The sequence below is a fragment of the Novosphingobium sp. genome (genome assembly GCF_031424035.1).
In the GTDB taxonomy this organism is placed as follows: Bacteria; Pseudomonadota; Alphaproteobacteria; order Sphingomonadales; family Sphingomonadaceae; genus Novosphingobium.
In genome coordinates, this window is record NZ_JANPGP010000092.1 from 1 (window position 1) to 96,145 (window position 96,145).

General features: G+C 62.2%; 83 protein-coding genes and 1 tRNA gene. 43 read left to right on the forward strand and 41 right to left on the reverse strand.

The features are described 5' to 3' along the window. The 4 genes from RMO89_RS13300 to RMO89_RS13315 all read left to right on the forward strand — a co-directional run. Positions 1 to 1,530: TRCF domain-containing protein (locus tag RMO89_RS13300; RefSeq protein WP_310533665.1), on the forward strand; the 1,530-nt coding region annotated here is incomplete at its 5' end. An 80-nt stretch (positions 1,531 to 1,610) separates the two neighbouring features. Further along, the gene (locus RMO89_RS13305) at positions 1,611 to 2,783 is read left to right on the forward strand and encodes a GNAT family N-acetyltransferase (protein ID WP_310533666.1); all 1,173 of its coding nucleotides are present in this window, start codon (positions 1,611 to 1,613) and stop codon (positions 2,781 to 2,783) included. After that, positions 2,780 to 3,625 carry a transcriptional regulator gene (locus tag RMO89_RS13310; RefSeq protein ID WP_310533668.1) on the forward strand — a complete coding sequence of 282 codons (846 nt, stop codon included), beginning with the start codon at positions 2,780 to 2,782 and terminating at the stop codon, positions 3,623 to 3,625. The genes RMO89_RS13305 and RMO89_RS13310 overlap by 4 nt, the downstream gene beginning before the upstream one ends. A gap of 32 nt (positions 3,626 to 3,657) precedes the next feature. Continuing rightward, positions 3,658 to 4,557, forward strand: coding sequence for an acyl-CoA thioesterase II (locus tag RMO89_RS13315; RefSeq protein WP_310533669.1), 900 nt, complete (start codon positions 3,658 to 3,660; stop codon positions 4,555 to 4,557). Here the strand turns inward: RMO89_RS13315 and RMO89_RS13320 are convergent. The 3 genes from RMO89_RS13320 to RMO89_RS13330 are packed head-to-tail and all read right to left on the reverse strand — an operon-like array spanning position 4,554 to position 10,164. Beyond that, a complete protein-coding gene (locus RMO89_RS13320) occupies positions 4,554 to 5,645 on the reverse strand; it encodes an AI-2E family transporter (protein ID WP_310533670.1) in 1,092 nt (363 codons plus the stop codon). The two genes, RMO89_RS13315 and RMO89_RS13320, sit on opposite strands and share 4 nt — an antisense overlap. A gap of 24 nt (positions 5,646 to 5,669) precedes the next feature. Next, the gene (gene uvrC / locus RMO89_RS13325; RefSeq protein WP_310533671.1) at positions 5,670 to 7,622 is read right to left on the reverse strand and encodes an excinuclease ABC subunit UvrC; all 1,953 of its coding nucleotides are present in this window, start codon (positions 7,620 to 7,622) and stop codon (positions 5,670 to 5,672) included. A gap of 40 nt (positions 7,623 to 7,662) precedes the next feature. Then, positions 7,663 to 10,164, reverse strand: coding sequence for a TonB-dependent receptor domain-containing protein (locus tag RMO89_RS13330; protein ID WP_310533672.1), 2,502 nt, complete (start codon positions 10,162 to 10,164; stop codon positions 7,663 to 7,665). Between the two features lie 166 nt (positions 10,165 to 10,330). Here RMO89_RS13330 and infA point away from each other — a divergent pair, with 166 nt between their 5' ends. The 8 genes from infA to RMO89_RS13370 all read left to right on the forward strand — a co-directional run bounded on the left by infA (position 10,331) and on the right by RMO89_RS13370 (position 17,836). Then, entirely contained in the window at positions 10,331 to 10,576 is a 246-nt protein-coding gene (infA, locus tag RMO89_RS13335; RefSeq protein ID WP_264415920.1) for a translation initiation factor IF-1, read from the forward strand. Between the two features lie 8 nt (positions 10,577 to 10,584). Next, positions 10,585 to 11,160 (forward strand): Maf family nucleotide pyrophosphatase, encoded by a 576-nt coding sequence (locus RMO89_RS13340; protein WP_310533765.1) that lies wholly within the window; start codon positions 10,585 to 10,587, stop codon positions 11,158 to 11,160. After that, positions 11,153 to 12,145 carry a ribonuclease E/G gene (locus tag RMO89_RS13345; protein ID WP_310533675.1) on the forward strand — a complete coding sequence of 331 codons (993 nt, stop codon included), beginning with the start codon at positions 11,153 to 11,155 and terminating at the stop codon, positions 12,143 to 12,145. The genes RMO89_RS13340 and RMO89_RS13345 overlap by 8 nt, the downstream gene beginning before the upstream one ends. Next, complete coding sequence (gene yacG, locus RMO89_RS13350; protein ID WP_310533677.1) at positions 12,142 to 12,309, forward strand: DNA gyrase inhibitor YacG; 168 nt, start codon at positions 12,142 to 12,144, stop codon at positions 12,307 to 12,309. The genes RMO89_RS13345 and yacG overlap by 4 nt, the downstream gene beginning before the upstream one ends. Before the next feature lie 104 nt (positions 12,310 to 12,413). Continuing rightward, a tRNA-Phe gene (locus RMO89_RS13355) sits at positions 12,414 to 12,489 on the forward strand. Positions 12,490 to 12,652: 163 nt separating this feature from the next. Further along, on the forward strand, positions 12,653 to 13,873 hold the full coding sequence (locus RMO89_RS13360; RefSeq protein WP_310533679.1) for a phage integrase central domain-containing protein: 1,221 nt from the start codon (positions 12,653 to 12,655) through the stop codon (positions 13,871 to 13,873). A 598-nt stretch (positions 13,874 to 14,471) separates the two neighbouring features. Then, positions 14,472 to 16,817, forward strand: coding sequence for a transketolase (locus tag RMO89_RS13365; protein ID WP_310533681.1), 2,346 nt, complete (start codon positions 14,472 to 14,474; stop codon positions 16,815 to 16,817). Continuing rightward, entirely contained in the window at positions 16,817 to 17,836 is a 1,020-nt protein-coding gene (locus RMO89_RS13370) for an amidohydrolase family protein (protein ID WP_310533682.1), read from the forward strand. Before RMO89_RS13365 ends, RMO89_RS13370 begins: the two co-directional genes overlap by 1 nt. Positions 17,837 to 17,845: 9 nt before the next feature. Here RMO89_RS13370 and RMO89_RS13375 read toward each other — a convergent pair whose 3' ends face one another. Next, positions 17,846 to 19,330 (reverse strand): aldehyde dehydrogenase family protein, encoded by a 1,485-nt coding sequence (locus RMO89_RS13375; protein ID WP_310533683.1) that lies wholly within the window; start codon positions 19,328 to 19,330, stop codon positions 17,846 to 17,848. Positions 19,331 to 19,459: 129 nt separating this feature from the next. On the opposite strand from RMO89_RS13375, the gene RMO89_RS13380 reads away from it, so the two are divergent. Beyond that, on the forward strand, positions 19,460 to 20,569 hold the full coding sequence (locus RMO89_RS13380) for an iron-containing alcohol dehydrogenase (RefSeq protein WP_310533684.1): 1,110 nt from the start codon (positions 19,460 to 19,462) through the stop codon (positions 20,567 to 20,569). Here the strand turns inward: RMO89_RS13380 and RMO89_RS13385 are convergent. From RMO89_RS13385 to RMO89_RS13410, 6 genes are all read right to left on the reverse strand, one after another. After that, the gene (locus RMO89_RS13385; protein ID WP_310533686.1) at positions 20,566 to 21,939 is read right to left on the reverse strand and encodes an MFS transporter; all 1,374 of its coding nucleotides are present in this window, start codon (positions 21,937 to 21,939) and stop codon (positions 20,566 to 20,568) included. The genes RMO89_RS13380 and RMO89_RS13385 overlap by 4 nt on opposite strands. Further along, a complete protein-coding gene (locus tag RMO89_RS13390) occupies positions 21,929 to 22,750 on the reverse strand; it encodes an alpha/beta fold hydrolase (RefSeq protein ID WP_310533688.1) in 822 nt (273 codons plus the stop codon). Before RMO89_RS13390 ends, RMO89_RS13385 begins: the two co-directional genes overlap by 11 nt. Positions 22,751 to 22,754: 4 nt before the next feature. Next, the gene (locus tag RMO89_RS13395; protein WP_310533689.1) at positions 22,755 to 23,360 is read right to left on the reverse strand and encodes a VOC family protein; all 606 of its coding nucleotides are present in this window, start codon (positions 23,358 to 23,360) and stop codon (positions 22,755 to 22,757) included. Between the two features lie 53 nt (positions 23,361 to 23,413). Then, a complete protein-coding gene (locus tag RMO89_RS13400; protein WP_310533690.1) occupies positions 23,414 to 25,024 on the reverse strand; it encodes a carboxylesterase family protein in 1,611 nt (536 codons plus the stop codon). Positions 25,025 to 25,111: 87 nt separating this feature from the next. Further along, complete coding sequence (locus tag RMO89_RS13405) at positions 25,112 to 27,541, reverse strand: TonB-dependent receptor (protein ID WP_310533691.1); 2,430 nt, start codon at positions 27,539 to 27,541, stop codon at positions 25,112 to 25,114. A gap of 114 nt (positions 27,542 to 27,655) precedes the next feature. Next, positions 27,656 to 28,309 (reverse strand): glutathione S-transferase family protein, encoded by a 654-nt coding sequence (locus tag RMO89_RS13410; RefSeq protein WP_310533692.1) that lies wholly within the window; start codon positions 28,307 to 28,309, stop codon positions 27,656 to 27,658. Positions 28,310 to 28,435: 126 nt separating this feature from the next. Here RMO89_RS13410 and RMO89_RS13415 point away from each other — a divergent pair, with 126 nt between their 5' ends. Beyond that, positions 28,436 to 29,356, forward strand: coding sequence for a LysR substrate-binding domain-containing protein (locus tag RMO89_RS13415; protein ID WP_310533694.1), 921 nt, complete (start codon positions 28,436 to 28,438; stop codon positions 29,354 to 29,356). On the opposite strand, the gene RMO89_RS13420 is transcribed toward RMO89_RS13415, so the two are convergent. After that, entirely contained in the window at positions 29,353 to 30,990 is a 1,638-nt protein-coding gene (locus RMO89_RS13420) for an FAD-dependent monooxygenase (RefSeq protein ID WP_310533696.1), read from the reverse strand. The genes RMO89_RS13415 and RMO89_RS13420 overlap by 4 nt on opposite strands. A 215-nt stretch (positions 30,991 to 31,205) precedes the next feature. Beyond that, positions 31,206 to 32,045, reverse strand: a complete 840-nt coding sequence (locus RMO89_RS13425; RefSeq protein ID WP_310533697.1) for an alpha/beta hydrolase — start codon at positions 32,043 to 32,045, stop codon at positions 31,206 to 31,208. Positions 32,046 to 32,247: 202 nt separating this feature from the next. On the opposite strand from RMO89_RS13425, the gene RMO89_RS13430 reads away from it, so the two are divergent. Then, positions 32,248 to 32,577: a hypothetical protein gene (locus RMO89_RS13430; RefSeq protein ID WP_310533699.1), complete on the forward strand. Its 330-nt coding sequence runs from the start codon at positions 32,248 to 32,250 to the stop codon at positions 32,575 to 32,577. A 42-nt stretch (positions 32,578 to 32,619) separates the two neighbouring features. On the opposite strand, the gene RMO89_RS13435 is transcribed toward RMO89_RS13430, so the two are convergent. From RMO89_RS13435 to RMO89_RS13445, 3 genes are read right to left on the reverse strand one after another with little or no spacing between them, the layout of a single operon-like run. Then, positions 32,620 to 33,555: a glutathione S-transferase family protein gene (locus RMO89_RS13435; RefSeq protein ID WP_310533700.1), complete on the reverse strand. Its 936-nt coding sequence runs from the start codon at positions 33,553 to 33,555 to the stop codon at positions 32,620 to 32,622. Continuing rightward, positions 33,552 to 34,715 (reverse strand): cytochrome P450, encoded by a 1,164-nt coding sequence (locus RMO89_RS13440; RefSeq protein ID WP_310533701.1) that lies wholly within the window; start codon positions 34,713 to 34,715, stop codon positions 33,552 to 33,554. Before RMO89_RS13440 ends, RMO89_RS13435 begins: the two co-directional genes overlap by 4 nt. Further along, a complete protein-coding gene (locus tag RMO89_RS13445) occupies positions 34,712 to 36,256 on the reverse strand; it encodes an amidohydrolase family protein (RefSeq protein WP_310533702.1) in 1,545 nt (514 codons plus the stop codon). Before RMO89_RS13445 ends, RMO89_RS13440 begins: the two co-directional genes overlap by 4 nt. Before the next feature lie 155 nt (positions 36,257 to 36,411). On the opposite strand from RMO89_RS13445, the gene RMO89_RS13450 reads away from it, so the two are divergent. Further along, entirely contained in the window at positions 36,412 to 37,290 is an 879-nt protein-coding gene (locus tag RMO89_RS13450; RefSeq protein ID WP_310533703.1) for a fumarylacetoacetate hydrolase family protein, read from the forward strand. A gap of 67 nt (positions 37,291 to 37,357) precedes the next feature. Continuing rightward, on the forward strand, positions 37,358 to 38,053 hold the full coding sequence (locus RMO89_RS13455) for an FCD domain-containing protein (protein ID WP_310533704.1): 696 nt from the start codon (positions 37,358 to 37,360) through the stop codon (positions 38,051 to 38,053). 473 nt (positions 38,054 to 38,526) lie between these two features. Here RMO89_RS13455 and RMO89_RS13460 read toward each other — a convergent pair whose 3' ends face one another. The 7 genes from RMO89_RS13460 to RMO89_RS13490 form a co-directional block, all read right to left on the reverse strand. Continuing rightward, on the reverse strand, positions 38,527 to 39,255 hold the full coding sequence (locus RMO89_RS13460) for an alpha/beta fold hydrolase (RefSeq protein ID WP_310533705.1): 729 nt from the start codon (positions 39,253 to 39,255) through the stop codon (positions 38,527 to 38,529). 50 nt (positions 39,256 to 39,305) lie between these two features. Then, the gene (locus RMO89_RS13465; RefSeq protein ID WP_310533706.1) at positions 39,306 to 40,241 is read right to left on the reverse strand and encodes a VOC family protein; all 936 of its coding nucleotides are present in this window, start codon (positions 40,239 to 40,241) and stop codon (positions 39,306 to 39,308) included. 37 nt (positions 40,242 to 40,278) lie between these two features. After that, the gene (locus tag RMO89_RS13470) at positions 40,279 to 41,130 is read right to left on the reverse strand and encodes a fumarylacetoacetate hydrolase family protein (protein ID WP_310533707.1); all 852 of its coding nucleotides are present in this window, start codon (positions 41,128 to 41,130) and stop codon (positions 40,279 to 40,281) included. Between the two features lie 18 nt (positions 41,131 to 41,148). After that, positions 41,149 to 42,120 (reverse strand): amidohydrolase family protein, encoded by a 972-nt coding sequence (locus RMO89_RS13475; RefSeq protein WP_310533708.1) that lies wholly within the window; start codon positions 42,118 to 42,120, stop codon positions 41,149 to 41,151. A gap of 107 nt (positions 42,121 to 42,227) precedes the next feature. Next, on the reverse strand, positions 42,228 to 43,406 hold the full coding sequence (locus RMO89_RS13480; RefSeq protein ID WP_310533709.1) for a cytochrome P450: 1,179 nt from the start codon (positions 43,404 to 43,406) through the stop codon (positions 42,228 to 42,230). Between the two features lie 5 nt (positions 43,407 to 43,411). Beyond that, positions 43,412 to 45,634, reverse strand: a complete 2,223-nt coding sequence (locus RMO89_RS13485) for a TonB-dependent receptor (protein ID WP_310533711.1) — start codon at positions 45,632 to 45,634, stop codon at positions 43,412 to 43,414. 161 nt (positions 45,635 to 45,795) lie between these two features. Further along, entirely contained in the window at positions 45,796 to 46,452 is a 657-nt protein-coding gene (locus RMO89_RS13490; RefSeq protein WP_310533712.1) for a TetR/AcrR family transcriptional regulator, read from the reverse strand. A gap of 120 nt (positions 46,453 to 46,572) precedes the next feature. Here RMO89_RS13490 and RMO89_RS13495 point away from each other — a divergent pair, with 120 nt between their 5' ends. Next, the gene (locus RMO89_RS13495) at positions 46,573 to 48,069 is read left to right on the forward strand and encodes a bifunctional 3-(3-hydroxy-phenyl)propionate/3-hydroxycinnamic acid hydroxylase (protein WP_310533713.1); all 1,497 of its coding nucleotides are present in this window, start codon (positions 46,573 to 46,575) and stop codon (positions 48,067 to 48,069) included. A gap of 85 nt (positions 48,070 to 48,154) precedes the next feature. Here the strand turns inward: RMO89_RS13495 and RMO89_RS13500 are convergent, their stop codons facing one another. The 14 genes from RMO89_RS13500 to RMO89_RS13565 all read right to left on the reverse strand — a co-directional run bounded on the left by RMO89_RS13500 (position 48,155) and on the right by RMO89_RS13565 (position 66,770). Beyond that, a complete protein-coding gene (locus RMO89_RS13500; protein WP_310533714.1) occupies positions 48,155 to 48,478 on the reverse strand; it encodes a hypothetical protein in 324 nt (107 codons plus the stop codon). Between the two features lie 85 nt (positions 48,479 to 48,563). Continuing rightward, positions 48,564 to 49,151 (reverse strand): NADPH-dependent FMN reductase, encoded by a 588-nt coding sequence (locus RMO89_RS13505; protein WP_310533716.1) that lies wholly within the window; start codon positions 49,149 to 49,151, stop codon positions 48,564 to 48,566. Between the two features lie 51 nt (positions 49,152 to 49,202). Continuing rightward, complete coding sequence (locus tag RMO89_RS13510) at positions 49,203 to 49,838, reverse strand: CoA transferase subunit B (RefSeq protein ID WP_310533718.1); 636 nt, start codon at positions 49,836 to 49,838, stop codon at positions 49,203 to 49,205. A gap of 1 nt (position 49,839) precedes the next feature. Next, complete coding sequence (locus RMO89_RS13515; RefSeq protein WP_310533720.1) at positions 49,840 to 50,538, reverse strand: CoA transferase subunit A; 699 nt, start codon at positions 50,536 to 50,538, stop codon at positions 49,840 to 49,842. Positions 50,539 to 50,629: 91 nt separating this feature from the next. After that, on the reverse strand, positions 50,630 to 52,336 hold the full coding sequence (locus RMO89_RS13520) for an acyl-CoA dehydrogenase (protein WP_310533721.1): 1,707 nt from the start codon (positions 52,334 to 52,336) through the stop codon (positions 50,630 to 50,632). Between the two features lie 92 nt (positions 52,337 to 52,428). Further along, the gene (locus tag RMO89_RS13525) at positions 52,429 to 55,860 is read right to left on the reverse strand and encodes a pyruvate carboxylase (protein WP_310533723.1); all 3,432 of its coding nucleotides are present in this window, start codon (positions 55,858 to 55,860) and stop codon (positions 52,429 to 52,431) included. A 19-nt stretch (positions 55,861 to 55,879) separates the two neighbouring features. Then, on the reverse strand, positions 55,880 to 56,566 hold the full coding sequence (locus tag RMO89_RS13530) for a cytochrome b (protein ID WP_310533724.1): 687 nt from the start codon (positions 56,564 to 56,566) through the stop codon (positions 55,880 to 55,882). A gap of 327 nt (positions 56,567 to 56,893) precedes the next feature. Continuing rightward, complete coding sequence (locus RMO89_RS13535) at positions 56,894 to 58,522, reverse strand: amidohydrolase family protein (protein WP_310533725.1); 1,629 nt, start codon at positions 58,520 to 58,522, stop codon at positions 56,894 to 56,896. A 259-nt stretch (positions 58,523 to 58,781) separates the two neighbouring features. Further along, complete coding sequence (locus RMO89_RS13540) at positions 58,782 to 59,996, reverse strand: amidohydrolase family protein (RefSeq protein WP_310533726.1); 1,215 nt, start codon at positions 59,994 to 59,996, stop codon at positions 58,782 to 58,784. Positions 59,997 to 60,019: 23 nt separating this feature from the next. Further along, a complete protein-coding gene (locus RMO89_RS13545; protein ID WP_310533727.1) occupies positions 60,020 to 60,949 on the reverse strand; it encodes a 3-keto-5-aminohexanoate cleavage protein in 930 nt (309 codons plus the stop codon). Positions 60,950 to 60,974: 25 nt separating this feature from the next. Further along, positions 60,975 to 62,303, reverse strand: coding sequence for an MFS transporter (locus RMO89_RS13550; RefSeq protein ID WP_310533728.1), 1,329 nt, complete (start codon positions 62,301 to 62,303; stop codon positions 60,975 to 60,977). Then, complete coding sequence (locus RMO89_RS13555; RefSeq protein WP_310533729.1) at positions 62,300 to 63,166, reverse strand: fumarylacetoacetate hydrolase family protein; 867 nt, start codon at positions 63,164 to 63,166, stop codon at positions 62,300 to 62,302. Before RMO89_RS13555 ends, RMO89_RS13550 begins: the two co-directional genes overlap by 4 nt. Positions 63,167 to 63,232: 66 nt before the next feature. After that, positions 63,233 to 65,620: a TonB-dependent receptor gene (locus tag RMO89_RS13560; protein WP_310533730.1), complete on the reverse strand. Its 2,388-nt coding sequence runs from the start codon at positions 65,618 to 65,620 to the stop codon at positions 63,233 to 63,235. Positions 65,621 to 65,846: 226 nt separating this feature from the next. Continuing rightward, on the reverse strand, positions 65,847 to 66,770 hold the full coding sequence (locus tag RMO89_RS13565) for a LysR substrate-binding domain-containing protein (protein WP_310533731.1): 924 nt from the start codon (positions 66,768 to 66,770) through the stop codon (positions 65,847 to 65,849). 183 nt (positions 66,771 to 66,953) lie between these two features. Here RMO89_RS13565 and RMO89_RS13570 point away from each other — a divergent pair, with 183 nt between their 5' ends. The 6 genes from RMO89_RS13570 to RMO89_RS13595 all read left to right on the forward strand — a co-directional run bounded on the left by RMO89_RS13570 (position 66,954) and on the right by RMO89_RS13595 (position 73,085). Continuing rightward, positions 66,954 to 67,610, forward strand: a complete 657-nt coding sequence (locus RMO89_RS13570; RefSeq protein ID WP_310533732.1) for a nuclear transport factor 2 family protein — start codon at positions 66,954 to 66,956, stop codon at positions 67,608 to 67,610. 55 nt (positions 67,611 to 67,665) lie between these two features. Next, positions 67,666 to 68,379, forward strand: a complete 714-nt coding sequence (locus tag RMO89_RS13575) for an MBL fold metallo-hydrolase (RefSeq protein WP_310533733.1) — start codon at positions 67,666 to 67,668, stop codon at positions 68,377 to 68,379. Positions 68,380 to 68,447: 68 nt separating this feature from the next. Beyond that, positions 68,448 to 69,512 carry an FAD-dependent monooxygenase gene (locus RMO89_RS13580; protein WP_310533768.1) on the forward strand — a complete coding sequence of 355 codons (1,065 nt, stop codon included), beginning with the start codon at positions 68,448 to 68,450 and terminating at the stop codon, positions 69,510 to 69,512. After that, positions 69,512 to 71,113 (forward strand): FAD-dependent monooxygenase, encoded by a 1,602-nt coding sequence (locus RMO89_RS13585; protein ID WP_310533735.1) that lies wholly within the window; start codon positions 69,512 to 69,514, stop codon positions 71,111 to 71,113. The genes RMO89_RS13580 and RMO89_RS13585 overlap by 1 nt, the downstream gene beginning before the upstream one ends. Before the next feature lie 47 nt (positions 71,114 to 71,160). Then, positions 71,161 to 72,120 (forward strand): VOC family protein, encoded by a 960-nt coding sequence (locus RMO89_RS13590; RefSeq protein ID WP_310533737.1) that lies wholly within the window; start codon positions 71,161 to 71,163, stop codon positions 72,118 to 72,120. A 47-nt stretch (positions 72,121 to 72,167) separates the two neighbouring features. Beyond that, positions 72,168 to 73,085, forward strand: coding sequence for a phytanoyl-CoA dioxygenase family protein (locus tag RMO89_RS13595; protein WP_310533738.1), 918 nt, complete (start codon positions 72,168 to 72,170; stop codon positions 73,083 to 73,085). A gap of 60 nt (positions 73,086 to 73,145) precedes the next feature. On the opposite strand, the gene RMO89_RS13600 is transcribed toward RMO89_RS13595, so the two are convergent. The 3 genes from RMO89_RS13600 to RMO89_RS13610 are packed head-to-tail and all read right to left on the reverse strand — an operon-like array spanning position 73,146 to position 76,055. Further along, complete coding sequence (locus RMO89_RS13600; RefSeq protein ID WP_310533739.1) at positions 73,146 to 74,105, reverse strand: amidohydrolase family protein; 960 nt, start codon at positions 74,103 to 74,105, stop codon at positions 73,146 to 73,148. A 4-nt stretch (positions 74,106 to 74,109) separates the two neighbouring features. Continuing rightward, on the reverse strand, positions 74,110 to 75,096 hold the full coding sequence (locus tag RMO89_RS13605) for a hypothetical protein (RefSeq protein WP_310533740.1): 987 nt from the start codon (positions 75,094 to 75,096) through the stop codon (positions 74,110 to 74,112). 2 nt (positions 75,097 to 75,098) lie between these two features. Then, a complete protein-coding gene (locus RMO89_RS13610; protein WP_310533741.1) occupies positions 75,099 to 76,055 on the reverse strand; it encodes a fumarylacetoacetate hydrolase family protein in 957 nt (318 codons plus the stop codon). A gap of 111 nt (positions 76,056 to 76,166) precedes the next feature. Between RMO89_RS13610 and RMO89_RS13615 the strand changes: the two genes are divergently transcribed. Next, a complete protein-coding gene (locus tag RMO89_RS13615) occupies positions 76,167 to 76,916 on the forward strand; it encodes an IclR family transcriptional regulator C-terminal domain-containing protein (protein ID WP_310533742.1) in 750 nt (249 codons plus the stop codon). A gap of 1,067 nt (positions 76,917 to 77,983) precedes the next feature. On the opposite strand, the gene RMO89_RS13625 is transcribed toward RMO89_RS13615, so the two are convergent. Beyond that, a complete protein-coding gene (locus tag RMO89_RS13625) occupies positions 77,984 to 78,232 on the reverse strand; it encodes an AlpA family transcriptional regulator (protein WP_310533743.1) in 249 nt (82 codons plus the stop codon). Between the two features lie 57 nt (positions 78,233 to 78,289). Next, entirely contained in the window at positions 78,290 to 78,751 is a 462-nt protein-coding gene (locus RMO89_RS13630) for a helix-turn-helix transcriptional regulator (protein WP_310533744.1), read from the reverse strand. Positions 78,752 to 79,101: 350 nt separating this feature from the next. Here RMO89_RS13630 and RMO89_RS13635 point away from each other — a divergent pair, with 350 nt between their 5' ends. From RMO89_RS13635 to RMO89_RS13720, 18 genes are all read left to right on the forward strand, one after another. Next, on the forward strand, positions 79,102 to 79,431 hold the full coding sequence (locus RMO89_RS13635; RefSeq protein WP_310533745.1) for a hypothetical protein: 330 nt from the start codon (positions 79,102 to 79,104) through the stop codon (positions 79,429 to 79,431). Positions 79,432 to 79,460: 29 nt separating this feature from the next. Beyond that, positions 79,461 to 79,748 carry a type IV conjugative transfer system protein TraL gene (traL, locus tag RMO89_RS13640; protein WP_310533746.1) on the forward strand — a complete coding sequence of 96 codons (288 nt, stop codon included), beginning with the start codon at positions 79,461 to 79,463 and terminating at the stop codon, positions 79,746 to 79,748. Between the two features lie 12 nt (positions 79,749 to 79,760). Then, positions 79,761 to 80,333, forward strand: coding sequence for a type IV conjugative transfer system protein TraE (locus RMO89_RS13645; protein WP_310533748.1), 573 nt, complete (start codon positions 79,761 to 79,763; stop codon positions 80,331 to 80,333). Between the two features lie 8 nt (positions 80,334 to 80,341). Then, a complete protein-coding gene (locus RMO89_RS13650; RefSeq protein ID WP_310533770.1) occupies positions 80,342 to 81,082 on the forward strand; it encodes a type-F conjugative transfer system secretin TraK in 741 nt (246 codons plus the stop codon). Beyond that, positions 81,075 to 82,418, forward strand: coding sequence for a TrbI/VirB10 family protein (locus RMO89_RS13655; RefSeq protein WP_409035556.1), 1,344 nt, complete (start codon positions 81,075 to 81,077; stop codon positions 82,416 to 82,418). Before RMO89_RS13650 ends, RMO89_RS13655 begins: the two co-directional genes overlap by 8 nt. Then, positions 82,415 to 83,281: a DsbC family protein gene (locus RMO89_RS13660; protein WP_310533751.1), complete on the forward strand. Its 867-nt coding sequence runs from the start codon at positions 82,415 to 82,417 to the stop codon at positions 83,279 to 83,281. The genes RMO89_RS13655 and RMO89_RS13660 overlap by 4 nt, the downstream gene beginning before the upstream one ends. 5 nt (positions 83,282 to 83,286) lie before the next feature. Beyond that, positions 83,287 to 84,081, forward strand: coding sequence for a conjugal transfer protein TraV (locus tag RMO89_RS13665; protein ID WP_310533752.1), 795 nt, complete (start codon positions 83,287 to 83,289; stop codon positions 84,079 to 84,081). After that, entirely contained in the window at positions 84,081 to 86,627 is a 2,547-nt protein-coding gene (traC, locus tag RMO89_RS13670) for a type IV secretion system protein TraC (protein WP_310533753.1), read from the forward strand. The genes RMO89_RS13665 and traC overlap by 1 nt, the downstream gene beginning before the upstream one ends. A gap of 25 nt (positions 86,628 to 86,652) precedes the next feature. Further along, positions 86,653 to 87,057, forward strand: a complete 405-nt coding sequence (locus RMO89_RS13675; protein WP_310533754.1) for a hypothetical protein — start codon at positions 86,653 to 86,655, stop codon at positions 87,055 to 87,057. Continuing rightward, positions 87,054 to 87,461 (forward strand): type-F conjugative transfer system protein TrbI, encoded by a 408-nt coding sequence (locus RMO89_RS13680; RefSeq protein WP_310533756.1) that lies wholly within the window; start codon positions 87,054 to 87,056, stop codon positions 87,459 to 87,461. Before RMO89_RS13675 ends, RMO89_RS13680 begins: the two co-directional genes overlap by 4 nt. Beyond that, on the forward strand, positions 87,448 to 87,987 hold the full coding sequence (locus RMO89_RS13685; protein ID WP_310533758.1) for a S26 family signal peptidase: 540 nt from the start codon (positions 87,448 to 87,450) through the stop codon (positions 87,985 to 87,987). The genes RMO89_RS13680 and RMO89_RS13685 overlap by 14 nt, the downstream gene beginning before the upstream one ends. A gap of 17 nt (positions 87,988 to 88,004) precedes the next feature. Next, positions 88,005 to 88,646, forward strand: a complete 642-nt coding sequence (gene traW / locus RMO89_RS13690; protein WP_310533772.1) for a type-F conjugative transfer system protein TraW — start codon at positions 88,005 to 88,007, stop codon at positions 88,644 to 88,646. Beyond that, positions 88,643 to 89,674, forward strand: coding sequence for a conjugal transfer pilus assembly protein TraU (gene traU, locus RMO89_RS13695; protein ID WP_267251058.1), 1,032 nt, complete (start codon positions 88,643 to 88,645; stop codon positions 89,672 to 89,674). Before traW ends, traU begins: the two co-directional genes overlap by 4 nt. Next, complete coding sequence (gene trbC / locus RMO89_RS13700; protein WP_310533760.1) at positions 89,671 to 90,432, forward strand: type-F conjugative transfer system pilin assembly protein TrbC; 762 nt, start codon at positions 89,671 to 89,673, stop codon at positions 90,430 to 90,432. The genes traU and trbC overlap by 4 nt, the downstream gene beginning before the upstream one ends. Beyond that, positions 90,429 to 92,153: a conjugal transfer protein TraN gene (locus RMO89_RS13705; protein ID WP_409035557.1), complete on the forward strand. Its 1,725-nt coding sequence runs from the start codon at positions 90,429 to 90,431 to the stop codon at positions 92,151 to 92,153. The genes trbC and RMO89_RS13705 overlap by 4 nt, the downstream gene beginning before the upstream one ends. Next, positions 92,134 to 92,970, forward strand: a complete 837-nt coding sequence (locus tag RMO89_RS13710; RefSeq protein ID WP_310533761.1) for a conjugal transfer protein TraF — start codon at positions 92,134 to 92,136, stop codon at positions 92,968 to 92,970. Before RMO89_RS13705 ends, RMO89_RS13710 begins: the two co-directional genes overlap by 20 nt. A gap of 1 nt (position 92,971) precedes the next feature. Further along, positions 92,972 to 94,408, forward strand: coding sequence for a conjugal transfer protein TraH (locus RMO89_RS13715; protein WP_310533776.1), 1,437 nt, complete (start codon positions 92,972 to 92,974; stop codon positions 94,406 to 94,408). A gap of 39 nt (positions 94,409 to 94,447) precedes the next feature. Continuing rightward, the coding region (locus tag RMO89_RS13720) for a conjugal transfer protein TraG N-terminal domain-containing protein (RefSeq protein ID WP_310533763.1) at positions 94,448 to 96,145 on the forward strand (1,698 nt) is incomplete at its 3' end.

Below are 96,145 nucleotides of genomic sequence, written 5' to 3' on the forward strand. Positions count from 1 at the left end.
TTCGTCGCGGCGATGGCCGGGATGCAGGTCGCCTTGGTCTGCCCGACCACCCTCCTCGCGCGCCAGCATTTCAAGCAGTTCGAGGAACGCTTCCGCGGCTTCCCGATCAATGTCGGCCGCCTGTCGCGCCTCGTCCCCGCCAAGGAGGCGAAGGAGACGAAAGCCGGGCTGGCCGACGGCAAGATCGACATCGTCGTCGGCACCCACGCGGTCCTGGCGAAGGGCGTCGAGTTCAAACGCCTCGGCCTGGTCATCGTCGACGAAGAGCAGCGCTTCGGCGTGACGCACAAAGAGCGCTTGAAGGCGCTCAAGACAGACGTCCACATGCTCACGCTCACCGCGACGCCGATCCCGCGCACGCTGCAAATGGCGATGTCGGGGCTGCGCGAACTGTCGGTAATCCAGACCCCGCCGGTCGATCGCCTCGCCGTGCGCACCTATGTGATGGAATGGGACGACATGGTGATGCGCGAGGCGCTGCTGCGTGAGCATCACCGCGGCGGACAGAGCTTCATCGTCGTGCCCCGCATCGCCGACATGGCCGATGTCGAGGAATGGATGCGCAACACCGTTCCTGAAATCCGGTACGTTTCGGCGCACGGCCAGATGAGCCCGACCGAGGTCGAGGAGCGGATGAGCGCGTTCTACGAGAAGAAGTACGAAGTGCTGGTTTCGACCACCATCGTCGAAAGCGGGCTCGACATACCGAGTGCAAACACGATTATCATCCACCGCGCTGACCGGTTTGGTCTGGCTCAACTCTATCAGCTGCGCGGCCGCGTCGGGCGCTCGAAACTCCGCGCCTATGCCTATCTGACGACGCGGGCCGGCAACCAGCTTTCCGAAGTCGCGGAAAAGCGGCTCAAGGTTCTGGGTGATCTCGACAGTCTGGGCGCTGGTTTCCAGTTGGCCAGCCACGATCTCGACATTCGCGGCGCTGGCAACCTGCTGGGCGACGAACAGAGCGGCCATATCCGCGAGGTTGGCTTCGAATTGTACCAGTCCATGCTGGAGGAAGCGATCCTTGAGGCAAAGGCCGGTGTGGCGGGCATCAAGGCGAGTTCCGCTGGGCCTTCTCCGCAGATCACCGTCGATGCGCCGATCATGATCCCCGAAGAATATGTGCCGGACCTCGCCGTCCGCATGGCGCTGTATCGCCGCCTCAACGATGCCGACAGCGCCGAGGAGGTGGATTCGCTGTCCGCCGAAATGATCGACCGCTTCGGCCCCCTGCCCGCGCCGACCGAAAATCTCGTCAAGCTCATCGAGATCAAGCGTCTGGCGATCGAGGCGAATATCGCCAAGGTCGACGTTGGCGCCAAGGGTTCGCTGGTCACCTTCCATGAAGACAGTTTCCCCGATCCGATGGGGCTGGTCGCTTATTGCCAGCGTCTGGAAGGCACGGTGAAGCTGCGGCCGGATAACAAGCTGGTCATCACCCGAACCTGGGGTGATCCGCGCTCGCGGCTCAATGGCTTGTATCAGCTCACCAAGGGCCTCAGCGGAATCGCGCGCAAGGCTCGCAAGTAGGTCGCGTTCACACTTCCTTTGCCTGACGCTGATAATGCCGCCCGGTCAGCGGCTTGGCCGCGCTATGCGAGGGTTCATGCGTGGCATCGAATGCGGTCACGTTCCACAGGAGCAGTCAGCCGGCACCGCTAGCCGTTGATCGATCCGCCGTGCCGCACGCGGTGCAGCGCGACTGGAAACAGATCACGGACGCCGACCTATCTGCGTGGCAAGCGCTTGCCCCGCGTGCCGCCGAGCCCAATCCGTTTTTCGAACCTTGGTATCTGATGCCGGCACTTCGCGCCCACGGCTACGATGCGAAAGTCAGCCTGTTTGTGCTGGAGCGCGATGGCGAATGGCTTGGCCTGTTGCCCATCGCCCGGCAGCCGCGATATTACGCCAAGCCGATCCCCAACCTGTCCGGCTGGATGCATGCCAACTGCTTCCTCGGTGCACCGCTGGTGGCACAGGGGTACGAAAGGGTCTTCTGGCAGGCGCTGCTGAGTTGGGCTGACGGTAACGCCAAAACGGCGCTCTTCCTACATCTGGCGCAAGTGCCGCTGGAAGGATCGCTGGCCGGGGCGCTGCGCGAAGAGCTTCACGAGACCGGCCGCACTGGAGGGATTGTCCACTGCCAGGAACGGGCACTGCTCGCATCGGAACTGTCGCCGGAAGACTATCTTGATGCCTCGATGAGCGGCAAGAAGCGCAAGGAACTGCGCCGGCAAGCGAACCGCCTCGCTGAAGAAGGCGAACTCGGCTTCGAACGGCGTGAAAGCACGCACGGTTTGGCCGAGTGGACCGAGGCATTCCTTGCGCTCGAGAAAGCTGGTTGGAAAGGCAATGCGGGATCCGCGCTGGCATCTGCTCCTGCCACAGCTGCTTTGTTCCGGGATGCTCTTGTCGGTGCTGCGGCGGCGGGCAGGCTCGAGCGGCTGATGCTGACCCTCGATGGCCGTCCCATCGCGATGCTGGCGAACTTCCTGGCCGCGCCGGGATCATTCTCCTATAAGACCGCATTCGATGAGAACTACGCCCGCTTCTCGCCCGGCGTGCTGCTCCAGCGCGAGAACCTTACGATTCTCGAGCGCCCGGGCATCGACTGGTGCGATTCCTGCGCGGCTGCCGATCACCCGATGATCGACCATATCTGGCGCGAACGCCGCGCCGTGGGAGCCCTGTCCATCGCCATCGGCGGAGCGCTGCGCCGCGCGCTGTTCCGCCCCTTGCTCAGCGCCGAACTGGGTCGCCGCCCTGACGGAGCCAGACTATGACCGTGTTTTCGACCGAAGCCCGCCGGACCTTTGCGGGCAATTACCCCGAGGTGCCGCACAAGTTGCCGCACGCGCTCGGCCAACATCCGCTGCTTGAGCTGGACGCGCTCGCCGCACTGGCCGAAATGCTGCCCGCCAGCAGTATCGAATACAACTTCGCTGACCTGCCCATCGGCGTTGACGGCAAGCCGGACCCCACCGGCATCCCCATCGGCGAAACCATCCGCAAGATCGAGGAAACCGGTTCCTGGGCCGTGCTCAAGAACGTCGAGCAGGTGCCGGCTTATGCCGAATTGTTGCACAGCCTGCTCGCCGAAATCCGGCCCGAGATTGAGGCGAAGACCGGCGCGATGCTGAAGCTGCAAAGCTTCATCTTCATCACCTCGCCGAATGGCGTAACGCCGTACCATTTCGACCCCGAGCACAACATCCTGCTACAGATCCGCGGATCGAAAGTCATGACCCAGTTCCCCGCCGGCGATGCGCGTTTTGCGCCCGACGAGGTCCATGAAGGCTATCACACCGGTGGTGCACGTGAACTCAAATGGCGCGAAGAATTGCTGGCCGGAGGCACCGAATTTCCGCTCTGCCCCGGCGAGGCGCTGTTCGTGCCGGTCATGGCCCCGCACTTCGTCAAGACCGGGCCGGGCAGCTCGGTATCACTGTCGATCACCTGGCGCTCCGACTGGTCCTTTGCCGAGGCGGACGCCCGCGCGCTCAATGGCGTGCTACGCCGCATGGGCTTCCGTCCGCGCAGCACCGGGCGCTGGCCCGCAACCAACAAGGGCAAGGCGCTCGGCTGGCGCGTGCTGCGCAAGTTCCGCAAGCCTCCGGCGGGTTGACCTGCTGCCGCTGACTGGCAATGGCCAAGCGGATGAGTGACGACAATTCTCCTGAAAGTCTGGTTGCCGGACTGCTGCACCTGCTCGACGTCGAACGCGTCGGCGACGATGCCTTTCGCGGTCGGCGCAAGCCCGGTGGCATCGGGCGTGTCTATGGCGGGCAGGTTATCGCGCAGGCCCTTGCTTCGGCCGAGCGCACCGTCGACCCTGACCGCGAGGTGCACTCCCTCCACGCCTATTTCCTGCGCGGCGGCAGCGAGGATCACGAGATCGACTTCGTCATTGCCCGCGATTTCGATGGCGGCAGCTTTTCCAACCGCCGGGTCGTCGCCAGCCAGCAGGGCAGGCCAATCCTCAACCTCACGGCCTCGTTCCACAAGCGCGAGCCAGGGGTGAGCCATGCGATGGAAATGCCGGTAGTCCCACAGCCGGAAGACTTGTTGAACGAAGCGCAATTGCGTGACAAGTATATCGAGATGGTGCCGCCTGAAATGCGCGCGCTGATCTCGCAATTCCGTGCGCTTGAGGTGAAGCCGGTCAATCCGGCGGCATGGGCTGGCCTCAGCGGGGGCGAACCCAAGCTGGAAACGTGGTTTCGCGCCCCTGCCGCGCTACCCGACGATCCGCGCGTGCATCGGGCAGTTCTCGCCTATGCAACTGACTACTCTCTGCTCGGCACATGCACCGTGCCCCACAAACTGAGCTGGATGACCGGCGCGGTTCAGGGCGCGAGCCTGGACCACGCGGTGTGGTTCCACGACGATTTCCGCGTCGACGACTGGCTGCTCTATGTCACCGACAGCCCCTGGGCCGGCCGCGCGCGCGGCTTTAACCGGGGCCGGATTTACACGCGCGACGGTAGGCTCGTGGCAGAATCGGCGCAGGAAGGCCTGATCCGGGTGCGGAAGAAAAAGGACGAGGCGGAAAGCTAGGCCTTCGCCGCGTCCTCCTTGATATGCTGGCCGCGCACCTGCGTGACCATGTCCCACACTGCGATGAACAAGGCCGCGATGATCGGCCCTATTATGAAGCCGGTCAGCCCGAACAGTTCAAGGCCGGCGACCGTGGCGATCAGCACGACAAAGTCCGGCAGCTTGGTATCCTTGCCGACTAGGATCGGGCGCAGCAGGTTGTCGATCAGTCCGATGACGAAGATCCCGCAGAACACCAGAATCGCGCCTTCCCAGAACGAGCCTGTCGCGATCAGGTAAAGCGCCACCGGCACCCAGATGATGCCTGTGCCCACCGCCGGGATCAGAGAGAAAAAACCCATCATCAGGCCCCACAGCAGCGCACCTTCGACGCCAAGCATCCAGAAGATCAGACCGCCGACAATGCCCTGCATGACCGCGACCGCAACTGTGCCCTTCATGATCGCGCGGACCACGGTGAGGAACTTCTCGATCAGCTCATCACGCAGCGTCGGATCGAGCGGCAGGGCTGTGCGGAACCGCTCACCCAGCTGTTCACTGTCCCGCATCAGGAAGAACGTGAGGTAGAGCATCACACCCAGCGCCGCGAGGAACGAGAGCGCGCCCTGCCCCACGGTCAGCGCTTGACCAGCCACCGTGCGCAGGCCGGTTGAAAGCCCGGGCGCGATCATTGTGCGGATACGCTCGGGGTCTGTCAGCCTATATTCCCGGGCCCAGCCCTCCAGCGGCCCAGGGAGTGCGTTCACGCCCTTGACGAGGATCGCGCCCAGGTCGAGTTCGCCGTTCTGCACACGCTCGTACAGCCCGCTAGCCTCTGCGACGAGACTGGCCCCCAACAAGGCTGCCGGAACGATGACCACGGCGACAATCAGCACCAACGTCACGCCAGCGGCAATCCCCTTGCGACCACCGAACTGCTTGGTCAGCCACAGGTAAAGCGGGCGAAACACGATTGCCGCGACCAAACCCCACAGGATCGCCCCGAAGTATGGCGTCAGCATCCAGCCGAACAGAGCCGTCACCGCGATCACAAGTGCCGCGAAACCGATGTTTTCCAGCGTCCAGCCGCCGATCTGCTTGCCCTTCATGGAAACGTGTACCCCCTGTTCGCGTCAGCCGCGCGGATGATAGAAGTCATATACGGTTTGCGCCACTGCTGCACTAACGCCTGGCGCGCGCTGAAGGTCCTCAAGCGATGCGGCGCGCACTTTGCTCGCCGTGCCGAAATGCAGCAGCATCGACCGCTTGCGCGCCGGACCGATGCCGGGAATCTCATCGAGCGGACTTGCGGTGATCGCCCGGCTGCGCTTGTCGCGGTGAGCACCGATGGCGAAGCGGTGCACCTCGTCACGCAGCCGCTGGAGATGGAACAGCAGCGCCGAATTAACCGGCAACATCTTCTCGCGCCCATCGGGAAAGTGGAACACCTCGCGCCCATCGCGCCCGTGATGCGGCCCCTTGGCGATGGCGATCAGCGGCACGTCCTCGATGCCCATTTCCTCCAACGTGTCGCGCGCGGCGCTCATCTGGCCCTTGCCGCCGTCGATCAGGACGAGGTCTGGCCAGGTGCCGCCATCGCGGTCGGGATCTTCATCTGCGGCGCGCGAGAAGCGGCGTTGGAAGACTTCGCGCATCATGGCGAAGTCATCGTTGGTCTGCGCGGTCTTGATGTTCCACTTGCGGTATTGGCCTTTGATAAAGCCTTCCGGACCGGAAACGATCATCGCGCCAAGCGCCTGCGCGCCCTGAATGTGGCTGTTGTCGTAAACCTCGATCCGCTGCGGAGGTTCAGCAAGTTCCAGGAATTCCGCCAGTTCGGTGTTGAGCTTGGCCTTGGTGCCGCTCTCGGCCAGCCGCCGATCAAGCGCCTCGACCGCATTGCGCTGCGCCTGTTCGATCAGGCGCCGCCGGTCGCCACGCTGGGGGACTGAGATTTCAACTTTGCCGCCAGCGCCTTCGCGGAATGCTTCGCACAGCAGATCCACCTCGGGCAGCGCACGATCGACGAGGATCAGGCGCGGCGGGGGAACTTCCTCGTAAAACTGGGCGAGGAAGCTCTCCATCACGTCTTCCTCGCTCAATCCCTCGGTATGGGTCGGGAAAAAGGCGCGGTGGCCCCAGTTCTGCCCGCCGCGAATGAAGAAAGCCTGTACGCCAACCTGTCCGTTACGTGTCGCCATGGCGAAAATGTCGGCATTGCCCACGCCCTCGGCATTGATTGCCTGGCTGCCCTGAATGAAGGTCGCCGCGCGCAATCGGTCGCGGAGCATCGCAGCACGCTCGTAATCGAGCGATTCTGCCGCCTCTTTCATCTGGCTTTCGATCTTCTTCTGAACCGCGCCGGATTTCCCGCCGAGGAAATCCTTCGCCTCGCCAACCAGCTCGGAATAGTCAGTCTCGGCAATGCGGCCGACGCAGGGGGCCGAGCAGCGCTTGATCTGGTAGAGCAGGCACGGCCGGTCTCGGCGGGAAAAAAAGCTGTCGGTGCAACTTCGCAGCAGGAACAGTTTCTGCAGCGCATTGATCGTGGTGTTCACCGATCCGGCGCTGGCAAACGGCCCGTAATAATTGCCCACCGCCCGCCGCGCACCGCGATGCTTGGTGATGCGCGGGAACGCATGATCGGCGCGCAGCAGGATGAAGGGAAAGCTTTTGTCGTCGCGCAGCAGCACGTTGTATGGCGGGCGATAGCGCTTGATCAGCTGCGCTTCGAGCAGCAGCGCCTCGGCCTCGCTATTGGTCGTTACGATAGTCATCGAGCGGGTCTGCGAGACCATCCGCTGCAGGCGCAGCGGCAGGCGATCGACCTGCGTGTAATTGGCCACCCGGGTCTTCAGCGCCCGCGCCTTGCCAACGTAGAGCACGTCGCCGCGCGCATCCTGCATGCGGTAGACGCCCGGACGCGGCGGCAGGGTGGCCAGAACCTCGCGAATTGCGGCGACTCCGGCCTCCAGATCGGGCTGGCTGCCCTTCATCGTATAGGTTGCGCGGTCCTCGTTGAAGCGCTCGGGCGAGTCCCGATCAGAAGGGGCGCCATCAGGGGGGACTGGGGTCTTGCGAGCCATGGCAGACAGATAGGCCCGCCATGGCCGCTGGCAAAGAGGGTCAGAAGCGTTTCGAGATATCTATCCCGATAAATCGGCCGGTCGGATCGATCAGGTCAGGCTGATAGCTGATCGGCACCGAGCCCGTCCCGTCGGTCACGCGCTGGCGTGAATCGAGCAGATTGTTGGCGACCAGAGACACCCGCACGCCTTTGAGCCACGGCGCGTCCTTCACCAGCCCCTTCATCTGGTCGAGATTGGCGAACATCCGCAGGTTGACCTTTGTGACGCTGCCAAAGCGCAGGTCGCTCGATCCGGGCAGGCCGGTGCCGTCGATCCGCGTCGGGGCAGTGTATGTCGCATTCAACCGCGTGCCGAAACCGCGATAAACGAACCCGGCGTCAGCCTCGAGCGAATGCCGCGCCACGCCGCCACCGCTGAGGGCAGCGCCGTCAAGCAGGTCAAGCACCGGGCCACCGGGGGAAACCGTGACAGTGTTCTGGAACTGGACGGTGTGGAACAGCGCGATGTTCCACCGCCCCTGCCCGTTGCCGCCGCCCATTGGGCCCATCATCGGAGGGCCGCCTCCGCCACCCATGCGCCCACCGCCCATCCGGCCACCGCCGCCGGGGCCGCGACCACCACCGGGCATACCCGCGCCGGCGGCGCCTTCCGGAGCCTTGCCGATTGGTCCGTTGACGTTGATGCCATAGCGCAGGCGCGAGGCATTTTCGGCAAAGAAGGTCACCGGCCGGCGGTCGATCGCGATCAGCCGTCCGGATGCATCGCGTGTCACCCGGCCTTGAAAGGCTGCTTCGATAGCCGGGGTTAGGACCGGGAACGATTCGGTGACATTGGATGACCGGTTGCGGAAGTATTCAGCAATCAGCATCGTGTTCTTGAGCGGCGTCTGCCAGTTGAACCCGAACTTGAGGTCGCGGTCGGTTTCCTTGAGCAGGCCCGGATTGCCGCCTCCGGTCACCGTAACCAGTGCCGTTTCGCCGCGCGTGAAATCAAACACGGGTACGTTGAAGCTGACGATCTGCGGATTGCCGAGTTCGGCCAGAGACGGTGCCTTTTCGTTGACGAGATAGCTGGCCTGAAGGTTCAGTTTATCCGTAACGCCCCAGGTCAGACCCGCGCTCCAGTCCTTCAGCGTGCCGAAGTCGGAAAGGTCGTTGATCCCGGCGCTGAGGTTTAGCGACAGGTTGCCCACCGCTTCCAGAAAGCCTTCGCGCCGGCTGGTGATCGGGATGCCGATGTTGACGCCCGCCGAGAGGTCATTGCGGTTGAGCGCAGTGCGACCGACAGCGCTGCGCGTGTCTTCGCTGGTGATACCGGTGTAGGCATAGCCGCCCTTGACCGTCATCGTAACATCACCGCCCGGCAGGTGCGCTGGCCGACCAATCAGGGTGACAAGGCTGGAAACCGTGTCGCTCGCCGTCCATGCACGATCCGCGCCCAGCGACGTTTGCGGCGGGATCGGGCCGGTAATCGGCAGGGTCCCGGAAAGCGCGGCAGCGGTCAGGACTCCGGTGTTCGCGCGGCGATCAATGCGCGTATCACTCTCGGTGCGTCCCGCATCCACAGTGGCGGAAAACTGCCAGGCGCCCAGCGGCCGATTATAGCCGCCGCCCGCCTGATATGTCGCGGTCTGGTTCGAGCGACGCAGCGGTTCGCCAAAGGTCCGAAGCGCCGTGGCACCGCCCGGTGCCGTCAAGGTCACCGTGTTGAGGCCCGACATCTGGTTGGTCGTCACCAGCGACATCGTGCCGTTGAGTGTCAACGATCCGGCCAGCCCGTTCTTGCCAAGCCCCTTGGCCCACGTGGCATTCAGCGAAGACGTGCTCCGGTCGGCAATCAGCGTGCGCGCAAAGGCCGGGTCGGGATCGGTGCTAACGCTTGAAATGCTGCCAGGAGACTGGATCACGCCGCGTTCCGATTCGGTCAGTTCGGTCGTGCGCTCATGGGTGCCGGTGATGTTGACGCGCCCGCCGTTCGCCACGGAAAACAGCGAGGCTTGCAGTTCGCTCGTTGCCGAACCTCCGCGATCCGGCATTCCGTATTCGGCGCTTACCGTTCGCTGGGCAAAATTGTCCTTAAGGATCAGGTTCACCACACGGGCATTGGCCGGATAGCCAAAGCGCAGGGCAACCTCCTCAGGCAGGATTTCCATCCGGCGGATCGCTTCGGGCGGCATGTCGCGCATTTCGCGGAACGAGCTGATGCGCTGGCCGTTGATCAGCATGATCGGCATCCCGCCACCGCCGCGTCCGCGACCAGAGCCGGTCTGCGGCGAGAGCGCGGCGAGCAGATCGCTTATCGAATTGGCCCCGTAAGAGGCGATATCCTTTTCATCGAGGACCTCGATCGGCTTTTGCGGCACGTCGAGCTGACCCTTGATGCGTTCGGCAACAACGACGATCTCGCCGGCCAGCGGCAGAGCTTCATCTTCTTCGAAAGGGGCGTCTGCGGCGACAGTCGGACTCGACTGGGCCAGGGAAGGAAGCGACCAGGCAAGGGCGACAACCGACAAACAGACTGCTGGGGCACGCAGTTTCATAGCGGCAAGGTGGGTGCCAAGCCCCCGTGATTCAAGCAAGTCGCGCAACGTAATAAATTGTCGCCTTTGCGAAAGTTTGCGAATTGGCCTGCACTCTTCCCTTTTTCGCTTTGCCCCGCTATGCCGCGCCGCGATCAGGGATTAACAGGACGGACGAGTATCGCCGATGGCGAAAGAAGAACTTCTCGAAATGCGCGGCATGGTGGTCGAACTGCTGCCCAATGCCATGTTCCGCGTCCGGCTTGAAAACGATCACGAAATCCTTGGCCATACAGCCGGCAAGATGCGCAAAAACCGCATTCGCGTGCTCGTCGGCGATGAAGTCCTTGTTGAACTGACGCCTTATGACCTGACCAAGGGGCGCATCACTTATCGCTTCATGCCCGGTCGCGGCGGCCCCGGCCCGTCTTGACGCGCAGGGTGGTGAACCCTTCGCTTATTCTGGCCTCCGCCTCTCCGCGCCGCCGCGAACTTCTTGGCCGTATCGGGATAGAGCCGCTGGCGATCAACGCCGCCGATATCGATGAAATACCGCTGAAAGGCGAAGTGCCGCGTACCTATGCTGTGCGCATGGCGCGCGAAAAGGCGATTGCTGCAGCCTCATCCGAAGCTTTCGTTCTGGCTGGTGATACGGTCGTTGCTTGCGGCCGGCGTATCCTGCCCAAGGCTGAGGATGAGACGGCAGCGCGGGAATGTCTGAAATTGCTTTCAGGCCGCCGTCACCGGGTCCTGTCCGCCGTGGCTCTGCGCACACCCAGCGGCAACCTGCATGAGCGCCTTTCGGAAACAATTGTCCGCTTCAAATGCCTCTCAGCCGCAGAGATCGAAAGCTACATCGCCGGCGGCGAATGGTCAGGCAAAGCCGGCGGCTATGCCATTCAGGGCAGCGCCGAGGGACTGATCGCCTGGATCAGCGGCAGCCACTCGGGCGTCATGGGCCTGCCTTTGTACGAAACGCGCAGCCTGCTGGCCGCCGCCGGATTCGACCTTGCCTGAGTGGCTGGTCGAGGAAGGAATCGGCGAGCATCGCGCGATCCTGGTCGAGCGAGGGGAGATCATCGGCGCCCGGGTTGATTGGCTGGAGAACGTGCGCCCCGGCCTGATTGCCCCTGCCCAGTTGGTTTCAAAACCGCGCGGCACGGCACGAGGGCTTGCCCGCTTTGACGACGGAACCGAAGTTCTGGCTGACCGGATTCCGGCGAGCGTCAGCGAAGGAAAGACCCTCCTGCTCGAGATAACCCGCGCCGCGATTGCCGAGCGGGGCCGCAACAAATTGCCGCAATCGCGCCCCGCACCTGAAGGCGCGGTTCCACGTGACGGCCCCAAGCTGATTGAAGAGCTGCAGGCGAGCGAATTCCATGTCACCCGCTGCCGGTCCGCCGATGGCGCGTTCAACGATCTGGGCTGGGATGAACTGGTCGAAGAGGCGCTGTCCGGCGCTGTGGCCTTTGCCAATGGCAGCCTGGCGATCGATGCCACGCCGGCGATGACCGTGATCGATATTGATGGCAACCTCCCCCCACTCGCGCTTGCCTTCGCAGCGATCCCGTCACTGGTCCAGAGCCTGCGACGGCTCGACATCGCCGGATCGGTAGCCATCGACTTTCCGTCGATTGAATCGCGCAAGGACCGGCAGGCAGTCGATGCCGCGCTTGCCGAGGCGCTTTCGAACTGGCGCGGCGAGCGGACAGCGATGAACGGCTTCGGCCTCGTCCAGCTTGTCTCGCGGCTTGAGCGACCTTCAATTCTTGCACGGTATCGCCGGGCACGCGGCAGGCTGGGAATGGTCACGCTGGCGCGCCGGGCCGAATGCTCTCCGGGACACGGCTCGCTGCTGCTGTGCGCCCATCCGGCGCTGCGCCAGCATATACCCGATGACTTCGCGGCAGCTGTTTCGGCCCGTACCGGACGCTTTCTAAAGTGGGAATGGAGCGAATCGGTTGCGCTCGAAGCGCCCTATGTGCAGTCGCTGAGCGAATGAACCGCCCTGCCCGCAAATGCCCGATCTGCGCCAAACCCTGTTCAGAGGAACACGCGCCCTTCTGTTCCACCCGTTGCCGCGACCGCGATCTGGTGAAGTGGCTTGATGATGGCTATGTCCTCGCTGGACCGGCGGTCAACGACGAGAATGATGAAGAGGCCTGAATTTCACTTTTTCGAAGCCATTCACTCTTGCAAAGGCGCGGCCTCTTCGCCATAGGCGCGCTTCCAACGCTCGCCGGCCCCTGAATGGTCGTCGCCGAAGCAATGCCCGGGTAGCTCAGTTGGTAGAGCACATGACTGAAAATCATGGTGTCGGCGGTTCGACTCCGTCCCCGGGCACCATTGGGCCTTCCGCAGGGGTCCGCAAGCTTCCAGATTGGTCCATAAAACTAAGGTTTTTCATGAATTTAATGTCCGGATGGCTCCGCATGGGGTGGCTTGCATCCGGAAAATATGAGGGTATCTATGAGGGTATCGGCCAAATACCCTCAAACGAGATACCCTCATGGCACTCTCTGCAACTTCTGTAAGTCACGCAAAAGGCAAAGAAAAATCATACAAGCTTGCCGACACGGCAGGCCTCTATCTGTTGGTCAATCCACAGGGCCACCGATATTGGCGCTTCAATTATCGATTTGAAGGAAAATTCAAGACGTTGGCCTTCGGGGTGTTCCCCGATGTCAGCCTCGCTGATGCCCGTGAGAAGCGAGACGCTGCCAGGAAGGTTTTGGCTGCGGGTGAAGATCCGGTTGAGCGCCGCGAGAACGAGAAGCGCGAAGCCAAGCTGATAGCCGGCGAGACTTTCGAGAAGATTGCCGAAGAGTGGCTGGCCCGCTTGGAGCTTGAAGGCCGGTCTCTATCCACGATGAAGAAGATGAGGTGGATGATGGAGTTCGCCTATCCCACGCTCGCGAAGCGTCCAATCTCACAGATCACCGCCCCGGAGTTTCTTGAGGTTCTACGCAAGATCGAGGCTCGCGGTCGATATGAGACTGCGATCAGACTCCGCGGCATCTTCGGAACTCTCCTGCGCTACGCAATCGCTACCGGCCGCGCGCAGCGCGACGTCTCCTTCGATCTACGTGGTGCGCTGATTACCCCAAAAACGAATCACCGCCCCGCCCTGCTCGATCCGAAGGCAATTACCGGGCTGCTGAACGCGATGGCAGGCTATGAAGGGCAACCCACCGTTCGCCTTGCCTTAATGCTGGCACCACACCTGTTTGTGCGCCCAGGCGAGCTTCGAATGGCTGAATGGTCAGAATTTGATCTGAAAGATGCGGTTTGGACCATTCCGGTTCAGAAGACGAAAATGCGGCGCACTCACCGAGTGCCGCTTTCCAGGCAGACCCTGGTGTTGCTCCAGCAGCTCCGGCCTCTGAGCGGTGACACCAAGTTTCTATTCCCGAGCATCCGTTCGACCGAGAGATCAATCACGGACAACACGCTCAATGCGGCTTTACGCCGACTTGGGTACGATAAGACCGAAATGACGACGCACGGCTTTCGCGCGATGGCCAGCACGTTGTTGAACGAAATGGGCAAGTGGCACCCCGACGCAGTCGAGAGGCAGCTTGCACATATCGAAACCAACGAGGTCAGAAGAGCATATGCGCGAGGCGAGCATTGGGACGAGCGGGTCAAGATGATGCAGAATTGGTCGGACTATCTTGACCACCTTCAGGCAGGCGCGAAGTCGAAAGGAAGAAAGTTTGGTCGCCTCTAAATATCAAAAAGCGGAAGCATAAGATCGGTAGCGGAGGAGGGAATTTTAATGGACGATTAAGCTGTTGAAATACATTAGCATTTCTTCATCAAAACTTATAAATACCCCCAGCGATAACCCCCACCAAAATCGTGGCGATAGAGCGCCCGATTTCTGGGGTGAATGCCGTCGAACTGTGCCGCACCGCTTATTGTCACGGCCGCATATCGGGGTGGCTGCAGACGCGGACATGGCTTACCTAGTGTCGTCTCAAAATCTGTCATTCGCTCGCCACCAGACAGCTTCCGAACGCAACCAGTGAAAGCCGGTTGCGGATGCATTTTCTAGGGCAGGGTCCAGCCAACGTTGACCGGTTTCCATCCTGTGCTCATGCTGCCTGCAATCGGTGCCCGATAAAGCCCGCACGATTTTGTCGGCAACCCAAATGTCACGACAAAGCCGCTCAGCCACCCGCCGAGCGCGGCCACCTTGCATCGCACCCGATGCCAAATCGGCATTGCATAGGAAAATGTGCAACCTGTCCGCGCCGGGGAGCATTGCCTAGGCCAAAACTCCACCCGGGCATTCATGACCAGCACGAAACGGTAAGACGACTGCGATGACTGAGGCGCTCCAATTGACCACCAGCAGCCGGGTGGCCTCGCTCGAGGCGCTCGACACCCGGCTGCGCTGGCTTGCGGCCTGGACCATCCACAACGCCAACCACCTGCGCGACAGCCGGGACGGGCTCAAGGTCGGCGGGCACCAGGCTTCGTGCGCTTCGATCTCGACGATCATGGCGGCGCTCTATTTCCATGCGCTCGGTCCGAATGACAAGGTTGCGGTCAAGCCACATGCCGGACCGGTACTCCATGCAATCCACTACCTGTTGGGCAATCAAACGCTCGATCAACTCCGGCGCTTTCGCGGACTCGGCGGCGCACAGAGCTATCCGTCGCGCACCAAGGACCAGATTCCGGTCGATTTTTCGACCGGCTCGGTTGGGCTGGGCGTGGCCGTCACCTTGTTTGCGAGTCTGGTCCAGGATTACCTGATTGCGCACGGTAATCTCGCCGAGGCTGATTCCGGGCGGATGATCGCGCTGATGGGCGATGCCGAACTCGACGAAGGCAATATCTATGAAGCGCTGATCGAGGGTTACAAGCACGATGTCCGCAATTGCTGGTGGGTCGTCGACTACAACCGTCAGTCGCTCGACGCGACCACCGCGGACCGGATGTTCCGCCGGTTCGACGACATCTTCGAAACTTGTGGCTGGCGGGTGCTAACGCTCAAGTATGGCAAGCGTCAGCTCGAAGCCTTTGGCAAGCCCGGCGGCAAAGCGCTGCAGGACTGGATCGACACCTGCCCCAATGCGGACTTCGCCGCGCTGACCTATCAGGGCGGTTCGGCCTGGCGCGCGCGGCTGATGCACGACATCGGCGCGAAGGCATCGGCGGCCAAACTGATCCAGAACTACGACGACGACGCTCTCGCCACACTGATGACCAACCTTGGCGGGCACTGCATCGAGACGCTGCTTGAAGCGTTCGACGCCGCTCAAGACGAGCGGCCGACGATGTTCATTGCCTATACCATCAAGGGCTTCGGGCTGCCCTTTGCGGGCCACAAGGACAATCACGCCGGATTGATGAACCCGACCCAGATAGAGGGTTTGCGCGCAGAGCTCGGCATCGCGCCGGGCGACGAGTGGGAGCCGTACGGCGGCCTCGGCGGCAACGCCGCGCAAGCGCTGCGGGATTTCGTCGCGACGTCGCCGCTCGCGGGCAAGGGCGGCGAGCCGGAATTCGAAGCCGTACCCGTACCAGCGCAATTGCCGGTGCCGGAAGGATTGGAGCAGTCCACGCAGGCCGCGTTCGGCAAGATCCTGTTCGAACTATCGAAATCCGGGCATCCGTTAGCCGACCGGATCGTCACCACCTCGCCCGACGTCACTGTTTCGACCAACCTCGGCGCATTCGTCAACCAGCGCGGACTGTTCCGCCGCCAGGAACTCAAGGACGTTTTTCACGCGGCGCGCATCCCGTCGGCGCAGAAGTGGTCGGGCCACGGTGCGGGCCAGCACATCGAACTGGGGATCGCCGAGAACAACCTGTTCCTGATGCTCGCCGCATTGGGACTGTCGGCGCCGGTGTTCGGCACCCGGCTCATGCCGATCGGCACAGTTTACGATCCGTTCATCGCGCGCGGGCTCGATGCGCTCAATTATGGGTGCTACCAAGATGCGAGGTTCCTTCTGGTCGCGACCCCGGCTGGACTGACGCTCGGGCCCGAAGGCGGGGCACACCAGTCGATCAATTCGCCGCTAATCGGGATTGGGCAGCCCGGCCTGACGTACTTCGAGCCCGCTTATGCCGACGAGCTGGCATTGATGATGCGTTGGGCGTTCGCGCACATGCAGGCGCCCGATGGTGGTTCGGTCTATCTCAGGTTGACTACCCGCTCGATCGATCAAGTCGAACGCACCGATGACGGCTGGAAGGCCGACGCGCTCAAAGGAGGTTACTGGCTGAAGCCCCCTGCCCTTGGCACCGAAGCTGCGATTGCCTTCACCGGGGCCATCGCGCCCGAAGTGCTGCAAGGATATGCGGACCTGCTCGACGACATTCCCGGCCTTGGCCTGTTGAATGTGACCTCGCCTGACTTGCTGCATCGCGGCTGGTCGGCAGCGCGCGCTGCGCGGGGGAACGGCCAGCCGGCCGCGCCAAGTCATGTCGAGATCTTGCTGAGCGCGCTGTCGCCGCATGCGGGTCTCGTCACTGCAATCGATGGCGCGCCCTCCACCTTATCGTGGCTCGGCGCTGTCCGGGGCATGCGCACCAGCCCGCTAGGGATCGACCGGTTCGGCCAGACCGGCGACCTTCCTGACCTGTACCGAACCTACCGGCTCGACGCCGAAGCAATCGTCGATGCCGCCGCCGAACTTTTCCTGGGAGCCCGCTGATGCCAATGGAACCGCGCCTGATCGCCACCGAGGAAGCTTTCGCACCGATCGAGTACATAGCGGAATATCTCAAATTGTCTGAACGGATCGACACGGCTGCGTCGCGCTATCTGGCGATCTATTACCGCAAGCAGGAAATGGTGCACCAGCTGACCGAGCTCGACTTCCGGATCGACGAGATGGACCGCTTCGGAGTCGATATGCACCTGCTCGGAATCACCGGCCCGGGCGTGCAGGCGTTCGAAGCGAAACTGGGAACCGAGCTCGCTGTCATCGCCAACGATACTCTGGCCGCCGCGATCGGGCGCCATCCCACGCGCTTCGCTGGGCTGGCGGCGGTTGCACCGCAAGATCCGCACGCGGCCGCGCGTGAGATCGACCGGGCGATCAACACGCTGAAGTTGAATGGCATAATCATCAACTCGCACACCCACGGCGAATATCTTGACGATCCCAAGTTCTGGCCGATCTTTGAGGCGGCAGTCGCCAACGACGCGCCGATCTACCTTCATCCGACATTCCCGGCGGACTCGATGATTGGACCCTACTCACATTACGGGATGATGGGTGCGCTGTGGGGCTTTGGGGCGGACACCTCGCTGCACGCCGTCAGGATGATCATGGGCGGAGTTTTCGATGCTTTCCCCACGCTCAAGATCGTACTCGGCCACATGGGCGAAGCATTGCCATTCTGGCTTGGCAGGCTGGACAACCGCTATCACAACATCCTCCGCCGCGGTGGACTCGAGCCGCTCGGGATGAAGCAGCTCCAGCGGTTGCCGAGCGAGTATTTCGCGACCAATTTCTGGATGACCACCAGCGGAATGATGACCGATCCGCCGCTACAGTTCTGCCTCGACATGTTCGGCCCCGAACGCGTGATGTTCGCGGTCGATTATCCCTATGAACAGACCGCCGAGGCGGTGGCATTCATGCGTAACGCGCCGCTCGATGCAGCGACGATGCGGCTTGTCACCCACGCCAATGCCGAAGCGCTGTTCAGGATATCCCCGGTCTAGGCGCCCAGGTCAGAATGGATAGTGGCCCGGCAGCTGTGACAGGGTCGTCAAGCGTAGTTCGGTGAAATCCTCGATCGCGTAGTGTCCTGAGCGGCCCCAGCCGCTGTCCTTGACCCCACCCACCGGCAGCGACGCCTCGCTCGCCATCGTTGGCGCATTGATGTGGACGATGCCGGTGTCGAACCGCCGCGCCATGTCGAGGCCCCTGGCATGATCGCGGGTCATGATCGAAGCGCTGAGCCCATAAGGCGTCGCTTGCGCTTCGGCGAGCGCCGCTTCCGGGTCGTCGAACGCCTGGATCACCAGGAGCGGCCCGAACGTCTCGTCGCACCCGGTGGTGCAGATAGCGTCTGCCGGCACTTCGGTGAGGATCGTCGGCTGAAAGATCATTCCTTCCGACTCGCCCCCGAGCACGACCCTGGCGCCTTTGTTCACGGCATCGGCAACCCGCTCCTCGGTCTGGCGCAGCGCTTTTTCGTTGATCAGCGGCCCGATGATGACACCGGGATCGGCCGGGTCGCCCGTCTTCAGCGTCCCGACCCGCGCTGCCAGCTTGTCCACGAATTCGTCATGGATCGAGCGCTCCACGTAAACCTTGCGGGTGTTCATGCAGACCTGACCCTGGTGCAGGAATGCACCAAACGTGGTCGCCTTGACCGCGTCCTCGAGGTCGGCGTCGGCCATCACAATCATCGGATTGAATCCGCCGAGCTCCATCACCATCCGCTTGAGCGCCGCCCCTGCCCGTGCGCCAAGGATGCGTGCGGTCTTGTCCGAGCCGGTGAAGTTGATGCAGCGCACTGCCGGATGCTCGAAGAACACGTCGGCGACCGCCGCTGCTTCGCCCGGCGCATGGGTGACGACATTGAACGAGCCTTTGGGAAAGCCCGCTTCCTCGAGGATTTCAGCGTGGATCAGCCCGGCCGACATCGGCGCTTCTTCCGATGGCTTGATCACGGTAGTGTTGCCGAACGCCATGGGCAGAAGAAAGGTTCGCCAGGCCAGATAGAATGCGCCGTTCCACGGCGTGAACCCGGCGACCACACCAAGCGGCTTGCGCGCGACCATGGCTATCCGGCCCGGCACGTCGCTGTGCATTAGGTCACCGTATGGCAGGTAGCCCCAGCTCGCCGCCTGCCGCAACATCGCCGCCGAGAGTCGGATTTGAAACGCTGAAAAGACGCGGGTTGAACCGGCTTCTGCCGCCATGATCGGAACGATGTCCTCGGCCCGCCGCTCGGTGATGTCGGCCGCTCTGAGAAACAGCCGCTGGCGCTCGCCCGGGGGCATTGCCGCCCAGGCTGGGAAGGCCGCTGCCGCCGCATCGACTGCCCGCTGGCTCTCCGCCCGCCCGCCAGCGGCGATGTCCGCGACCAAGGTGCCGTTGAGCGGGTTGCGATCCGGGAACGTCGAACCGCCCGGCGCGGCCCATTCGCCGTCGATGTAGTGCGTGGTGCGACCGATCTTGGGGATGGAGCAGGCAGGATCGGGCATCATTCACTCCGGCTTGGTATCGTGCGTTGCGCAGTGTTCTGGCTAAACATGGCTTGGGCACCCTATGCGATCCATGCAAGGCGGATCGCAAGATACCCGCAGTGCCGCCGTGATACCGAAAGGATGGGCATGGGCCCCGCACTCGTACTCCCTCGATTGGTCTTCGGAATTGGCGTGCTGGCGCGGCTGAGCGACGAACTTGCCCTGCTCGGGGTCGAGCGACCATTGCTGATCGCCGATCGCGGACTGGCGGCCGCGGGCATTGTCGCGCAAGCCCGAGCAGCGGCGGACCCATTCGCCGCTGAATTTCTCGATGTCCCGGAGAACCCGACCGCCGCAGGAGCCGACGCTGCGGCACGAGTCTATCGCGAGGCTGCCTGCGACGGAATCATTGCGCTGGGCGGCGGATCGGTGATCGACACGGCCAAGATCGTCGCCGCATTGGTGGTCAGGGGGGGTGCGGCCGCTGCGCTGATTGGCCGCCCCGAATGTATCGCACGGGTGGCGCCACTGATCGCCATTCCAACGACGATCGGAACCGGTAGTGAGAGTTCACCCGTCGCCGCGCTGCACATCGAGGACGGCGAAGCTGCGATCGGCACGCGCGGGCCGCTGCTCGTCCCTCGCGTGGCACTGTGCGACCCAGCGCTTGCGCGCACGCTCCCGCGCCGCCTAATCGCCGCCACCGGGATCGACGCGCTGGCGCATTGCGTCGAAGGTTTTTTTGCCGAGCCTGCCCATCCGGTGATCGACGCATTGGCGCTCGACGGCGCGGCGCGGGTGAGCGCCGACATCCACGCAGCGCTTGAGCCAGAGGGCGACGCGGCGCGTGCCTCGTTGATGGCAGCGGCTTTTGCAGGCGGGGCGGCGATCCACAAGGGTCTAGGGCCCGCCCATGCCGTTGCGCTGGTTTGCGGAGATCAGGACATTCACCATGGAACGCTGATTGGCATTGCGCTGCCAACCACCGCCACTCTGCTGGCGCGGGCCAGGCCGGCCAAGGCAGCACGGCTTCGCACGGCGATGGGCCTGCCGGAGGGTTCCGACATCGGTCGCGCCATGACCAGTCTGGTCGCCTCGCTCGGCCTGCCGACGACGCTATGCGGCGCGGGCTACAGGTTGAATGAGCCCGACGACGCTGCAGCAGCCATGGCGGCCAGCCCGTTCAATCGCACCAGTCCATATGCCCCCACTTGCGACGAATACCGCGCGATTATCTCCGCTATTATCGGCTCTTAGTGCGCCGCGCTGAACTCGCCGACGCGGGTCCCGCCAAACTGGCGAAAGCATAGCCAGGCCAGCACTACGGACGCCACGGCTCCAATCGCAAGCAGGAGCGCGGGAGCCCAGGCCAGCTGGCTCACCGGAATATTCTGCTCGATCAGTACGCCCCCGACCAGCGGAGCGGCGAGGGCACCAACCCGCCCGGCCGCCTGGGTCCAGCCCGTTCCAAGGGATCGGACCGACGTCGGATAGAAGATCGGTAGCAGCGCGGTCAGCCCGAAATTGATCCCGGTAACACACAGCCCCGCCCCGGCGATCACCATGCCGTGCACCACCGGACCAAGTTCCGCATTGGACATTCCCGCGACGAGCGGCACCCCGATGATGAACATGACGACCAGCGGCACGACCCCAAGCCGGTCGATCGCGAAGATCAAGATGACGCCCGCACCCAGCCCGCCCAGCGCGAACAGCGAAGCTTGCCCTCCGGCTTGCGCAGTTGTCGCGCCAGCGGACTGCAGCAAGGTCGGCAGCCATGTCAGCGAAAAGAAGTTGGCCATCTGGTTTGCCGCCTGGCAAATCCACAGCAACGGGGTAGCAAGCGCCAGCGATCCGGCAAACATCTGGCCTGCCGATCCGCGTCGCTTGTCACGCGAGGCGATCGTCAGCCGGGTTTCGTCGCCGATCGCGAGATCAGGACGCAGCCGGCGAATAATCCGTCTGGCCTCGGCTTCACGCCCGCCGGTTTCGACGAGAAACTTGGGGCTTTCCGGGACCACCGCCCGCGCCGCGAGTGCAACCGCGAGCGGCAACAGCCCTCCGACCAGGAGGATTGCCTGCCACCCAAATGTAGGTATCAGCATACCCGCCACCAGCCCCGGGAGCGCGATGCCAAGCGGCATTCCCAGGGTTACGAATACCACCATCCGCCCGCGCAGCCGCTTGGGCGCCAGTTCGGCAATCAGCGCGGCCACATTTGGGATAACCCCACCGAGCCCGATGCCGGTCAGAAAGCGCAAAACGATCAGGTGGGACACATTCTCCGCAGCCATCGTTGCCAACGTGGCAAGACCGATTCCGCACAGCCCCAGCACTATAACCCGGCGGCGGCCCAACCGGTCGCCGAGCAGGCCCAGCAATGGGCCGCCGATCATCATGCCGATGATCCCCGCCGAGAAGGCCGAGACGAAAGCCGGCGGCTGGAGCTGCCAGTCCTTGACCAGCTCGGGCACGATGTAGCCCATCGCTGCCAGATCGAACCCGTCGCAGAGCAACACGAGCAGCGCGACCCCGATGAGCGGCGCGCTTCGCCAGCCAAGCTCCTGCCCGTCGATTGCTGCATCGAGGTCGAGCGTGCCCGCAGATGAGTGCGCGTTACTGGCCATTATTGCCGCGCTGCTCGGCGGCGCGCATTGCGGAATCGAGAAGTTCATTGAACTCGTTCGAGACGTTTTGAGGGAAATGATGGGGCGATCGAACCACGGCGAAGCGGCCGCCGCCCAGCGCGGCGGCGCGCGCACCAACCGCATCGAATGCCTCATTCCAGCCGCCCGAGACGACCAGCAGCGGAATGCCCGCCGCTTTCACCACTGCCAGCTGGGCCAGAATTTCGGCCTTGGTGGGGAGGGTCAGGCGCGCCAGCCCCTCGCCCATCTTGCGATACTCTTCCTTCGAAGTCCCACCGCGAATGCTGTCGGGGATACCCACCAGATTGGCAAAGCGCTTGATCCGGGTCTCGCGCGAAAAGGAAAACAGCATGATCGCGATCATCCTGGCAAGAAATTTGCGCACCGCCGGGATGTCGGACCCTGCCTTCTGCAGCGCCGGTTCGATCAGGGTCAGGCTGCGGACGGCTTCAGGACTCCGGGCTGCGGCAGCCAATGCGACCGCACCCCCAAAGCTGTGACCGACCAGGTGTCCGCGCTCACCCAGCAATTCCGTAACCCACACCGCATCTTCGGCGGCGTTGTCGCCGCGATCGGGTGCGGGGCTGAGGCCATGTCCGGGCCGGTCTGGGGTAATGATTGTCCAGCCGCGCTCGGCGAGGCTTGCCTGGTTGGCGAAGTGCTTTTCGCCGCCCACCGAGCTACCCTGCGCGCTGCCGTGGACCAGCACCACGCGCGGACCTTCGCCATGTTCGACGAGATGGATCGGCGTGCCGGCAACGGAGCGCACCTGGGCGGCGGTTTCGGCCATGTTCCTAATTCGCCAGTGGTTTCGTCGGCGCTACGAATGGCGTCATCTTTTTCGCGATGCGACTGCGCCATTCCGGATAGGGCACGAAACCTTCCTGACTTTGCGCGATGTCGTGGGTCAGCTCGTAAAGTTCCGCGTCGGTCTTGCTTAAATCGAGGGGGATCAGGAACGGCTGAGGAAAATACCATTCCGTATCCATGAAAAACTCGAGATTGTTGCCCTCGGGATCGTGACAGTAGATGCTCCATGCGATCCCGTGGTTAGCGGGAAAGATGTTGCTCGCGCCGCCCTCTTGCAGCCGGGTATGCATGTCGCGGATGTCGGCCAGATCGCCCATCAAGAACGAGATCTGGTTGATGCTCGGCCCGAACTGCGGGTGGCGGGTATTGGCCGGCATTTCGTCCGGGCGACCGCTCGCGAGCACGATCTGGTGATGGTCGTTGGGATCGCGCGAAAGGAAAATCAGGTCCATCCCCTCGGCAAAACCGCGATCGGTCACCGTAAAGCCGAGCACACCGGTGTAGAACGCCTCCATCGGTACGACATCCTTGCAACTCAGCCCCATGTGGCTGAACTTCAGATTTGGTGCGGTTCGTGCCGTGCTGGCCATGATCAGTTCCTTCCGTTTATGCGCATGAGCATCCATCTTGATAAATCATGCGGTTAGTGGGCTATTGCCCTGCTCCAATTTGTCGGCAGCACGCCGCTTCGGCGATACTGCGCGATAAAGCGAAAACGTGCAGCCTGATCGTTCGATCGCGGTCCGATCGTCTGGCCGAGCTGCTGAATCGTACCGCCAGCACCGTACCTCGGCCACACCGGCAAACCGGGTCCATTGGGATCGCCGTGCGCGGCGAAGTTTACCCAGTATGACATGATCTGGTCCGAAAAAGCGCGGTCACCCGGTGCCGCCAGGGTCCGGCTGTTCAAAATGAACTGCGGCGTAAGCGTGCCGAAGACAAACGATACGTCGGTAATATGCGCAGCAACCGGTGTGTAAGGCGAGGTATAGGTGAACTTGTAGCCAAACACCGGCTGGTCCGTGCGCCGCTGCAATTCGAGCCACTGCCAGGTCTGTTCGCCGATCACGAGGTCGCCGGTAAGGGCCTTGGCCGAAGCATTCGCCTGCTCGTCGGTTGCTGCGGGATAGAGCTTGAGGAACGCGGCCATCCGGTGTTTACCGAATAGGGCCTGCGCGGCGTTGCGGAACTCGTCCGCATTGCGGTGCGGCAGTCCCAGCGCATCGAACGGATAACCTTCGTCTTCTACCCAACCGGCGATCAAGGGCACACGCATCTGTGTGCCTCGCACAAAGCGTGCAGCCGGCACTCGCGGCACGACGTAACCGTCGATGCTGGGCGAAAACGCGCTCTCGGCGGGATTGGTAGAGAAGTCCCACAGCGCGGCCGCATTGACCTGCTCGGCGGGCAGTTCGCGAAGGGCAGCGATCGAACCGCCGGAAAGCCGCTGGACAAAGGCATCGCCGCGAGCGTGCGCACTGGCGCGACTCTCAAGCGGCCCGTTCGGCCCGTCCCAGAACGCCCCGCTTTGCCCGATCGCCTTGTGAAACAATCCCTTCGACAGAGGCGAAGCCATCAGGATGCCGACTGCGTGGGCACCGGCGGACTCACCGAACAGAGTGACATTGCTTGGGTCGCCACCGAACTGCGCGATATTGTCCCTGACCCACCGCAACCCCGCCAGTTGGTCCTGCAAACCGTAGTTGCCCGAAGGCCCCTCACGGTCGAGAGCGGGATGCGCGAGGAAGCCGAGCACGCCGACCCGATAGTTGAGCGTGACGATCACAACGCCTTTGCGAGCGAGCTGCGTGCCCTCGAACTGCGGACTGGCGGTGGTGCCGAACTGAAATCCGCCGCCGTGCAGCCACACCATCACCGGGCGGCGCTCGCCCGCTGTCGTCGCTCCAGTCCAGATGTTAAGCGTCAGGCAATCTTCGCTGCGGCGCAACCCCGGTGCGCGATCACCACGCCAGGCTGTGAGGCATGCCGCACCGTAGGCGGAGGCGTCGCGGACACCGTCCCATTTCGCGGGAGGCAGCGGCGCGTGCCACCGCAAGGCTCCGAGCGGCGGGGCCGCATACGGAATCCCCTTGAATGCAAGGATGCCAACTGCGCTTAGCGGCGCGGCACGAACCACGCCGCTTCGGACCCTCACCTCGGAGTCTAGGTCGGCTGCCAGTGCCGGTCCCGGCTGGAGTAACGGCACAGCAGTGGCTGCAATCATCAATCGACGTTTCAGCTTGGGAAGTGCCACTTGAAATTCCGTACAGAAGAGTGCCGATCCGCATGCGCGGCCAGAGTTGCAATGTTCGTCCAGTCGTATGCGAGCCGGGTCGACAGCTCAGAACTTGATACTGGCCCGGACCCCGTAAGTCCGCGGCGGGGTGGTTCCGTTGATGAAGAAGCCAGCAGTCGGGTGGGTCGAACTGTAAATCGGAATGCGATTGTTCTCGATGTTGCGCACGAAGCCGGCAATCGACCAGCCGCCGTCCGCCGGACCGAACTGAATCTGAGCGTTGGTCGTCCAGTTCGCGCTAAGCTGCTGTTGCGGCAGGTAGGCGAACCCGATCGGACGGGCTCCCTTGTATTGGGTATCGACGTTGGCAACGAACTCGAAGTCGCCCACTGGGATAGTCTGCTGGGCCGCCAGATTGACCGTCCACTTCGGCGAGTTGTACGAAGTGAACCCGGCGCAATCGACCAGATAAGGCGAAGCGTTCGCCGCCGTATAGGTCACATTGCAACCGGTTAGCGGCGGTGTGCCCGGTCCGGCGAGGTACGAGAATGCCTTCTGCTTGGCATCGAGATACTGGACATTGGCGCTGAGCAGCGTTGTCGGAGTGACGAGGAAACGACCTTCGACCTCAAACCCCTGAATCCGCGACTTGCCGACGTTCTGGGTGTAGTTGGCGGTCCGCCCGTTCAGGTCGAGACCCACGTGGTTGATCTGCTGATCGGTGTAATCCCACAGAAAGGCTTCGAGGTTGAGCTGGACGCGGTTGTCGAGGAACCGGTTTTTCATGCCGACCGTGTAGGCCGTGATGTACTCGGGATTGTAGGTTTCGAACCCGATCGCCGCGGCGAAGCCTCCCGAACGATAGCCGGTCTCGATGCTTGCATAGAGCATGGACTGCGCGGCGAGGTCGAATTCCACTGCCCCGCGATATGTCATCCGGCTGTTCGACTGGGTCCGGTTGAAGGTCGTGTCGGTGCGGATGATCAAGTAGTTCGGCGGCCCGGGCGAAGTGAACACCGGGATCGGCGCGCCGCCGGCCGCGGGGAATGGAAACGCAAACTGCGTGGTCTGGTCGAACAGCGGGATGAACGGTGCGGTCGGGCAAGCAGGGGCACCGACCACGGGGGGGATCCGTGCAAGGCAGTTGATGACCGCGCCGATCCCGGCGAATTTGAACGACTTGTTGTCCTTGGTGTAGCGCAGTCCGCCGACCAAGCGCAGGCGGTCGCTCAGATTGGCGACGATCCGGCCGAAACCTGCGTAGCTCTTCGTGCCAAGCCTTTGGCTGAAAGCGTTGCCGGTATTTCCGATGGTGATCGAGGTGTTGTTGTCGATCCGCTCGTCGAAGAAATAGGCGCCAAGGGTGTAATCGAAGATGCCGATGCGCTCGCCCGCGAACCTCGCTTCGAGGCTGTATTGCTCGTCCGATTCTTTGTTCTTGAAGATGAATGCCGCCGCGTCGGAAACATAGTCCTGATCGGTGAAACGCCACGCCGGGATGACCGTCAGCGTGCCCGCGCCAGTCTTAAGCGTGATTTCCGCATGCGCGCCATAGAGCGAGGTATTCGCCGACGCATAAGGCGCCAGCGAATCGAGCTTGCGCCCTGTCGGAGCAAAAGTCACCGACTGGCGATAAGTCTGTGATAAGGGTGAATAGACCCCCTCGCCCTCGGGCAGCCCGGCCGGAATGAAATTGTAGTAGTTGGTGCCGGGCACCGGCGTGGCCGAAAGCGGCACGAGCGGGTTGTAGGCGTAACGTCCGTAGTAGCTCACTCCGCTTCCGGCGCCGCCGTTGTGCGCATAGTCGCCCGAAACCCGAACCGTCAGGTCGGGGGTTAGCTCCGCTTTCATTTGCACCCGGACGCCGGCAGACTCTTCGTCGGACGTTCCATCGCGCAGATAGCCGTCATGGTTGGCGGTATATGCCGAGACGCGCAGCGCGCCGTTTTCACCCATCGGCAGGTTGAGCGCGCCTTCGGCATTGATGGTGTCATAGCTGCCGTAGGTCGCCGAGAGTCGGCCCGACATCTCGCCCAGGCGGGGTTGAACCGGCAGAACGTTGATCGCGCCGCCGGTGGCGTTACGGCCATAGAGGATGCCCTGCGGCCCCTTGAGAATCTCGATGCGCTCGAGATCGTAAAACATGCCAGAAGTCGAGGTCGGCCGGCCGATGTAAACGCCGTCGTAGTTGAAGGCGACTGCCGGGTCGCTGGTCGACACAACCGTGAAATTGCCGACGCCGCGAAGGAAAATGAGGTTGCCTGTGCTGGTCGGTTCGATCGAGAGCGCCGGGGCCAGCTCATTCAGGCGGCTTGCTTCGGTGACACCCGCCTTGGCGAGCGCCGCGCCGTCGATAACCGACAGAGGAATCGCAGCCTTTTGCGAACTTTCCTGGCGACGTTGCGCGGTGACAATGATTTCGCCAAGACCGGTTTCAGCCTCGGCATTACCAGTCGCGGGAGCTTCCTGGGCAAAGGCTGGTGCGGCAGTGAGAGCGGCGGCGGCGGTGGTCGCCAACAAGGCATAAAGGCGCATGGAATTCTCCCCTCGGTAATGCGGCGTCGTTTAGCGCGCGCGTGTTTGACTGTGGATTAGACCCGCGGCCTGCCAGCGCCCCGATGGTTTTGCGGCAACGGCGATGCGAAACCTTTATCGCTGGTTTGCAAGCGTGGACCGCGAGGCAGCTTCAATCTCCATCATCCGGACGAAGGCTGATTGCTCGGCAAGCCGCTCATGCAGGCTGTCGAGAAGCGGAAACGGCGTGCTGTCGAAACCGGCGTTTCGAGCCACGCCGAACGCCCAATTGAGATATACGTCGACAATTGACCATTCCCCCAGCCACCAGCCGCAATTGGCCAAGCGGATCTCGGCTTGCTTGAACGACTTGTTGGCCAGTTCGTTCGACTTCTCGCGCACTGGCGCGCCATCGCCGTTTGTCAGGCGCCCGGGATTGGCGAGGCCGCGGACAATAGGGTGAAGTGTACCGCCGCAAAATGACATTCCACCGATCGCTTCCGCCCGCATCCGGGGATCGCTGCGCGCAGGGAATAGGCCCGCATCGGGGCGCAATTCCGAGACGTAAGTCAAAATCGCAGCGTTCTCGCTCAGGCCGTCGCCGTCGATTAGCAGCAGCGGAACCTTGCCTAAGGGATTGACCGCAAGATAACCGGGCGTGGTCTGTTCGCCTACGGCAAGGTTGACCAGCTCAAGCCGGTATTCGAGCCCGGCCAGCTCAAGCGCGCAGACCGCGACCTGCGAGCAGGCGCCGGGAAAATGATACAGCACGAGTTCGGGTTGCGACATTGACGGATCCTGTTCGTCCGAGAGGTCCCGCTGGTTAGGCAGGCCGACCGCCATTGAAGAGCCTGCGCTTCCCGTCTATCGATACCTTCAAGGCATCGGAACAACCGGTCTGCCGGAGAACTTGCAGTGAAACTCAGCCAACTTCGCGATGTGCTCGCGGTTTCAGAAACGGGAAGTTTGCGCGCGGCTGGGAGATACCTCGGTATTGCTCAACCAGCCATCACGCGCTCAATTCGCGAAATCGAGCAGGAACTTGGCGCGACGCTGTTCGAACGTCATGCCAAGGGCGTGCGCATGACCGAGATCGGCACGGCTTTTGTCGCGCGGGCACACGCGGTTCAGGCCGAGATCCTTCGCGCCAAAGACGAAGTGAACCAACTCAAAGGTCGGTTGTGCGGCAAAGTCAGTCTGGCACTGTCGACTGCGTCGAGCATGGTCCTGTTGCCGAAAGCCCTGGGCGAATTTCGCAAGCGGTATCCGGAAGCGACGCTGAGCATTTCGGAAACCTTCTTTTCGCCGATCGAACGCGAGTTGCTCGACGGTCGCACCGATCTCTACGTAGGTCCATTCGAAGCGGGTAGCACCGCGAATACCTTCATCGTCGAAAAGCTGTTCGACAACCAGCGACGGGTCGTCGGACGGCGCGGCCATCCGCTGGCGCACGCCAGAACCTTCGCCGAGCTGGCGGATGCCCAATGGCTGCGACCTGCCACCGCCGAACGCAGCACCGAAGGCGATTTCGACGAATCATTGGCGCAATTTGGCTTGCAGAATCCAAACATCGTACTGCAGTCGCGCTCGGCATTGATCACAATGCTGACTCTTGCAAGCACTGACCTGCTGACCGTAGTCCCGCAGCAATGGATCGACAGCCCGATCACCAGCACGATGATCGAGGCTTTCGACCTGCCGCCATTTCACGCAGCGCCGATCTGCATTCTCCGTCGTCCGGATATGCCGTTGACCCCGATGGCCGAATATTTGTGCGACATGATGCGCCGCGTCGGAGGGCACTATGCCCAACGGCTCGACGCAGCGCTGGTTTAGGCCCCCTGATCGATTTTTGTCGTCACGTGCCCGGTCACCGTTTGTAGGACGCCAGCGGTCGGCCAACGCGATCCGCGCCACGCGACGTGCTGGTCTGGGCGGATCAGCACCAGCGGCTGTTCGTAGAGGTCGATCAATCCGGCATCGTGCAGTTCGACAACTTTGAGCGGTGTGTCGCTGGCCGAAGCTTCCTCAAGCGCTTGCGCAATGTCCTGGGAGTGCTCCGCATCCAGCACGAGCAGCGTAAAACCCTGTCCGAACAGATCATAGAGCGACACTTCGCCAAGCCAGCGGTGGGGAGCAAGGCAGCCAGGAATGGCGGCGGGGCGATAATCGCGCGAGCGCTCCCATCCCTCGCCAGTTCTGTCGTCGACCACAACCGGCGAATTCCGGTAGCAATAGCCGAGAACCACTCCGAGCGCATAGAATTCGGCTGCCTTCTCGCGTTCGATAATTTCAGCGATTTCTGCGCGAACCGCATCCCCCGCCGGTCCATCGCTCTCGATCCCGTCGCGCACCAGTTCGTTGGGCAAGATCGAATGATTGGCCTCGGCTTCGTCGAGGACATATTCGTGCGCCGGGCGGCGCTCGGCTTCGTAGCTGTCGAGCAACACCGGTCCACCCCAACCTTGCTCGACCGCCGCGATTTTCCACCCGATATCGACGCCGTCGGCGACGCCCATGTTCATTCCGAATCCTCCGAACGGTGGATGGAGATGGCATGAATCGCCGATCAAAAATGCGCGGCCCGCGCGATAGCGATCTGCCAGCAGGCGACTTGCGACCCATTCGTCCGAACTCAGAATTTCGTAGGGCAGATCGATCCCGGTCGCCAAGCGGATTGCCGCGACCGCTTCCGCATCGGTGAAAGTCACCCCCTTGGCCAATCCGATCGGCATGAAGTACCACAGATCGCCCTGGTCCATTGGTCCCATCAGGCTCGGAAGTTCGGCATTGATCTGCCAGTACATGGCTGCCGGTCCCTGCTCGTGAGCATCCGCCAGTCCGGGTGCGCGGAATATGATGTTATAATTGCGCGACAGGCCATAGGCACCGATCATCTTCGCACCGATGTCATCGCGCACTTTGCTGCGCGCCCCGTCCGCGCCGACCAGATAACCGGCCCGCAGGGTTCGATCTTCACCCGAGGCAGAATCCCGGTAGTGGACCGTCACACCGTCGTCGCTCTGATCGAACCCGATATATTCGGATCCATAGCGAAATTCGATTGCGGGGAGCGTAACGGCATGGTCACGCAAAACCTGCTCAAGCTTGTACTGTGGAATCCATTGGCTGTGCTCGGAATAGTGCTCGTTGCGTTCCGGCGAACACTGAAGCGCGTGTTCGAAGCGCTTGATCAGCTTGCCGCCGAGCCGGGTCACGAAGGTCACGTGGCTTGGATAGTCGACCCCGAACGGCGAAGCGGCAGCGAGTTTATCGGCAATCCCCCAGCGGCGCAGGTGCTCGCGAGTGCGGGTGTGAGTAGTCTTTGCGCGTGGGGCATGGCCGCCGCGTTCGGTCCGGTCCAACACAACGCAGGACACGCCGCGCATACCCAGCTCGATCGCTGCGGCGAGGCCCGCTGGACCCGCGCCGACAATCGCCACCGCAGGCGGTTCACTCACTTCAGCCATATTGCTTTCCGATTCCTCTCCGGTGCGTTTGCTTTTAGCCGGGGGCATGAGCCACGCAGGATGCGAAGTCCCCCGTGCCGATACCGCGAGCGTATCGGTATTTAATGGGCGTCAGGCCTTAGTCGGTGGGCGGATCACGCCGATCAGCAGCGCCAACGCCGCGAGCAGCGGGGCCGCCATGATCGCGCGATGGCGGTGCGGTCGAAGCGCGGTAGTTACCGCACGGCGCATTCCAACGCGAAGCCGAGTTGCTGGAGCTGGAATGCCGGACCGACCCGGTGAAAGTCGATGCAGTGGCCCGCGCCGGGCACCAGCCGCGCATCGACCCACGGCGAGACGGTGAGCGCCGAGGCGAACGCGTCAACCTCGCCCTGATCGACGACCCACAGGCGGTCGAATTCGGCTTGGCGGTAGTGCACCGGCACTCCGATCCGTTCCAGAACTTCGAGCACTTCTTTGTGCCAAACTCCGGTGATCGCGAGCAGTTCGGCCTTGGGTGCGGTGGTGTTGGCGGCGTGACTGGCCGAAGGCATATCTGCATCAAAGCTGCCTTCAGGGCCGAACATGACCATGTCCTTGATTTCGTCAGGCATCGCCACCAGAGGGATGTCAGGCAGACTTGCCCAGCGCTCGTAATCTCCAGGATTGGAGGTCAGCCCGACCCCCGAGACGGCCAGACCGAGCAGCGGCCAATCGGGACCGGAAGCGGCCACCGTCGCGGCAATCGCCGCACCGATCGAATGGCCGATCAGCACCACGCCTGAGTGGCCCTTCCCCTTTGCGGCCCAGACTTCGCCAAGTTCTTCGTGCAAAAAGGCCGCTTGCCCGACAATATCCATTGCCTCGGCCGCGAGCATCGGGGTGGCATCATATCCGGGACGGTCTATCGCAACGACTGCTATCCCGTTGGCCCTGCCACTCTCAAGCATCGAGCGACCGGGCAAATCAAAATAGCCCGAGGTGTAAGTGCCGCCGTGGATTGCGATGACCAATGGGCCGCCATTGCCGACCACTTCGTTGCACCGACCCCACAGCCTGGTTGTCAATTGCGTCAAAGCCCGTTCTCCCGAGTGTCGCTTGTCGGCACGATCATGGTTTCGGTGCAGTCCGAGAGCAAGATGCAGTCCGACTTCGGGCGATACCTGCGGCGGTTCTGTGACCGCATTCAACAATCGGGTATCGCACTGCGCCGGTTCCTATCTGGTCGGCACCGGCCTGCGCACTAAGTGCGGTCCACGCAACACAAGAGGAGAGGACATGCCCATGTGGATACGCTCGGCATTCTGGTTAGGCAGCCCGCAAGTAATCCATGCAGAGGCCTTCGACCGCGCCATCAACACCGAACTGGTCCCGGCTCTTGGCGGGTTGCCGGGAGTAAGTGGTGCCAGGGCTATGTGGCCCCGGCGCCTCGAAGACAGCCCGCCCTCGATCTATTGCCAGGTCATCGTCGAGTTCGCCGACTTCGCCGCCCTCGAGACCATGCTTGCCTCGCCGGAACGCGCGGCCTTGCGCGCAAGGGTGCGTGAGATCGCCGCGATGTTCGACGGCACGATCAGTCACATCGATTTCGAGGTCGGTGCGGGATAGCCATCGGCTTGGACCATCGCGGTTAGTCAGCCTGAAATGCACTTATCGGAGCACAGCGCCGGGCCACTCCAGCAGGGCCGACCGCAGTGCCGGTAAGCTCCGCGTGGCCTTCGCATAACGTGTGACATGGGAATATACGATGTAATCGAAGTCGAGATCGTCCAACCGGATTAGCTGTATACCCCAGAACAGGTCCGCCAGTGTCGGCCACTCGCCAAGCAGCCAGCTTGTCGTGGATTGCACCAGAGCACGCTCAAGCCGGTCGAGTGCGGCCCGCACCTTGTGGCTCGCTGCTTCCATCGACTCTGGGGAAAACAGCTCGATGGTTGCCGATAGCTCCTTCGCCCGCTTGGCCGTATACGCCGCGACTAGCGCGGGTTCATCGCCGCACTCCGCGAGGTGGCGATCGCACCACCCAATCTTTCGTTGCGAAAACGCGGCGCGCGAAGCCGGGGTCGATGGCGCTTCCCCGATTTTGCGACCCATCAGCAGCGGGTAGTTCGGTAGCTCATCGACGATTGTCAGTTCGGCGTCGATTTCGGACGTTATGTCAGCTGGCCGCAATCGTTCGGCGTCGGGCATTAGCGCATCGAGCATCAGGCAAATCCGCTTCGAGTCGACGATGACCTCACCGGCTTCCAGATCAACCAGCGTCGGGACAACCACTCCGTCGCACCCGTCGCTCGCCGAAGTGCTGCCGTGGTGTCGCGAAACCAGCGCGCCGCCAAAACTGGCACAGCCGATCATCCTGAGCCGTACATATTCGGGCAGATAAGTTTGCCCGGCGAACAGATTCACCGAGTGGCTGAGATATGGAATCCGGTGGTGCGCCAGTACCGCGCGGACCTTCTGTGAGCAGATCGAATTGGGCGCATGGAACAATGCGAACCGGGGCGTAGCTTCGCCACCAATGCGCAGAGCAGCCTGTCCAAGCGCCTGGCCAGCCTCAGCAACCATCGCGTCGAGAGAATCGTTCATGACAAGCGAAACGGCAGTTCGACGAAGCCGTAGAGCCCTGCGTTGACGCCCATCACCGGCTCGCCGGCCGAAAGTCTAACGCCGGCTTCGACGAGCGCTTCGATCAGCACCTCCATCTCAATCCGCGCGAGGTGCATGCCTGCACACATATGCGGACCAGTGCCCCAGGCAAGGTGATCGCGGGCGTCGCGGGTGACATCGAACCGGTCGGGCTCGGGATAGCGTCGTTCGTCACGATTGGCGCAGCCGTAAAGCAGCATCACGCGTTCGCCCTGCGGGACGATGCTGTCACCCACGGCATAATCGTCGGCAGCCACGCGCGAGAACCAGCGCAGCACCGAGCTGTGTCGCACACCTTCAAGCACCGCTGCTGGAATGAGCTCGGGCCGTTCGCACAACAGGGCCCATTGCGCCGGGTCTGTTGCGAGATTGCCAAGCAGGTGTCCGCTCGCCAGGATCGTGGTGTCGAGGCTGGGAATGACATAGGCGCTTATCGCCGCGATCGCCTCTTGCTGCGACAATTTGCCGCTGTGAGCAGCGGCAAAGAGCGCCGCCGCCCAGCTACCGTTCGCGACGGTTTCCGCGTCGAGCGACCCCATATACACGAAGGCTTCCTGCATCTTGGCGACATCTTCGCCGGCTTGCCTCGGCCCGATGATGTTGAACGCGGCTGCGGCCCATTCGAGCATGCGGTCGCGCCCGGCCTCGGGCAAGCCAACCAGGTGCGATACGGCCTCGACAGGAAGGAACGCGGCAAGCTTCTGCATCGCATCAAACCAGCCCCGCCCGGTCAGCGCGGCGATGCGGACCTTCATCATCGCCTTCAGATCCGCGCGCGCCGCCTTGAGTGTGGCAGGCGACAATGGCCGCGTGACGGTAGCGCGCATCCGGCGATGGAGCGCGCCGTCGGTCTGAATGACATTCATCCCCTTCGATGCATTGAAGGTCTCGCTGAGTCCTACCCCTTCGCCGCTGATCAGCACATCCGACGCCCGCAGCGCGGCCTGGACCTCGCCAAACCGGCCGATCGCATAGACCCCAGTATGTGGCAGCCTGACCACCGCCCCGGCATCGCGTAACCGGCAATAGGCGGGATAAGGGTCTTTGAGGCTGGCATCGGCAAACAGGTCCAGGTCGAGAATCGGCGCAGGCTGGCTCATTTAAGGTAACCCTGCCCCGCGTCGACCCGCGCCTTGAGTTGGGCGAGCTTGGCGGCGTCATAATAGTATCCTGCCCGAACGACCCCGGCGATGGCATGCAGTGCGGTGACATCCTTCGTGGGATCGCGGTCAAGCAGCACCATATCGGCGTTGGTACCAACCCCGATGTGACCCATGCTGGCTGCGCGACCGAGAAAATCGGCTGCATCGCTGGTCGTCATCTGCAGGATGCGCAGCGGCGCAAGGCCGGCAAGACCTAGCTCGTCGAACTCTTGATGGAGCGCAAAACCGGGAACTTCCCAGCCCGATCCGCTGGCGTCGCTGCCGGCCAGCATCTTGGCACCCTGCTCGTCGAGCAGTTTGACCAGGCGCAGGCTGAATGCATATCCTTGGCGCATCGTTTGCCGATCGGCGGCCGGATATTCCTTGACGAACTGGGCGGTGACTTCGCGCCATTTCGCCAACTTGGCCGGAACCACGTAGCGCAAGTTCGGATTGCTGGCGAAGGTCGGATCGTCGGCGGTGTAGATGGTCTTGAGGCGGATCAGCGTGGGCACCTGCCACGTGCCCGCCGCATTGATCCGGTCGATCGCGGTGCGGCAGCGCGCCTCGTCAAAGGTTGCCAGCGCGCGGCGCATCGGCACCACATCGCCGGCCTCGCGGTCGGCAGCGGCGGGGTTGATTATGCGCTTTTCCAGTGCCCACCCGGCGAGCTTCTCGACAATATGGGATTTAAACGCAGGCATTGTTGGAAATTTCGTGTGGACGCGCACGTCAGCAAGGATGCGTTCGCCGTCCGACGAACACGCGATCAGAAGGCCATTGGCCGGCCCCAGATGCTCAATCGCATGCATACCGCGCTCGGCAGCCTCGACCACATCGACGCCCGCGGGCACGTGACCCACGACAGGAATGCCGATGCGCTTGCCTTCGTCTATGGCCGCAAACAACGCCGGGCCACTGACAAAGGCCGCCTTGATGAAATCCGCACCGGCCCGCTTTTCATCCCGCATGGTTTCCTGCGCTTGTTCGGGTTTGGACGCGTTGAGCGGAGTGAGCAGCGCGCCGGGGGCAATCAAAAGCGCGGGTGCTTCCAGACCGATCGGCAGGCGCGATTCGCGCCTTTCGCGCAGCAGCCGGTCGGAAGCGGACATTTGCCGGAAGCCGGTGATGCCGTTGGCGAGCATCAGGGCGAGGTCGCCGCTTGGGTCTTCGGCGTTTAAGGGATGGGCGTGCATGTCGTTGTAGCCGGGCACGAGGAATTTCCCGTCCGCTGCAACCCGCTGAACTGAAGTATCGCCAGGCGCGAGATCGCCATGCCCGATGGCAAGGATTCGCCCTTTGTCCATCAGCACCGAAGCATGCGCGGTCTCGGCACCGTTGCGCGGATCGACAATCGTGACACCGGTCAGCATCAGCTTTCCGGCGGCGGCAAGGTGCACCACCGGCTGCTCTACATCACGTGTCACATAGGCAAGCGCGAGATAGCCAACGCCAAGGGTTGCTGCCGTACCGATCACGCTTTTCTTGATCCAACCCACGTTGCGACTCCCTCACCAGTACCTTGGGATCGGCGTTACCGCGCTCCTCGGATCAAGACCAGAAAAATATATATTGTCTAATAAAGTCTAAACTGCCAAAGCCTCCAACCTATAAAGCCTAGTTGGTTTGACGGGATTTTGCACAGGAGGTTATGATGAAGCTGGCACGTTTTGCAGGTGAAAATGGTGCGCGGCTTGGAGTGGTCACTGGTGGCAATATCGTTCCGCTCGATTCCCTCGCTGCAACTTATCCGACCATGATGTCGATTGTTGCAGGCGGAGACGCGGCACTTGCCAGCGTACGTGCGGTGGCCGACGCAGGCGAAGCAGCGATTGCGCTCGATAGCGTGACGCTGCTCGCGCCAATCGAGCGACCGGGCAAATACCTCGCTATCGGCATGAATTACGCAAAACACGCAGCGGAGGCCGCTACGCTCGGCATCGCAACACCAATGCATCAGCTCTGGTTCAACAAGCAGACCACGTGTCTTGCCGGTCCCCATGACGATATCGATCCCGGCGTTACCGAACAGCTCGATTACGAGGTCGAACTGGCCGTCGTCATGGGCAAGCTCGCCAAGGGAGTCAGCGAGGCGGATGCGAAGAACCACGTCTTCGGCTACACCGTCGCAAACGATGTCTCGGCGCGCGACTGGCAAATGCACACGCCAACCTTTACGATGGGCAAATCGTTCGACACTCACGGACCGATCGGACCGTGGATCGTGACAGCAGACGAAATCGGCGATCCGCACGATTTGCGGCTGACCTGCCATGTGAACGGTGAGGTTCGCCAGGACAGCACTACCAGTCAACTTGTCGCCAATGTCTGGCAGCAGATAGCTTACCTCTCGACCGCCTTCACGCTCGAGCCGGGCGATCTCATCGCTACCGGCACCCCGGAGGGCGTCGGCATTGCTATGCAACCGCAGGTTTTCCTTCAAGCTGGCGACGTTGTCCGCTGTGAGGTGGAGAGGATCGGTGTCATTGAAAACAAGGTCGGCTCAGCCGCAGCCCGGACCGAGCCAGGCTAGAACCGGCTCTCGAATTGGGTACTGGCAGAGCATTGCGACAGTGGTCAACAAGGATGAACTCAGGACAATGGTGGCGCTTTTCGACCCTGCAACACAAGAACGCGCGGCACGAGGTCAGGCGAGCTTGGCATATGAGACCATCCGCGGTGACATTCTTTCGGGCCGTCACACCCCAGGCAAGAAGCTCAAGATCCAGGAACTCGCAGCTGAACTCAAAGTAAGTCCCGGCGCTGTCCGCGAAGCCCTGTCGCGCATGGTTCCCGAACAATTGGTTCAATCGTGGGATCAACGCGGGTTTTCTGTAGCGCCGCTTTCGATCGCCGATCTCCACGACCTTACCGATCTGCGCTGTGAGGTCGAGACGATCGCCTTGCGCAGATCACTTGCGCGCGGTGATCTCGATTGGGAGGGGAATGTCTTGGCCGCCGCACACCGCTTGCGCGCTACGCCGCTGCCAATCCCGGGGGAACTGTCGGCCCTCAGTGCGAACTGGGTCACCGCGCATTGCGCCTTCCACCGCGCCCTTGTTGCCGCCTGTGGTAGCCAGCGGTTGTTGGCCTTGCACGAGCAGCTTTTCGAGCAATCGGAGCGTTATCGCGGTCTGTCGATCCGAATGGAAAGCAAGCGTGATATTATCGCCGAACATCAAACGATCGTCGAACTTGCCCTTGCACGGGATGCTGATGGATTGGTGGATGCGATGTCCGCGCATTTGCGGGCAACGACCCAGCTAATTGTTGATGGCGCACGATCGAAAGCGTGAGACCGGAAGCAGTTCGAACATCCTCCTCGGTATCAGGTTAACTTGTGATCCGGAAGCAGACGACACGTCGCCACATGCAGCCCGGTTCACCGCTGATCGACCGCAATTTCGCGGCCAAGGACAGTCATCTTCAGCGCGCGCTAGTTGTTGGCTGTTTGCAATGGATCCTTACCCAGACGCGCTTGCCGGGTTCAATGACGCCCATATCAGCGCGTTCGAGGTGCGAGGGAGCCCTGCTGGTCGCTGCGACCGGGACTTCGTTTGGTGGCAGGCCCGAAGCTTCCATCAGTTCGGCCCCTCCGATCATATTCTGGCCAAATTGACCTCGTCCACAAAGGCTGTCGCTGCCCAGCACCATTGCGACACCGGCATCCGCCATCAGTTTTTTGTTCCCGTATGAAACTCGGTGACGTCTAATTTTGGGGACAGTCCCGACCTAACACCCGTCACTTCAGTGTGTGAGTGGCGTTCGCTCAGTCACCTGCGGACCGCCCCCCCGCTTCGCGCCAAAAATCGCTCATCACTTTGTTAAACGGCGCGCCGGCCCATTGCGGGAAATGATGCTGAGACGGCACGATCAGGAAGTTTCCACCGCCTGCCGCTGCCGTTGCCTTGACCGTGGCGATGAAGCAGGCGCTGGCATCGCCTGAGATGGCGAGGAGCGGTATGTTGCATTTTTTCAGGATAGCTAGCTGATCCAGCATCCATTGTTTGGAAGGCAGTTTTGCCCGCCGCAGGCTGTTGCCGAGACTCGTCAGGTCAGCTTCGTCCCGGCCGAACACTTCCGGAATACCTAGCAGTTTCATCACCTTGTGCGCGCGATTCGCGGGCGAAAACGGCAGCAACATCGCTGCGGCCATACCAAAAAGGGTCTTGCGCACGGCGGGGGCACCCGTTGCGATCTTGAGCAGGGCGGGTTCGATGAGCGTCATCGAGAGTACGGCCTCTGGACGTATCGCCGACGCCGCGAGCGCGACTAGTCCGCCAAACGAATGGCCGACCAGATGAGCGCCCTCACCGAGCAATTCGGCAACCAACGCTCCGTCGGCTTCGGCATCGTCGGGGCGACCCGGATCGGAACTTTTGCCGTGGCCAGGGCGATCCGGGACGATCAGTTGCCAGCCTTCGCCGCCAAGCGCTTCCTGCGCATGGAAATTCGCGTGGCCCGCCGAACTCGTGCCTTGTGCCCCGCCGTGAACCATTACGACGCGAGGGCCGGATTGGCCCCACTTGGTGACATGAATGCCCGAGGTCACGCGACAAAGTCGGCCGGCGCTGCAGGCCCCCACTGGTGTCCCAGCATCGTTGGAATGTCGGCCACATTGCCCGGCACACTCGCGTCGAAATAGTCGCCGTCGGTCCAGTGTTCGACCCTGTGGCCGAACGGATCCTTCCAGTAGTCGAACACCTGACTGCCCAGGATGTGGCGGCCAATCCCCCAATCGTGCACGTAGCCACGCTCGCCCAGGAATGCATTGCCGACCATCAGATCGTCGAGATCGACGACCTCGAAGGCTGCATGATGGAAGGTCGCCGGCATTCCAGGAATTGCCGCAAAATTGAGCGCATGGTGATCGACGGCTACGCTCCCGCAGTCGCAGCGGACAAACATCGCAGCGACATCGCCATTGGGGGCCTGCACCTCATCTGATACCAGCAAGCCGAACCGGCTTTGCCACCACGCCCAGGTCGCCGCCATGTTGGTCACCGCGAGAACGACATGGCCGAGACGGAGAACGTTTGCCGGTGCTGAGACCAGGCGCTTGGCGACTCCTTCGCGATCCCGTTGCTCGCCGACGTTCCAAGCTTGGGGTGCGGCCGCCGCCAAAGATGCAGCGCGCAGCTTCCCCGCGACAACCTCCACGCGGTAGCCGTCCGGATCGGTCAGCACGACCTGCTCTCCGCCGCCGGGGCCGGTTGCAGGTTCAATTTCGACACCATCCGCTGCAGCCAGTGCTTCAAGATCGGCTCGCGAGCCGACGCGCAGTGTCACGCAGCGGAAGCCCGCATCGCCTTGCTCGGTTTCATGGATGTAGGGCGCGCCGCCAGTACCGCGCATACGCAGTGTGCCGTCGCCAGTTGCTTCGGCTTCGCGCAAGCCGAAGTCGAGCAGGAAGGTGCGCATCGTCTCAAGATCCGGGGCACCGAACCGAACTGATTCAACATTCAGTACGCGGGTGATCGGCATGTTCAGCCTCCTTAGATTGGTGTTGCGTGTCGCAGCTTCAGGCCACGATGTTTTCGATCGCGCCGACGCCGTCGATCTCGCAGCGGACAACGTCGCCGGATTGGAGGAAGCGAGGCGGCTGCATCCCGATGCCGACGCCCGAGGGTGTCCCGGTCGCGAGAAGGTCGCCCGGCTCAAGCGTGAACGCGATCGAGAGGTACGAAATCTGCTGCCAGATATTGTAGACCAGCTCGCTGGTATTGCTGTCCTGGCGGACCTCGCCATTGACCAGGCAACGCAGATCGAGTGCATGCGGGTCGGCGATTTCGTCGGCGGTGACGATCCACGGCCCGATCGGGCCATGCGTGTCGAATGACTTGCCCATCGTGAATGTTGGTGAATGCCGCTGCCAGTCCCGCGCCGAAACATCGTTGGCCACCACGTAGCCGAACACGTGATCTATGGCATCGGCTTCGCTGACACCCTTGGCCGGGCGGCCAATGACGACGCCAAGTTCAACTTCGTAATCGAGCTGCTCGGTGACGCCGGGTTCGATTGCATCGAACGGGCCGGACACGCAGGAAGTCTGCTTGTTGAACCAGAACTGCTGTGTGGGGGTTGGCTGGCCGAGCCGCTTGGCTTCTTCGATGTGCTTGGCATAGTTCATGCCGATAGCGAGAAATTTGCCGGGTTGCTCGATCGGCGCAAGCAACTTTGCATCGTTGAGCGCCAGCGCCGCCGGTGCGGTTTCAGCCAGCTTGCGGATCGCCTCAAGCGCAGTTGGGCCCGCCGCGACAATCGAGAGCATCGTCGGGTAAGTCGCCGCCAAGGGTGCCAGCGAAACGACGTCATCACCGCGAACGACACCCAGTTGCGGCTTGCCATCGTCGGCATATCGGAGAAGCTTCATCTCATTCGTCCTTCAAGTTTAGCGCAGCGGTGGGAACAGCGACAAGGCGTTGTTCCGGCAGATATTTGCAAGCAACGCAGGGTCACTCGCCAAGTGCGCATCGAGCTGCGCGCGAAGCCGGACCACTGCGGGTTCGGGGGTGAACGGCCAGTCGCTACCATAGAGCAAGCGCGAAGGGTCCGCGAAACTTTGCAATGCGGGCAGCAGTCGCGGCACCGGCGCTCCCGCCATGTCATAGTATAGCCGCCCGAGCAGGGCCAAGATCTTCTCCGGGGTGAGCGCACCCATGTCCGGCAGGATGCCGGCAGCCATCGCAATCCGGTCCGCCAGCACGGGCAGGGTCGCGCCAGCGTGCGGAATGATAAAGCGAATGCGGGGATAGCGGGTCAGCGTCCCGCTCAGCAGCAGGTTCGTCACGGCCCGCGCAGTCTCGAACATGAACTCGAGGATTGGCCGGGGCAGCGCGATGCTTGGTGGCTTGCAGACCGGACAGTCGGGCGATGTGGGGTGGAGCAGAACTACCGCCGCACGGCGATCGAGTTCGGCCATAACCGGCTCGAAGTCGGGATCGCCCGGGTAGAGGCCGCCGCTGTTGCTATCGAGGATGACGCCATCAGAGCCCAGCACATCGAGCGCGCGGGCCAGTTCCTCCAGCGCTCCCTGGACGTCAGGCAGCGGCAGCGACGCGAAATGTCCGAACCGCGTGGGATGAGCGGCTTTGAGCGCGGCTCCGCAGTCATTGACCGTTCGCGCGAGCTCGCAAGCCGCATGATCGTCGCCGAAGTGGATACCGGGAGAGCTGATCGACAGGAAGGACGTTTCGATACCCAGCCGGTCCATGGTCGCCAAGGCCAGCTCTGAACTCCACGGCGGGAAGCCCGGCATGCCATCGGGCTGCATATGACCGGCGCTGACCGCAGCCGCGCGATAGGCGTCCGGGATGAAGTGCGAATGGACGTCGATGCATATGTGCGGGGGCTTGTCGGTCATGCCGGCGGTCGACCTTTGCTGTTCCACTAAGTGACTTGCTGCCGAAGCTGATCCACCAGCGGCGAGAGCGGCGCCAAGTGTAGCTACAATAGCGCCGCGCCGGTCCATTAGCCCGTAATTTCCACCGGCAAGCTGGCAAAGCCGCGCAGAACATTGTTCTTCTGCACCACCGGCGCACCTACCTCGAAACTCGAAACGTGACGAACAAGCGATGTCATCAGGCATTGCATCTCAAGCCGGGCAAGGTGCTGGCCGGCGCAGCCATGGCGGCCAATTCCGAACCCTAAGTGGTCCCGCGCATTGATTCGGGCGACATCGAACCGTTCTGGTTCGGCCCATTTCGCTTCGTCGCGGTTGGCGGAGGCATAGAGCAACAAAACCCGGCTGCCAGCCGCGACCTTCGAGCCATCCAGTTCGACGTCGCGTGAAAGCACGCGGGAAAAGCCCCGAATTGGCGATTCGAGCCGGATTGCCTCTTCAATCGCATTGGAGATCCACGCTGGGTCGGACTTTAGCATCGCCCATTGATCTGGATTGGACCCTAGCAAATACAACAAATGCCCGGTTGCAAAGATTGTCGTATCGAGGCTGGGGCCAAGATAGTCGAGCAGCAGGGCCGGAACCTGCTCCCTGGGGACAAGGCCGCGATCTGCCGCGTCGTAGATCTGCGCAGCCCAGCTGCCAGGGCGAACGTTGTCTGCTCCCACCCCTGCGACAGTATAAGCCAGCATGGCCTGTAACTGCGGTAGCGCGGCTGTTGCCCGGTCATTTTGAGGGCCAAGACAATTGAACGTCGCGGCTGCCCAATCGAGCATGTTTTCGCGGCCCTCTTCGGGCAAGCCGACCAATGTCGAGATGATCGATACCGGCAGGAACCGGGCGAAATCCACAACTCCGTCGAACCGCTTCTGCCGCACCAGTCGCAAAACCAGCGCCTCGGCTGCTTCGGCTATCTGGTCCCGCAGGATTGCAACTGCCTCTGGCCGCAATGGAGCACCGATGATCGTTCGCAGGGTGCCGTGCACGGGAGCATCGCTCGCCAGCGTGGTCCCGCGGCTGATTCCATTCGTAAAGTCATTGAGCGCGACGCCCTCGCCGGACAGGAAGGTCCGGTGATCGAGCAAGGCCGCCTTTACATCCTTGTAGCGCCCCATGGCATGGACCTGTTGTGGGGAAAGCCACACAACAGGTCCAGCATTCCGGATAGCAGCATAGTGCTCGTAAGGCGCCTCGATCCCGCCATCGGCGTAGATGCCAGCCTCATATGCCGGGCAGAAGCTGGCCATCGCTGTCAGAAGTGCGCGCTGACTTGCAGGGCAACTGTGCGGCCACGCTCCGACATGCCGCCTTGGTTGCCGGCCGGCAACAGGGGTAGCGGGAAGCTGAAGGACAGCGCGTTCGCATCGGTCAGATTGCGTCCGATCAGGCGCACTTCCCAGGCATCGTCTTCAGCGCCCAGGGCAACCCCGAGATTGAGCGTGGTGAATGCCTCACCCGCAGGCGAAGTGGCCGGATTCTGCTGGTAATACCGCTTCGAGCGATAATCCACCGAACCGTTGAGGTTGAACCTGAGATTAGCGCCCACATCGGTCTTGTAATCAAAGCCGCCGCTGCCAGTCCATTTGGGTGCGAGCGGAATCGGATTGCCGGTCGCTCTGTCCTTCGCGTCGGCATAGGTGTTGTTGATGAACAGGCGCAGCCCCGTGACCGGCTTCCAGCTTGCTTCCACCTCGACTCCGCGACTTTTCAGGTCGGTGTTGCCGACGATGAACTGAATTCCCGTGAAGGTCACTAGCTGGAAGTCGTCGACCTTCGTGTCAAACGCTGCAACGTTGAGCAACCATTTGCGATCGGGATCCTGCAATTTGACACCGACTTCAAATGTCCGCGCAATTTCCTTCTGGTATCCGGCGGTTTCGAGCCGCGTGACCGACTGGGCGTAACCGCCGCCCTTCGTGCCCTGGCCATATGAGGCATAGACCAGCGCGTCGGGGCTGATCTCGTACTGGACCCCGAACGAATAATCGAAGTTCTTCTCGGTGCGGCTGAGCGAGAACGGGGCATAGGGAGGGAAGATGACCGTGCTGAAAAAGCCGGGAACGACCACTACGCGGGCAAGATCGACGTCTTTGGTCTCGCGGGTCCAGCGAATGCCGCCGGTTAACCGGAAGCCGCCCTCAAACTTGTAGTTCGCTTGCGCAAACAGCGAGATAGCACTGTTGTCTTGGACGAATGTGGTACGCTGCTGTCCGGCGATCAGTACGCCTGGCGCGGGACCGAATGGCATGTTGGCCGCGAATAGCGTGTCGTTGTCGAGCCGCCCGTCGAGGTAGAGGCCGCCGACAATGTAGTCGAGTGGACGATCCGATGGCGAAACGATCCGCACTTCCTGGCTGAACTGGGTGCCGACCTCATCGACAGTCCGACCGACATAATCCCCCGGTACGGCATCTCCGTCGGCACGGTTGGTTTCGTTATAGCGAGAGTAAGCGGTTATCGACGTCAGCGTGTGATCGCCCAGTTCGAGGTTTGCGGCCAGGCTGTATTTGTTGCTCAGCAGGCGGCCGTCTTGCTCTCCCCCGGTCCGCGGGCTGGTGCTGGCGGCGCGGCGGTCGAGATTACGATCAATTACGCCCGGAAAGCCCGCGAGGGAGGCGAGCAGTTCGGGTACACCGGTGGAAGCAATTACCTCAACTACATTGCCGTAATTCCAGGCGACATCGTGCTGGACGATTGCCGTCACATCGAAACTGTCGCTCGGCCGCCAAACTAGAACTCCGCGAAATGCCGTATCCCTGATGCGCGGAGCGTAATTGTCGAGGACGACGTTTTTCACGAATCCGTTATCGTGTGAATAGGATCCGGCAACCCGAAGGTGCAATGTATCGTCCAGCGGAATATCGATGCCGCCGCTCGCCACAATCGAGCCGCGCTCAAATTCGTACGAGGCGCGTGCATCGACCGCAAAGGTGTCACCCGGCTTGCGGGAGATCAGATTGATCGCGCCGAGGCTGGTGTTCTTGCCGAGCAAGGCGGCTTGTGTGCCGCGGATCACTTCGATCCGCTCAACGTCGAACAAGGACGCCGCGAACTCACGGCTTCGCGGTGCGTAAACTCCATCAACGAACAGGCTGACCGAACTGTCGAACGAGGGAACCCCCGGGGCTGATCCCAGACCGCGAATAGTCACGCCGATTTCGTTGCCGGTCGGTGCTTTGGTCATATTGAGGCCGGGGGCAACGGTAGCGAGTTGCTGCAGATTTGTTGCACCGGAGTTCGTGATCGCTTCCTGTGTGATCACTCCGACCGTAGCAGGAACATCCTGTACGGATTCAGCGCGCGTGCGGGCGGTCACGAGGATTTCGCCGTCTGTCTCATCGGCGGCTGCTACTGTGCTGGTCGATGTGTCCGCCGTTGCCTGCGCCGATGCCATCACTGGAACCATAGCGGTTCCGGCGATCAGCAGCGCCCACATTGCGCGAACCGGCGCACGCTTATTTTCAAAAACAGCCATCAACCATCTCCCCAAAGCGCATCGATCGATTGGCTCGACCATGCATTGCCGCCGCGCGATTATTCACGCTTATTGGACTTGAGGTCTAATAGCTTTTTTACCCCGAGTCAAATAGCCAGTTTGTGGGGGGCGTGCTTGAACGAAAGTCAGTGAAAAAGTGCTCAGCCGCGCCGGATAATCCGTTCTGACGCCTCGGCCGCAATCATCTCCGATTCGAGCGGGGAAAGGCCGAACGCCCGCAGCAGCAACGTCGTATATTGCTGGCAGATTATTGCGGCGGTTTCGCGATCGGGATCGGTCAGGATCTTGCGGACCAGTGCTTCGCCTACCCCGAGGATGAACCCTACTCCGGTTTCGGGCGTAAACACCGCCAGCCGGCCCTTGCTGAGCCCGGCGATGACATCCGCGACTACCGGTGAATTCGCTTCCGAATCGGCTGAGGCATCGATCAGCATCAGTTGTCCCACCAGTTGTCCTTGGTGCGGCTTCAGCAGCGCCTGGGCTGAATATACCGCAATTCCGGTAGCCAGCCGCTTCGCCGGGTCGGCTTCCCCTTGATTGGCCGCAGTCACCAGACGGTCCAGTTCCGCACGGGCCAGACGCAGCAGTTCGCGCGCAAGCGCATCCTTGTCGGGAAAATGATTATAGAAGGATTGCTTTGAAATCCGGGCAAGCCGAACCAGATCGTCGATGCTGACACCGTCGGCGGGATGCTGACCAAACAGCGATTCGCCCGCCGCGATGATGGCCTGACGGGTCCGGCGCCAGCGTGGGTCCGCGCGCGCGGGTGTTTCTGAAGCAGTGTTCGTCTCGGCCAAGTTATGTCTCCCTATCCGGGCATTGCCCTCGGACGCCCAGTTGCACAACAAGCTCATTGCCAAGTCCGGTAAACTCTATTAGACTTTTAGTCCAATAAAAGTCCGATGATGGGAGAGACTATGGCACAGGCATCGCAAGCAGGCGGGCAATTCGACGTGGCGATTGTTGGCGCTGGCCCGGTTGGCGCGGCGTTGGCCGCCTTGCTAGGTCAAGCGGGTCTGCGGACGTTTATCGGCGAGACGAACGAGTCTATCTATCCCCTGCCCCGTGCCGCCCATTTCGATCACGAGATCATGCGCATTTTTCAGCAGATCGGCATCACCGATGCGATCGCGCCGTCGATCGTTGCCTCCGACCGCTATGTCTTTCGCAACAAGGCGGGCGATATCCTGCTCGATTTCGATTTGCGCGGATCCGCCGATACGGGCTGGCGCGGCTACATGATGCATCAACCCGGCATCGAACGTGCGATCCGCGATCGTATAGCAGGCGATTCGAAAGTCGAGTTGCGCACCGGCGTTTCGTTCAAGGCGCTGGATGACGACGGCACATCGGTTCGATCGACCTGGATCGGTCCTGACGGCGAATTCGAAATTCAATCGACCTTTCTGGTGGGCTGTGATGGTGCCTGGAGTCCGGTCAGGGAAAGCCTTGGCATCGGCTTTGAGGATCTCGGATTCGACGAGCCCTGGCTGGTGCTCGATCTGCTGGTGGATGACGACAACGATCTGCCGGACCTCAACATCCAACTCTGCGATCCCGAACGGCCGACCACCTATGTCATCATGGGCAAAAATCGGCGCCGGTTCGAATTCATGATGCTGCCCGGTGAAACAACCGAAGTCATGCTTGATGATGAAAAGATCGCCAAGCTGCTGTCCGCTTGGAGCAGTCGCGGGATCGTCGAAGTCGAGCGCAAGGCGGTGTACCGCTTCCACGCGCTGGTGGCGAAGCAATGGCACCAGGGCCGCGTTTTCCTGGCGGGCGATGCCGCGCATCAGATGCCGCCCTTTGCCGGGCAGGGTATGTGTTCCGGCATCCGCGACGCCCATGCACTGAGCTGGCGGCTGCCGCTCGCGCTGAAGAGCGCGAACACGGAGCATTTGTTCGACAGCTATCAAGCCGAACGTGAGCCACACGTGCGTGCTATAACACAAGCGGCAATCGAGACCGGGCGGGTGGTCTGCATCCATGATCCTGCGGCCGCTGCCGAGCGCGACCGCCACATGATCGAGGCGCGCCGTACCGGCGCGCCCTTGCCCGACATCAGTTCCCCGCCGCTCGCACTCGCGTTCGGCCTGCCGGACACCGCAAGCGCCGGATCGCGCTTCTTCCAGCCAGTTGTGACGGAAGGGGGCAAGGATACACGGCTCGACGACATTCTGGGGCCCGGAGGATGGTTGATTTCGCGCGGCCAGATGGACTTGCCCGTTACGCCGGGGCTGACTCAATTCAAACTCGATGATGCCCGTCTCGCGGCATTCAGGGAAGCCTTGGCCAGCCGCCTCGACGAAGCAAATGCCGCGGCGCTGCTCGTCCGTGGTGATCGTTATGTCTTTGCCAGCGGCAATCCCGCCGAGCTCGCGGCAGCGTTCAGTAAGCAGGTCGGGGTCTGAAGTTCAGCGTCTCACCATAGGCGAAAGTCACCAGAGCGGCTAAACAAGCTGAAATGCTGGGATCTCCGCCTCCTGCAGCCCCGGTTCACGGATGCAAGCGGACTTTTACAGAAGCAAGTGGACATGCGACTTGGTAGGAGGACGGTTCAACATGCGGCACAAATGTAATTATCGTTGCTAAATAATTTTCAACTGGGCAACAAATATCCCCCAAAATAACCTCTAAGAAAACAGTGCTGTTAAAGGCGCGCTTTCTCGTATGGAACGAACTGAGCGCCTTCGAAACCGGTACAAAGCGCCGCGCGCGACGACCTTGATTTCCTATCGGTCCAGCGGCAGGATCCCGCCCGGCGGAAAATCCGACTGGCTGACCGAGCAAAACACCATACTTGACGTTATCGCTCGTCATGCGGCAAGTGGAGCAGCCCTCGTAGTTGCCTGAAAAGTAGGACTGGGTAGGTGCAAATTTGGCATCGTCAACGGGCGCTAGCCATCTAGGACGTAGCCTCAGGAGTGGCGACGGGAAGCGCCAAGAGTCGGTCGATATCCGCGAAGAGGGCCGCAAAGCCAACCATGGCAAAGTCGATTACCGAGGTGTCCTGGAACTTGCCGTCGACCATCTTCGCGCTGACTTGTCCAACGACAATTTCGGGTGTGATCACCGGCCGGGCGAGCGCCGAAATGACTGTCTCCCGAATTTGATGTTGCGCGCGTACGCCGCCGGTAGCCGCTGGCGAAGTGGTGACGATTAGGACGGGTTTGTTGCGCAGTGGCGAGCCGTTGTGCGGACGCGAGGCCCAGTCGAGCGCGTTTTTGAGCGTGCCAGGAATGCCATGGTTGTATTCGGACGAAACGATCACCAGGCCATCGGCTTTCGCAATCTGATCGCGCAGACGCTGGACTGACTGCGGCAGAGGATCAACATAGAGATCCTGATTGAAGTGCGGAACACTGCCAATATCGGCGTAGTCGAATACGGCCCGCGAGGCTGCCGCGTCCGCCAGTGCAGCCAAAACTGCCGACGAGAAGGAGTTTTTGCGGAGGCTCCCGCAAATTCCGTGCAGGCGATAGGGAGAGGACATGGAGTTCTTGCCTTTCAGGACATGTTTAGGTGTGGCGGTTTGTCGCGGAGATTAGGTCGTAAAGTTCGCGGCAGTCTTGGCCCGCAGCTCGTCAATACTGACGTCAGGAGCCAGTTCGATCAGCTTGAACGGTGATTTGTGATCCGCCCGCTGGAACACCGCGAGGTCGGTGATGATCATATCGACCACATTCTTGCCGGTCAGCGGCAAGGTACAGGCTGGGATGAACTTGGGGCTGCCGTCCTTGGCGCAGTGCTCCATCACCACGATGATCTTCTTGACTCCGGCGACAAGGTCCATCGCCCCGCCCATCCCCTTGATCATCTTGCCCGGGACCATCCAGTTGGCAATATCGCCGTTCTCGGCGACTTCCATCGCCCCCAGCACGGTCAGGTCGATGTGTCCGCCGCGGATCATCGCGAAGCTCGCCGCGCTGTCGAAGTAGGCCGAATGCGGCAGTTCGCTGATGGTCTGCTTGCCAGCGTTGATCAGGTCAGGGTCGACCTCGTTGTCATAGGGGAACGGGCCGATGCCGAGCATGCCGTTTTCAGACTGCAGGGTTACCGTCATCCCCTTGGGAATGTTATTGGCCACGAGCGTCGGGATGCCGATGCCGAGGTTGACGTAATAGCCGTTCCGGAGCTCCTGCGCGGCGCGCGCCGCCATCTGGTCGCGGGTCCAAGGCATCTCAGGCTTCCCTCACAGTGCGGAATTCAATTTTCTTGTCATAGGGGCTGCCGACGATCAGGCGCTGAACGTAAACGCCGGGCAGGTGAATGCAGTCGGGATCGAAGGTGCCGACCGGCACAATCTCTTCGACCTCGACCACGCAGACTTTCCCGCACTGCGCCGCTGGCACATTGAAATTACGCGCGGTCTTGCGGAAAATCACGTTGCCGGTCTCATCCGCCTTCCAGGCCTTGACCAAGGCGAGGTCGGCGAAAATTCCGGCTTCGAGAATGTATTCCTCGCCACCGAACGCCTTCACTTCCTTGCCCTCGGCTACCAGGGTGCCGACCCCGGTCTTGGTGTAGAACCCAGGGATCCCCGCCCCGCCAGCGCGCATGCGTTCGGCGAGCGTGCCTTGTGGGCAGAATTCGACTTCGAGCTCGCCAGAAAGGTACTGGCGCTCGAATTCCTTGTTCTCACCAACGTAGGAGCTGATCATCTTCTTGACCTGCTTGGTGCGAAGCAGCTTGCCGATGCCTTCGTTGTCGATACCCGCGTTGTTGCTGGCGAAGGTCAAACCTTTGACGCCGCTGGCAACAAGGGCATCGATCAGCCGCTCGGGAATGCCGCAGAGGCCAAAGCCGCCGCTGGCGATAAGCATGCCCTCGTGGAGCAGCCCGTCAAGTGCTGCTTGGGCATCAGGATAGTGCTTTTTCATAGTGCGCTTCCGTGTTTTACGACCGATCGACGATAGTCTGTGGGTGTCCTGGAGCTGCCATGTCCTATGCGAACCGGCGAACTGCTGTCGTTCAAAAGTTCTCCGCAGGAACAGCATAGAGCATCTCGGCAGGGGCCATCGCCGCTGCCATCAGGCCCAGCGCTTCCGGCACGATTTGCTGAAGATAGAACAGGGCGGTCGCCTGCTTCGTGGCACGAAAGGCTGGATCACAACCGGGCTCATCCGCGGCACGAAACTGCCGCTCCATCAGCCATCCGCAGGTCGCAGTCGCCAGCATTGTGAGGAAGGGATAACTCGCCGCCAGACGATCGTCGTCATGGGCGCCCAGGAGCCGCGTCGTTACGGTTTCACAGGCGTTGATCAACTCGACCAGAGCGGAATTCTCGGCCTCGGAACGCATGTCGTCGATGAGACTTTGAATGGTCGCGCCTTGATCGAGCAGGAGCTTGCGGCCGACCAGATCGGCAGCCTGAATGCCGTTTGTTCCCTCGTAGATTGCTGCAACCCGGACATCGCGGAAGAATTGGGTCGCGCCGGTTTCCTCGACATACCCCATGCCGCCGTGAACCTGGATACAGAGGTTGCCCACTTCACATCCTATGTCAGTCGCGTGAGCCTTCGCCAGCGGGGTTAGCGCGCCGAGGCGCATGCGGGCGGAATGATCACCCAGATTGGCTCGATCGACCTGAGCTGCCGCATAATAGACCAGAGCGCGGGCGGCCTGGGTTTGCGCTTTCATGCGCATCAGCATTCTTCGCACGTCGGGATGCTCGATGATTGGAACCGCGCTGTTGCCACGATAGCCCTGCACCCGCTCGCGCGCATAGTCGGCAGCCTTTTGCGTCGCGGCTTCAGCTGCCTGGACCCCCTGGAGACCGACATTGAGCCTTGCATTGTTCATCATCGTGAACATGGCCCGCATCCCGGCACCTTCCGGTCCGATCAGTTCGCCGATGCAATCGCCATTATCGCCGAACGAAAGCACGCAGGTGGGCGATGCATGCAGTCCGAGCTTATGCTCGATTGATGCCACGCGAACATCGTTGTGTTCACCGGGGGTACCGTCGGGTGCAAGCCGATATTTGGGGACAAGGAAAAGCGAAATCCCTCTGGTCCCCTCGGGAGCGCCCGGAGTCCTGGCAAGTACCAGATGGATAATGTTGTCAGCCAAGTCGTGGTCGCCAAATGAAATGAATATCTTGCTGCCGGTAATCAGGTAAGTTCCGTCACCGCGTGGGTGGGCACTCGTTCGCAAGGCGCCGACATCGCTGCCAGCCTGCGATTCGGTCAGATTCATGGTTCCGGTCCAGGCGCCCGTGGCGAGGTGCGGTAAATACTTTGCCTGCTGCTCCGTGCTGCCGTGGTGCGACAGCGCCTCGATGGCTCCGAGTGTCAGGATCGGACACAAGGCAAGGGCCAAGTCCGCAGTACCAAGGGTTTCCAGCACCGCAGTCTGGATGACAAATGGCAAGCCCTGCCCTCCATGCGCCTCGGCCACGCCAATCGTACCCCAACCGCCTGCAACATAGTTTTGGTAAGCATCCCGATACCCTGCGGGCATCGTGACGCCGTCCGGCGTCCACCGCGCTCCGATAGTGTCACCAAGCCGGGTGAGCAAAGCCCATTCACCTGCCGCCTGCCGGCCGATCCCGTCCAGCACAGCATCGATGAGATCGTCAGACGCTGCGGCAAAGGTCTCGGTTGCAGCCAGTTCGCCGATAGCCGCAACGTGGTCCAGGACAAATCGCTGCTCTTGCGTTGCCGGATTGAAAACCATGATCGGTACTCCTGTTTGCCGACATGTTCGCCAGCCAAATCCATTAATTTGTCGAAGATGTTGCCGTTGAATTCGGCAAAGCCAGGGTGCGATTATTCGAGCACGAACAGCAAATCCTTGGCATCGATTGTCTGCCCGGCATTCACCGCAAGCTCTGCAATGATCCCGTCACGTGCTGCCGTGATCGCGGTCTCCATTTTCATGGCTTCGAGCGTCATCACGAGATCTCCCGCTCTTACGGCCTGCCCAGCCTTGACCGCAACCGAGGCGACCAGGCCTGGCATGGGCGCGGCGACATGGTTAGCGTTTTTCGGATCGGCCTTCTTGCGCGTGGTCCGCGCGCCGCCGGCCTTGCGATCGGCGATCGCAATGATCCGGGTCTGCCCGTTGAGCTCAAAGAAAAGTCGCGCCGAGCCATCCTCCTCGGTTTCGCCGATGGCAGTCAGGCGGATGACCAGGGTTTTTCCCCGCTCTATCGTCACGGCGACTTCGTCACCGGGTTGCATGCCGTAGAAATAGGTCGGCGTCGGCAAGGCAGCGACCGGCCCGTAGCGCCGCTGCGCGTCGGCAAATTCGGTGAACACTTTCGGATAAATGAGATACCCGGCGAATTCCTGTTCGCTCAGATGTCGCGCGGCCCGCTTCTCCGCCTCGCGGCGGGACAGGTCCAGATCGAACTCACCCAGCAGGCTGGCAGGTCGGACAGTAATCGGCTCTTCGCTTCCCAGAACGCGGCGCTGGATGGCGGGGGGCCAACCCCCGGGTGGCTGCCCGAGGCCGCCGCGCATCATGTCGACGACCGAAGCCGGAAAGGCGACGTCCCGCGCGGGGTTCAGCACGTCCGCCGGGCCCAGCCCTTGCGACACCATCATCAGCGCCATGTCGCCCACGACTTTCGACGAGGGGGTGACCTTGACTATATCGCCGAACAGCAGGTTTGCCTGGGCATAGGCATCCGCCACCTCATGCCAGCGGCTTTCAAGCCCCATACTGCGGGCCTGCTCCCTCAGATTGGTGAACTGGCCGCCGGGCATTTCATGATGATAAACCTCGGACGCACCAGAACGCAGATCGGTTTCGAAGGCGGCGTATTGGCGCCGGACCGCTTCCCAGTAAAAGCTGATCTTCCGCACTGCAGCGGGATCGAGCCCGGATTCCCGTTCGGTATGGCGCAAAGCTTCGACGATCGAGCCAAGGCAGGGCTGGGATGTCGTCCCCGACATCGCATCCATCGCCGTATCGACACTGTCGATCCCGGCTTCGATCGCTGCCATGACCGTGGCGGCTGCGGCGCCGGAAGTGTCATGCGTATGCAATGCGATGGGAAGGTCCGTCACATCGCGCAGCGCCCCGACGAGCGCCCTGGCGGCGGCGGGCTTAAGCAGCCCGGCCATGTCCTTGATCGCCAGCATGTGGCAGCCCGCCGCATCGAGGTTGCGCGCGAGTTCGACATAATACCCGATGCTGTACTTTGCCCGGTCCGGGTCGAGAATATCGCCGGTGTAGCACAGGGCACCCTGCGCTACCTTCCCGCTCTCGTTCACCGCATCGATTGCGACTCGCATGTTCTCGACCCAGTTCAGGCAGTCGAATATGCGGAAGATGTCGATGCCCGGCGCGGCCTGGGCGATGAAATGGCGGACGACGTTGTCGGGATAGTTCGTATAGCCCACCCCGTTGGCCCCGCGCAAAAGCATCTGCGTGCACAGGTTGGGCGCACGCTCGCGGATGGCTTCCAGTCGCTCCCACGGATCTTCCTGCAGAAACCGCATGGCGACATCGAACGTCGCACCGCCCCAGCATTCAAGGCTTAAGAGCTGTGGCAACGTGTGCCCGCATGCCGCGGCGGCGGGCAGCATGTCCGCGGTACGCATGCGAGTTGCGAGCAGCGACTGGTGGGCATCGCGCATCGTCGTGTCAGTGAGCAGGACCTGCTGCTGTTGACGAACCCAGCGCCCGAAGGCGAACGGCCCTTTCGTTTCAAGCAACTGGCGAGCACCCTCCGGCGCGCGACCGACTGGCTGCGGCAACTGCGGAGCACCGGCCTGTGCTGCCGGACGCGGTCGGCCCTTGACGTCGGGATGGCCGTTGACGGTGACATCGGCAATGTAGGTCAACAACCGTGTGGCACGGTCGCGGCGCCTGCCCAGCGACAGGAGGCCGGGCGTATCATCGATAAACTTTGTTGTGTAGCGATTGGCGACGAAGTCAGGATGAGCCAGCACATTTTCGAGAAACGCGAGATTCGTAGCTACGCCGCGAATGCGGTACTCGCGCAACGCCCGGGTCATGCGGGCAATGACTTCCGCCGGCCGCGGCGCCCAAGCTGTGACCTTTTCCAGCAAGGGGTCATAGTGCCGGGTGACGACAGCGCCGGAATAGGCAGTGCCGCCGTCGACACGCACCCCATAGCCAAAAGCGCCGCGATAGGCAGTGATCCGGCCGTAGTCGGGGATGAAGCTGTTCTCGGGGTCTTCGGTCGTGATCCGGCACTGCAAGGCATGACCGTTGAGGCGGATGTCTTGCTGCGGCGGAACACCGGTCTCATCGACCAGGCCGAGCCTGCCACCTTCCGCTATGCGGATCTGTGCTTTTACGATGTCGATGTCCGTAACCATTTCGGTCACGGTATGCTCGACCTGGATGCGCGGGTTGACCTCGATAAAGTAGAATTCGCCGCATTCTTCGTCGATCAAGAACTCGACGGTGCCGGCCCCGACATAATCGGTCGCTTTGCCTATTCTGAGAGCAGCATCGCACAAAGCCTGACGAGTCCCATCGTTCAAGTAGGGAGCGGGCGCACGTTCTATGACCTTCTGGTTGCGCCGCTGGATCGAACAATCGCGCTCAAACAGATGGAACAGGTTTCCGTGCTCATCACCGAGCAACTGCACTTCAACATGGCGGGCGCGCCGGATCAGCTTTTCGAGATACACCTCATCCCGGCCGAAGGCGGCCTTGGCCTCGCGCCGACCGGACCGCACTGCGTCGAGCAACTGCGTTTCGTTCTCGACCGGACGCATCCCGCGGCCACCCCCACCCCAGCTGGCCTTGAGCATCAGCGGATAACCTATGTCCGACGCGATCGCCAAAATTCCGGCATCATCCGTAGGAAGTGGTTCGCTGGCCGGAATAACCGGTACCGCGGCGGCGATCGCGATATGGCGCGCGGAGACCTTGTCGCCCAGCGCCCGCATCGTTTCGGGCTGCGGACCGATGAAAGTAATCCCCGCATCCGCGCAGGCCTGAGCGAATTCGGGATTCTCGGAGAGGAACCCGTACCCAGGATGGATTGCATCGGCGTCCGCGGCTTTTGCGATGGCGATAATCCGCGGGATGTCGAGGTAGGCTGCAATTGGCCCTATGCCATCGCCCAGGTGATAGGCTTCATCCGCTTTGAACCGATGCAGCGAGAGCTTGTCCTCTTCGGCATGAATCGCAATGGTGCGGATGCCTAGCTCGGTCGCGGCCCGAAATACACGGATTGCGATTTCACTCCGATTGGCGACGAGAAGCCGTTTCATTTTCCTGTCTGACATGGTCTTAACGGTCCCGCTTGCGCAGGATTGGGCGTCGACCAAAGCGGGCTAGACCCATTCGGTACAGTTCGCCTTTCCCGTCCAGGAACTGATGCTTCAGTGCCCCAAGCATGTGAATGACGATCAGAGCCAACATCAGGTAGCCAGCAGCGGCATGTGCCGAGACGATGCGCTCGTGCAATTCTTCCTGCTTGGCCACCCCTCCCGGCAGACGCGCAATATCCTGGATGGGACCGATCGGGCGCAGAGGTACAATTCCCCAAAGCATGATGTACTTTTGCTGGCGAAACGGCTTCGCCTGCACCGGACTACCCTTGCCTGCAGTCGACTCGACATAGCGGGGCGGGTTAGCGGAAATGAGCGCCCATCCCGACAACGGTAACCCGAGCATCGCCGCGTAGAGCGCGAAATGCACGACCGAGGCCGCCATCCGCTCGATGCGCGAGAGGTCAGCGTCGAACGGCGGCGGCCGGTGCGTCAATCGCCAGCCGATGCGCAACAGGGCCAGCACAAGAACCGTCATCCCCGACGACTGGTGCAGCCGGACGACAAGCGTCCGGTATGGCTCGACCAAGTCTTCCATCCACCAGCCGACAGTCAGATTGAGCACGACCAGTGCCGCGATCGACCAATGAAGGGCGATCGCAACGCTCGTGTAACGGGCTGGTGTGGGGTTCCCAATTCCCGTCATGGTTTGAAGTGCAACTTCTCGCACCGGGGGCGGCGCTTAGATGTAACGTGCCAGGCAGGGGTTGCGACGCGCGAACCCGTGAAGGCGATGTAGCTTGCCGGCGCTCCATTCTCAGCCGATACCGCATCTCCCGAGGTTGCAGCGGCAGGCGTGCCGCACACCGTCTGGCTATGTGCGATGCTGGGGGCGGCAACCATTGCGCAGATGAATGCGCCAAGCAGAAACGCGGATGAAACGGGCTTGCTCATGGTGTCTTCTTCACATTCGGGACGACTTCGGGGCCGTTTCCTTTTGATCTGACCGCATAGTCGCGGCGGTTCTTCAAGGTCATCGGCCGCCTGCCCCATCGTAGACGACCTGTCCGCCGACGATGGTCATGGATGCTTGAATTCCGCGGATTTCGCCTTCTGGAACCGCCAGATAGTCGCGGTCGAGCACGACGATATCGCCAAATGACCCGGGCTTGATCGTGCCGAGCCGATCATCATCCAGGAACCATGCCTGATTTGATGTGTAGAAGCGCAGCGCCTGGGTCCGGTCGAGCGTTTCGCCTGAAGTAACGACTTGCCGACCCTGACTGTCTTTGCCTGTAACCATCAGTGAAATGTGAATCCATGGATCGACTGGCATGAAATTGGGACCATCCGAAACACCGGCCACTGGGACCCCCGAATTCAGGATCGAGCGATAGGGAATTTCTCGCGACAGACCGGGAAGCTGGTTCCCCGGCGCATAAAGCATCGCAGCCACATTCACCCCGGCTCCGAGGACACGGAGCCTCGACAGCGCATCCGCATCGATCCCGAACACATGGGCAAGGCGCCAGTGGCGTCCTGCCAGCGGCACCTTGGCGTTCACTCCTTCCCAGATGCCAATGAACTTGCGGATGTCGGTGAGGCCCATCACATGCTGTTCGTGACACCAGCCGCCGCGCTGCGCCACGGCCAGCGCGCTGTCGTCATATTTCGCCGGATCGGGAGTAATGAACTCACCCATGCAAAGCGTCTTGAGCATGTCATTGCCAAAGCTAGGGAACTGATACTTCAGACGCTCGGCATCGTGCGCAGGGCCGTCCGGAGTATCCAGAAAATCGAGCCGGACCCGCAGCGTCAGCTGATCAGCGTGCGAGAGCGCCAGCACTGAGTCATATGCACGGTAAACATCGACGAATCCGGAGTGCCAGGACCGCTCCGGCGGCCGCTGTCCTTCGGGCGCCGCGTTCACGCCCATATCGGCAACAGTGGTCACTCCCACGCCCGCGAGATAAGCCATCGCATCACGCGTGCCTCGTTGGGGATCGACCTGACTGGTTCCGAGCAGAGAGTAGGCCACTGCGGTATCGCGGCCCACGGCGAGTTCTCCATTGGCCGACACGGCGATACCGTGACCGGTGAAATATGCCGCGCCCGACGAATTGGTAACGGCTGGCAATCCCTCACGCTCCCAGACGAAAACTGGATTGTTCGGCGACACCTGGTCCAGCTCATCCCGAGTCGGAAGCCGATTGTCGCTGAATTGCGATCGCGACCAGCCGCCAACCGCGGTGACCCATTGTCTCGCCGCAAGGCCGTCAGCCCGTTTTGCGATAATGTGCATGGCATCGGCAATTGATTCCGCGCGATCTAGCCGAGCATCGTTCCCGGGCCGGAAACCCCAGGTGACGAAGTGGATATGGCCGTCGATCAGGCCAGGAATGGCGGTACGACCTTTTAGATCGATGACCCGCGTGCACGGTGTGTAGTCGTGGCGACCGCCGGGGCCGACGTGCACAACGAGTCCATCGCGGATCACAACCTCCGAAACGATCGCGGGTGTGCTCAAGGTCACGATCTTGCCGTTGCGGAGAGCAAGGTCGCGTGAACCGCTGCACGCGGGCGTGACGCTGCTTGCGGGAGCAGAACGTGTCGGTGCGGCGACGGTGGGCACCGCCCAGGCGACGAAGAGTGTCGCCAGCAATCCGCCAAACACAATTTGCCGCAGAGAAAAAGATTTGCGCCCTAACAGTGATCGGCTCCCACTAGTCGCCATTGCCCTCGGCCTTTTTGTTGTAGGGTGGGTGTCGGCCCGTCGGCACTTCGAAAGAAGATGGTAATTAGGCCGAGGTGTTACCTGGTAGGTATTAATGCCGCCCGACGGCTGTAGACTCGCGGAGACCCACCTTCCGGCAGCGAACCCAATCGTCAAGCAGGTCGCGCTGCGCATCGAGCAGCCTGCATCACCGCTTATCGACGACAATCTCTCCGCCGAGGACGGTCATCGTTAGTGACCGCAAGTTTGCGACGGTTTGCAATGGATCCTTGCTCAGAAGAATCAAGTCACCCCGCTTGCCGGGCGATATGACGCCCATATCGGGGCGTTCGAGATGCCACGCGGCGCGGCTGGTTGCCGCAACCAGGACTTCGTTTGGCGACAGCCCCGAGGCTTCCATTAGTTCGGCCTCCTCGATCGTGTTTTGACCGAACTGGCCGCGTCCACAAAAGCTGTCACTGCCAAGAACCATTGCGACGCCCGCATCCGCCATCAGTTTCGTATTTGTCCGCGTATGGGGGTGAACCGCATCGTGGATCCACAAGGTCGACGCGTAGGTCGCCTTGCGCTCAACCATCATGTCGATGAATGCCCTGTCTGTAATCGGTTCCACCGTGACGCCATGCTCGAGGCCGTCCGCTCCTGCTTCGATTGCCTCGATGGCTGCGGCTTGCTGCACCGTATGAACGGTAACCCGCAGTCCCCGTTCGTGGGCAGCTTCGATGCCAGCGCGCAGGGTTGCCTTGGGGAGCCGGATGAGTTCTACCGCGTTCGGGAAGACAGGGTTCTGCCAGATATAGGGCGATCCGCCTTGGCACTTGCAGCCACCTTCGGAGAGCAGCTTGATCGCGTCGACTTTCCTGTCGGCGAGGAAATGCACATTGTCGCGCATCATCTGGGGGCTATCGACCTCTCGCGTTGCGCGCGAGCGGAACCACGGATTGCCACTGAAGATGGTCGAGCCAGGGTGCCCCTCGGATGCGGTCAGCCCGTTGCCGGTGGTGAACAGCTGAGGCCCGCGGAGAGCGCCAGCCGCAATTCTTGCCCGCGTCTCGAGAATCTCAGTGGTTGGGTCGCCCACCGATTTGATCGTAGTAACACCGCTTTGAAGAAATTGGTCGAGCAATTTTCCAACATCGTCCGCTATGAACGCATCCAGCGAGGCTTGATCCCTGACTGCGCGAAAATCGTAAAAGTGGACGTGCGTGTCGATCAGCCCCGGCATCAACCAGCATCCAGCGGCATCGACTTCGCGTTTGCCCCTGAGCGATGTTTCGGAGATCGCGGAAATCTCGCGTCCGCGCAGCCCTACATCGCGCAGACCGGGCAGCAATTCATGCCCGTCGAACACGTGCGCGCGCTTGATCACCAGGTCGTAGGTTTGTTCTGATCCCTCGGTCACGCGGTCAGCTCCTTGGACGTTAGTCAAAATCCCACGCGGTCGCTTCCTTTGAGCTCCAATATTTCGCGTGCCTCGTCAGGGGTTGCCACCTCAAGGCCCAGACCTTCGATGATCTTGCGCACCTGAGTAACTTGGGACGCGTTGGATTCGGCCAGCGTGCCGGCCCCCAACCAAAGCGAATCCTCGAGGCCGACACGTACATTTCCGCCCATTGCCGCCGCCATTGCCGCAATAGGCATTTGGCTGCGGCCAGCGCCGAGCACTGACCAGCGATAATTGTCGCCGAATAGCCGATCCGCGGTGCGCTTCATGTGCATCACTTCGTCGGGATGTGAGCCGATACCGCCAAGCAGGCCGAACACTGTCTGAATGAACAGCGGCCCCTTAACCAGGCCTTCGCGGTAGAAGTAATGAAGGTTGTGGAGGTGGCTGGTGTCGTAGCATTCGAATTCGTAGCGCGCGCCGGTCTCGTTCAGAGTTTCGAGCGCGTACTCGATGTCAGCGAAGGTGTTCCGAAAAACCACGTCGCGGGTACTCTCGAGCATCGCTGGCTCCCACTCGTGCTGGAACTCCTTGAAGCGTTTGAGCATCGGGAACAGCCCGAAGTTCATCGATCCCATGTTGAGGCTTGCCACTTCGGGCTTCCACACCGTCGCCGGACGAAGCCGTTCCTCGCGCGTCATACCTGGCGCACCGCCGGTGGTTATGTTGCACACAACGGCTGAGCGTTGCTTTATGCTGCGCAGAATCGGCTCAAATGCCTCGGCCGACTGGTCGGGCCGCCCATCGAGCGGATTGCGGGCATGAAGATGGACGATCGCCGCTCCGGCCTCGGCCGCGCCGACTGCGGAATCGGCAATCTGCTCTGCCGAAATGGGCAGATGTGGCGACATCGACGGGGTGTGAATCCCTCCCGTGATAGCGCACGTGATGATAACCTTGCGAGAGGCCACGGCTGAAACTCCTGTTTGCCCGCGGTCAGCGCGGGTTGGTGTTGTTCGATGCAGTTGGAAGCGTGGCGATCAGGATCGCCGCGATGACCGGGCCGATGGCGAAGATCAGCGATACGCCGGCTCGGGTCATACCCTGCGCGAACATAAATCCGGCAAGGGCCGGCCCGGCCGCGCTCGCGATGCGCATGATTCCCATGACGAAGCCCATGCCCGATGCCCGCAAACCGGCTGGGAAGGTCGTGGCCAGAAGCGTGTAGAACATGCCTGTCGTACCTGCCATGCAGAAGCCAAGGGCACCTGCTGCCAGAACAAAATATTGAAGCGCGGGCGGGACGAGGCCCAGCGCCGCCAAAGCCAGTGCTCCGCTCGTCATCGCAACAGCAGCAACTTTGGTTGGGGGGAATCGCCCGGCAAAGGCCGCAAAAATTACTCCGCCGATGAAACCGATCAACCCGGACTGAGCTGAAACAAGGCTCCCTTGGGCCGGTGTGAAGCCGGCGTCAACGACCATCGTCGGCAACCAGTTAATGCTGAAATAAGCGGTTGTTGCAATCAGGGTGGCGGTTATCGTGAGGCGCAGAACGATGGGACGAAGGCCAGGTTCGAACAGCGCACGGTAGCGGATCTGCTGGCGGTCAACCGCTGCGGGCAATTCAGACAGTGCAGAATGGCCGAGACGCGACAGCGCGCCGTTGGCCCGTTCCAAGGCGCCGTGTGAGCGCCTGACGATGAGATAGACTGGCGATTCTGGCAGGGCCACGAAGACAAGGGCAATCAGAACCAAACCGGCTATCGAACCGGCCCAAAACACAAGGTGCCATGTTGCAGTCTTGAGAATGGCGGATGCGCCCAGACCACCGATAACGCCGCCCAGCGGGAAGCCGATCGTTGCAATTGCCGCCACAGCAAGTGGTCTGCGCTTTGCGTTGGAAAACTCGGCGGACAGCAAGGTTGTCATAGCGACCATCACGCCAATACCAATGCCGGTGAGCAAACGTGCCGCAGCAAGAAACGGCACCGACGGCGCAACTGCTGAAAACGCCGTGCCTAACGTCATCACGACGAGCGCGCCGAGGACGACAGCCCGTCGTCCATATTTGTCGGCCAAAGGCGACAGCCCGACGGCTCCAATCGCCATGCCGACAAGACTGCTGGACAAGAGCAATCCCGTCAGGCTTTTTCCGATGCCCCACTCGGTGGCAAGCGCCGGCGCGACAAAGGCCATCGACATTGCGTCGTAGCCGTCGAGCGCGGAAAGCAGCAGGGCAATCATCAGGATCAGAATCTGGCGCACGCGCATCGGCGCGTTATCGAGAGGATTTTGCGAGGTGATTCCGGGGGGCGGCGCGCTCATTTGGAGCTCACGCGGTTTTCGATCATTCCGATGCCTTCAACCTCACAGCGGACAACATCACCCGACTGAAGAAAGCGCGGCGGCTGCATCCCGATTCCGACGCCAGAGGGCGTACCGGTGGCAAGCAGGTCGCCCGGTTCGAGCGTGAACGCGGTCGAGAGATACGAAATCTGCTGCCAGACATTGTAGACGAGTTCGCTGGTGTTGCTGTCCTGGCGCACCTCGCCATTAACCAGGCAACGCAGGGCCAGTGCATGCGGGTCTGCGATCTCGTCGGCGGTCACGATCCAGGGTCCGATCGGCCCGTGGGTATCGAACGACTTGCCCATCGTGAAGGTTGGCGAGTGCCGCTGCCAGTCGCGCGCCGAAACGTCATTAGCCACGACATAACCGAACACGTGATTCTTGGCGTCTGCTTCGCTGACACCCTTGGCAGACCGGCCGATAACAACGCCGAGTTCGACTTCGTAATCGAGCTGCTCGCTCACACCCGGTTCGATGTCGTCGAATGGACCGGCGAGGCAACTGGTCTGCTTGTTGAACCAGAACTGCTGGGTCGGGGTCGGCTGGCCAAGCCGTTTGGCCTCGGCAATGTGCTTGGCGTAATTCATACCGATCGCGAGATATTTGCCTGGCCGTTCGATCGGGGCGAGCAATTGTACATCAGCGAGATCGAAAGCGCCTTCGCCCTGCTCGGCGAGCGCGCCGATCCGCTCGAGCGCGGTGCTGCCGCCCTCGATGATCGAGCGCATGGTCGGGAATTCCCCCGAAACGGGCGCAAGCGGGACAACGCGGTCTTCGCGGCCGGTTTGCAACACACCCAGTGCGGCACCTTCATCAGAGACATATCGCAGCAGTTTCATTCAGAATTCCTCGCTTGAAGACGGCAGGGTGACCCGGCCACCACCGCCGTCTTTTCCGATTCCGCTTCAGAACTTTGTCGAGAGCCGCGCGCCGAAAGTGCGCGGCTGCGCATTGAGTGACACATACAGGTTCGATCCTGGAGTCTGCGTCGCAAATGTCTGGTAGCGATTGTTCTCGATATTGCGAACGAATGCCGAGATCGTCCAGCGCCCGTCATCGCCGATCAGCGAAACCTGTGCATTGGAAGTCCAGGTCGGACCCTGGAGATCCTGTGCTGTCAAAGTGAAGTTGGTGTACCGGCTCGAGCGATACTGGGTATCGGCATCGAACACGAGTTCAAGCTTGTCACCAACCGCGAAGCTTTGCTGGGCACCGAGGTTCACCGTCCACTTCGGGGCGTTGAAAAGCGGGAAGCCGGCGCAATTGACGGTGAACGGTGCACCTGTGGGAGTCGCCGAGGGTGTCGTGGCGCACCCCGTGTAGGGCCGCGCCGGTGTGACATATGTGAACGAATTGTATTTGCTGTCGACGTACTGGATATTGCTGCGCAGCAGCGTCGTTGGCGTCACCTGCGCGAGCGCTTCGACTTCGACACCCTTGGCTTCTGACCGGCCGATGTTGCGTGTCAGCAGCGCAACTGCGCCGACCGAGTTGATCCCCAGGAACGAGAGCTGCTGATCATTGTATTTCCAGTAAAAAGCTTCGATGTTCAGCTGAAGCCGGTTGTCGAAAAAGCGGTTCTTCGAGCCGATCGTGTAAGCGGTAATGGTCTCGGGTCCGTAGGGCGAGTCGGTATTGAAGCCACCGGCCCGGTAACCCGTCTCGAAGCTCGCGTAGAGCATCGAGCGGGGCGCGACGTCGAATTCCACCGCGGCACGATAGGTAACCTTTCCTTCGCTAAATTGGCCAGTAGCGGTAGAGTCGACACGGCGAACCACTCCGCCGTTGGCAATCGGTATTCCGCCGGCAACGCCGAGCACCGTCGGCCGCACCGGTTGTTCTTCGAACGTTTGGGTATAGGGAAGCAAGGCCACATTGGGGCATCCGCCCGACGCTGCCGGAATGAGGCACGCCAGTTGCAGTGTCCGCGAGGCGTTCGTGTAGGTCTTCTTGTCGTGAGTGTAGCGAATACCGCCAGTAAGCCGCAGCGCGTCGGTAGCATGGAGTGTCAGGCGACCGTAGGCGGATGGCGAACGGGTTGTCGTCTGGGTTGACTGGAACGAGGCCTGGGTTCCCGAGGTGTTGTGGACGTCGTCGTTGATGTTTTCGCTGAAGTAGTAGCCGCCGATAATGTAGTCGAGCGTTCCGCCAGACGGGCTGACAAGCCGGGCCTCGACCGAGGTCTGATCGGCTTCGGCGATGTTGCCGACCGCCTGTCCGGCACCCGTGCTAAGAATGTCGCGCCGCGAATGCCGCCATGACGGGATCAGACTGATCGTGCCGAGCGAGGTTTCGTAATCGATGTGGGCAGTAACGCCATAGATATCCGTATCGACCGATTGCGGAAAGCCGAGTGGATCGTTGAACCGCCCAGCCAAGGTGCCAGCGGCACCAGTCCGCCGAAATGCCTGCGCCGCCGGAGTGTAAAGTCCTTCCGAGACCGGCAGGTTCGACGGCGTGAAAACAAACGCCCCAGCGGTCGGATTGAAGGCGAACCTGCCAATGTAGGTTGCACCCGTGGTGGTGCCGCCCTGGTGCGCGTAGTCGGCGCCGATCCGCACTGTCAGCCTCGGGTCGAGTTCGACCTTGAGTTGACCGCGCAGTCCGTATGTCTCGTCCGAACTGCTGCCGTCACTCAGATAGCCATCGTGCGACGAGTAAATTCCCGAGAGCCGCAACCCGGCGTTGTCCCCGGCCGCGACATTGACGGCGCCTTCAAGGTTTACGGTGTCGTAGTTTCCGTAACTTGCAGAGGCATAACCCGATGTTTCGCCAAGCCGTGGCTGCGCAGGCAAGATGTTGATCGCACCCGCCGTCGCGTTCCGGCCGTAAAGTGTGCCTTGCGGGCCCTTGAGCACTTCAACGCGTTCGAGATCGAACAGTGCGCCGGTGGTCGAGCCCGAGCGGCCGATATAGACGCCGTCATAGTTGAACGCCACGGCGGGATCGCTGGTGGGCGAGATCGAGAAGCTGCCGACGCCGCGGATGAAGATGAAATTACCGGTAGCGCCATTTGCAACCTGCAGTGCGGGAACAGATTTCTGCAGCGTTTCGACGCCGATGATCCCTGACTTCAAAAGTTCTTCCCCGGTCACGACGGAGAGCGGCACCGCGGCCTTCTGCAGATTTTCGCCGCGTTGCTGAGCGGTGACGACGATTTCTTCGAGACCGTCGTTATCAGCTTCGGCGTCGGCCGAACTCGGAAATGGTTCCGCCGACTGCGCGAAAGCCGCGCCCGGCGTGAGCAAGACTGCTGCTGAAAACATGAGCCAAGACTTGTGCGAAATCGACATAACCACTCCCGTTTGAACCGCTGCTTGTGTGCTGGCAGCTTGCCGTTTTGATTGCCGCGCAACCGACGCATCAGGAGGTGAAGTCCCGATCTGCTCGTGACGGTAGTCAGAGCACCTGTCATTAAGGGAGCGTCGCGCCAGACAAAGATGGCATTTGGCTATTGTTGTTACCTAGCAGGTATCAGCCTTGCGTCATCTCGGCCTGCAATGCTCTGATTTGTACCAATCAGGCAGGAGTCGGAACGCGGTTTTTATACAGATAAGCGGAGGCAGCACGTTGCGCGAGGTCATTGAGGAATTCACAAGCGGGGGTAAGCGGCACGTTTGCCCGCCGAACCGCACAGATACGCGGTGCCTTTGACACTTCGCTAACCGGAATGCGTTCCATCAGGCCCGTAGCGCGGATCAGTTCCATCCATTGCTGCGGAACCGGGGCGAGCAGATCCGAGGTGGCTACGATTACCGCCAGGTTCATTGCCGAAGAAGCCTGCATGGCGATGCGCGGGGGCGGCAGGCCTGCTGCGACAAAAACACTGTTAACTTCGCTGTCGCTGTCGATGGCCATGGGGGTCGTGACCCAGGTTGCGCCGACCAGCTCGGCAAGCGTGGTCGCATGGCGGAGCGGATGGTCTTTGCGTCCGATTATCATCCGCTCGTTTTCGAACAAAAGTTCGATTACCAGCGCTGGATCGACGAAGCCGTTGGCAACCGGGCCATAATAGAGATCCACCAGACCGTCCCTGATCTGACCCTCCAGCATCGGCAAGGAACCCTCGAGCAGCTTGATGCGGATATTGGGATACTTGACATGAAAGCGGTTCACGATGGTGGGCACCATCGCGATCAGTGTAGCGCTGGAGCAGCCCACGGTAATGATACCCCGGTCTTCCCCCTTGAGGTGCTCCATCTCTTCCAAAGTTCGAACAAATTCAGCCTGGATAGCTTTGGCCCGCCTCGCGAAAACCTCACCGGCATGTGTGAGCGTCATTCCGAATTTGTTGCGTTCGAACAGCGTCAGGCCCAGTTCCCGCTCAAGCTCCTTGATGCTTCTCGACACTGCTGGTTGCGCCAGCCCCAAATGTTTTGCCCCCGCGCGGAGGCTGCCCCGTTCGACGACGGCAACCACATTGCGCAGATGGTGGAGCTTCATGGCAATCCTCTGAAAGTGGCAATGGTCGATTTTCGACCTATACCCAGTTGGTAACAACCTTAGGCAAATGGCATCTGATTGCAACGTTGCAACTGGGTTAGATTTGCGGGCGATAATGAGCGGATTCGGCAGCGCAACTCGCGGCGCATCGATAATTTGCCACGCCACAGAGGATTATCAAAGATGCAACAAGCTGCCGTACAGGATACCGCCAGTCCAGACGCGACAGCGGACGCTGCGTTTGACCGAATGGCCATTCACGAGTTACTGCAAAATTGGGTGCTATGGCGCGATGCCGGCGATTGGGAGCGGTTCGCAACAGTCTGGCATGACGATGGCCGGATGCACGCAACCTGGTTCCAGGCGACTGCCGCAGAGTTCATTGCCGGCTGCCGCAAGGGTTTCGAGGCCGGAATTATTTCGCTACATTCACTGGGCGGAACTAGCGTCGAGGTGCAAGGTTCGCGAGCAGTTGCGCAATCAAAAATGCAGATCGTTCAACGCGGCGAAGTCGATGGTGTCGAGGTCGATGTTACCTGTCTCGGACGATTTGTGGATGCGCTCGAAAAGCGCAACGGTCGATGGGGAATGGTGTTCCGGCAGCCGGTCTATGAACTCGATCATATGGCTGCGGTCGACCCCGCCAAAATCCCGAAGCTAGATCAGGCCCTTCTGAATTCGTTTCCGGTGGGCTACCGCAACCTGGCCTATTTGCAGACCAAGGTCGGTTTCGCAGTCTACAACAACCTGCCAGGCACCAGAGGCCCAGAAATCGAGGATCTAACCAGCCGGATGAAGCAGTGGCTTCACGGTGCCAGCGCAGAATGCTTCGACACATGAAGGTCGGCGGTCACCATTTCGCGACAGAGCCAGCTTACGAGCGGGGTGCCCGCTCATGGCTCTGAAGCAGCTTGCCAGCGACCTGCATATGCTCCCGGGGTTGGTCAACGTTTATATCCTGGAGACCGCCGAAGGCTTGGTAGTCCTGGACACCGGCTTTCCTGGCCGCGCATCCAAAATCCTCGATGCCGTGGGTTCTTTGGGAAAAACTCCAGCCGATGTGAAGCACATCGTGCTGACGCATTGCCATCCCGACCATATCGGCAGTGCTGCAGCGCTGAAGCGCGAAACTCGCGCTACAGTCTGGGCGCATCCGCTGGATGCACCAATGATGGAGGCTGGGACCACGATGCGCGATGGCATGTGTCCATCGCCCGGCTTGCGCAACCGGATCCTGGCAAAGTTGCTGGCCGGTAAGGTCGCGACAGTCGAACCCGTCCAGGTGGACCGTTTGGTCGAAGACGGTGACCGCCCGGATTTCGCACCCGGCATGACCGCAATCCATATTCCGGGGCACTGCAACGGACAGCTGGCCTTCCACTGGGACCGGCACGGGGGGGTGCTGTTTCCAGCGGACGCCTTCGCCAATCGCCGCGGGCTCAAGCTTCCTGTGGCGACGGAAGACCCGCAACTGGCACTCGCCAGCATCGCCAAACTGGGTAAGTTCGATTTCGACAAGATCTGCGTCATGCACGGTTCGCCTGTCATGCAGGGCGGAGCGGAGCTGCTCCGCCAGACCGTGTTCGACACATTCAAGAAGAAGGGTTAGCGATGGCTTGTATCTCAACAGCACTGATTGTCGGCGGCAGCATCGCCGGAATGAACGCGGCCATCGCGCTGGCGCAGGCGGGCGTGCAGGTCGATGTTGTCGAACTTGCTCACGAGCCTATGGGTGCGTCGCTGGCGTTCTCGGGCCGAGCAGCGATGGCGCTGGTCGAACTCGGCATTTACGATGAAGTTCACGCAACCGGAAGACCTGCATTGGCAGGCAATACCGCTGCTTCGATCCGCAATGCCACTACCGGAGAGATCATCAATCCAGGACCGGGGCGTCCGACCTGGCCCGGTGCGGTAGACGCGGTGGGTGTCTATCGCCCGGTGTTTCTGGAGGTCACCCAGAAGGAAGCTGAGCGTCTCGGGGTGCGCGTCCGAAAGGGCGTCACGTACGCATCGTTCGAAGACACAGCTGAGGGCGTGAACGTCACCTTCACCGATGGGGAAGCTGGCCGCTATGACTTGATGATCGCCGCCGACGGGATCAATTCCAAAACGCGCGAACTGATTTTTCCCGACGCGCCCAAACCGCAATATTCCGGCCAACTCAGTATCCGCTGGATGGCACCGGGGCCCCAAGTTCAGGATGAGGGCTGGTATATGTCACCAGCCGGTCGGCTGGGGTTTTATTATCTGCCGCAAGGTCTCGTGTACATTCCGGCCGTCGTTAACATCCCGGAAGCGCGCTGGATTTCCGACGAGGAGGTGCGCACTTTATTCACCGCGCTGCTCGATTCGATGCCGGCACCAGCCATTCGGGAATTGCGCAGCCGCCTGACCGAAAGTTCGGAACTGATCGGCAAACCGTTCCATTGGATCATGTTGTCGGAACCCTGGCACAAGGGCCGGACGCTGCTGATCGGCGATGCCGCGCATGCGACCAGCGCCCATATGGGTATGGGCGGCGGAATGGCGCTGGAAGACGCTGTCGTCCTGGGGCAGTCGATCGCAAATTCGGCAACGCTGCCCGAGGCGCTCGACGCATTCATGAAGCGCCGGTTCGAGCGTTGCAAACTCGTCGTCGAGACCAGCAACAGGTTGGGCCAGCTTGAACAGGAAGGCGCACCGCCTTCGGAAAACATGGGATTGCTCACCAAGGCGTTCGCGACGTTAGGCGAGCCCTACTAATGGAGGCAATCGAAACCGATGTCCTGATTATCGGTGCCGGTCCGGTGGGACTGGCAGCAGCAATCGAGCTGGGCACGCGCGGCGTGCGCGTCCTGCTGGTTGAACGCAGTGCAAGGGTTGGAGTAGCGCCCCGGGCCAAGACCACAAATGTGCGCACGCGTACGCATTTGCGGCGCTGGGGTATTGCCGACAAGCTCGCGCAAGAATCTCCGTTCGGTATCGATTATCCCAACAACATGGTTTTCGTAACCCGCCTGTCAGGTCCCGAGCTCGCCCGGTTCCCCGATGCGTTCAATGCCGAACCGACGCGTTCGCCGCTTTATCCAGAGCACGCCCAGTGGGTCCCGCAGTACACGCTGGAAAAGGTGATGCTCGAAAAAGCACGGTCGCTGCCGGGCGTAAGCATTTTGTTCGAAACCAGCTTTGTCACTGCTACCCAGGACGAGCAGCGCGTCACCGCCACTCTCAAGGCAGCGGACGGCCAGGTCCGTCTTGTCACCGCGCGATACCTGATCGGTGCCGATGGCGCCCGCAGCGCTGTACGCGAACTTATCGGTGCAAAGTTGGAGGGCCGGTCGGGTCTTTCCTACCATTACAATATTATTTTTCGTGCACCGGGATTGGCTGCGGCGCACGGGCACGGCCCGGCGGTGATCTACTGGCAGATCGGCAAGGATGGCTTTAGTGCCATCAGCCCGATGGACCGGGACGATATCTGGGCATTCGCGCCGGGTGGGGCCAAGCCGGGAGAAACATTGTCCGACGAAGCTGCGGCAGCGCTGATACGCGATCGCACCGGCATCGACCTGTCTTACGAGATCCTGAGCGCGGACTCCTGGTCTGCAAACGAATTGCTTGCCGATCACTATGCCGATCGCCGGATCATCCTGGCCGGCGACGCGTGCCATCTTCATCCACCTGCCGGCGGGTATGGGATGAATATGGGTGTAGGCGACGGCGTCGATCTCGGATGGAAAATTGCAGCGACCCTGCAAGGCTGGGGCGGACCAGAACTTGTCGCGAGTTTCGAAGCCGAGCGACGGCCGGTACATCGCGCGGTACTCGACGAAGCGATGACCAATTACGCGATCTACGTCGCGCCCGTGCCGCCCGAGATTGAGGACGACTCACCGGAAGGAGCAGCGATCCGGGCCAGCGTCGGCACGGGGATTTCGGTGTCGAAGGGCCGCGAATTCAACACGCTCGGGACGGTGCTCGGCCTTGGCTATCACGGGTCCCCGATTGTTGCCTCGGAAGACACTCCCCTGCCGCTGCACGACAGCCAAATCTACATTCCCAACGCTCGTCCAGGTTATCTCGCGCCCCATGCCTGGCTGCAGGATGGTCGTTCGCTCTACGACCTGTTCGGCCTGGGCTTCTCTCTGGTCGTCGCCGAAGGTGCTGATCGGGCGGAGGTCGATCTGGCCATTGAGGATGCGCGTGATCGCGGGTTGCCGCTCACTATTGTCGAGCCGGACGATGACGCCATCGCGCAGCTCTATGGCGCCGCTCTCACCTTGGTTCGCCCGGATCAGCACGTCGCCTGGCGCGGCGACCGCTGGACCGGCGTTCTGGCCCGTGTAACGGGCTCAGCAACCTAATTCGCTGCTGAACAGCGCCCAACAAATGAAACGGATGGAGCATGATCATGGCCGATACACACATCCCGCAGAACGCGCTCGCCAAGGCGGTGGACCTGGAGTCGGTTCGCTTTTCCGCCCCCGACCTGCAGCAGATGCAGTCTTTTCTCGAAGACTTTGGAATGACTGCAATCGCGGATTCCGGCGACGGAGTCCTGCGGATGCGCGGCATTGGCAATGCGCCCTTCGTTCATGAAACGATTGAAGGCGAGCCAGGCTTTGTCAGCTTGGCACTCGCGGTGCGCGATCTGGCCGATCTGCAGGCTCTCGCCGAAGCTGAAGGAATCGCGGTCGAAGCGGAACCTGGCCCTGGCGGCGGACAGCGCGTCAGGATGACCGACCCGGATGGGTTTCAGGTGGAGGCGATCGCAGGCCGAACGCGGGTCCCACCCCTTCACGGAACGCCCAATTATCTTTGGAACATCGCTGGCCGCCGCGAACGGACCGGAGAACCCAAGCGGGTGGCCTCGGCCCCCGCACATGTCGGCCGTCTGGGACACGTCGTGCTTGGCGTCTCAAACATGGAGCGAACCTGGGAATGGTGGCGGAGCCGCTTTGGCCTGCTGATCTCCGATGAAGTACGCGCACCCAACAACGATTTGGCTGCCCTGTTCATTCGCTGTGACCGGGGCGACGAACCGGTCGATCACCATACGCTGAACTTCGCCTCGATTCCGGGCGTGCCGCCAAAGTTTCATCATGTCGCCTTCGAAGTTGCCGACCTCGATGACTTGATGGCGGGCGGGGCCCATCTTGCGGCAAAAGGCTACCAGCATGAGTGGGGCGTCGGACGGCATATCCTCGGCAGTCAGGTGTTCGATTACTGGCGCGATCCGTGGGGTCACCGGATTGAGCACTGGACCGACGGTGACCTGTTCGATGCGCACACGCCGCCCAACGTAACCGATCTTCCGACGATGCTGGGTCATCAATGGGGCCCTGCGGCCCCGGTGGATTTTGCCGCCTAAAAACCGTCATCCCTCGGACGAACTGATTTCCAAACGGGTAAAACGAGATGCAATCCAAATCCAATTCTGGCCAAAGCCAGGCTTCCTATCGGGATCTAACCGAAAACGAGATCGCCGACTTTGCCCGCGACGGGGTCATTTGCTTGCGGGGACTTTATTCATCGGAGTGGGTAGAACGCCTCGCGAAAGAACTCGACACCATTCGCGAACGGGGCGTTCTGGGGACCGGTATCAAGGTTGACGGCTCCTACTACGAATGGCTGCAGAACGACGTCATCCGTGATTTCGTGCTGTTCGGTCCAACCGCAAAACCGGTAGCTCAGGCGCTATCGACCCAGCGCCTCAATTTCTTCTACGACCAGGTCTTCATCAAGGAGAAGCTGGGTGGAAAAGGGACGCCGTGGCACCACGATCATACCTTCTGGCCACTGGAGGGCTCGCAGATTGCCTCGGTCTGGACGGCGATGGAACCAGTCACGGCGAGCGGCTCAGCCCTGGAGTTCGTCGCCGGATCGCATCTGTGGGGGAAGAAGTTCGAAGCAGTTGGCGTTGGCGGCTCGGTGCCCAGCAATGACAAGGTCGAGGCGCTTCCGGATATCGATGCCAATCGGGATCAGTACCGGATCCTCAGCTGGGAACTTGAGCCGGGCGACGCACTGCTATTCAACGCCATGATCCTGCACGGCTCGCGGCCCAATAGCGCCGCGCTGACTCGCCGTGCGATCACCACCCGCTGGACCGGCGACGACGTGCGCTACAAGCCGATCGAAGGAGTGGTGCGCGAACTCTGGCCCCATGACCTGAAAGGTGGCGATGCCATCTCGGGAAGCCTTTACCCGCAGATCCTTCCATGCCTGCTCGACGCCGAAGTGGGTCAGCGGCTGAACGGTCCGATTGCGCCGGATGCGGTGCGACTTGAAGCGTTCGTGACGTCGCTCAAAGGCCGGATCGCTGCCGCAATGTGACAGGGCGTGGACGACAAGAAGTCCTCCTACGTGGACCGCCCGGATCAAGGTCACCCTACCTCAGGAATCTCTCGAGAAGAGCCTCGCTGCATTGCCGTATTGCAAAGCGGCAAGGAAATCAGGCTCCTCCGCAAGAAATGTGTCCAGTCCCTGTCGCAGGCGGGCAACGACCGGCTGCGGCGTGTGCGGCCAGTCGCTGCCAAAGAACAAGCGTGCTGGATCGGCGAAGCTGCGCAAAGCGGGCAATAGTCGCGGCACAGGCACCCCCGCCACATCGAAGTAAAGACGGCTGAAAGTGGCCATGATGGCTTCTTGGGAAATGTTGCTGATAGGCATGAGTTCGGCGCAAAAGATGATGCGATCGAGGAGTGCCGGGATGGCTGCGCCAGCGTGCGGAACAATCAGCTTGATGTTGGGATAACGATCGAGCGTACCGCTCAACACCAGGTTGGTCACGGCGCGGGTCGTATCGAACATGAAGTCCAGCACCGGGCGCGGCATCGGCCGTTCGCGTTCGCCGCAGCATGGGCAGGCGGGCGAGGTCGGGTGGAGGAAAACGACCACTTCGCGCCGGTCGAGTTCGGCAAACACCGGTTCGAACGCGCTATCCCCAGGATAGATACCGCCAGCGTTGCTCTGAAGGTAAATGCCCTCGGCGCCCAATTCGTCCAGGGCAAAGGTGATTTCGGCAAGCGCACCGTCGACATCGGGCAGCGGTATGGACGCGAACAAACCCAGGCGATCGGGCCAGCGCTGTTTCAATGCCGCGCCTTCAAGGTTCACTTTGCGGGCAAGCACCCGCGCGGCTGCGTCGTCGCCAAAATGGATGCCTGGCGAACTGATCGACAGCATGCCCTTGGCGATGCCCAATTCGTCCATCATCGTGAGCATGCCGCGCTCGGTCCAGGGCGGAATACCCTTCATGCCGTCGGGCGTGGCCCAGCCAGCGCCGACCGCCGCGTCGCGGTATACATCGGGGACGAAATGCAGGTGGACATCGAACAACTTGCCGAGATTCACGACCTCATCCTCCCGACGGCAGTAGCGCCGCACATTCGGTTTCGGCGATCCCGAAGCCGATGCCGACTTCGACGATGGCCCGATGGAAGCTGGTGTGTGGCCGTGCGCCGGTGATGTCTTGCATCGCCTGCGCCGCGGCGATCCACGTCATCACCTCCATCGCACCGAAGCCGCCGCCATCAATGACGTACTCGGGTGTCCAGGCATCGACGGTCGTCAGATCGCCATGCTCGAGCAACGCAAGGAACTCCTGATCCCACTCCGCGCTGATCTTGAGAGCCTCGGCGGGTATCTCGCCGCGCGCAAGCATGCCTGCCGCCATCTGGTGCATCTCGATTTCGAACGCGATCCACTCAGCTTGCGGCACGTCTCGCTGCTTGTTTCCCAGCAGGTGATAAGGACGCCACTTTTTGGGCACGTCGTCGATGGCCGGAAACAGTTGCTCGGGGTTGTGTGACAGCCCTCCGGTTCCGAGGATGAGCACACGTTCGAAATCCAGCGTGGCGATGAATCGCCCGACGGCAGCGCCCAGCGCTCGCCCGCGCTTGAACGGCACAAACGGGGGCTGGAGGCAGGACACGAAAATGGGCAGCACGGGGTAGCGCGCGACGCCCCCGGCAATCTCGAGCAAGGCTTGCGAAAAGCCGTGATCCACCTCCATTGCGTAGGAGACCGCGACATCGATGTTGTCATTTCGCAGCGCATTGACGCAGTCGACCGCAATGTTGCGCGGCACGTTGAGTGGTCCAGCTGTACCACCGACGTCGGCCAGAGCGGTCGCCTCCACGCCAACGCAAAAGGCGGGCATCGATGCCATCTGATGACCGCCGTAATGGTCGCAGCCGAACAGCACGATCAATTGGGGATCAAACTCCTCAACTCGCGCCCGGGTGTCAGCGAGGGCGGCACGCATTTCATCGATGTCGGACGTTTCCCGCGCCGGAAAATAGATCAGCGGCGAGTGCGACACGCAAATCAGCTTCAATTCCATCGTCACAGATCCTCCACCACGCGGACGGGGTTGATCAGAGTCCCCAGCCCCTCGATTTCAATCCGCATGTCGGAGGGATCACGCAGGATATTGGCTTCGCGCAGAGTGTAGCGTCGCGGGTCGATGGCGGTGCCGAAATGTACGATGTCACCCGGTTCAAGAGTTGCGTAGCGCGTCAGATGCGCCAGAACCTCGGCCACTGAGAAACTCAGGTTAGCGGTCGAGTCCTCGGCGATCTGACGATCACCAAGCCACGCGTGAATCGACAGGTTGTCAGGATCGGGGACTGCATCGGCGGTCGTGATCCAGGGGCCCAAGGGTCCAAATCCGTCAGTGCATTTCGAGCGGAAATGGTACGTCAGATACACATCCCAATCATGCTCGTCGCGAGCGCGACGCCATTCGGCAGGGCTCTGGCCTGGGTTCGCCTTAGCGAATTCCAGGTGCAGGCTATCCTTATCCTTGAGGCCAACGGAAGTAATGTCATTCATGATGGTATAACCGAACACCACGTCGCGTGCAGTAGCAACATCAAGATGGCTCGCGCGACGTCCAATGACACAGGCGAGCTCGGCTTCAGGGTGCGTCAGACCGTAGTCCTCGCGCATGATGACAGCCTCGCCATGACCAATCAGCGACGAGGGAGATTTCATGAAGAAGGCGGGCTTGTCGAAGTAGCGGAAGGATGGGCCGGCAAAAGCACTGTTGTTCATGGCCACGCCGATGATCTTGCCGGGCCGGGCAACCGGCGGCAGCCACTTTGCGGGCGTGACTGCGGCGAGTTCGCCGCTGGCTATCTGCTCTAATGTCTTGCGCTCCAGCCCGGTAAGCTGCTCTGCGCCCCAGGTGACTAGACCGTCCACATCTCCGGCCGATCCGGGTAGTGGATAGGCCTTGCCATCATCGCCCACGAACGCGGTCGAGACTGCCCCGCCGTGGCTGATCCGTGCTAGTCTCATGGTGTGTTCTCTCCGATTTGTCGGTTCGGGGATACGTTTTTCGGAAGAGTCCGACGAGACCAACTTCCAATCGTTTTGCTAGACGAAACGATCCCGGCTATGCCTTCAGTCATGAAGCATTCGGCGACCCGCGCGCTCGCGCTGCTGAAAACGATGAACCTGCGTGCAGTCAGCAGTGTTCGCGATCTTGCGGCGGATACCGGCATCTCGAAGCCATCGGTTGTGCGCCTCCTCGCAATCCTGATTGAGGATGGTTACGTGCAACGCTCGAACAAGATCGGCAGCTACATGCTGACCGAGAACGTGCTCCATCTTGCGGCCGGGTTTCGCCAGGATTCCGTGGTCGAGCGCGCAGCGCGCACGCCCATGGATGCACTGACCGCTCAAGTGGGGTGGCCGACCGCGCTCGGGATGTTCGAACAAGGGGCGATGGTGGTTCGCTACAGCACAATCCCGACCAGCCCGCTCGCATGGTACCGAACGACGATCCACCAGCGACTTCCCCTCCTCGGCTCAGCGATGGGAGTGGCGTTCCTCGCCTATTCGCCGCAGCATGTGCGCGACGAACTGCTTGCGTCGGCATCGTTGGAAACCTCCAGCCCCATCGACAGCATCGACGAGAGGTTCGAGCGAGTGCGCGCACAAGGTTACGCTATCCGTGCTGGGACCGCCGAGCATCCTACCTTTTCCCTTTCGATTCCCGTCCATGCCGACGGCCGGCTGGTGGCAGCGCTCAGCATTACGATTTTCGGTCGCGCCATGACAATTGACGACGCCGTGACGCGCTATCTCGGGCCGCTCCGAGACACCGCCTCTGCTATCGGCAAGCGTGCCACGGCGCCGGATCAATCAATATTTTGAGCCGATGAACTTTCTCTGCCACCTGACCAAACTCGACAAGGCCATGTGGTAAATCTGGACGTTCGCTCCGCCTTACAATGCGGACAAATGCGGAGATCCAGTTGTGGGACTCACATGGAATTACAAAAGTTGGACCTTTATCCTATTTGTATCGGGTATGGCGTGAGTTCAGGGACGATATACCGGCGGATATATTGAGTAAAGATCGCCCGGTTCATCGGCTCATCAACGACGAACGGCGCAATGACCCCTTCGCCGGAAAGCCCGGTGAAGGGGTCGTGATGTTCCAATGCCCGGCAGGCGTATAGCCTCGCACCCGCTTGCTACGCGGACCCCGCCCATAACGGCGGACCATGTTGGCGGTAACGCCGGTCTCATCGAGGGAGATCAACCTCTTGGCGCTGAGCATGGGATGCATTCGCTCGCCACGCCTCGCGTCGTGCCACCACATGAGACCGCAGTTGGTCGCATGCGTAGATGCTTTTCTTGAAGCTGATCCCATTGCTGGTGGAAGAACCGGCTCAACATGCCCGTATCCGCCTCCACCCCATGCTCGGCCAGAAGGCGCACGCAAGCTGCACGGCCCGTTCAATATTGGCCAGTGTTGCTGGGAGGATGGTTTCTTCTCGGGATCGCTTACTCCATGAGCATTACCCCGTCAGGTCGCCTTCTCCGGCGTTCGGCAGGGCCGAGCGACCGCCCCGCAATCTTTGCCGCGCAATTTGCCCTGAACCACGCATGCTGGCTCATCGCCTATCCCCTGGCTGGACAGTTGGGGGCAAGTGGAGCAAGCAGGCCGCATTCGGCATGCTCGGCGGCCTAGCCACCAAAGGGCTGTTGGCAGCCTAGTTTGGTTGGCCTGCGCATTATCCGCAGATATCGAACACCACCATGATGAACTGACGGACGACCATACCTACCGGCTTGGTGAAATGAATGAGGCGGGCCGCCATGTCATGATTTTGTGATCAATGATCTGCGTGCGACTCGGCCGGGACGCCGAAGTTGCGCGCGGGCAAAAGCTCGTGCGGCTGGGCTGTGACCCCTGAATTTTGGACCGCCGTTGTTTAGCGCGCGGCCACCGAGTTCACCCAAGCATCAATTTCAGCTTCAACCCATACCGTGCACTTGCCGCCAAGCGACCGCGATTTCGGAAATCGTCCTTCGCTCATGCGTTGATAGATTGCGGACCGCTTCAGTCCGACACGGGCCATTACTTCGGGCAGGCGGATTAACCGCGGTGCTGGAGGAACCGCGATGGCATCAGTGCGTGCAAGCGAAGCTGACGAGCCAGTATTCAATCGGGTGGGAGCCATGAGAAATTCCTTGGACAAAGCAACCGTCGGGTTCCCCTCCGATTATTACTTTCCCCCTCACCTGCCGATGGATAGCGACAAATCGCGATCGGCAAATTCATCGATATGCTTGGACAGCATGCGCGCAACCAGGCGCGACGTGCCGATCGCCCAACGCGGTCTCAAATCACCAATCCTGTCGCCGAGCGCTTCGTGCAATTCGCCCGGCAGCGCGGAGAAGAACTCCTCGAGGAAGGCACCCATTTCATGGTGCATCCACTGCGCGGCAAGTGCTTCATGACCAGCGAGCACGAGCGCCAGAGTGGCGCGCACAGGAGCCCCGCAAGCCTCCAGTATCCGGGCTGCCTCATCCAGTGTGATCGGGCGTTCGCCGCGGATGACACGCAGGAGCGTGTCCTTGTGCATACCGGCCTCGCGGGCAATCTGGTGTCGCGGCTTACCCGCTCCATCAACCGCACAACACAGCGTGCGTGCAAGGCGCTCATTGGCCGCATCGGGCGAGGAAGGCAGGTTGGGCATCGTCGCGTCACTCCATCACGATCGCATGATTCGCAGGCATATCGCAGCCTCCTACCTGTAGGAAACCAAAAAGAACAATAATAGAACATCTAGGTTCTAGGCCATTTGAAATGAGACATGGCCACGCCGTGATTCGCCGTCGCACTCCGCCGATTCCAGCGTCGATATATCTGCTTTAATGCGTCTATACCGCCATTTTCAGTCACCTCCCCACATTCCTTTTGTCCATATGCATCCGCAATTCGGCCCCATCACACATTCACACTTTCCTACGATAATTTCCTAGATGCATGAAGAACACACAGCGAACGCAAGACGCTGTGCCCAACCCTCCAACCGGAGCTTTCTTCATGCCTGCACTTGCCCTTCCCCGGCGCCTCGGCGCCCCTCGCTTCACCCACGCAGCCAGCCTCGTTCTCCCGGTCGCGCTGGCCGCGCTCGCAGCAAGCGCTGCCTATGCCGGCGCGGACACCACCTTCGCCCCGGCGCTGACCAAGTTCACCGACTTTCTCGAAGGTTCGGGCGGCAAGATCATTACCGTGCTGAGCCTCGCGGGCGGCCTCATCGGCCTCGCCTCGGGTCGGTTCACGCTGTCGCAGATCGCGGTCCCCGTTGGCGTCGGTATCGGCGTGGGCACGGGCGTGCCGATCGTCACTTCGGTCGTCACCGCCGTCATCTGACGGCGGCGGACAGGAGGGCGCGCGTCATCATGAACGATCGGTACATCATTCCGCGCCGGCTCGACGATCCGGAGCTCATCGGCTTCTGGACCCTCGACGAGTTCGCCGGGATGATCATCCCCTTCACTTGGGGAATCCTCGCACAGCATATCTTTGTCGGCATCGCCCTCTCGTTTGGCGCCTGGTTCGCACTGCGAAAGGCGAAAGCAGGACGCGCTAGCTCCTGGGTTTTGCATGCCGCCTACTGGTATCTGCCTGCGGGGTTCACCGGCCTCAGGATGACGCCGCCCTCCCATTGCCGGCTGCTGGCCGGTTGAGGGGAGAGGCTCATGCTTGCCCAGTTTTCTCATGAACGCAGCCAGGCGCTGCTGCGCCAGCGCAACATGTTCGCGCTGACGAGTGCCGGCCTTACCCTCGCGCTTGTCATCACCGGCGGACTTGCCGCCACGCGTGACCGCGAGGTCGTACTGCTGCCAACGCTACGCGCGCCGCTGACGATATCGAGCGCCGGCGCCAGCGCCGATTACCTCGAGTTCGTCACCCGCGATGCCGCGCTGATGCTGCTCAACCGCAGCCCTGAAGGCCTCGACTACTGGATGGCGGCGATCCTCGACCTTGCCGATCCGGCAAGCCACGGCCGCCTGAAGGCCGACCTGGTGCGGATTGTCGAGGAACAGCGCGGTTCCGATGTGACCCAGGCCTTCGTCATCAAGTCGATGACGGTTGATCCCAAAGGGCTGACTTCCGAGGTCAAGGGCACGCTCAAGACCTTTGTCGGCGCCCAGGTCATTGCCAGCGACGACCGGCGCTTCCGCTTCACCTGGACCTACCGGGGCCTGCGTCTCGCGCTGGCCGGGTTTGCCCAGCTTCCCACCGACGACAAACCCAAGGAGAGCCAGTGATGGAACTCATGCCCCAGCTGCGGCGAACAGCCGCAGCCCTCCCCCTGCTCGCGGCCCTGTTTGCCAGTCCAGCCCAGGCCGACCAGTTCAAGCAGACCGCCGATGGCGGCACGATCGAATGCTCGGTCTCGGCGCGCGAACTGACCCGGTTTGCGCTGGTCGGCGACCAGTTCGCCAGCGTGTCGAAGCTCTCGACCGGTTATCCCTACAACGACTTTGCCGTCACCAACGAGCCGGTGCGCGGGGACATCTATGTCTCCGTCCCCGAGACTTACGCGGCGGCCAAGATCAGCTTCTTCGCCACGACGAAGAAGGGCTACGTCTACAAGCTCGCCTGCCCGGTCGAAGGGATCGAGGCCCAACAGGTCTTCATCACCAATCCGGCAATCGCCAGAAATGACGCGACCCGCTGGGAAACCGAAACCCCGCTCGGCGAAACCGCGGTGCGCCTGGTCCAGGCGATGGCCAACAACGCGGCTGTCGACGGCTACCAGATCCGCCAGTCGGCTGCACTCCCAGCGCGGGTTGGGGCCCTCGAGGTACAGCTGATCGCCGATTACCGCGGCGCGGCACTCACCGGCAAGATCATCCATCTCACCAATCGTGGCGCGACGCCGATGACCATCGCCGAGCAGGATCTCGCGCCGCGCGGCACGCTGGCCGTGGCGATCGCCAATCCCGCCCTCGAACCCGGCGCCAGCACGACTGCCTATGTCGTCGGCCCCAATGGGGAGCAGACCCATGACTGATACGACCCGTGAGGCGGCATCCCCCGTCCCCGGCGCGCAGCCGGACGAACACGAAGGCGGCAATCTCGTCCGCCTCAATGCCCGGACCGCAAAGCGCCAGCAGCTGCTTCTGGCCGGTGTCGGCGCTGTCCTGCTCGTCGGCGGCAGCTGGTTCATCTTCGGATCGGACGATCCCAAGCAGGACGGCAAGGCCGGCGGTGCCGAGACGATCGATACGGCTGGCCTCGTCAACCGCGACCTGTCCCAGCGCGAATTCGTGGCGGTCTATGGCAATCGCCTCGATGCCGTCTCCCGCGAGCAGAAGGCGCTCAAGGACGCCCAGCTTCCGCGCGAACAAGTCGAAGCCGAGCTCGCAGCGCTCAAGGCCGAGAACCAGGCCATGCGCACCGACGGGCAGGCCGCGATCGATGCCATCACTGCCGAGAACACCCGGTTGAAGGAACAAGCCACAGCCGGGCCAGCAGCCCCTCACCCAGCGGCTCCGTTGCCCGCCTATGGCCCGCAGGCCGGAAGTTACGATGCTCGCGGCCGTGCGCCGGTTCCGCCGGGGCTCGGCGGTCAGCCCGCCAGTTCGCCCGACAGCGCCGCGCCGGGCGAAGTGAAGCTGATGAGCTTTACCGGGGACAAGGGCAATGCTGCCGGTCTCAAGGTCGCGCGACCCGACGCCCCGCCACTGGTGGTCGAGGACTCGCCCGACTTCCTGCCCCCCAACTCTTATGCCTCGGCGCGTGTCATTGTCGGAGTCGATGCCTCGGCAGGGGTTGCGAGCCAGACCGACCCGCTGCCGGTGGTCCTGCGGATCACCGGTCCGGCACGCTCGGTCCTGCAGAACGGCAAGGTGCTCACCACCCGCATCCAGGGCTGCATCGTCAACGGAGCCGCGCGCGGCGATCTCTCATCGGAGAAGGTCTATGTAAAGCTGGCCCGCATGACCTGCGATCAGCCGGGCGGCCGCGTCGCGGTCTCCGAGGTCAAGGGCTTCATCAGCTTTGCCGGCAAGTCGGGGGTGCGCGGCCGCGTCGTCAGCCGAGAGGGCAATCTGGTCACCCAGGCGCTGCTCGCCGGTATCGTCGGCGGCTTCGGGCGGGGGTTCTCCGCCAATGCCAACAGCACGTTTTCAGGCGTCACCACCAATGCCGATGGCACCCGCTCGAAGCTCTCGCCCGGAGACATTCTCGGCGGCGGGCTCGGCCAGGGCGCGGCCGATGCCGCCGATACGGTCAGCAAATACCTGATCGAGCGGGCTGAACAGTACCAGCCCGTCGTCGAGATGCCGACCGGCATCGATGTCGAGATCGTCTTCCTGGACGGCGTCTATGTGAGGAATTCCCAATGATCGAAGAAATGCAAACGCGGCCCCGCCGCTGGACCAGGCTCGCGCTCGGCCTTGCCGCGCTGACCACGCTTTCGGCCGGAACCGGTTGGGGCGCGGCCCATCTCGCGAGCCCTGCCAATGCCGCCCCCGACCTTGCCAAGGTGCGCGCCGCACTGAAGCTCCGGCTGCCCAAGACGCCGATCGATGCGATCAACTGCTCAGGGCTTGGCGGCCTGTGCGAGGTCGCCTCGAAGTCGACGCTCTTTTACGTCGATGCCCGCGCCAAGTATCTTGTGATCGGTCGCATCTACGACATGGAGGCGCGCCAGGATCTCACGGCAGCGCGGCTTCTCGCGCTCAACCCCGACCTGCTCGCGGCGGGCGCCGCGCGCAGCCAAGCGGGCAGCGACGAGGCCCCGCCGCAGCGCGCCGCAGCACCCAAAACGGTCTCGCTCGACGGACTTCCCGCCAATGGCGCGATCCACTGGGGACCGGCGAACGGCCCCAGGGTCGTGGTCTTCTCCGACTTCCACTGCAGCTACTGCAAGAAGCTGAAGGAGGAGCTGAGGGCGATCGGCGCGCGGGTGGAGGAACGCCCGATTTCGATCTTCGGCGCACAAAGCCGCAAGGACTCCGAGCGGGTGCTGTGTTCACCGCGTCCCGAAGCGGCGCTGAATGCCGCCTATTCGGGCCTCGCCCTCGCTAATCCGGGGCCCTGCGACACCAGCGGGCTCGATGCGAACGAGGCCTTCGCCAAGGCACACGGCTTCGGCGGGACACCCGTCATCGTTCGCCCGTCCGATGGCGCGGTGATCGAGGGCTACCGCCCGGCCTCTGCGCTTCGCGCCTTCCTGACGGCCGCGCCGTCCAACCCGAAAGGCTGATCGCCATGAATTCCCACGTCCGTCTCGTCCCGCTCGCCGCGCTTGTCCTCGTCTCGAGCGGCTGCGTGGGCCTCGGCACCAACATCGAAGGCGACTTCACCTGCCGCGCGCCCAAGGGCGATTGCGCACCCTCCCATGTGATCGACCAGCGCGCGACCGCCGAACTCGGGCACTTGCCGTCCAACGGCTTTGAGACGGCACGGGTGCGCGCCGGGATCGCGAGCGGCGATGTGGCCCGCACGGCCGAGCGCACGATCCGCATCGTGTTTCCCGCGCATGTCGATGAAGCCGGCACGCTCCACGACGAAGCCGTGGCCTGGGCGGTTGTCGAAAACCCGCAATGGGCCGGTGCGCTCCGGCGCAAGGAGGGCGCGGAAGCACCCGAGCTGATGCGTCAGCTACGCAAGCAACTGAAGGCCGCACAGAATGCCACTGCCGATGCCGAGCCTATCAGCCCCGCTCCTCTTACCCCGGATAGCGCTACTGACGCCAATGCGCCGCTGATGTCCGGCGACACTTCTCCCTTCCCGCTTGCCTCCCCGCTGGCCCTCCCCTCCACGGCGGCCGAGGCAATCGCCGGTGCTCAGGCACCGGCGGTCGAGGGGTTCGACATGCCCTCTCCCCCGCATGATCGGACCCCTCGGCCACACTCTTCCCTACCCGGATTGCAGTTCCCGAGCCTCGAAGCCCTCGCAGCCGCGAAGACGAAAAAGGCCAAGGCCCAGGAAAGCGCGCCGGACAACAGCGCAGCCGGTCCCGTCAGCAAGGCTGCGGACGCATCTCCTGAAGGGAAGAAGTGATGGCCGTCTCGATCGGAGCCCTGTGCGACCGGCTGCTGACCGGGCTGCTTGGCGACGCCGAACATGCCGAGGACGCGCGTCCGCGGCTGATGCTCGACATGCTGTCGGACTGGCTACCCTACCGGGTCTACGACCCGCAGAGCCGGCTCTATGTGAACGCACGATCGAAGGGCTTCGTCCTGGCGGTCACGCCGCTCATTGGCGCCGACGAGCGCACCGGCGAAATCCTGGGTCAGTTCTTTTCCGAAGGACTGCCGCCAGGAGCCTGCCTCCAGGTCCTGCACCTTGCGTCCCCGCGCATCAGCCGGATCATCGCTCCGTGGTTTGCGCCGCGCTATCTCCAGGGCGGCGTTTATGAGGCCATCGCCCGCCACCGGGCACGCCGCCTCTATGGCATGGTCTGGCACTCGGCCTCGGACGACGCACCGTTCCACGCACGTCACCACCAGGTGATCATTTCGGTAGGCGTGCCGGTAGCCAAGGCCGTCCCCAATGAGGAGCTGGTCCAGACCCGCGAAGGCCTCATCGCCATGCTGAAGTCGCTCAATCTCGGCGTCGCCGAAGTCGAGCCGCAGGGCCTGATCGCGCTGATCGACGATCTCACATCGCCGACCACCGCGCCGCAGGACGATGCTGTGCCGTACAACCCCAATGACCCGATTGCCGACCAGGCGATCCGGCGCGACATCGAACTCATCGTTCATGAGGACCGGATGCACCTCAAGACCGAGCGCTTCCGCGCGACCGGCGCGCTCAATGACGGCGTACCCGAAATCGGCACGGTCTATCCCGACACCTTCGACGTGCGGCATTTTGGCGCGCGAAATATGCCGCCGCGCTGGGCGCCGTGGGAATGCGCACGCCTGATCGGCGACCTGTTCACCGACAAGCTGCGTTTTCCGTGTCCCACCGCGACCATGCTGTGCCTTGTCTATCCCGACCAGGAAGCCGCCGCCGCCAAGGCCGGGTTCAAATTCATGCGCACGACCAGCCTGGCGGGAACGCGCAGCGCGCGCTTCCTGCCGCGTCTGGCTGAGCAGTCGGCCGAATGGCAGCACGTTCAGGCCGAACTCCAGGAAGGCCGCCGTCTGGTCAGGGTCTTCTATGGCCTCACGACCTTTTCCCCGGCCGGGCTTGGTGACCGCCACGAACGCGCGGTGAAGTCGATCTACAAGGCTGCGGGCTGGGATCTTGCCGACGAGCGCTATCTTCAGATTCAAGGCCTGCTCGCCGCCATGCCGCTGACGCTGGCCGATGGGCTCGCTGCCGACATGGAACGCCTCAAGCGCTTCCGCACGCTGCTCTCGACCACGGCGGCCAATATCGCGCCGATGCAGGGCGAATATCTCGGCAGCGAGCACCCGCACATGCTGTTCATCGGCCGGCGGGGGCAGCCCTTCTTCTGGTCGCCTTTCGAGAACGAGGCCGGCAATCACAATGTCGCGATCTGCGGCAAGTCGGGGTCGGGCAAGTCGGTGCTCCTGCAGGAGATGTGCGCAGCGCTGCGCGGAGCCGGCGCCAAGGTCGTCGTGATCGACGACGGGCGCAGTTTCGAGCACTCGGTCAAGCTCCAGGGTGGCCGGTTTGTCGAGTTCACGATGAAGGCGGGCTTCTGCCTCAATCCCTTCTCGATGATCGATGCCGCCCGCGCCGACGAGGACGACGATTACCGCCTCGACTGCTTCGGTATGGTCAAGGCGATCGTCGGGCAGATGGCGCGGCATTCCGCCGCGCTCACCGATACCGAGCGCGGGCTCATCGACCGGGCGGTGAACACGGTGTGGAGCGAGCTCGGCACCCAGGCGACCATCACCGCGATCGGCGAGGCGCTAGCCAGCTCCGGCCACGACACCGCGACCGACCTGGCGACCGCGCTTGGCCCGTTCATGACGGGCGGGACTTACGGCGCCTTCTTCGAGGGCCAGGCCAGCCTCGACCTGACCAGCGACTTCACCGTTTTCGAGATGTCGGATCTGGCGGCCCGCGAGGAACTGCGCTCGGTGGTGCTCTCGGCGATCATGTTCATGACCAGCCAGGCGATGACGCGGAGCCCACGCTCGGTGCGGAAGCTGCTGCTCATCGACGAAGCCTGGTCGATGCTGAAAGGCGGCTCGATGGGTGAGTTCGTCGAGACCTATGCCCGCACCTGCCGCAAATACGGCGGCGCGCTCGCCACCGCGACCCAGTCCTTGAACGACTACTACAAGTCCGATGGTGCGACGGCGGCACTCGAGAACAGCGACTGGATGCTGATCCTCCAGCAGAAGCCCGAGACGATCGCCGATTTCAAGGCCAGCAAACGCCTCGACATGGACGACCGTACCGAGACGTTGATCCGCAGCCTCAAACGCCAGGGCAACTCTTATTCCGAGGTCTTCATCAAGGGACCGGAGACCGAGACAATCGGCCGGCTCGTGCTCGACGACTATTCGGCCACGCTGTTCTCCAGCTCGCCCCAGACCTTCGCGGCGATCGATGCCGAGATCGCGCGCGGCCACCAGCTTGCCGATGCGATCGAGCGCATCGCCTTTCCCGACCACGACTGAATCCAGCCAACCAAAGGACCTTTCCATGCCCCTTCACCTTGTCTCGCCGTTCGACCGCGAAGTGGAAACGCCGCCCGGCGACAGTCCGCCCGGCCCCATCAGCACCCGGCACTGGCGGCAGCCGCTGCGCGATATCTGCTTCATCCTGATCAAGGCGGGGGCTTACCTTGGCTCGATCTATCTCGCAGTCCTCGGGCTGCCGCTGCTCTTTTTCCTGCTGCTGGCGGGCGGCGACCTTGGCCTGTTTTTCATGCACCTCGGCAATCTCGCCGCGCACTACCTCGCGGCTGATCGCGCTGCCCAGGCAGGCTTCATCAATGAACTGAAGCTTGGCCTGTTCAGCGTGGCCACGCTCATCGTGATCTGGCGCCTGCCGCGCTTCCTCGACGATGTCTCGGCCGCGCTTGCTCCCCGAAAGGAAGTCCTGTGAGGAACATTCTGGCAACATCAGCCGCATCACGCCGCTTCGCCGGTATTTCGCTCAGCGCGCTCGCGCTAACGGCAAGCCTGCTGGGATCGACGCTCTGGGGTGCCTGGGCAACCCACAAGATCGTCACGCTCGAGCGCCGCGAGGTGGTCACGGTCCAGCTCAGCCAGATCATGGGTGATTTTGTCGAGGCCGAGGCCCGCGCGGGCAGGCCGCCCGAAGCGATGAAGGCGCGCGTCGAGACCTATTTGAAGGCTGTCGAAGCCTCGGTCGCCAAGCTCGGAAAGCAAGGTCGCACCGTCCTGGTCGCCGAAGCCGTGGTCGCCGGGACCGTGCCGGATCTGACTGGCGAAGTGCGCGCCGACGTCGCGCGCCGGATGGGGGCGCTCGCCCATGCCAGCCGTTGACGCATCCTCGCCCCGCGCTGGCCGGCTTCGCGCGGGCTGGCCGCGGCTTGCCCTCTGGGCCGGTCTTGGCGGCGCGGCGCTTGCGCTCAGCGCGACAACGAACTTTGCCCAGACCCATGCGCTGATGATCAATGCCAGCCCGTCGCTGCCACACTGGGCGATCTGGCTTGACCGCGGCGCGGTGCCCGCACGCGGCGATCTGATCCTGTTCGATCCGCCGCCATCGGCGCTGCTGACCCGGCATTTCGGGAATGCCCCCCAGCCCTTCGGCAAGCGCGTCATGGGGATCGCCGGTGACGTGGTCACGGAAAAGGGCCGCACCTTCTTTGTGGGCGGCAAGGCGGTTGCTATCGCCAAGGTCGCCAGCCGGTTCGGGGAACCGCTGGCTTTGGGGCCGACCGGCATCATCCCCAAGGGCTGCTACTTTGTGGCCACCGATCACAAGGACGGGTTCGACAGCCGTTACGCCGCGATTGGCTGGATCTGCGCCAGATCCGTCCTCGGGGTCGGGAGGCCGGTGTTGTGAAGGCGCTCAGCTTCCCCCTGTGCGTCACTGCGCTGACGCTGGTCCTCGGCGGTCAGATCTTCGCAGGGCAGGCAGTGGCCCGCGACTACGGCCAGCAAGGCACCGTCTGGCCGGTGATCGAGCCCGATCTCCTTCAGCAGATCCATGCGCGCCTCCAGCACCTCGAAAAAACCGGCGAGACGGCCCGGCTTAACGAGGATTTGAAGCGGCGGACCATCGCACGGGTCAAGCGCCCGGCGCCGGTAGCCGGAATTGTGCCGACATCGGCCATGCGGCGCTGGAACTTCGATCCGACCATCACGGTCGAAGCCGACATCCGCGATGACAAGGGCCGGGTCATCATGGCGCGCGGCACCCGGGTCAATCCGCTCGATACGGTGCCGCTGCGCGCGCCGTTGGTCTTCCTCAATGGCGACGATGCCGCACAGGTTGACTGGGCCGCCAGGCGCTACGCCGGAACGACGGCCAAGTTCATCCTGGTGAACGGCGCCCCGCTCGATCTGATGAAGGCACGCCAACGGCGTTTCTATTTCGACCAGGGCGGCAAGCTTGTCGAACGCTTCGGCATCCGTGCGGTGCCGGCAACGGTCGAGCAGCAGGGCCGCGTCCTCCTCATCACCGAACAGGCCCTCAGGCCCAAGCCTGGACAACAGCCATGATCTGGAAATCTCGCCCAGCAGCAAGGCACTGCTTTGCGCTTCTCGCCTCGCTGCTCCTGGCTTTTGCCAGCAGTTCCCCGGCGTCCGCTTCGGCGGGGCCGGGCCGCTGCACCGGCAAGTTCGTCAACCCGATTACCGACATCTGCTGGTCGTGCCTGTTCCCGATCTCGATCGGTGGCCTGAAGATCTGGCCATCGGGGCGGCCAGACCCCGACAATCCGGCGCTGCCGGTTTGCCTGTGCGGGCTGCGCCCTGGCATTGCCATGGGGTTCTGGGAGCCGGTGCGGCTTGCCGACGTCAGCATGAAGCCGTGGTGCTTCGTCAACCTCGGCGGGATGAAGCTCGACCCCGGCTTCGACATTGGCTTCAAATCGATGGCAGGTCCCTCGGCGGTCGGCGGCGCGACGCAGTATAACTCGCAGTGGCACGTCCACTGGTATGCGTACCCGCTGATCTACTGGATGGAGATCGTCGCCGATTTCCTGTGCCTTGAATCGGGCTCGATCGACATTCTCTACATCACCGAGATCGACCCGCTCTGGCAGGACAGCGAGCTCACTGCGATCATCAACCCTGAGGCCGTGCTATTCGCCAATCCGCTGGCGCTGGCGGCATGCGCTGCCGACTGCGTCCTCGCAACGGCCAAGCTGCCGTCGGACGCGCTGTTCTGGTGCGCGGGCTGCCAGGGCACGATGTATCCGCTCAACGGCAACGTCTCGGCAACGATCGGCCATGTCCAGGCCTCGCGGCTTGCCCTCGCCCGCTTTGCCTACAAGCTCCACCGCGAACTCGTCGCCTGGGGCACGATGGGCGGCAAAGGCCTGTGCGGCAAGTACCTGATGCCGGTGATGCGCAAGCAACAATACCGCTTCCAGGCCACCAATCCCAATCCGCAGACCAAGGGCCGCTATGCCTGCGCGCCCATTGGCGCTTCCACCACCTTCATGTCGGCAGGCCAGGTCTACCCCGCGATCGGCGAGGACATGGGCTATCTGGTCTGGCGCAAACGGAACTGTTGCGCGCTATGAAAACCTCCCTCCACCATTTTGTGCTGGCAGCACTTGCGAGCACGGCGGCCCTCGGCGGCGCGCTTGCCCAGAGCACCGCCCCGGACATCGATCTCGAGGCGATCCGTGCGCGGGCGGCTAGCGAAGCCGGTGAGGCCGATGCGCTCGCGGCCCAGGCCCGCGCGCGGGCCAGCGCGGTGACGGCCGAAGCAACCGCGAGCGCGCAGGACGGTAAGGCCAACGGCCGGCGCTATGCGAACGAACCCAAGCCGCGCGGGCAAACCAGCGATCCGGCATTCGACTTCGACCGGATGGTTGTCGATGCGGGCGACATGGCCAAGCAAGGCATGGGCGAGGCCCCTCGCTTCATTGCCTTTGCGTCGCTGTCGATGCCGGCCCCCGCTCTCCGGCAGATGATGGATGACGTGACGCGCGCCGGCGGCGTGGTCGTGTTCCGCGGGCTTACGCAAGGCTCGGCCAAAGTCATGACCGATGCCTTGTCCCGTGTCCTGAAGCCCGGCGAACAGATGCACGGTGTCGGGATCGACCCGCGCCTGTTCCGCGCCTTCGGCATCGAAGCCGTGCCGACCTACGTCGTCACCTCGAGCGACTTTGACCTGTGCGACGGCTTCGATTGCACCACCGCCGTCCCGCCCTTCGATCGCATGAGCGGCAATGTGACCACGGCCCATGCGCTCACGACCTTTGCGCAAGGCAGCGGCCCCGGCGCGAAGCTCGCCGCCCAGCATCTCGCCCGACTTGAAAGGCAAAAGCCATGAAAGGCACCTTCTTCGCGAGCATCGCGCTCGCACTCATGGGCCCCACCCTCGCCCACGCTCAGGCCCAGGGCACCATGGATGCCGCCAAGGCCGACGGGAAAGCCTTTGGCAAGGACAAGGCCGGGACGGCGCAAAATGCCGCGACGGTCCAACCCGATGCCAGCCGGGTGCCCAATTTCGGCGGGGTTCCGAGCCAATCGGGCTACTTCGACGACCCCGACCGAATGAGCCGTGAAGCGGCCAGTCAGACGAGCATCAGCACCGGTTATCGCACGATGAAGGATTCGATGGATCGGCGCGCGCGCTTCGCGCCGCAGGATCTCGATGCGACCATTGCGCGCAGCAAGGTCATTAGTGACGATCCGCTCTCCTATACGAGCGGCATGGCGATCGGCGGCACCCAGGGCCGCTGCGTCCCCCTGCCTCCGGGAACGGGCAGCGCCGCACGCTACATGGCCACCTGCAACACCGGCTACACAGCGACCCAGGAGGCGAAGAACTGCCCGGTGACGCTCACCGCCCGGGTCGAGCAGCGGCAGGTCTACGGCTATTATTGCGTCGGCGGCAGCGGGGTTGATCCAGCTACGGTTTACAACTGCAACCGCTATCCAGCGCCGCAGTGCACGGTCACGCAGTCCTACCCCATCAACCTGTGCGATCCCTATCTGGGCATCTACTGGGGTTGCAACTCGGGCGACCTCCGGGTCGATCTGGTCAGCTGCACGTCCCCGGTCGACGGCGCGACGCCCTACACGGTGACAGGCGAGAATGTCGTCACGACGACGCGCGACGAAAGCCAGTGCGCCAGCCTCGCCGGTGATAGCAGTTGTCAGCAGGACACCGAGAGCTGCACCGACAGCGAACCGGTGACGCGCATCGTCGATGGCGTGGCTTTCACCCAGCCCTGCTGGGCCTGGTCGCGCAGCTACGCTTGCGCGACCTATACCGAGGCGCAGGACTGCCAGACGCTGGAAAGCACGCCCGGCTGCAAACTGGTGCGCGAGGATTGCCTGACGGACGAGCCGTGCCGAACCTGGGAGCGGGTCTATGACTGCCCGGTTCCCGACCAGCCGGCGAACACCAACCAGTTCATCTGCGACGGCGACGTCTACTGCATCGACGGCTCGTGCGAGACGATCGAGCGCGAGGCCAATGACGAGTTCAAGGATGCCGCGGTTGCCCTCAATGCGATGGGTCAGGCGCGGCGCGAGTTCGATCCCGACACACTCAGCCTGTTCAAGGGCACCCGCGAAACCTGTTCGTCCAAGGTCTTCGGCATTCTCAACTGCTGCAAGGGCAAGGGTTTTCCGCTCATCCCGGGAATCCAGCTGCTCGTGGCCCTGGGGTGCAGCCGTGAGGAGATGCTGCTCCACGAGCGCGATGTGCAAGGCCTGTGCGCCTATGTCGGGACCTATTGCTCGTCCTCGTTCCTCGGCGTCTGCCTGACCAAGAAGAAGGTCTACTGCTGCTTCGAATCCAAGCTCTCGCGGATCCTCCAGGAGCAAGGCCGCCAGCAGCTGGGCCGGCCCTGGGGCAAGCCCAAGACCGAGCAGTGCCTTGGCTTCACCATCGACGAGTTCGCCCGGCTCGACCTCTCGCAGATGGATTTCAGCGAGGTCTATGCCGAGTTCACCGATGCCGCCCGCCTGCCTGACGAACTCCAGGCTGCCACCGAAATCCAGCAGAAAATCGAGGACTACTATGCCCGCGCACGCCAGTAAGGCCAGCGGGCGGCTTCTGGCCGCCTGCCTCACTCTCATCGCCTCCTGCCCGTTCGTTGCCGCCCCGGCGTCGGCCGAGGAGCCGCCACTCATCTCGGCCAGCGACAAGCAGGATAGCTTCTACTGCGCGGAGCGCCGGCTCGGATACTGGTTCTACTGCACCAGGCCCAAGCCGCCCGAGCGCGACACGGCAATTCCGGCCCCGAGTGCCAGCGCGACCAGCCAGCTCGACGCGGTCACGGCGACGTTGCGCGAACTCAAGGCGAAGGCGATCCTGGAGCCGACGCCCGCCAATGTGACGGCCTATATCCGGTTCCAGCGCGAACAGCTCGACCGCGCCTCGCTGTTCAGCGATGTCTGGCAGCGGGCGATCTGGCAGGACCCCGACCTCGACTACACGTTGCAGCGCCCCGTCTCGACGCTCGGCAAACGCCAATGGCAGGACGCGCGGAGTTCCGAGCGCGACACGGTCATGGGCAATCTCTCGCAGCGCTACGGCCTGTTCTACTTCTTCGCGCAGAGCTGCGGCGCCTGCGAAGTCATGTCGCCGATCGTGCAAGGCGTCGCCTCGACCTGGCACATCACCGTGCGCGCGATCTCGACCGACGGCGGTCCGTCGCGGCATTTCCCGAGCTACACCGTCGAGACCAACCAGCGCACCCGCATGGGGCTCGAGCCCAAGGTCACGCCGGCGGTTGTGCTGTGGGACGCCGCCAAGGGCCGCGCGATCCCGGTCGGCTACGGCGTGATGTCCGCCGACGAGCTTCAGGACCGCATCTACCTCCTCACATCGAAGGAAGCCGGACGTGACTACTAGGATGAAACGCCCAAAAGCAGCGTTCCTCGCCGCGCTCCTCGCGGCCACCCTCCCTCTCAGCAGCGGCTCGGCTGACGTCGGCAGTTCGATGGACTCGTTCCTGAACGATGTCGGCGGCGCGGCCAACGTGAACGGCCCGACCGCGTTCCAGGGCCAGTCGGCAGGTTATTACAGCCTCGGCAACGTCTGGACCCGGTTCCCGCAGAAGACGACCAACATCGCCAACCTGCAATTGCCGCGTGCCCGTGCGGGCTGCGGCGGCATCGATATCTTTGCCGGCTCGTTCAGCTTCATCAATGCGAGCGAGATCGTCGCGATGCTGAAAGCGGTCGCCAACAACGCGGTTGGCTTTGCCTTCAGCCTGGCGATCGACACCGTCTGCCCCGAGTGCTCGAAGATCATGCAGGAGTTCAGCCAAAAGGCTCAGCTCATGAACAACCTCAACATCAACAGCTGCGAGATGGCCCAGGGTCTGGTCGGCGGCATCTGGCCCAAGGGCGACCTTGCAGACAAGGCGATCTGCGAGGCAATCGGCAATTCCGAAGGGATATTCTCCGACTATGCCGCCGCCAAGCATGGCTGCGGCACCAAAGGCCAGCGCGCCAGCACTACGGCGCAAGGATCGGGCAAGTACGATGACGTCAATCCCGGGGTGGCGCGGAACTACACCTGGACCATCCTCAAGAAGTCCGCGTTCTTTTCGCCAGGCGGCACCTTCGACCGCGAACTGGCCGAATATGCGATGACGCTCATCGGCACGATCATCTATGTGCCGTCCAAGGACGACGAGCCGGGCAAGTTCGTGCCGATCGCGGGTGAAGCGTCGTCAACGCTCGTGACCTCGCTGCTCGATGGCACCGGAGCCAACCGCGTCCTCATTTTCAACTGCGACGAGACTGACAAGTGCCTCGATCCCGGCTTCAAGTCGTTCGCGCTGCCAGCGTCGAAGGCGCTGCGGCCGCGGGTGGCGGCGCTGATCGACGGCATGGTCCAGGCGATCCATGACGACACCCCGATCACCGATGCGCAGAAGGAACTGCTCCAGGTCGCCTCGATCCCGCTCTACAAGATCCTGACCGTCCAGGCCGCCTATGGCCGCGGTATGCCGACCGATGACCGCGAGACGCTGGCGGAGATCGCCAGTGTCGATCTTCTGTTCGCGGTCCTGGACCGGATCGTCAGCGAAGCGGGCCGGTCGATGTCGAGTTTCATCGGCGCCGACGAAGCCAAGATCGCCATGTGGCAGGGTCAGGTGAACGTGGTGCGCCAGGCGCTCGCCGACCGGCAGGCGAACACACATCTGCGCGTCAGCGCGATCATGCAGATCATCGAGAAGACGGCGTTCATCGAGAACGTGCTCGCGACCCAGATGTCGCCGGGCATGGCCGCCGCACTCGACTGGTCGCGCGGGGTCCAGAGCCGCGCCCTCACCCACTGACGCTTCCCTTCTTCCCCCTCTTCGCAGGATGCGAATGCAATGGTCGAGATTTTCACGGTTGGCGGCGGCGACTACCTGGTCAACGTGTTCCAGGCGGTCGCAGCATGGACCGGCAACGGCGGCTACAAGAGCCTGCTTCAGGTGGTGATGGTAATGGGGCTGGCGCTCTCGGCGCTGACCCTCGCCTTCAACCAGGACTGGCGCGCGTGGATCAACTGGTTCCTCGGCGCGACGCTCATGTATTCGTGCCTCATGGTGCCGCGCATCGACGTGCATGTGACCGACCGTCTGAACCCGAGCCTGGCACCGGCCAATGTCAGCAATGTGCCACTGGGCCTCGCGCTGATGGCAAGCTTCACCAGCCAGGTCGGCGACTATCTCACCGGCTCGGCCGAGGTCGTGTTCGGCCTGCCCGGCGATCTCAACTATTCGCGCAACGGCATGATCTACGGCGCGCGGCTCTACGATGCGACGCGGTCCCTGCGCATTTCCGATCCCGAATTCGCCGCCAATCTCGACGAGCATTTCCGGCAATGCGTGTTCTACGACGTGCTGCTTGGCCGCTATTCGATGAAGGAACTGGCCGAGACGAACGACATCTGGGCGACGATTGCGCCGGGGAGCCAGGCCCGGGCACAGCGCTTCCTGAACCGTGACGCCGCTTCGGGCCAGGTCACCTCGACGATCATTACCTGCCGCGAAGCCTACGATGCCCTGAACGCCCAGTGGACCGGGCTCATCGACGGCATGGGAACGGTCTTCGGCCGCCAGCTCTACCCAAACCAGACGGCGGCGCTGGCCAAGGCCAAGCTGTTCTCGGACCTGCCGGTCGCCTACCAGTACCTCGCCGGTGTGTCGGCCAGTGCGACCGACATCTTCAAGCAGACGCTGACGATCAACGCGATGAGCCAGGCGATGCACTCGCTGGCAGGCGGCAGCGGCGCGGGCAATGTCGATGTCTATGCCCAGACCCGCGCCGAGATCCAGACCGAGCGGACCTATTCATCCATCGCCAGCAACGCCATGAAATGGGTGCCGATCCTCAATATCGTTCTGACCGTACTCTTCTACGCGCTGTTCCCGGTGCTGTTTCCGCTGTTCCTGATGCCGCGCACGGGGCCGGCCGCGCTCAAAGGCTATGTGATCGGGTTCTTCTATCTCGCGGCCTGGGGGCCGCTCTTCGTCATCCTCCACATGATCCTGATGTTCAAGGGCGCGGCTGACGTGGCAGGCGCGGGTGGTGGCGCTGGCATGACGCTGGCGACATTTTCGGGGATGACCGACGTCAACAGCGACATCGGCATATTGGCAGGCTATCTTGTGGCATCAGTGCCGTTCCTGGCTGGCGGCATCGCCAAAGGCGCGCTCGCGATCTCGGGGCACGCGACCTCCTATCTCAATCCGTCCCAAAACGCTGCCGAAGAGGCTGCGCGCGAGGCCAGCACCGGCAATGTCTCGCTTGGCAACACTAATCTGGAAACATCGAGCATCCTCACCCGCCAATATGGCCAGGCATCAATCGCGCCGTCCTTCACCTATGGTGCCGGGCAAACACGTGGATATGGCCAGACCGGGACACTCACCACCAGCTTTCCGGACGAAAGCTTTGCCCAGGTGCCCAACTCGCAATATCCGTTCACCCCCAACCTTGGTCAGGAATTTACGTCACGCCTGTCGACCATGGCAAGCCAAAGCCGGGGCAACAGCGAGACTTTCTCCAACCTCGCCCAGCAATCG

Coding starts and splice junctions, on each gene's coding strand:
- RMO89_RS13570 (WP_310533732.1), top strand. CDS start 66,954: ATGCAACAAGCTGCCGTACAGGATACCGCCAGTCCAGACGCGACAGCG.
- RMO89_RS13635 (WP_310533745.1), top strand. CDS start 79,102: ATGCCTGCACTTGCCCTTCCCCGGCGCCTCGGCGCCCCTCGCTTCACC.
- traC (WP_310533753.1), top strand. CDS start 84,081: ATGGCCGTCTCGATCGGAGCCCTGTGCGACCGGCTGCTGACCGGGCTG.
- RMO89_RS13390 (WP_310533688.1), bottom strand. CDS start 22,750: ATGGCCGAAACCGCCGCCCAGGTGCGCTCCGTTGCCGGCACGCCGATC.
- RMO89_RS13590 (WP_310533737.1), top strand. CDS start 71,161: ATGGCCGATACACACATCCCGCAGAACGCGCTCGCCAAGGCGGTGGAC.
- RMO89_RS13655 (WP_409035556.1), top strand. CDS start 81,075: ATGACTGATACGACCCGTGAGGCGGCATCCCCCGTCCCCGGCGCGCAG.
- RMO89_RS13485 (WP_310533711.1), bottom strand. CDS start 45,634: ATGGCTGTTTTTGAAAATAAGCGTGCGCCGGTTCGCGCAATGTGGGCG.
- RMO89_RS13525 (WP_310533723.1), bottom strand. CDS start 55,860: ATGAAACGGCTTCTCGTCGCCAATCGGAGTGAAATCGCAATCCGTGTA.
- RMO89_RS13595 (WP_310533738.1), top strand. CDS start 72,168: ATGCAATCCAAATCCAATTCTGGCCAAAGCCAGGCTTCCTATCGGGAT.
- uvrC (WP_310533671.1), bottom strand. CDS start 7,622: ATGGCTCGCAAGACCCCAGTCCCCCCTGATGGCGCCCCTTCTGATCGG.
- RMO89_RS13330 (WP_310533672.1), bottom strand. CDS start 10,164: ATGAAACTGCGTGCCCCAGCAGTCTGTTTGTCGGTTGTCGCCCTTGCC.
- RMO89_RS13565 (WP_310533731.1), bottom strand. CDS start 66,770: ATGAAGCTCCACCATCTGCGCAATGTGGTTGCCGTCGTCGAACGGGGC.
- RMO89_RS13470 (WP_310533707.1), bottom strand. CDS start 41,130: ATGAAGCTTCTCCGATATGCCGACGATGGCAAGCCGCAACTGGGTGTC.
- RMO89_RS13495 (WP_310533713.1), top strand. CDS start 46,573: ATGGCACAGGCATCGCAAGCAGGCGGGCAATTCGACGTGGCGATTGTT.
- RMO89_RS13365 (WP_310533681.1), top strand. CDS start 14,472: ATGACTGAGGCGCTCCAATTGACCACCAGCAGCCGGGTGGCCTCGCTC.
- RMO89_RS13480 (WP_310533709.1), bottom strand. CDS start 43,406: ATGGCCAGCTTCTGCCCGGCATATGAGGCTGGCATCTACGCCGATGGC.
- RMO89_RS13455 (WP_310533704.1), top strand. CDS start 37,358: ATGGTGGCGCTTTTCGACCCTGCAACACAAGAACGCGCGGCACGAGGT.
- RMO89_RS13575 (WP_310533733.1), top strand. CDS start 67,666: ATGGCTCTGAAGCAGCTTGCCAGCGACCTGCATATGCTCCCGGGGTTG.
- RMO89_RS13660 (WP_310533751.1), top strand. CDS start 82,415: ATGATCGAAGAAATGCAAACGCGGCCCCGCCGCTGGACCAGGCTCGCG.
- RMO89_RS13315 (WP_310533669.1), top strand. CDS start 3,658: ATGAGTGACGACAATTCTCCTGAAAGTCTGGTTGCCGGACTGCTGCAC.
- RMO89_RS13650 (WP_310533770.1), top strand. CDS start 80,342: ATGCCCCAGCTGCGGCGAACAGCCGCAGCCCTCCCCCTGCTCGCGGCC.
- RMO89_RS13610 (WP_310533741.1), bottom strand. CDS start 76,055: ATGAGACTAGCACGGATCAGCCACGGCGGGGCAGTCTCGACCGCGTTC.
- RMO89_RS13585 (WP_310533735.1), top strand. CDS start 69,512: ATGGAGGCAATCGAAACCGATGTCCTGATTATCGGTGCCGGTCCGGTG.
- RMO89_RS13430 (WP_310533699.1), top strand. CDS start 32,248: ATGCCCATGTGGATACGCTCGGCATTCTGGTTAGGCAGCCCGCAAGTA.
- RMO89_RS13705 (WP_409035557.1), top strand. CDS start 90,429: ATGAAAGGCACCTTCTTCGCGAGCATCGCGCTCGCACTCATGGGCCCC.
- RMO89_RS13385 (WP_310533686.1), bottom strand. CDS start 21,939: ATGGCCAGTAACGCGCACTCATCTGCGGGCACGCTCGACCTCGATGCA.
- RMO89_RS13405 (WP_310533691.1), bottom strand. CDS start 27,541: ATGCGCCTTTATGCCTTGTTGGCGACCACCGCCGCCGCCGCTCTCACT.
- RMO89_RS13715 (WP_310533776.1), top strand. CDS start 92,972: ATGAAACGCCCAAAAGCAGCGTTCCTCGCCGCGCTCCTCGCGGCCACC.
- RMO89_RS13605 (WP_310533740.1), bottom strand. CDS start 75,096: ATGGAATTGAAGCTGATTTGCGTGTCGCACTCGCCGCTGATCTATTTT.
- traU (WP_267251058.1), top strand. CDS start 88,643: ATGATCTGGAAATCTCGCCCAGCAGCAAGGCACTGCTTTGCGCTTCTC.
- RMO89_RS13625 (WP_310533743.1), bottom strand. CDS start 78,232: ATGGCTCCCACCCGATTGAATACTGGCTCGTCAGCTTCGCTTGCACGC.
- RMO89_RS13450 (WP_310533703.1), top strand. CDS start 36,412: ATGAAGCTGGCACGTTTTGCAGGTGAAAATGGTGCGCGGCTTGGAGTG.
- RMO89_RS13520 (WP_310533721.1), bottom strand. CDS start 52,336: ATGGTTTTCAATCCGGCAACGCAAGAGCAGCGATTTGTCCTGGACCAC.
- yacG (WP_310533677.1), top strand. CDS start 12,142: ATGAACCGCCCTGCCCGCAAATGCCCGATCTGCGCCAAACCCTGTTCA.
- RMO89_RS13630 (WP_310533744.1), bottom strand. CDS start 78,751: ATGCCCAACCTGCCTTCCTCGCCCGATGCGGCCAATGAGCGCCTTGCA.
- RMO89_RS13375 (WP_310533683.1), bottom strand. CDS start 19,330: ATGCCCGATCCTGCCTGCTCCATCCCCAAGATCGGTCGCACCACGCAC.
- RMO89_RS13310 (WP_310533668.1), top strand. CDS start 2,780: ATGACCGTGTTTTCGACCGAAGCCCGCCGGACCTTTGCGGGCAATTAC.
- RMO89_RS13395 (WP_310533689.1), bottom strand. CDS start 23,360: ATGGCCAGCACGGCACGAACCGCACCAAATCTGAAGTTCAGCCACATG.
- RMO89_RS13465 (WP_310533706.1), bottom strand. CDS start 40,241: ATGCCGATCACCCGCGTACTGAATGTTGAATCAGTTCGGTTCGGTGCC.
- RMO89_RS13435 (WP_310533700.1), bottom strand. CDS start 33,555: ATGAACGATTCTCTCGACGCGATGGTTGCTGAGGCTGGCCAGGCGCTT.
- RMO89_RS13555 (WP_310533729.1), bottom strand. CDS start 63,166: ATGAAACTGCTGCGATATGTCTCTGATGAAGGTGCCGCACTGGGTGTG.
- infA (WP_264415920.1), top strand. CDS start 10,331: ATGGCGAAAGAAGAACTTCTCGAAATGCGCGGCATGGTGGTCGAACTG.
- RMO89_RS13550 (WP_310533728.1), bottom strand. CDS start 62,303: ATGAGCGCGCCGCCCCCCGGAATCACCTCGCAAAATCCTCTCGATAAC.
- RMO89_RS13410 (WP_310533692.1), bottom strand. CDS start 28,309: ATGTCGCAACCCGAACTCGTGCTGTATCATTTTCCCGGCGCCTGCTCG.
- RMO89_RS13320 (WP_310533670.1), bottom strand. CDS start 5,645: ATGAAGGGCAAGCAGATCGGCGGCTGGACGCTGGAAAACATCGGTTTC.
- trbC (WP_310533760.1), top strand. CDS start 89,671: ATGAAAACCTCCCTCCACCATTTTGTGCTGGCAGCACTTGCGAGCACG.
- RMO89_RS13560 (WP_310533730.1), bottom strand. CDS start 65,620: ATGTCGATTTCGCACAAGTCTTGGCTCATGTTTTCAGCAGCAGTCTTG.
- RMO89_RS13360 (WP_310533679.1), top strand. CDS start 12,653: ATGGCACTCTCTGCAACTTCTGTAAGTCACGCAAAAGGCAAAGAAAAA.
- RMO89_RS13710 (WP_310533761.1), top strand. CDS start 92,134: ATGCCCGCGCACGCCAGTAAGGCCAGCGGGCGGCTTCTGGCCGCCTGC.
- RMO89_RS13675 (WP_310533754.1), top strand. CDS start 86,653: ATGCCCCTTCACCTTGTCTCGCCGTTCGACCGCGAAGTGGAAACGCCG.
- RMO89_RS13665 (WP_310533752.1), top strand. CDS start 83,287: ATGAATTCCCACGTCCGTCTCGTCCCGCTCGCCGCGCTTGTCCTCGTC.
- RMO89_RS13510 (WP_310533718.1), bottom strand. CDS start 49,838: ATGCCTTGGACCCGCGACCAGATGGCGGCGCGCGCCGCGCAGGAGCTC.
- traL (WP_310533746.1), top strand. CDS start 79,461: ATGAACGATCGGTACATCATTCCGCGCCGGCTCGACGATCCGGAGCTC.
- RMO89_RS13370 (WP_310533682.1), top strand. CDS start 16,817: ATGCCAATGGAACCGCGCCTGATCGCCACCGAGGAAGCTTTCGCACCG.
- RMO89_RS13420 (WP_310533696.1), bottom strand. CDS start 30,990: ATGGCTGAAGTGAGTGAACCGCCTGCGGTGGCGATTGTCGGCGCGGGT.
- RMO89_RS13380 (WP_310533684.1), top strand. CDS start 19,460: ATGGGCCCCGCACTCGTACTCCCTCGATTGGTCTTCGGAATTGGCGTG.
- RMO89_RS13685 (WP_310533758.1), top strand. CDS start 87,448: ATGCCAGCCGTTGACGCATCCTCGCCCCGCGCTGGCCGGCTTCGCGCG.
- RMO89_RS13500 (WP_310533714.1), bottom strand. CDS start 48,478: ATGACGAGCGATAACGTCAAGTATGGTGTTTTGCTCGGTCAGCCAGTC.
- RMO89_RS13475 (WP_310533708.1), bottom strand. CDS start 42,120: ATGACCGACAAGCCCCCGCACATATGCATCGACGTCCATTCGCACTTC.
- RMO89_RS13460 (WP_310533705.1), bottom strand. CDS start 39,255: ATGGTTCACGGCGGGGCACAAGGCACGAGTTCGGCGGGCCACGCGAAT.
- RMO89_RS13645 (WP_310533748.1), top strand. CDS start 79,761: ATGCTTGCCCAGTTTTCTCATGAACGCAGCCAGGCGCTGCTGCGCCAG.
- RMO89_RS13440 (WP_310533701.1), bottom strand. CDS start 34,715: ATGAGCCAGCCTGCGCCGATTCTCGACCTGGACCTGTTTGCCGATGCC.
- RMO89_RS13515 (WP_310533720.1), bottom strand. CDS start 50,538: ATGAAAAAGCACTATCCTGATGCCCAAGCAGCACTTGACGGGCTGCTC.
- RMO89_RS13505 (WP_310533716.1), bottom strand. CDS start 49,151: ATGTCCTCTCCCTATCGCCTGCACGGAATTTGCGGGAGCCTCCGCAAA.
- RMO89_RS13530 (WP_310533724.1), bottom strand. CDS start 56,566: ATGACGGGAATTGGGAACCCCACACCAGCCCGTTACACGAGCGTTGCG.
- RMO89_RS13615 (WP_310533742.1), top strand. CDS start 76,167: ATGAAGCATTCGGCGACCCGCGCGCTCGCGCTGCTGAAAACGATGAAC.